The sequence below is a fragment of the Janthinobacterium sp. 67 genome (assembly GCF_002797895.1).
Taxonomy (GTDB): domain Bacteria; phylum Pseudomonadota; class Gammaproteobacteria; order Burkholderiales; family Burkholderiaceae_D; genus Janthinobacterium.
On sequence record NZ_PGES01000001.1, the window covers coordinates 3430919 to 3546261 of the forward strand.

Genomic DNA, 115343 nt, shown 5'->3' on the forward strand with positions numbered 1-115343 from the left:
CCAACAAGTGATGTTAGAGCGATTGCTATAGCCAGCCGTTTAAGTCGTTGACGTATCATAATCTTCAGTTGGCTACAGGAATAACAGCGTGAAAAGTTTATCATTATTGCACGTGCGAAGAGTCTAAAGCGCGCCCAAGGGAAAACCACAATAGCGCGTGTGGATTTCCCCCATCACGATCAGACCACTGCTGGCCTTCAAGGCTTGGGCGGAGCCAATTAAATCGATTCTTCCCCCCGCCTCGCCGGCGCCCTGAACCACTCCTCCGGCGGCACCACCTGCGATTCTTTCGGGTCATCGATGTAATGCGGCGAGGTAATCTGCACGTCGAATTCGTTGAAGACGTCGATGATGTTCTGGTGCAGCCGGTTCAGCACTTCGGCGCGCTGGCGCGGGACTTCGGCGCTGGCGTAGGCGACGAGGCGGTATTGCACGTAGTAATCCTGCAAGGCCAGCTGCATGACGTAGGGTTTTGGCGAGGTGGACAGCTCCGGCGTGCGCGAGGCGGCCAGTTCCAGCATGGCGTGCACTTGCCGCCACGGCGTGGCGTAGCCGATGGTGACGGTGGAGTCGAGCACGAAGCCGCCGCCGGGCTGGGCGCGCGAATAGTTCTTTGTCGTTTGCGACATCACCCACGCGTTCGGCAAGGCGACCTCTTCACCCAGCCCCGTGCGCAGCCGCGTTTCGAACATGCCCACGTCGACCACGGTGCCCTCGCTGTCGCCCACGCGCACATATTCACCCTTGCGCAGAGCGCGCGTGTACATCAGGATCAGGCCGCTGGCGCCCTGGCCCACGATGCTCGACGCGCCGATCGACACCATCAGGCCCACCAGCACGGACAGGCCCTGGAAGGCGGCCGTGTGCGAGCCGGGCAGATACGGATACGCCATGGCCAGCGCGAACAGCCAGATCACCACGCTGGTGATGCGGCGCGTGGGCAGGGCCGTGTCCTTGTCCAGCCAGCCGATCTGCAATTCGCCGCTTTCCACGCGCTTGAACAGCGAGGCGGCCGTGGCGGCGATCAGGCGCGCGATGGCGAAGATCACGCACACCAGCACCAGCCCCGGCAAGGCGCCGATGATGGCGTGGAAGACGTCGGCCGCCACGTCGAACAGGTAGCCGCTCAGGCTTTCGCCCCAGGAGCGCGTGTACGGCAAGCGGCCCAGCACGAAGGCGGCCCACAGATAGGTGGCCATCAGGCGCAAGCCCCACAGCACGGCGCTCAGCAGCTGGTAGGCGAAGGCGATGTAGTGCTCGGCGTCGAGCACGCGCACGTTTTTCAGGCGCACGTCGCGCAGGCGCGAGGCCAGCAAGATGCCGCTGCGGCGCTTGGCCCAGCGGTAAAAGCGCGTCAGGCCCATCCATACCAGCCAGAACACGAGCGTGGCGACCGCGCACACGGCGGCGGCGATGGCCAGGTAGCGCCAGCTGCTTTGCTCACGATAGTCAAGGACGGCTTTGCGCAATTCCTCTGCCGCCGTTTTCGCCACGCTTTCCGTCGTGTCGCCGGCCAGCAGGTTGACGTCGCCAGGCACGACGACGAACAGCTGCACGCCATCGAGCAGCACTTGCGTGCCTTCGGAAATCGTGCGCGTGCTCGCCAGCAAGGGACCGTTTTTCGCCAGCACGCTTTCCAGGCGGCGCTGCGCCCCGATGGCCCGCTCGTCCGGCGGATAGCCGGCCAGCGCGGCGCGGAAGACGAATACCTTGCGGTTGGCGAACATCAGCGGCGCCGTCCTGGCCGCCGCAAGCTGCGACGGCGCCACGACGGCCCCGGCCTCCGCAACGAGCGCGGGCACGCCATCGTCCGCATGGGCTGCGGGCAGCAGAAAAATGGTCAACAGGCACAACAGGCGGAGCAACGCGGACATGGCAGAAATGAAAGAGTGACAAGAAGCACCCATCATGCCATGTAATCCTGGAAACTCAAGGATCACACGTACTGCTCAGCTCGCATCGTGGAAAATGATGCCCAGGGTATGGCGCACACCCGAGCGCAGGCGCGACACGCCGTGGCGCATGTTCACGCGGTAGCTGCCGCGCGTGCCATTCACGGGACGCAGCGCGACGGGAAAAAGGACGGCGTCGCCCTGCGCCAGCGGCACCACTTCGGCGCGCGACTGCATGCGCGGGCGTTGCTCCATCAGCACGAACTCGCCGCCCGTGAAATCATCTTGCGGGCGCGACAGCAGCACGGCCAGTTGCAGCGGAAACACGTGCTCGCCATACAGGTCCTGGTGCAGGCAGTTGTAATCGCCCTCGCGGTAGCGCAGCAGCAGGGGCGTGGGCCGGATTTGCCCGGCCGCATGGCAGCGCGCGAGGAAATCGGCGTGGCTGGACGGAAAGCGCGTCTCGATGCCCATGGCGGCGTGCCAGCGGTTGGCGATGGCCGCCAAGGGCGAATACAAGCCCGCGCGCAAGGCGGCCACCACGTCCGGCAGCGGATGCGCCCAATATTGGTACTCGCCCTGTCCGAAGCCGTGGCGCTGCATCACCACACGGCTGCGAAAGCGCGACGCATCGTCGTACTGGGCCGCCAGCGCCGCGCACTGCGCGGGATTGAGCAAGCCCGGCACGACGGCGCAGCCATGTGCATTCAGCTCATCCTCGATGCGCTGCCAATCGAGCGCCATCATCGCTCACCCTCGCGTTCCAGCAGCGCCTGCTTGCGCTCCACGCCCCAGCGGTAACCGGACAAGGCGCCATCGTTGCGCACCACCCGATGGCAGGGAATGGCGACGGCCAGCGCATTGGCGGCGCAGGCACCGGCCACGGCGCGCGCGCCTTGCGGGGCACCGATGCGGCGGGCCAGCTCGGCATAGCTGACCGTGCTGCCGGCGGGAATCTCGCGCAAGGCTTGCCACACGCGCTGCTGGAACACGGTGCCGCGCACGTCGAGCGGCAAGTCCAGGCCGATAGCTGGCGCCTCGACCAGGCCGACGACTTGCGCCACCGTCCGCTCGTAGTCAGGCTCGGCGCCACGCAGCTCGGCTTGCGGAAAGCGGTCCTGCAAGTCGCGCAGCAGCACTTCCGGATCGTCGTCGATGAGAATGGCGCAGATGCCCTTGTCCGTGCTGGCCACGAGGATGGCGCCCAGCGAACAGGCACCGATGGCGAAGCGGATCACGGCGCCGCTGCCGCCGGCGCGAAACGCGCCCGGCGTCATGCCCAGCAAGCCCGGCGTGGCCGCGTACAGGCGGCCGCTGGAATTGAAGCCGGCCGCATATAACGTTTCCGTGACGTTCGCTTCGCCCTGCAAGCCGGCTTTGAGGCGCTCGCCGCGCCGCGCCGCCGCGTACGCTTTGGGCGTGATGCCCGTGTGCGCCTTGAAGACGCGGTGGAAGTGAAAGCGGCTCATGCCGGCCGCCTGTGCCAGGCTGTCCAGGTCGGGCAGCTCGTCGCTGGCGTCGATCAGCCGGCAAATGTCGGCCACGATGGCCGCCTGGCGCTGGGCCAGCGGCGGCAGGTTCGGCTTGCAGCGCAAACAGGGGCGAAAGCCGGCCGCCTCCGCCTGCTCGCACGTAGCGTGGAAAGCGACGTTGCGGCGCAAGGCGGGACGCGCGGCGCAGGAAGGCCGGCAATACACGCCCGTCGTGCGCACCGAATAATAAAAGACGCCGTCGGCATCGGGCGCGCGCCGCTGCAGGGCATCCCAGCGTTCATCGTCAGTCAGGTAAGCGTGTTCCATGGCGAACTCCGTACAAATCAATAACAAGTCACCAGCATAGCCAGCAGCGGCGCACGCCACACTCCGGCGCTTGCTTTTGAATTCAAAAAAGCCTGGCGGCAGGCATCGTGCTCGGTGCTAAAATCGGCCATCGCGCCTCCACCCGGCGGCGCGCCCTGCCCGCGCCTCGGAGAAACCGCATTGGACGATCACAATACACAAGAAAATACGCCCATTTTCCAGCGCATCAAGGATTTTCTGCTGGCCGGCATCGCCGCCGGACGCTGGAAGGAAGGCGACGTGATTCCATCCGAGCAAGCACTGGTAAAACAATTCGGCGTCTCGCGCATGACGGTCAACCGCGCCGTGCGCGAACTGACGAGCGAACAGGTGCTGACCCGGCGCCAGGGTTCCGGCACCTATGTGGCGCAGCAAAAATACCAGGCAACCTTGTTGGAAATCAAGAGTATCGCCGATGAAGTGCGGGCGCGCGGCCATATCCACCGCAGCAGCTTGCAATTGCTGGAACGCACCAAGGCGTCCGACTTGCTGGCCAAGCAATTCGGCCTGCCGCCCGAGCACCCGCTGTTCCATTCGCTGATCGTGCATTTTGAAAACGGCGTGCCGATCCAGGTGGAAGACCGCTGGGTCAATCCCGAGTGCGCGCCCGACTACATGACGCAGGATTTTTCCAGCATCACGCCGAACGAATACCTGATGGCCGCCGCGCCCCTGCAAGGCGCCACCTACAGCATCGAGGCGCTGTCGGCGCCGCGCGACATCGCCGAAATGCTGGCCATCGACACCAAACAGGCGTGCCTGGTGCTGCGCCGCCAGACGCGCTCGGGCGGCAAGATCGCCTCGATCGCCACCATGTGGCACCCCGGACACCGCTATCAGTTCGCAGGAAGTTTTACTTGAGGTCAGACATCGCGATTCGTTAGCACGATTTCGCGCCGACTTTCTCTCGGATTCTCACCAAATCGCGAAAAAAACAGCCATTCCGGGGCAAAAAAAATCCCGTTTTGGCCGTTTCTGAACTTAACCACTGCGAGCAAATATTCGATGCTATAGTTGCCGCCAGAAAGCGCCGCAGGCGTTTATTTGAGCGCGCATCATGCCCTGTCAGCCCGGTTCCATCATGCCCCAGAAAGGGATGCATTTGTCGTATTGCAGCCACGCGAGTTTCAGCGCACCACGCCGAAGGCGCCCTGCGCTGCACCGGCTCGCTCGTACGATGCTGGCGGCAGGCGTGGCGCTCTCGCTGCCGGTGCAGGCGGCGGCACAGGGCATGGCGCCAACAGTGCTGTGGCCGTACGCTGCCGCCAGCGCCACCGCCCTGGCGGGACTGGCTTGCTGGCAAGCCTGGCGGCTGCGGCAACGGTTGCGCCGCCTGCTACTGCCCGCGCACGCCCTGGCCGAACAGGATGCGGGGCAAGCCTTGCGCGGCGCCTCGCTGGCTGGCTGGACCTGGCGGCGCCAAACCGGCCGGCTGCAGTTCGCCCCGCAGTACCAGGACGTGCTGGGCGACAAGAGCGCCAAACTCGACCATGCGCTGGACGACTGGCTGGCCGAAGTGCACCGCGACGACCGGACACGCCTGAGCCAGGCATTTCGCCAGCATCTGGATGGCCAGGCACCCGGCACCTTCAATTGCGAATTCCGTTTGCGCCACAGCGACGGCCACTGGCGCTGGCTGCTGGCGCGCGGCGCCGTGCTGACGCGCGCCTCGGATGGCGCCGCCACGCAGGCCAGCGGCATCATCTGCGATATCAGCGAGCGCAAGCAGGACGAGCAATCGCGCATGCGCTCGATGCTGGAAGCGGCGCCCGAAGCCATGCTGGTGGCCGACGTCGAGGGCAAGGTGCATTACGCCAACCAGATCGGCGCGCGCTGCTTCGGCTATCCGCTGGCCGAATTGACGGGCATGTCGCTGGAACAATTGGTGCCGGAAAGCACGGCCAGTCATTCCGTGGGCGATCCGCAAGCGCGGCACAGCCTGCCGGGCCGGGTGATGATGGCGCGCCGCCGCGACGGCACGCATTTCCCTGCCAAGGTCAGCCTGTCGCCGCTGCGCATGGCGGGCCAGGTGTTTTCCATCGTCTCGCTGCGCGACATGACGCAGCGGCAACGCGCCGAGGAAGCGCTGCACGCCAGCTCCGAACGCTACCGCCTGATCGTGCAGACGGCCGCCGAAGGCATCTGGATGACGGATGCGGACGGCAAGACCACCTTCGTCAACCCGAAGATGGCGCACATGCTGGGCTACACGGTGCAGGAAATGCTGGGCCGTCCCCTGCTCGACTTCATGGACCGCGACAGCCAGCTGCTGATGCAGCGCCGCCTGGCCAGCCACGGCAGCTTGGCCAGCCAGCCGGACCAGGTCGATTTCCGCTTCTTCCGCAAGGATCAGTCCAGCCTGTGGGGCTTGCTGTCGAGCACCAGCATCCAGTCGGACAACGGCGAGCCGGGCGGCACGCTGGCGATGATCACCGACATCACGGAACGGCGCCAGGCGTCGATCGCCCTGTCGAACTCGAGCCAGCGCATGGCGTCCGTCTTCGGCGCCGTGACGAATGGCCTGGTGGTGCAGGACAGCCACGGCCACATCCTGGAAAGCAACGCCGCCGCCGAGCGCATGCTGGCGGCCAGCCCGGCCGGCAACAGCCTGTGGCAGGCCATCCACGAGGACGGCACCGCCTTCGACCAGCGCAGCCATCCCGTGCACATCACCCTGTCGACGGGAGAAGCCATGCGCGACGTGCTGATGGGCGTGCAGCAGCCCGACGGCAGCCTGTCGTGGCTGTCCGTAAATACCGAGGCCATCCGCGATGAATACGGCAAGGTGGGCATGGTGGTGGCCAGCCTGACGGACATCACGTATCACAAGCGCAGCGAAAGCGCCTTGCGCGAACTCAATGAACATCTGGAAGAGCGCGTGGCGCAGCGCACGGAGCAGCTCGACCAGGCCAAGCAGGTGGCCGAGGAAGCGAGCCTGGCGAAGGGACAATTCCTGGCCAACATGAGCCATGAAATCCGCACGCCGATGAATGGCGTGATCGGCATGGCCTACCTGGCCCTCAAGACGGATCTGGAACCGCGCCAGCGCGATTACCTGGAAAAAATCCGCTTTGCCGGCGAACACTTGCTGGGCATCATCGACGATATTCTCGACATTTCGAAAATCGAGGCGGGCAAGCTGGAAATCGAGCGCGTCAACTTCAGCTTCGACCACGTCGTGCAAACCCTGATGACGGTGGTGGCGCCGCGCGCCGCCGGCAAGAACCTGGAATTGCTGTTTGAAATCGACCCGCAATTGCCGGCCGTGCTCGTGGGCGACCCGTTGCGCCTGGGGCAAGTGCTGATCAACTACGCCAATAACGCCATCAAGTTCAGCGAACAGGGCAGCATTACCGTGAAAGTGCGCAAGGTGGTGGCGGACGCGAAGCACTGCCTGGTGCGCTTTGAAGTGTGCGACCACGGCATCGGCCTGTCGCAGGATGAAATGAGCAAACTGTTCCAGTCCTTCCAGCAGGCCGACACGTCCACCACGCGCGAATACGGCGGCACGGGCCTGGGCCTGGCCATCTGCAAGCAGCTGGCGCAGCTGATGGGCGGCGACGTGGGCGTCGACAGCCGTCCCGGCGCCGGCAGCACCTTCTGGTTCACGGCCAACCTGGGCATTTCCGACCAGGCGGCGCCCGCCATGCTCGACAGCATGGTGCAGACGGCGGCCGCCATGCGCGCCAGCGCCGACGCGGCCCTCGTGATGCGCACGCTCAAGCATGCGCGCATCCTGCTGGTGGAAGACAATACCTTCAACCAGCAAGTGGCGCTGGAATTGCTGGAAGAAGCGGGCGCCTCCGTCTGCCTGGCCAACAATGGCGAGGAAGCGCTCGACCTGCTGCGCCAGACCCAGTTCGACTGCGTGCTGATGGACGTGCAGATGCCGCTGATGGATGGCTTGCAGGCGACGCGCCACATCCGCGCCGACCCGCAGCTGGCGCATCTGCGCGTGCTGGCCATGACGGCCACGGCCACCAGCGAAGACCGCGTGCGCTGCCTGGACGCGGGCATGGACGATTTCATTTCCAAGCCCATCCAGCCGGCCATGATGTACCAGACCATCGCCAGCTGGCTGCCGGCGCGCGAGACGCCACCGCCACCGGCGCGCAGCCGTGCCGCCCCAGCCTTCAAGACCACCCTGGCGGGCGACCCGCAAGTGATCGACCTGTCCATCCTGGCCAAGTTGCTGGGCTACAACCCGGAAAAGGTGCGCAAGTTCGCCTTCAAGTTCCTGCAGACGACGCAGGATGGCTTCGGCGACATCGATGCGGCCCTGGCGCGCGGCGACGTGCACCAGGTGCGCGAACTGGGGCACCGCATCAAGTCGTCGGCGCGCACCGTGGGCGCCCTGGGGCTGGCCGACCTATGCCACAACCTGGAGACCCTGGCGCCGGGCGAACCGGCCGACGAGGCGGAGCGGGCGCGGCACATCGTGGCGCGCCTGTGGCCCCTGCTGGAACAGATTACCGAACAAATCATGAATAACACCAGCTTTGCCAATGACGATTAGCTACCGCCAAATCACGTTACGGCAAGGTATCGGCATCGACAGCGATGCATATCAACAGGAAGACAGGACGATGAATACTGCATCAAACCAAACAAGCCAGGAACACAATGAAGCAGGCCTGGCGCCGTTGCGCGTGCTGCTGCTGGACGACGACGTTTTCATGCTCGACGTGCTCAGCGACATGCTCGAGCAAATGGGCCCGTTCGACATCCGCTGCGAGTCGCACAGCGAACAGGCGCTGGCTACCCTGAAGCAGCACCAGCCCGACCTGCTGATCTGCGACCTGTCGATGCCCGACATCGACGGCATCGAATTCTTGCGCATGGCGGCTGAAAACGGCTTCCGTGGCGGCGTGGTCCTGCTGTCGGGCCTGCATTCGGCCGTGCGCCTGGCGGCCGAGCGCCTGGCCATGGCCAATGGCCTGCATATATTGGGCACCTTCCGCAAGCCGATGGAAAGCGCGGAATTGCAGCTGATGGTGAACTTGCAGTTGCAGCACACGGCGCGTCTGGCCGGCACGCAAGCCTGATCTCAGGGCCAGGCGGAGGGGCGGGCACGGCGCTGCAAGCGAGCAGGCATGCGGCTTTGCCGCCCTGCCGGCAGCTGCGTCGACGATATGCCTCAAGTTTTTCTGCAATAATCGCCACGCTTTGAAAAAATGGGTTATTATTTCAGCCATCCCCGCCTGCATACCTCTGGTCGCACCTTCCAAGAACATTGAATTCGTGCCCATTGTCCCCATCTTCTCATTGCATTCCAGGAAGCATGGATGGCGAACCAGCGTATGGTTAATTCCAGGCATTATTGATCCCACCCTCATTTGAGGAAAATATGAGCGAAAATATCAAACACATTAGCGATGCATCTTTTGAAGCAGACGTCCTGAAATCCGAGTTGCCAGTACTGGTCGACTTCTGGGCGGAATGGTGCGGTCCCTGCAAGGCCATCGCCCCGATCCTGGAAGAAGTGGCCAAGGAATACGCCGGCCGCATCCAGATCGCCAAGATGGACGTGGACGCGAACCAGGCAGTGCCTGCCAAGTTCGGCATCCGCGGCATCCCGACCCTGATCCTGTTCAAGGATGGTGTTGCAGCTGCTCAAAAAGTAGGCGCCATGGCCAAGGGCCAGTTGACCGCTTTCGTCGACAGCAACATTTAATGTATGATGGGCAGCGCTGCGCCCGCAGCGCCGCCTGACTGAACGACCGGGAAGCGGCTATGCCCTCATTCGTGCACAGCCTTCCCCAATAATTAATCAACGCCACGCAGTCCCCTCCCCTACCTTTACATCCCGTCTCGGGACACTCAACACATATGCATTTATCCGAACTAAAGGCCCTACACGTATCCGCCCTGCTTGAGATGGCGATCGGTCTTGACATTGACAACGCGGCCCGCTTGCGCAAACAGGAGCTGATGTTCGCTATCCTGAAGAAACGCGCCAAGTCCGGCGAACAGATTTTTGGCGATGGCGCCCTGGAAGTGCTGCCTGACGGCTTCGGCTTCCTGCGCTCGCCCGACGCCAGCTACATGGCGTCCACCGACGACATTTACATCTCCCCTTCGCAAATCCGCCGCTTCAATCTGCACACCGGCGATTCGATCGAAGGCGAGGTACGGACCCCGAAAGATGGCGAACGCTATTTCGCTCTGGTCAAAGTCGACAAGGTCAACGGCGAATCGCCGGAAGCCTCGAAGCACCGCATCCTGTTTGAAAACCTGACGCCGCTGCATCCGAACGAGCCGCTGCGCCTGGAACGTGAAATGAATGGCCAGGAAAACATCACCGGCCGCATCATCGACCTGATCGCCCCGATCGGCAAAGGCCAGCGCGGCTTGCTGGTGGCGTCGCCGAAATCCGGTAAATCCGTGATCCTGCAGCACATCGCGCATGCGATCACGGCAAATCACCCGGACATCACGCTGATCGTGCTGCTGATCGACGAACGTCCGGAAGAAGTGACCGAAATGCAACGCTCGGTGCGCGGCGAAGTCGTCGCCTCGACCTTCGACGAGCCGGCCACGCGCCACGTGCAAGTGGCCGAGATGGTGCTGGAAAAAGCCAAGCGCCTGGTCGAAATGAAAAAAGACGTGGTCATCCTGCTCGACTCGATCACCCGTCTGGCGCGCGCCTACAACACCGTCATCCCTGCCTCGGGCAAGGTACTGACCGGCGGTGTCGACGCGAACGCGCTGCAACGTCCAAAACGCTTCTTCGGCGCCGCGCGCAATATCGAAGAAGGCGGCTCGCTGACCATCATCGCCACGGCGCTGATCGAAACGGGTTCGCGCATGGATGACGTGATCTTTGAAGAATTCAAGGGTACGGGCAACATGGAAGTGCATCTGGAACGCCGCCTGGCCGAAAAACGCGTCTACCCGGCCATCAACCTGAACAAATCGGGTACCCGCCGCGAAGAACTGCTGATCAAGCCGAACGAGCTGCAAAAAATCTGGATCCTGCGCAAGTTGCTGTACTCGATGGACGAGATCGAGGCGATGGAGTTCATTCTCGACAAGATGAAAGCGACGAAAAACAACGCCGAATTCTTCGACATGATGCGCCGGGGGGGATAAACCTACTGCGCGGCCACATTTGCGATCTCCGTTGCTCACCGTACTTTTGTACGGTTGCGCTACTCGATCGCAACTGCGGCCTGCTCGCTACGGTTTCTCCCTCCCCGGTGGCAACATGCTGCCACCAAAGACGTAGGTCGGATTAGGTGGGGCCGCCGAGGCCCGCAGGGCCGTAATCCGACAACATTGTTGGCGAAGGCGGTGATGTTGTCGGATTACGCGCTTGCGCGCCAATCCGACCTACGTTGCACCACGCCGACCACACGCGATCATGCAAAGCCGCCTTCGGGCGGCTTTTTTATTGCCGCCGGCCCGAAAGCGCTATATAATCTGCGGTTGCATTATTTTAACCCTGGCAAGTGATCGGCAATCGGGTCAAGAAGCAAGACGACCGACGAAGTGCTGTTTGGCTACCAAACTAGAGAGAAGACCATGAAAGTCGATACCCATCCAGAATACCGCGAAGTTGTTTTCCACGATCTGTCGTGCGATTTCAAATTCGTTACCCGCTCGACCATCCAAACCCGCGAAAAAATCACCCACGACGGTAAAGAATACCCACTGGTGAAGATCGAGGTTTCGGCTGAATCGCACCCATTCTTCACGGGCAAGCACAAAATCGTCGATACCGCTGGTCGCGTCGAGAAGTTCCGTCAGAAGTTCGGTTCGGTTGGTTCGAAAACCGCAGTCGCAGCAGGCTAATTTTTGCCGCTTTGCGGCAAAAAGGGCAGCTTCGGCTACCAGAGAAAAAGGCAGCCGCGGCTGCCTTTTTTGTCTTTGGCCGCTTTACTTTATACTCGCGCATACCCGACGCCATTCGTCGCGTCTTGCCACTATTCTGATACAACTATCGATGAAGCCAGTCCGCCTTCCCGCCGCTGCCACACTCGCGCTGCCACGATGGGCCTTGTTTGCGCTCGGCCTGCTGTACATCCTGCCTGGCCTGATCGGCCGCGAACCGTGGAAGAACGATGACGCCGCCAGTTTCGGCATCATGTGGACCATGGCGCATGGCGGCCTGAACGACTGGCTGTGGCCCAACGTGGCCGGCCTGTCGCTGCCCGATGAAGGGCCGCTGGCCTTCTGGCTGGGCGCCATCTTCATCAAGCTGTTCGGCTGGATCGACGGCGACGTCTTCGGCGCGCGCATGTCGACCATCGGCATCTTCGTCGTCAGCACCCTGTCCGTCTGGTACACCGCCTTCAACCTGGGCCGTCGCAACGACGCCCAGCCGCTGCGCCTGGCCTTCGGCGGCCAGCCAGAGCCGGACGACTTCGGCCGCACCCTGGCCGATGCCGCCGTGCTCATCTACCTGGGCTGCCTGGGCCTGCTGCAGCACAGCCACGACATCACGGCCGAAGCGCTGTACGTGTCCCTGATGGCCTATCTGCTGTACCGCGCCGTGCGCTACGTGGAAGGCCCATCCGTGCGCAATGCGGCCCTGCTGGGCCTGGCACTGGGCGGCCTGACCCTCGCGCGCGGCTGGATCACGCCGGCGGCGCTGAGCATCGCCCTGCTGCTGTGCACCGTCTTCCTGCGCCTGCCGCTGCTGCGCAGCGTGCGCCACCTGGCGCTGGCCATCATGATCGGCGCCGCGCTGACCCTCGTCTGGCTGCTGCCGGGCGAATGGCTGCGTCCGTACGGCCACTCGCCGCTGCAAGCGTGGATGGAGTGGAATTGCCGCCAGTTCAGCGCGCCGAGCCTGAAAAGCCTCCAGTATTTCTTGCGTGTCGGCATCTGGTTCTTCTGGCCCGCCTGGCCGTTCGCCGCCTGGGCCGTGTACGCCTGGCGCCGCCAGCACCACGTGCTGCACATCGTCGTGCCGCTGACCTTTGTCGCCATGCTGGCCATCCTGGGCCTGTGCCATCCCGATCCCGACCCGAGCCAGCTGCTGCCGCTGCTGCCGCCGCTGGCCGTGATGGCCGCGTTCGGCCTGCTGACCATGAAACGGGGCGCCATCAACGCCATCGACTGGTTCTCCGTGATGGTGCTGACCATCTGCGCCCTCGCGCTGTGGCTGTTCTGGTTCGCCATCCTGACGGGCTGGCCGCCGAAACTGTCGCACAATGCCCTGAAACTGATGCCCGGCTTCAAGCCCGAACTGGACTTGCTGGCCTTCTTCGTCGCCGCCTGCGCCAGCGCGGGCTGGGTGGCGCTGGTGCACTGGCGCATCTCGCGCCAGCCGGCCGTGCTGTGGCGCGCCGTGGTGCTGTCGTCCGGCGGCCTGATCCTGATCTGGGTGCTGATCATGACCTTGTTCCTGCCGCCGCTGAACTACAGCAAGAGCTACGCCAGCGTGGCGCACCAGATTTCCGTCCACCTGCCGCCGGGCAGCAAATGCATCAACAGCAACGTCGGCCCCGCCCAGCGCGCCTCGTTCGCCTACTTCGGCCACCTGCCGTTTGCCAGCGTGGGCCAGCAGCAATGCGATGTGTTCTTGTTGCAAGACAGCATCAAGGTTCCCGACAACAAGGAAAAGCTGCCCGAGCATCACGGCGCGGACTGGATCAAGCTGTGGGAAGGGCGCCGCCCCACGGACGACGTGGAACGTTTCCGCCTGTACCAGCGCGTCAGGTAAGCAGCAAAAAACCGGGGCTAGCCCCGGTTTTTTCATGTCCGGCGGACAATTACCGGCCACAGGAAAAGTGTTGCCTTAAAATATAGTTAATTACCTAAATTGAACTAACATTGTTTTTTATATTATAATAGCGGACTGCGCGATGGCGGTGTCTTGCTTTCCCGCCCTATTCGTCCCCCAATTCACTATGAGATTGTCCATGAAATTATTTGCTACCCGCACCTTGCCGCTCATCAGCGCCGCCCTGTTCGCTTTCTCCTTCAGCGCGTCGGCCCAGGCCACCGTGGTTGACCTCGGCGTCGCCAATGGCTACTCGGCCTTTATCTTCGGCAACATCGGCAGCAGCGGCGCCAGCGGCTTTACCAGCGTCGGCGGCAGCATTGCCGCTGGCGGCAATATCTACCTGGACAACTACAATGTCGGCACGAATAAAAAGCCAGGCAGCGCCGTCAATTCGGTGGTTGCTGGCGGCAACCTGAACACGGGCTGGGGCACGCTCAGCGGTTCGGCCGTGTACGGCGTCAGCAACCCCAACGCCACCCTGACGGCACCACAGTGGTTCCCAACGAACAACATCAGCAAAGGCAACGCGTCCACCCTGGACTTCGCGGGCGCCAAGCAGCAATTGACGACCCTGTCGGGCGACGTGGCCAAGCTGCAATCGAACGGTACCGTGATCTCGCAGTACGGCAACATGACCCTGGTGGGCAACGTCAACGCCGACGTGAATATTTTCAACATCGATGCGTCGAACCTGCATAACCTGACCCTGGACCTGTCCTCGCTGAAAAGCACGGCCAGCATCATCATCAACGGCACGGCGACCAACATCACCATGAGCGGCGGCTTCGACAATTTCGCCAGCTTCGCCAACCGTACGCTGTTCAACTTCGCCAACGCCACCACCACCAACCTGCAAAACGTCGGCATCAACGGCAGCATCCTGGCACCGAACAGCGCATTCTCGGGTTCGGGCGACATGAACGGCACCCTGATCGCCAATTCCGTCAGCTCGGTCAATTATGGCCACGTCGCGATGAACGGCTCCGGCTTCAACACGGTCAACGTATCGGCCGTTCCTGAGCCAGGCACCTACGCCATGCTGCTGGCCGGCCTGGGCTTGCTGGCGTTCATGCGCCGCCGCACGCCAGCGCGCGCACCGCAAGCCGCGATGGCCTGAGCTTTACGCTGAACCAATGCAAAACACCGGGCCGCGCGAGCGTCCCGGTGTTTTTTTATGTGCCCGCAAAAAACTTATTCCGTGCTCAGCCCCAGATCCGTCGCCACCTGCTTGCGCAATACATATTTCTGGATCTTGCCCGTCACCGTCATGGGGAATTCCTCGACGAAGCGCACGTAGCGGGGAATCTTGTAATAGGCGATCTGCCCATCGCAAAAGGCGCGGATGTCCTCGCTGGTGGCCTGCGTACCGGGACGCAAGATGATGCAGGCACACAGTTCTTCGCCATACTTGGCATCCGGCACGCCCACGCATTGCACGTCGAGCACGCTCGGGTGGCGATACAGGAATTCCTCGACTTCGCGCGGGTAGATGTTTTCACCGCCGCGTATCACCATATCCTTCGAACGGCCGACGATGCTGCAAAAGCCGTTGTCATCGATCACGGCCAGGTCGCCCGTGTGCATCCAGCGCGCCGCGTCGATGGCCTCACTGGTTTTTTCAGGGTCGCCCCAGTAGCCCTGCATCACGGAATAGCCGCGCGTGAGCAATTCGCCCTTCTCGCCGCGCGGCACGATGCGCCCTTCCGCATCGATGATTTTCACTTCCAGGTGCGGGTGGACCCGGCCGATGGACGACACGCGCATTTCTCGCGGGTCGTCGATCGACGTCTGGAAGCTGACGGGCGACGTTTCCGTCATGCCATACGCAATCGTGATCTCGGCCATGTGCATCAGCTCGATGACCCGCGTCATGACTTCCATCGGGCAGGGCGAGCCGGCCATGATGCCGGTGCGCAAGTTGGATAAGTCGTATTGCTTGAAGTCGGGATGGTCGAGGATGGCGATGAACATCGTCGGCACGCCGTGCAAGCCCGTGCAGCGCTCGGCCTGCACGGTTTCCAGCACGGCTTTCGGATCGAAGCCTTCGCCGGGAAACACCATGGCCGCGCCATGCGTGACGCAGGCCAGGTTGCCCAGCACCATGCCGAAACAGTGGTACAGGGGCACGGGTATGCACAGGCGGTCCCGTTCGGTGAGGCGCATGGCTACACCAATGAAAAAGCCGTTGTTGAGGATATTATGATGCGTCAAGGTGGCGCCTTTCGGCGCGCCTGTGGTGCCGGACGTGAACTGAATGTTGACGGCGTCGTCAAACTGCAAGCCAGCGCTCACTTCCTCCAGGTGCGCCAGGTCGGCATCCGTGATGCCGTCCATCAGGGCGTCGAAGTTGTGCATGCCCGGCGTGGCGGCCGCGCCCAGGCGGATGACGTGGCGCAATTGCGGCAGGCGCGGCGACTGCAGGGCGCCGGCGCGCGCACGGGCGATTTCCGGCACCACGTCCTGCACGATGGCCAGGTAATCGCTGGACTTGAAGCTGGGCGACAGGATCAGCGCGCTGCACTGCACCTTGTCGAGCACGTATTCGAGTTCCGAGCGGCGGTAGGCGGGGTTGATGTTGACCATGATCAAGCCGGCTTTCGCCGTGGCAAACTGCGTGAGCACCCATTCGGCGCAGTTCTGCGACCAGATGCCGACCCGGTCGCCCGGCTGCAAGCCCAGTTTCAGCAGGCCGGCGGCCAGGCGGTGCACGCGCTGCTGGAATTCAAGGTACGTCCAGCGCACGTTCTGGTGCGCCACGATCAGGGCGTCGTGCTGGCCGTAGCGGGCGGCGATGCCGTCCAGGTAGGCGCCTATCGTTTCGCCGATCAACGGCGTCTCGTGGGCGCCGTGTACATAACTGATTGCTTGCATGCTGTCTCCGGTGTGGGTGGCGCGGCGCGCTCTTGTTATCGTCTTCGATGCAGAAAATTATAGCCGCAACCGCCCCCGCCCTGCGTCAGCTTGCTGTAATGTGCAGGCCAGCACATCCGACACTCACGGCATCATGACAGGCAACACCCAGCACACGCCCGAACAGGGCTTCATCCTGACCCGCCACTGGCGCGACACGAGCGCCGGCACGGAAGTCGATTTTTGGCTGGCAACGGATGCCGGGCCCCGCCACGTGCGCCTGCCCGTGCAGACGGCCGTCGCCTTTATTCCCATGGAGCAGCAAGAACAGGCACAACAGCTGCTGCGCGGCGAACGCCATGCGGAACTGCGGCCCCTGTCGCTGTGCGATTTCCACCACCGCCCCGTGCTGGGCCTGTACTGCAAGCAATACCGGCATTTGCTGAAGCTGGAAAAGCAGCTGCGCGCGCACGGCGTCGACGTGTACGAAGCCGACATCCGCCCGCCCGAGCGCTACCTGATGGAGCGCTTCATCACGGCGCCGGTCACGTTCAGCGGAGAAACGGAAGTGCAGCTGAAACCTGCGCCCGGCTACCGCCCGACATTAAAACTGGCGTCGCTCGATATCGAGACGACGGCCCATGGCGAGCTGTATTCGCTGGCCCTGGAAGGCTGCGGCCAGCGCCAGGTCTACATGCTGGGGCCGGCAAACGGCGGCGATGACGCCTTGGACTTCGACCTCGAATACTGCGACAGCCGCGCACAGATCCTCGAGCGCCTGAACACGTGGATGGAGCGCCACGACCCGGACGCCATCATCGGCTGGAACCTGGTGCAGTTCGACTTGCGCGTGCTGCGCCAGCACGCCGAGCGCTACCAGGTACCGTTGAAACTGGGACGGGGCGGCACCGTCATGGAATGGCGCGAACACGGCGGCAAGCAGGAGCACTATTTTGCGGCCGCGGCGGGCCGGCTGATCATCGACGGCATCGAAGCCTTGAAGTCGGCGACGTGGAATTTTTCCTCGTTCAGCCTGGAAAACGTGGCGCAGACGCTCTTGGGCGAAGGCAAGTCCATCGACAATCCCTACCAGCGCATGGCCGAGATCGACCGGCGTTTCCGCGAAGACAAACCGGCATTGGCCCGCTATAACCTCAAGGATTGCGAACTGGTCACGCGCATCTTCGCCAAGACCGAGCTGCTGACCTTCTTGCTGGAACGGGCCAGCGTGACGGGGCTGGCGGCCGACCGCAGCGGCGGCTCCGTGGCCGCCTTCGAGCACCTGTACTTGCCGCTGATGCACCGGCAGGGTTACGTGGCGCCCAACCTGGGCGATGTCTCCGGCGAAAACAGCCCGGGCGGCTTCGTCATGGATTCGCAGTCGGGCCTGTACGATTCCGTGCTCGTGCTCGACTATAAAAGCCTGTATCCGTCCATCATCCGCACCTTCCTCATCGACCCCGTGGGCCTGGTGGTGGGGACGAGCGGCGACGAAGCCGATACCGTTCCCGGCTACCGGGGTGCGCAGTTTTCAAGGGTGAAACACTGCCTGCCGGCCATCGTGAAGCAGGTGTGGCAAGGGCGCGAGACGGCCAAGCGCGAACGCAATGCGCCGCTGTCGCAAGCGTTAAAGATCATCATGAACGCGTTTTATGGCGTGCTGGGCTCGAGCGGCTGCCGCTTTTTCGATCCGCGCCTGGCCTCGTCAATCACCTTGCGGGGACACGACATCATGCACCGCACGCGCGAGCTGATCACCGAGCAAGGGTATCAGGTGATCTACGGCGACACGGATTCCACCTTCGTGTGGCTGAAAACGGCGCATACGGACGAAGCGGCGGGCAAGATCGGCCGCGCCCTGGTGGCGCATGTGAATGCGTGGTGGGACGCCCACTTGCGCGAGGAATTTGGCCTCGAGAATGCGCTGGAGCTGGAATTCGAGACGCATTACCGGCGTTTCCTGATGCCCACCATCCGCGGCTCGGAAGAAGGCAGCAAGAAGCGCTACGCGGGCCTCGTGGGCAAGCCGGACGGCAGCGAGGACATGGTCTACAAGGGCCTGGAAACCGTGCGCAGCGACTGGACGCCGCTGGCGCAGCAATTCCAGCAGGATTTGTACCGGCGCATCTTCCAGCGCGCCGCCTACCAGGATTATGTGCGCGACTACGTGGCGCGCACCGTGCGCGGCGAATTCGATGCCTTGCTGGTCTACCGCAAGCGATTGCGTCGCCCGCTCGACGACTACCAGCGCAACGTGCCGCCCCACGTGCGCGCGGCGCGCACGGCCGACGCCTACAACCAGTCGCAGGGCCGGCCGCTGCAATACCAGAACGGCGGCTGGATCAGCTATGTCATCACGGTGGCGGGACCGGAACCGCTGGAAACGCAGCGCTCGCCCATCGACTACCACCACTACCTGACGCGCCAGCTGCAACCGGTGGCCGACGCCATCCTGCCCTTCCTCGGCGACGATTTTTCGCGCCTCGTGTCGGGCCAGCAGGATTTGTTTTAGATCAATTCTGCTTACCTGTGAGGCCAAGCTGAGGTAATATCGGCGCCTGCCGGGCCAGTCCGCGGGCGCTGTGCGCCGTGGCAGCGTAAAATACGCCATGGCGAAAGAATAAGAACTGCATGCAGAAGAAGATGCCATTCCAGACGAGAATCGTTCGCAACAGGATTTTCCTCGCTGAAATGGCGCATAATTTACAACTATGTTGAACCAGCGGGCAGTCGCATCAGCCATCTGCCCTGCTAATTTTAGAATGAATTGACACCATGACCGAGATCACGTCCTTAAGAGACATCCCGCAAAAAAATATCTTCCGCAAGGGCGACACCTTTGTGCTGTTCGGCGAGCTGTTCGGCCGCGGCTATGTAAATGGCTTGCTGGACGAAGCGCGCAAGGCGGGCATGAATATCGTCGGCATGACGGTGGGCCGCCGCGATGAAAACATGGCGCTGCGCCCGCTGAACGCGGAAGAGCTGGCCGAAGCGGAAGCCAACCTGGGCGGACGCATCATCAACGTGCCGCTGATGGCAGGTTTCGACCTCGACGCGCCAGCCGGCGAACCGACGCCGACGGCCCTGCTGGCCGACATGACCCTGAAAAGCTGGCAGGAAGACAAACTGGACTGGGCGCAGATCGAACGCTGCCGCGAAGCCGGCGTCGCCCGCTTCAGCGCTTCCGTGGCGAAAGCCATGGCAGAGCTGGACAGCCTGATTCCTGACGGCAGCAACGTGTATTTCGCCCACACCATGGCGGGCGGCATTCCAAAGGTCAAAGTGTTCCTGGCGATCGCCAACCGTATCTACAAAGGCCGCGGCGAGCGCTTCATGTCTTCGCGCGCCCTGCTCGACAGCGACCTGGGCAAACTGATCCTGATGAACTTCGACGAAGTCACGGCCAATACCCTGCAGCACCTGATCGACGGCAGCGCCGCCATCCGCGCCCGCATCGAGCAAACGGGCGGCCAGGTGCGCTACAGCGCCTACGGCTACCATGGCACCGAGATCCTGATCGACGGCAAGTACCAGTGGCAAACCTATAGCAACTACACCCAGGGCCTGGCCAAGATGCGCCTGGAAAACGTGGCCAAGGCCGCGTGGGACAAGGGCATCAAGGCCACCGTCTTCAATTGCCCGGAAATCCGCACGAACTCGTCCGACATTTTCGTCGGCGTGGAACTGTCGCTGTTCCCCCTGCTCGACGCGCTGAAAAAAGAAGGCGGCGGCGCCTGGGCCGAAGAGCAGTGGAAAATCTGCCAGGGCTTGCTGGAAGACGGCGTCTCGCTGCAAGACTTGCTCGACCGTATCGCCGCCTACAACGGCGACGCGACCAGCGTGCAGTTCCGCAACTTCGCCGCCTGGCCGATGGACAACACGCCGGAACTGGCCGACGTCATGATCGGCACGTCGGACGACATCACCAAGCTGCACAAGGACCGCAAGGAACTGATCACCGACCACCTGAGCTCGCTGGTTCTGGAAGGCACGGGTCCGCTGATGTTCCACACCATGTCGGAACCGCCGGCACCGGTCGTCTGGCTCAACCACGACATCATCGCGCGTCAGCTGAACTCGGTTCACAACTGAGCTTGATGTAGCAGCACAGCACCGACGGCCCGGCTCATCCCCGGGCCGTCGGCGTTTTCGGGGCGGCGTCAGGCGCGCACGATGGACACGCCGCCATCGGCCAGCAGCGCCGTGCCGGTGGTGAAGCTCGATGCATCGGACGCCAGGTACAGCGCCGAATGGGCGATCTCGTCCGGCGTGGCCAGGCGTTTCAATGCGTGTAGTCCAGCCACGAAGGCCAGCGCCTCGGGCGTATTGGCAACCTGCCGCCCCAACGGTGTATCGGTACCGCCTGGCAACAAGGCATTCACGCGGATGCCCGCCGCGCCATACTCGGCCGCCAGGGCCTTCGTCAAGCCGATCACGCCGGCCTTGCTGGCCGCATACGCCGCCATGCCGGGCATGCCCAAGGTATGGCCGACAAACGTGGACGTAAAAATCAGCGAGCCGCCGCCACGCGCCGCCATGGCAGGCAGCTGATATTTTGCCGCCAGGAAGGCGCTGGTGAGGTTGGTATCGACCGTCGCCCGCCAGTCTTCCAGGGCAACTTCCTGCGTGGGCCCCATGGGCCCCAGGGTGCCCGCATTATTAAAAGCGATATCGAGGCCGCCAAAGCGTTGCAGCGCCAGCGCCACGGCCCCTTGCGCGCACGCCGCGTCGCCCACATCGCCCACGCAAGCCACGGCTTGCGCGCCGCCGTCCGCCAGCTGCGCCACCAGCGCATCGAGTTCCTGCTGCCGCCGCGCCACCAGTACCAGCCGCGCGCCATGGCGGGCAAACAGCCGCGCTGCCGCATGACCGATGCCCGAGCTGGCGCCCGTGATGATGGCGACCTTGTTTTCCAGTTGCTTCATGGGATATCCCTCCAGGTAGTGAAGGGACACGATAGGACGGCTGGCCAGGCGCGGCACTCCGCTTCTTGCGCTGGAATCGGCGCATTCACAGATTCTCAATGCTAGTGCCAGCACGCGCCAAGCATAAAACTTGCCAGATTGTGACAAATCAGTGATAATGCGTCTCGCGTTGCCGGGATGGCGGAATAGGTAGACGCACGGGACTCAAAATCCCGCGCTGGAAACAGCGTGCCGGTTCGATTCCGGCTCCCGGCACCACAGAACACATCAAGGAAGTACCGATCAAGCCATTAAATCCAATGCAATCAAGGATTTAGTGGCTTTTTTCTTGCGCGTTCGTTCCGCACACCAGCGACTATTCCCGATTAGACCATTCCCGATATACACAGCGGCTCATTGCGCACAAATGACGCAATGATTAGGCCTATCGGGGTCTTGCTGCGGCACCGCCGGATATCGGCCGGTTCCGCTTTGCCATTACGGCAAGGTCATCTCCAGACCGAGCATCCTGACAGCGATGAAGGTGACGATCCCCAGGCCCAGGAGCAATAGTACAAACATTGCGGCCGCCTTGCCGCCCGCGCGCAGCACCGCGCGATTCTGCTTCGCCTTGTCCTTGTCCTTCTTCCCTTGATCGTAATGCCACTTGATGGCGAAGAACATGCCGATGCCCAGCACGAGACCTTTGAACGTAATGAAGACTATAGGGGTCCAATCCATCATTTTGAGTATTTCCTGGCTATTACTTGACACTATCTATCGTGAGGATCACTACCTCAAAACGCTGCTTCGGCAGCGACATTTTTTGTTCAAACCATCCCCACGCATGCTGTTTGAGTCTTTCATTATAGCTATGCCATCACCACGGCGTCGGGCGCAATGATGTGCCACATCCAGAGGAGGGAGGAAAGAACGTCATCGACTGCCATGCAAGGATGGTATTGCTGCAGCTTCTGATGCATACTACCAAAAAACAATTTCCATACATTGGGACAAAATGTCCCAGTTAAAAACCATGCAAGATGAACATTTAGCCATCTGGCTGCCCCGATTGGGCGCGAACAAAGGGCCACGTTTTTTGCAGATTGCCGATGCCTTGCAGGCGGCGGTGGCGGACGGATCGTTGAGGCCGGGCGACCGCCTGCCGCCGCAGCGCCAGTTGGCGGCACAGCTGGACGTCGACCTGACGACGGTCACGCGCGGATACGACGAAGCCAGGCGCCGCAACTTGCTGGAGGGCCGCGGCGCACGCGGCACGTATGTCGCGGCGCCGAAAGTCGAATTGAACGCCATCCTCGACCTCTCCATGAATACCCCGCCGCCGCCCGATGGCGTGGACTTCGACGACATGCTGAAACAAGGTTTGTCTCAAGTATTGATGCGGGCAGATAATGAATTGCTGATGACTTACCACCTGGGCGGGGGGAGCGATTCCGACCGCAAGGCTGGCGCCGCCTGGCTGGCGCCGATGTTCGGGCACCTGGATGCTGGGCAAGTCGTTGTCTGTCCGGGGGCGCAAGCGGCGATCGCCGCATTGATCCTCGCGCTGACGGAGCCTGGCGACGTGATCCTGACGGAGCCTGCGAGTTATCCCGGCTTGCGCGCCGCGGCGACCCAGTTCGGCCGGCACATCATTGCCGTGCCAGCGGACAAGCACGGGATGCTGCCCGAGATGCTCGAGCAAGCGTGCCGCCAGCACAAACCCGGGCTGGTCTACCTCAATCCGACGTTACAGAATCCGACCGCCGTCACCATGCCGGAACGCCGGCGCAAGGAGCTCGCCAGCATCGCGCAGCGCTGCAATGTACGCATCGTCGAGGACGATCCCTACTGGCTACTTGCCGACGCCCCGCCGCCGCCTGTTGCCACGTTTGCCCCGGAACACGTGGTCTACATCTCAACCCTGTCGAAATGCCTGACGCCCGGCTTGCGTGTCGCCTTCGTGCTGATACGCGACCCCGTTGAGCGCGAACGGTTCCTCGTCGCGCTCAGAGCCTTTGCGCTGATGGTCGCGCCTCTGACGGCCGCGCTGGCCACCCAGTGGATACTCGACGGTTCGGCGCACACATTGATGGAAGGCGTACGCAAGGAGGCGCGACTGCGCCACCGGATGGCGCGCGACATCCTGGCGGGGCGCTACAGCGGCTCTGGTGACGGCTTGCACGTGTGGCTCGAGTTGCCGGCGTATTGGAACTCTTCGCAGCTTGCGCGCGCGGCCGACATGGAAGGCATCGCGGTCACGCCGGCGGAGGCATTCGCAACGGGCAGCGTCGCCGTGAATGCCATCCGGATCTCATTGGGCAGCATCAAGGACCGTGGACGTCTGCAGGCGGGTCTTCAACGGCTGTCTCACCTGCTGGCGCGGCGGCCCGAGTCGTTCAGCGCCGTGGTGGTTTGACCGGTCAGCGCTCTTCGCGATAATAATCGCAGCCCTCGAACGTGGTGCGCAGCGCCTGCTGCAGCTGGGCGTAGCGCTCGGGCGACAGGTTGAAACGCACGTCGATCTGGCCGTCGTCATCCATCTGCATGGCCGCCTCGGCATCCATCTGCACGGACAGGCGGTTCGGATGCAGGATCACGGCGTGCATATGGCCATACCAGGAAAATTCCTGGCCGCCGTATTCGATGTAGGGCTCGTCCATGCCCAGCGCCACGTCCTGCTCGTCGTACTCGTCGGCGCGCTGCAGCATCAGGTAGACGGGCTCGCCTTTGCCGGCGGGCGCGGCCAGGGTGGTGATCAGGGCGTCGTCTTCATCGATGACGGACAACTCGGTGGCGGTAAATCCTGCGGACATGGCGTGCTTTCAACAAATCAATGGATGACGCCACCATAGCGCAAAAGCGCTCGGGACAACATAGCGCGCGGCGAATAAAGCGTGCCGCCTATAATGGCCATTCCATCCATATTGCACAGGAGACCGTCTTGACCGCAGCATCGCCCTACACCATCCGCCTGGCCATTCCCGCCATCGCCACCTATCAGCACCTGCGCGTGGCCGCCGGCATGAGCGCGAAAAGCACGGTGGCGGCAGCCAAAGGCTTGCCGAACTCGCTGTTTGCCGTGCAAATCCTGCATGGCGACGAGGTGGTGGGCATGGGCCGCATCATCGGCGATGGCGGCTGCTTTTATCAGGTCACCGATATCGCCGTGCTGCCGGCCCACCAGGGCAAGGGCCTGGGCAAGCGCATCCTGGGCGAGATCATGCAATTCATCGAAACACAGGTGCCGCAAAGCGCATACGTCAGCCTGATCGCCGACGGCCAGGCGCAAGACTTGTACGCACAATTCGGTTTCAAGCACACGGCGCCCGCCTCCGTCGGCATGGCGCTCAAGCGCTAGTGCCGGCCTGGCTGGTTTGCAGCATGGCGCTGGCGCTGCTGTTGAGCGCTGCCGCCTGGGGCGCCGAACGCGCGCTGCAGCGGCGCGGCCATGCGCGCAACCGCACGCGCTGGCTGTGGCTGGCGGCCATCGCCGCGTCCGTCATCGCGCCCCTGGCATGGCTGCCCGGCGTGCTGGCGGCCATGCCGGCGGAACAGGCGCAGCTGAAACTGGGCTGGTTCATGTTATCGAGCGGCATGCTGTTGTTATTGCTGCTGCGCAGCGTCTGGCTGCTGTCGCACCAGCGCCGCTGGCAAAAAGCCTCCCTGCTGGGTGCGCCCGTTTTCCTCAGCGGCGGCATCGGTCCCTGCGTGGCGGGCCTGCTGCGGCCCCGCATCGTGATGCCCGTCTGGCTTTCACTGATTCCACCCCGGCAGCAGGCGCTGCTGCTGGCGCACGCACAATGCCGGCTGGCCGCGCGCGACCCGCTGCTGCTGGCCGTGGCGTACGCATTGATTATTCTCATGCCGTGGAACCTGCCCCTGTGGTGGCAGCTGCACCGGCTGCGCTTTGCCATCGAGGTCGATTGCGATGCGCGCATGCTGGCGCGCGGCCACGCGCAGCGCGACTACGCCTTCGTGCTGCGCCGCCACGGCCAGTATTATTCGGGCTTGACGGGCGCCTCGCCCATCGTGCTGAGCGACCCGCTGGCGCTGCGGCGCCGGCGGCGGATCATGGCCAGATTTACCCGGGAGCAGGCGGCGAACTTGCTATAGTAGCGGCAACGCCGCGCGGCGCGCCCGCAATCCCGGCTTCCCCTTCGAAATCAGAGAGATACCATGCTTTACCTGCTTGCCATCGTGATCGTCATCGCCCTGCTGTACTACGTCTTCAGCGGCCGCACGCCCGTCAAACCGCTGCACAAGCCGCTCGTCTCCGTGCGCCAGTACGTGCCGGCGATTCCTGCCGGCGCACCCGCGCACCACTGGAGCGATGAAGGGCGCTTTGCGTCGGAAGTGGAAAACGAAGCGATGTACCAGAGCGCCATCGCCAAGCTGGCCGGCGAGCACGGTCCCGGCAATGCGGAAGAGAAATGCCTGGCCCTGCTCGTCTGCGACGACGCCAATCCGTTCCAGGACAAGGCCATCGCCGTCTTCATCGATGGCCTGCTGGTCGGCTACCTGTCGCACAACGACGCGCTGCGCCTGCGCCGCAACCTGGGCCGCATGGATCTGGTGGGCCAGCTGACCTCGTGCGACGCCGTCATCCGCGGCGGCGGACTGTGGAATGGCAAGCGCCTGTCGTATGCCGTATGGCTCGATCTGCAGCCCTACAATTAAGTTACCGGCGGATGCACTTTTCAAAAAAACCACACAATTCCTAACTGCAACTTCTCCCCTGGAATCGCTGTTCCCATGGGAGAGGCAAGACGCGCGCGGCGTGTTAGCGCCCGCCTTGCCGCATGCACGACAGGGAAAATAATTACAATTAAGATATTTGTTTCCTGAAATCTGGTAAGGTAATTCGCATCGATCACCCGCAGTGGCGGCAGGCGCCCATGCCAGCGCCAACGCGTCACCTGTTTGCCTACGATGATACCTGCCAGCGTCCAGCAGCTGTTTCACCTTCCCGCCGATCCGGCCCAGCTGCATCACGGCCAGCATGCGCCGGGCCTGGTGCTGCTGTCGCTCGTGATCGCCATTTTCACATCGTGGATGGCTTTCCAGATGACGGCCTACAGCCGCGCGCAGGCGAGCATCAGCCGCCGCTTGCACTTGCTGTGCCTGCTGGCCGGCAGCCTGGCATTGGGCTGCGGCGTGTGGGCCATGCATTTCATCGGCATGCTGGCCTTCGAGCTGTGCACCAGCGTCGATTACGCCCCGGGCCTGACCTTGCTCTCCATCGTGCCCAGCGTGGCGGCCTCGTTCGTGGCCCTGGCCACCATCAGCCGGCGCGCCGTCACGGCGCCGCTGCTGCTGCGCAGCGGCCTGCTGGTGGGCCTGGGCATCGGCGCCATGCATTACACGGGCATGCAGGCCATGCGCATGGGCCTGTCGCTGCGCTACGATCCGCTGCTGTTCGCGCTGTCGCTCGTCGTTGCCGTGGCGCTCGCCACCCTGGCCCTGTGGATACGTTTCGGCTTGCGCGGCTGGAGCAGCCGCGTGCCCTCGTCGCAGCGCACGCTGATCAGCGCCTGCGTCATGGGATGCGCAATTACCGGGATGCATTACATGGGCATGCAGGCGGCGCGCTTCGTGGGGACGATTCCCCCAGGCAATGATGCCGATGCCAACCGGCCCATGCTGGTGATCAGCGTGACCCTGCTGACCATCGCCCTGACGATCCTGGTGGCCTCGGCCGTGGGCACCCTGCGCTACCGCGAACTGTTCCGCCACCTGAATCAAAGCGAACACTGGACCCGTTCGCTGCTGACGAGCACGGTCGACGGCGTCATCACGATCGACCGGCAAGGCGGCATCGTCGACTTCAACGGCGCCGCCGAGCGCATCCTGGGCTGGCGAGCGGCGGAAATTGTCGGCCGCCATGTTAGCGTGCTGGTCAGCGACGTGCGCCAGTCGGAACAGCGCGGCCTGCTGCACTACCTGCGCACGGGCGAGGCTGGCGCTTTCCAGTCCAGCGAGGAAATCGTCTACCTGCGCAAGGATGGCGCACCGGTCGCCGTGCAGCGTTCGATGGCCAGCGCGCGCCTGGCCGACCAGGATTTGTATGTGCTGTTCATTACGGACATCAGCGAACGGCGCGCCATGCTGGCCGCCCTGCGCGAAAGCGAGCAGCAGTTGCGCTCGCTGATCGGCAATATCCCCGGCATCGCCTTTCGCTGCACCACGGCGGAAAACCAGCCCATGCTGTTCATCAGCGATGGCGTGGAAGCCGTCACCGGCTATCCTGCCGCCGACTTTCTCGGCGCCGCACCGCGCCGCAGCATCACGGGCCTGATCGCCAGCGAAGAGCGCGCCTACGTCGTCGATGTCTTCAACCGCAGCGTGGCCAGCGGCGAGCCCTACCTGCTGGAATACCGGCTGCTGCATGCCGACGGCACGGCACGCTGGCTGTGGGAGCGGGGCACCGTCGTGCACGATGCGGCAGGCGCCGTGCGCTGGGTCGACGGCGTCATCCTCGACATCAGCGAACGGCGGCAAATGGAGGAAGACTTGCGCATGGCCAAGGAAAAAGCGGAGCTGGCGGCCGCCACGCGGGCCAGCTTTGTCGCCAACATGAGCCATGAAATCCGCACGCCGATGAATTCCATCCTCGGTTTTACCGATGTGCTGCTCGACTCGCCGCTGGCGCCGGAGCAGCGGCGCCACCTCAATACCGTGCGCCAGTCCGGCCGCTCGCTGTTGCGCCTGCTCAACGAAGTGCTCGATACGGCCAAGCTGGACAAGGGCGCCGTGGCGCTGGAAATGCGCGACTACAGCCTGCTGGCGCTGGTCGACGAACTGGCGTCCACGTATGGCATCCATGCACGCAACAAGGGTTTGCGCATGGAGGTGCAGTACGATCCGCAACTGCCGGCCGTGCTGCATGGCGACGAATTGCGCATGCGGCAAGTGCTGGGCAACCTGCTCGACAACGCCATCAAGTTTACGCCCAGCGGCGGCGTCAGCCTGACGGCGCGCCTCGACGATGGCCAGCTGCACCTGCTGGTGCGGGACAGCGGCATCGGCATCCCTGCGGAGCGGCGCGACGCCATTTTCGATCCCTTCGTGCAAGCGGACGCTTCGACCACGCGGCGCTTTGGCGGCACGGGCCTGGGCACCACCATCAGCAGGCAGCTGGTGACCCTGATGCAGGGGCGCATCTGGGCCGACGCCGGCGTGCCGCACGGCAGCGTGTTCCACGTCATGCTGCCCTTGTTGCCGGCACGCCAGGCGGCGCTGCCTGCCAGCGAACGCCGCAGCGTGCGCCTGCCGCCCCTGCGCGTGCTGGCCGCCGACGACGTGCCGCAAAACCTGGAACTGCTGAGCCTTCTGCTGGGCAAGCGCGGCCACACGGTGGTCACGGCCGGCGACGGTGCGCAAGCCTTGCAGCTGGCGCAGCAGGACGACTTCGACATTCTGCTGGTGGACTTGCAAATGCCGCGCATGGATGGCCTGGCCGCCACGCAAGCCATCCGTGCCGCCGCCCTGCGCGATGGCCGCCCGCGCGTGCCCGTGATCGCCATGACGGCCAGCGTGCTCGACGCGCACCGCAAGGCGGCGCGGGCGGCCGGCATGGACGGTTTCGCCACCAAGCCCGTCGAATGGCAGGCGCTGTCGCAGGAAATCGCCCGCGTACTGGGCCTGGCGGCGGAGCCGGCCGATAACAGCCGCGCACCCGCTGGAGGAAGAGTGCTGCACCATGCGGGCGCCCTGCAGCGCTGGGCCGGCAACGACAGCGCCTACCGCACGGCGCTGGACCGTTTCGCACGCGAGCATCCCCGCCTGCCGCCTGCCCTGCAAGCCGCCATCGCGGCGCGCGACCACGAGACGCTCTTGTCGCAGAGTCACCGGCTGCGCGGCCTGGCGGCGAACCTCGGCCTGGAACAGCTGGCCGCCAGCCTGGCAACCCTGGAACAAGCGTGCGCCAGCCCCGGCCCCGCCACGGCACAGCAGCTCGACGCAACGCTGGGCACGCTGCTGACACAATGGCCGGCGGCCCTGGCAGCCATCGCCCGGCTGGCGCCGCCGGCATTGCCGGCGGCAACGGAGAATGCCATCGACGCGCCCGCCGCCCGGCAAGCGGCCAGTACCCTGCTGCACGCCTTGCGGCGCGGCGAACTCGATGACGCGGCGCAAGCACAGTTGCAGCAGGCCATGGGGGCGCAAGCGGATGCGCTGGCGCCGCTGCTACACGCCATCGACGACTTTGATTTCCCCCTGGCACAGTCGCTACTGGACGGCTTGCTGGCCACTTTCACCCCGGAGTCCCCATGAATGCACGCGCCAGACCCGTGATTCTCGTCGTCGACGACGAATCGTCCAACTTGCAATTGCTGCGCCAGATATTGCAGAACGACTACGCGTTGCTGTTCGCCAAGGATGGCGCGCGGGCACTGGAACTGGCGCGGCAGGAACGCCCGGCCCTGATCCTGCTCGACGTGATGATGCCGGGCATGAGCGGCCACGACACCTGCCGCCAGCTGAAAGCGGCGCCGCTGACGGCCGCCATTCCCGTCATCTTCGTCACGGCCCTGAACGACATGCGCGACGAACTGAGCGGTTTTGAAGCGGGCGCCGTCGATTACATCACCAAGCCGCTCAGCCCCGCCATCGTGCGTGCCCGCGTGCGCACGCACCTGTCGCTGGTGCGCATCGACGAACTGAAGGAAACGCGGCTGCAGATCGTCCAGCGCCTGGGCCTGGCGGCCGAATACAAGGACAATGAAACGGGCTTGCACGTGATCCGCATGAGCCATTACGCGCGCCTGCTGGGCGTGGCCGCCGGCATGGACGAGGCGGCAGCGGACGACCTGCTGCACGCGGCACCCATGCACGACGTGGGCAAGATCGGCATCCCCGATCGCATCCTGCAAAAGCCGGGCAAGCTCGACGCGGACGAATGGGCCGTCATGCAGACGCACGCGCGCATCGGCGCCGATATCATCGGCGAACATGCCGCGGGCGGCATGCTGGCGCTGGCGCGCGAAATCGCCCTGTCGCACCATGAAAAATGGGATGGCAGCGGCTACCCGAACGGCTTGGCGGGCGAGGCGATCCCGCTGGCGGGACGCATTGTTGCCGTGGCCGACGTCTTCGACGCGCTGACCTCGGTGCGCCCGTACAAGCGCGCGTGGCCGGTGCCGGACGCCGTGGGCTATTTGCAAGCGCAACAAGGCAGCCACTTCGATGCGCGGCTGGTCGAGCTGTTTGTGCAGCAACTGCCCGCCATCGACGCCATCCGGCTGCGCTGGGCGGAGCAAGAGGAACACCATGCGCAAGCATGAAAAGTGAACTCCCGCCACGGCCAGCGTTGTTGCGTCACACAAGGAAGTGCCGGACAGATGGCGCCGGCGCCGATGCAGACCACTGGAAGGGCAAGGAGTTCGATGCCATTATCGCCGGCAGGCAGTGAAGCATTTTGATGCACATCAAACAGAGCGGCATTTCCGGAAAATGCGCTTGTACATGACCAGGGCCTGTGATTTTTTGACCCACATCAACCGGTGCTGATGGCGCACAGAGGTCAAGCGCGCCATGTCTATTTGTTAAATAGCTATAATTGCCTTATTACTTACTTTAAGGCAATGTACATGAAGGAACAACTGGTCAATTGGGGCAGCGCCCTGGCGCCGTTCGGCAGCGACCTGCTGTGGACAGTCCTGCCGTGGATGCTGCTGTATGGCGTGATCGGCTTTGTGCTGGCGCTCGGCATCTGCTACCAGCTGGCCAGAAAATGCCTGCTGGTGCGCCGTCCGCCCGCCTGGCATCTGGCCGCCAAGCTCAGCTATGTGTTGATCCTGGTCGTGCTGCCGCTGCTCGGTGGCGGGTTTGGCGCCGTGCACAGCGTGCACCGCGTCGTCAACCAGGCCCTTGAGCGCGACTTGCAGCCGGTGGTCGAAGCGCAGATGCCGGCGCTGCGCGTCTACCTGGAACAGCAGGTCAAGCTGATCGCCCCGGGCCAGGCTATCAGCATGCGCAGCCTGATCGAGCCCTTCGTGCAAGACATGTATTACCGGCCCACGTCAGGCAGTTACTGGGAACGCAGCAAGGCGCGCTGGATCAATGAATTCATCCTGCGCCGCGGCAGCGTGTTGCTGACGCAGGTGCTGCAGGAACAGCTGATCGCCAGGGCAAGTGTGCTGGGCGAAGCGCTCAAGGGCGCCGGCTTCCGTGGCCAGGCGACGGGCGAACTGGCCAGCCTGGGCACCGACCTGGCCGTGCGCCTGACCACCGATGTGGCGCGCCAGGCCGACTTCAGCAAACTCGACAAATCAGTGCCGATGATTTTCATCGACGCCATCAAACGCCAGGCCGGCGCGTATTTCAGTTCGCTCAAGATCACGCTGGGCCTGTTCGCGCTGGTGGCGCTGCTGCTCGTGTGGGGCGAGATCATGCTGTACCGCCACTCTTACCTGCGCCGCCGTCCGGCCGCCACGGCCCTGCCCGTGCCACCCATGTAAAAAAGCCGCCCCTCCTTGCGGACGGGGCGGCTTTTCATGCGCAGCTAAGGCTTAGACTTTACGCTGAGCCACTGCGTCCACGACGCACAGTGCCGTCATGTTGACGATACGGCGCACGGTGGCCGATGGCGTCAGGATGTGCACGGGCTTGGCGCAGCCGAGCAGGATCGGGCCCACGGCGATGCCGTTGCCGGCCGCCGTTTTCACCAGGTTGTAGGCGATGTTGGCCGATTCGATGTTCGGCATGACGAGCAGGTTGGCGTCGTTCTTCAATGCCGAATTGGGCATCAGTTTTTGACGCAGCTTGCTGTCGAGGGCCGTATCGCCGTGCATTTCGCCGTCGATTTCCAGGTCCGGCGCGCGTTCCTTGACGATGGCCAGGGCGGCGCGCATCTTTTGCGCCGAGGCGCTGTCGCTGGAACCGAAGTTCGAGTGCGACAGCAGGGCAGCGCGTGGCGACAAACCGAAACGGGTCATCTCTTCGGCGGCCATGATGGTGATCTCGGCCAGTTGCTCGGCGTCGGGGTTTTCATTGACGTGCGTGTCGACCATCACCAGTTGGCGCTCCGGCATGATCAGGACGTTCATGGCGGCATACACATTGCTGCCGGCGCGCTTGCCCAGCACCTGGTCGATGTATTTCAGGTGCAGCTGGGTGGTGCCGAAGGTGCCGCAGATCATGCCGTCGGCGTCGCCCTTGTGGATCATCATCGAACCGATCAGGGTGTGGCGGCGGCGCATTTCCAGCTTCGCGTATTCCTCGGTGACGCCCTTGCGGCTCGTCATCGCGTAATACGTGTTCCAGTAATCGCGATAGCGCTCGTCGAAGTCCGGGTTGATGACGTCGAAGTCGACGCCTTGCTTGAGGCGCAGGCCGAACTTCTGGATGCGCGCTTCGAGCACGGGTGGACGGCCGACCAGGATAGGACGCGCCAGTTTTTCATCGACCACCACTTGCACGGCGCGCAGCACGCGCTCTTCTTCGCCTTCGGCGTAGACGATGCGTTTGAGTTCGGCCGGCGTGGATTTGGCCATCAGGAACAGCGGCTTCATGAAGGTGCCGCTGCGGTAGACGAATTGCTGCAGGCTGTCCGCGTACGCTTGCAAGTCCTTGATCGGACGCGTGGCGACGCCGGAATCCTCGGCCGCCTTGGCCACCGCTGGCGCGATCTTGATCAGCAGACGCGGATCGAACGGCATCGGGATCAGGTATTCAGGACCGAAGGACAGGTTGCTGATGCCATACGTGGTGGCCACGATGTCGGACTGCTCGGCATGCGCCAGGTCGGCAATCGCGTGCACGACGGCGATTTCCATTTCGCGCGTGATCGTCGTCGCGCCGCAATCGAGGGCGCCGCGGAAGATGTACGGGAAGCACAGCACGTTGTTGACCTGGTTCGGATAGTCCGAACGGCCCGTGGCGATGATGGCGTCGCTGCGCACGGCCTTGACTTCTTCCGGCAGGATTTCCGGATTCGGGTTGGCCAGCGCCAGGATCAGCGGGTTCGGCGCCATCTTGCGCACCATGTCCTGCTTCAGCACGCCGCCGGCGGAGACGCCGAGGAAAATGTCGGCGTCCGGGATGATCTCGGCCAGGGTGCGCAGCGGCGTGTCTTGCGCGAAGCGTTCCTTGTCCGGGTCCATCAGTTCCGTGCGGCCCTTGTAGACGACGCCGGCCAGGTCGGTGACGTAGATGTTTTTCAGCGGGAAGCCCAGGTCGACGATCAGGTCCAGGCAGGCCAGCGCCGCGGCGCCCGCGCCCGAGACGACCAGCTTGCACTCTTCGATTTTCTTGCCGACGGCTTTCAGGCCGTTCAGGATGGCCGCGCCGACGATGATGGCGGTGCCATGCTGGTCGTCATGGAAGACGGGAATCTTCATGCGGTCGCGCAGCTGGCGCTCGATGTAGAAGCACTCTGGCGCCTTGATGTCTTCCAGGTTCACGCCGCCGAAGGTCGGTTCCAGCGAAGCGATGATGTCGACCAGTTTGTCCGGGTCCGATTCGTTGATCTCGATGTCGAAGACGTCGATGCCGGCGAACTTCTTGAACAGCACGCCCTTGCCTTCCATCACCGGCTTGGCGGCCAGCGGGCCGATATTGCCCAGTCCCAGCACGGCCGTGCCGTTGGTGATGACGGCCACCAGGTTGCCGCGCGCCGTATATTTATAGGCATTGGCCGGATCGATGACGATTTCTTCGCACGGTGCCGCCACGCCTGGCGAGTAGGCCAGTGCCAGGTCGCGCTGGTTGGTCAGTTGTTTGGTCGGCGTCACGCTGATTTTGCCGGGGCGCGGGCACTCGTGATACTCGAGTGCGGCCAAGCGCAATTGTTGACGCAATTCTTCTTTTTTATCAGATGACGAATCCATGCTGTGCTGCCTTCCTGTTTGGTCGATCGGGTGTTCCGGATTTTATCAGACCGATTCTTTCAATTAGCTAGGTATTTTCCGCTAGCCACAGTCTGATATCACGAAAACGCATAACCTAGCATTGTAAGGCCGTCCGGCGGCACAAACGTCCCCAACAGGAAAAACTATCAAATTTTAGGTTTCAATTAGTTTTTGCGATCATCGACCGGGAGCGCGCCACAGCGGCAGCGCTTTGACGGCGCGCTCGATATCGTCCATGTCGTCCTCACCCAGGGTGCTGTCGAAGGGCGCGGACAAGATGCGGCGCATCAGCGCCAGGCGCATCGTCGCTTGCTGCGCGTCGATGAAGCGGGTCGTCTCCGCGCAATACCGCGCGCGACGCTGGGCATCGGCGCCGTCATCGGCGCCGTCGGGATAATAATGGCGGCCGATGTTATTGAGCGACATTAACAAAAATTCGATCTCGCACAGGATGCGCAGCGCATCCTCGCCGGACAGCACGATGCGGCGGTTGGCGGGCAGCAGCGATGGTGGCGTGGCGATGTGGTCGGCCATGGCGGCATCTTTCTATCAGGGACAAGCCGACAGCCTACGCGATTTTTCCCGCAGGCGACGCCAGGCGCGCACCTGGCGCGAAGCGCACGGCGATCAGCAGCAGCACCACGACGCCGGCGGCCATCACCATCCACGCCTGGGCCAGGCTGGCCGAATGCTGGCGGATCAGGCCGGCAATGAACGGCATGCTGCTGGCGATGATGTAGCCGCCGCCCTGCACGAAACCGAGCAGCGCGCCGGCACCGGCCGGCTCGACCACGTGGTCCATGCTGACGATCAGCGACAGCGGGAACAGCGCGCCGATGCCGCAGCCCAGTAATATCACGGCGGGAACAGCCAGTTGCGCGGGCGCCACAATCAGACAGGCCAGGCCGCCCAGCACGGCCAGCAGGACGGCCAGCAACAGGATGCGGCGGTCGGGAAAGCGGTGGATGATGCTGGAAATCACCAGTCCCGCCAGCACTTCCACCAGGGTCAGGCTACCCAGCAGCAAGCCGCTGTCGGCCGCGCTCCAGCCCAGTTCCGTGTAAAACGGCGGCAGCCAGGCCAGCACCAGGGTGTACGCGCCCGTGCCGATGCCAAAGAACACCATCAGCAGCCAGGCGCGGCCACTGCCCACGGGCAGGGTGGCGCCCGCGCCGGTGGAGACCTCCACGCGCGAAGCCGCTGCGCGGCGCCACAGCAGCGCGGCGGCCACGGCCGGCAGCGCCCACAGGGCCAGCAGCGCCTGCCAGCCCAGCGACTGGGCCAGAGGCGAGGCCGACGCGGCGGCAATGGCCGCGCCACCCATGATGCCCGTCGTATAAAAACCCATCAGCTGGCCTGCCCGCTCGGGGAAATGGCGCTTGATGAAGGCGGGCAGCAGCGCCTGCACCAGCGCGATGCCCAGGCCGCCCAGGGCCGCCGTGGCGATCAGGCCGCCGCTGCCGTGCAGGGGCCAGCGCAGCGCGCAGGCGCAAGCGATGATGGCGATGCCCAGCGAGATGCCGCGCGCCACGCCCAGCCGTCGCTGCAGCTGCGCGCCCGCCAGCGCACACACGCCCATGGCAAACACGGGCACGGTCGTCAGCAAGCCCGCATCGGCATCGCTGATGCCCGTGCCGGCCTGTATGCTGTCGAGCAAGGGGCCGATGGCGGCCAGGATGGGCCGCAGGTTCAGGCCCAGCAAGATGATGGCGGCCACCAGCAGGGCCGAAGAAACGGAAGACGAAGGGGAAGCGGCAGGTCGGGCGGAAGGCATGGGATAGTCCTTGCCTCGCTGGGAGGCACATGGTTTAATGCGTCATCAAATATGACTCGATGAAAAGTATCTTAACATAAAGATAGAAATCTATCTTGAGGTCAAGATAAATGGATAGCCCCATGACAATTACCCCGCAAGAACACACGCGCGCGCAATTTGCCGCCGCACAATGGCAACGCGAGTTGCCGCAGATGGATACGCGCGCCATGCAGCTGGCAGGACAGCTGGGCACGGTGGCGCAGCTGATGGCGCGCGACTGGCTCAATCCGCTGTTTGCCGAACACGGCTTGCAACCGGGCGAATTCGACGTGCTGGCGACCTTGCGCCGTTCGGGCGCGCCTTACAGCCTGACGCCGACGGCCCTGTACGAAGCGGCCATGCTGTCCTCGGGCGGCATGACCAACCGCATCGACCGGCTGGAAGCGGCCGGCCTGATCGAACGCCAGAAGCACCCGACGGACCGGCGCGGCGTGCTGGTGGCCCTGACGCAAAAGGGATTGGAATTGATAGAAAAACTCGTGCTGCTGCACGTGGAGAACGAGCGCGCCATGCTGTCGGCGCTCAGCGCGGACGAGCAGCGCCAGCTCGACCAGTTGCTGGCCAAGCTGCTGCACGGCATGGCGCAGGCGAAGAAGGGCTAGGAAATCAGGCTCGCCAGCTCGCGCAGCGCCGCATTGCCGCGCCGGGCCAGCCGCTGCAGGTCGGCAGGGTCGCGGCTGTCGTAGATGGCCTGGACATGGCGCGCGCTGGCCGCGCGCAAGTCGATATCGCTGTCGCGGTCCGGAAGCTGGGCGTCGGCCACGTGTCCCTCGACCAGGGTCAGATAGTAATGACGGGGCTTGCCGCGCAAGTTGGCGGCAAACTGCAGCACCAGGCCATTGTCGAACAGCAAGGCGCCGCTGCGGCCGCCCTGTTCCAGCAGCACGCGACACGCCGGCAAGGGCCGCCGCGCCGCGCGCAGAAAGCCCGCCAGGTGCACCCGATAACCGAGTTCCAGGCCATTCGCGCCCAGCTGGCCGCGCTGCAGATACACCTTGAACGACGCCGGCACGGGCCGCCTTCCCCTGCGGAACAGGCGCGCATCTTCGTACAGGCACAGCTGGTTGCCGTCGCTGATGGCGTCGAAGCCGCGCGCCGCCAGTTCCTGCGCCTCGAAAGTGCGCAAGCCGACGGCTTGCGGGTCGCGCAGCCAGCCGTGGTCGAGCCAGGATTGCAACAGAACGTGAATATCGGGGAGGGGCATGGGAAGCTGTTCGGCAGTGGCAAAGGCGCCTATTGTATGCCAGCCTATAATAGCCAGGCCACACCCTCATTCAACGAACTGACCACGCCATGGCCCCACACGACGCGCTTTCCGAATTCGACCTGATCAAACAATATTTCGTGCGCCAGCGCCCCGGCCGCGCCACCCTGGGCATCGGCGACGATTGCGCGCTGATCACGCCCGGCGCCGGCAAGCAGATCGCCATCTCGTCGGACATGCTGGTCGAGGACCGGCATTTCTTTGCCGGCGCCGACGCCCGCATGCTCGGCCACAAAAGCCTGGCCGTGAATCTGTCCGACCTGGCCGCCATGGGCGCGTGTCCCGTGGCGTTTACCCTGGCCCTGGCGCTGCCGCAAGCGGAGCGCGCCTGGCTGGCCGGCTTTGCCGACGGCCTGTTTGCGCTGGCCGACGCGTTTAATTGCGAACTCATCGGCGGCGACACCACCAAGGGCCCTTTGAATATCTGCATCACCGTGTTCGGCGAACTGGCGCCGGGCCAGGCCCTGCGCCGCAGCGCGGCCGTGGCGGGCGACGACATCTGGGTCAGCGGCACCCTGGGCGACGCGCGCCTGGCGCTGGCCGGCTACCGCAGGGAACAGGCATTGTCGCCCGCCGACCTGGCCACGGCCGGTGCGCGCATGCACACGCCGACGCCGCGCGTGGCGCTCGGCTGCGCGCTGGCCGAAGCGGGCCTCGCGCATGCGGCCATCGACATCTCGGACGGCCTGGTGGGAGATTTGGGCCACATCTTGAAAGCGTCGCAGGTGGGCGCCACCATCGACGTCGACGCCCTGCCTGCCGGCCCCGTGCTGGCGCGGCAAAACATGCAACTGCGCCGCCGCTACACGGCCGCCGGCGGCGACGATTATGAATTGTGCTTCACGGCGCCCGCCTCCTCGCGCGACGCCATCGCCGCCCTGGCGGCCAGCTGCGGCACACCCGTCACGCGCGTGGGCGGCATCGAGGCGCAAACGGGCTTGCGGCTGGTCGATGCGGCGGGGCAGCCGCTGGATTTGCAACTCAGCTCGTTCGACCACTTCAGCGATTGAGCTAGCGCACCGCCACCCGCGCCAGCCCCGGCTGGTTCACCATCCAGTAGTGCTGAAAGGCCAGGCGAATGTTGTCGCGCAGCTGGGTGTCGTCCCACGGTTTCGTATAGAAACGGTAGATGGCGCCGCGGTTGATCGAGTCGAGCACGGCTTCCAGGCCCGTGTAGCCGGACAGGATGATGCGGATGGTTTCCGGGTACAGCTCCTTCACCTTGCTGAGGAACTCCGTGCCGCTCATGCTCGGCATGCGCTGGTCGCAGACGATCACGTGCACCCGGTGCAGGGCCAGCATTTCAAAGCCCTCGGCCGGCGTGCTGGCCGTGAGGATCTGATAGCCCTCGGGACGGAACAGGCGATGCAAGGACGACAGCACGTTGACGTCGTCGTCGACGATGAGCAGCGTCTGCGCGGGCTGCGCGGCCGGGTCGTGGCCGGGCGGCAGGCCGGCGCCGGCGACGATCATCTGCCCCAGTTCCAGCGCCGGCAAAGAACGGCTGAAATAAAAGCCCTGGATCTCGTCGCAGCGGTTGCGCCGCAGGTATTCGAGCTGCGGGCGCGATTCCACGCCCTCGGCCACGACGCTCAGTTTCAGGCTGTGCGCCATGCTGACGATGGCCAGCGCGATGGCCGCGTCGTTCGGGTTGCTGGTGATGTTGCGCACGAAGGCGATGTCGATTTTCAGCTTGTCGATGGGGAAGCGCTGCAGATACGCGAGACTGGAATAACCGGTGCCGAAATCGTCGATCGCCACCTTCACGCCGATTTTCTTCAATTTGCCCAGCACGACGATGGTGCGCTCGGCGTTCGACATCAGCGCCGTTTCCGTCAGTTCCAGTTCCAGCAGTTCCGGCGCCACGTTGTACTGCGCCAGCGCGCGCGTCACTTCGCTTTCCAGGTCGCCTTCGGCAAACTGGCGGCTCGACACGTTCACGGCCACGTGCACGGGTCCCACCTCGCTGTCGCGCCACTCGGCGATCTGGCGGCAGGCGGCCTGGATCACCCAGGCGCCCACGCGCACGATCAGGCCCGTGTCTTCCAGCACGGGCACGAATTCGGCCGGCGCCACCAGGCCGTAGCCGGGACGGCGCCAGCGCAGCAGCGCCTCGACGCCGCTGATGCGGCCCGTGCGCAAATCCACCTTCGGCTGGTAGTACAGGATGAACTGATCGTGTTCGAGCGCATGGCGCAGCGCCAGTTCCAGGTCCAGGCGCGCCAGCACCTGCACGTTCATGCCGGCCGTGAAAAAGCGGTAGCCGTCGCGGCCCGCCTGCTTGGCGCCGCCCATGGCCGTATTGGCGTATTTGATCAGGGTTTCCGGGTCGGTGGCGTCGTCCGGATACATGGCGATGCCGATGCTGGCCGTCAGGGTGGCCGCGTGGCCGCGCAAGTCGAATGGCGCGCGCAGGGCTTCGCGCACCTGGTTGGCCACGGCCACGGCTTCCTGCTGGTTGCGGCTCATGGTCAATATGAGCGCGAATTCGTCGTTGCCCAATCGACCCACCGTGTCGCGCAGGCGCACGCATTCGACCAGGCGGTTGCTGAACTGGCGCAGCAATTCGTCGCCCAGCGCCGCGCCCAAGGTGTCGTTGATGCTTTTGAAACGGTCGAGCGCGATGAACAGCACCACGATGCGCCAGCTTTTTTCCTGCGCCAGTTCCACGGCCTGGGCCAGGGTCTGGTAGAACAGGCTGCGGTTCGGCAATCCCGTCAAGCCATCGTAATGGGCCAGGTGCTTGAGGCGCTCCTGCGCCTGGCGCCGCTCGCTGATGTCGCGCGCCACGGCGATCAGCAGCAGGCCGCCCGCGCCAGGGGTGCCAGAATAGCCGCCCGTCACGGGCGCTTGCGCATACCAGTGCCAGCCCAGTTCCACGGGGATCAGGCTCAGGTCGCGCCGCACCAGTTCGCATTCCGTCACTTCCGTGGCCAGATGGGCCGGGCCGCCCGGCAGCGCGGCCAGCGGCGGAGCCGGCGGCGATGGCAGCAAGGTGCCCGGCGCCAGCGCCAGCAATTCGTTGCGCGCATAGCCGAGCAGGCGGCAAGCGCCGTCGTTGACGTCGACCAGGGTCATGCCCAGCACGTCGACGAGGAAAATGGCGTCCGTGGTGGCGTCCATGGCGCCGCGAAAGCGCTGCAGTTCGGCCGTGCGCTGGCCCACCGTGCGTTCGAGCAGGGTGTTGTAGTGGCGCGCGGCGCGGTGCAGCAGCCGCACTTCGAGCATGTTGCGGATGCGCGTGAGCACTTCGAGCGCGTCGAAGGGCTTGCTGATGAAATCGCGCGCGCCCGCTTCCAGCGCCGCCAGCTTGGCGTCCGGATCGGCGGCGATCACCAGCACGGGCAGGTAGCCTTCCAGTTCCAGCGGACGCAAGGCATCCATCACCTCGTAGCCGCTCATGCCCGGCATCACCAGGTCGAGGATGATCAGGTCGAACTGGTGGTGCTGGTGCAGGCCGGCCACGGCGCGCGCGTCGAGGGTGCTGGTGCAGGCCGTGTAGCCGCCGCTGTGCAGCAAATGCTCGAGCAGGCGCAGATTGACTTCCTGGTCGTCGACGATGAGGATTTTCGCCGCGTAGATATCGGCCTGGCTGATCATGGCGCGCCCGTTCCCTTCTGCCGGCGCTGCTGCGCCACATAGGCCAGGGTGCTGTTGATCGCCTCGGTAAATTCATCGAGGTTGATCGGCTTGGTCAGGTAGCGGTAAAAGCCCAGCGCCAGGCTGCGCTCGACGTCGCCCGGCATGGCGTTGGCCGTCAGGGCGATGACGGGAATGTGCGCCGTGCGGGGATCGGCGCGCAGCAGTTTCAGCGCGTCCGTGCCATTCACGTTCGGCAGGTTGATGTCCATCAGGATCAGCTGCGGCAGGTGCGCGCGCGCCATTTCCACGCCCAGGCGGCCATCGGTGGCCGTCAGCAGCTGCAATTGCGGGCAGTAGCGCACGATTTCCTCGACCAGGGTCAGGTTGGCGGGATTGTCTTCCACGTACAGCAAGGTCACGGGCGCGCTGTGCTCGAGCAGCGCGCCGGCCAGGTCCGGCCGCGGCAAGGCCAGCGTGTCGGGCGCGGGCAAGGCGTCGACCACGCGCAGCTCGATCCAGAAGGTGCTGCCCTCGCCGGGCGCGCTGGTCACGCCGATGCTGCCATCCATCAGCTCGACCAGGCGCTTGGTGACCACCAGGCCGATGCCGCTGCCCTCTTCCGTGCCGCCTTCCTGCCCCAGCCGGTTGAAAGGCTGGAACAGCAGCGCCACCTGTTCGCCATCGAGGCCGATGCCCGTGTCGCGCACGCTGATGCGCACCCGGCCGCCGGCCTGCGGCGCGCAATCGATGGCCACCTGACCGTGCTCGCGGTTGTACTTGAGCGCATTCGACAGCAGGTTCAACAGGATTTGCTTGAGGCGCGTGCGGTCGGCCAGCACGTTCAGCGGGCAGGCGTCGGGGAAGGTCATGCCGATGCCGCGCTGGCTGGCCAGCGGCGCGATCATGTCACGGCATTCCTGCAAGATGGCGTCCAGGCCCACCGGTTCGAGCGACAGGCTGACCGTGCCCGATTCCACCTTGGCCAGGTCGAGGATTTCGTTGATCAGTGTCAGCAGGTGCCGCCCCGATTTCAGGATATGGCCGGCGAACTCCTTCTTTTGCTCCAGGGTCGACGGCAGGCGGTCGGAACTGAGGATTTGCGCAAAGCCCAGGATGGCGTTGAGCGGCGTGCGCAATTCATGGCTCATCGACGACAAAAAGGCCGACTTGGCGTAGTTGGCGCTGCGCGCCTCTTCCATCGCCATGGCCAGTTCGCCATTCGTCATTTCCAGCTGCATCGTGCGTTCGTGCACGCGCACTTCCAGCTCCTGGTTCAGGCGCATGACTTCCTGCTGCGCCTCGGTGCGCTGCTCGCCTTCGCGCGCCAGCTCGCCGTTCGAGCGCTCCAGTGCCTGCGTGCGCAGCTCGATCTCGGCCAGCATCTTGTTGAAGGAATCGACCAGCTGCGCCACTTCGTCGACGCTGAGCTTGCGCGCGCGGCGCGAATAGTCGCCCGTCTCGATCACTTCGCGCGCCACGTCGGCGATATCGAGGATGGGCTGGGTGATCACGTAATCGAGGCGGCGCAGCAGCAGCAAGGCCACCAGCAGCGCCAGCACCGTCACGCCCAGCGCGATGGCCAGGTAATCGGCCGTGCGGCCGGCCAGCTCGTAGTCGGCACGCAGATACACGGTGCCCAGCAATTCGCCATTGTCGACGATGGGCTTGAACAATTCGACGGATTTGCCGGCGATGCTGACGCCTTCCTTGCCCACTTTCGCCGGCAGCTCGCCCACCTGCTCGTTCGCGCGGTAGCTGGCAAACAGGCTGCCGTCGGCCTTGTACAGGGCGCCGGCCGTCACGCGCGGGCGGATGCGCATCAGGTTGAGGTTTTCCAGCGCCAGGCGCTCGTCGTCGAAGGCCAGCGCAGCCGAACTCATGTGCCCCAGCAGCTCGGCCTGGGTACTGATGTCGGCCACCAGGTTGCGGTGGTAGGCGCGCAAGTCGTAGACGACGATGGTGCCCAGCGAAATGACGAGGGCCACCAGGGTGGTCAGCAAGACCACCGACATCAGCTTGTGGCGGATGGAACGCAGTCTGATCATCTAGGCGCCCCCCGTCTGCACGCGGTAGGCGGCCAGCAGCATGCGCGCGCTGATGCGGATATGCGCCTGCGCCACGGGTTTCAGGGCCACGTCGAAACGCACCTTGTCGTCGGCCATCACAAAGTTGATCATGCTGCCCATCGCGTAGACCTCATCCGAATCGGACACCGTCAGCAACGCCAGGCCACGGCTGGCGGCCAGCATCTCCTGCAGCGCCGTTTTCTCCAGCGCACCCAGGTACAGCACGTGCAGCCCGGCCAGCGCTTCGCCGCGGCGCACTTTTTTCACCTGCACGGCGCGGCCGTTGACGCTATGCCCGGCCACGCTCTGTTCGAGCTGCTCGGCCAGCGCATCGGCGCCCGCCACGCCGATCACCAGCGGTGCATCGGGCCGGGCAAAGCTGCCGTCGGGCCACTCGACATAGCCGGCAAACTTGTACAGATACGCGGCCTTGACCTGGCGTTCCAGTTCCCCCGGCACCTGCGCCAGCGTATCGGCGCACAGCACGCCCAGGAGCAGCAATAGCCAGCCCCAGCGCAGGGAGCGGCCGGCGCCGCGCACGGGGCGGCGCAAGGGGCCAGGATGATGCCACCAGGTCCAGTTCAGAATTGCCATGACAACCGAGTAAAGATAATGCATACGAAGGCGCGGCACCATGCCGCTTGCCTGTTCGGGCGATGCGTACCAGGATGGCGCAGCGGCAGCCCGCCTGCCGGCCTCGAGTGGTAACAAATGCATAAAAGAGTGTACGCATTTTCGCTGGTACCGGGGAAAGTTTCTTTTACCGTGGCCCATGCTACAGTCTTGCCACCATTTTCACCGCATGCAGGAGTCATCATGAGCAAGGAACTCGTCCCCCTCTCCACCGCCCTCGGCCAGGCCTTGCAGTCGAAGGGCCTGCTGCTGGCCACGGCCGAATCGTGCACGGGCGGCGGCGTGGCGCAGGCCGTCACCGATATCCCGGGCTCGAGCGCCTGGTTCGAGCGGGGCTTCGTCACGTATTCCAACGGGGCCAAGAGCGGCATGCTGGGCGTGCCTGCCGAACTGATCGCCGCACACGGCGCCGTCAGCGAGGAAGTGGCCGCCGCCATGGCGCAAGGCACCCTGGCCCACAGCGAAGCCCAGGTGGCCGTCTCGACCACAGGCATCGCCGGTCCCACGGGCGGCGTGCCGGGCAAGCCCGTCGGCACCGTCTGCTTCGGCTGGGCCATGGACGGGCACGTGCAGACGCAGCGGCTGGTATTCGCCGGCGACCGCCAGGCCGTGCGCGAGCAGGCCGTGGCGCATGCGCTGCGCGAACTGCTGCGCTTTATCCAGTAGCGTCGGCGATGCAGGCGCGGTCGCGGCCCGCCTGCTTGGCCGCGTACAGGGCGCTGTCGGCGCGCATCAGCAATTCGTGGCGGCCGGCGCCGTGGCGCGGATATTCGGCGATGCCGGCCGAAAAGGTGCAGCCCGTCAAGCTGTGCGGCGCCTGCTGGATCAGCAGCTGGCGGTAGCGCGCGGCGATGTCGTCGATCTTGTGCGCGGCGATGAGGCTGTCGGCTTCGCGCAATAGCAGGCAGAATTCCTCGCCGCCATAGCGGCACACCATGTCGCTGCCGCGCAGCTGGCCTTCCACCAGGCGCGCGAACTGGATCAGCACTTCGTCGCCAAAGTTGTGTCCGTAGGTGTCGTTGACGCGCTTGAAAAAATCCAGGTCGATGATGGCGATGGCCACGGGCGCATCCGCGTCGGCTTCGTGCAGGATGGCGTTGAGGCAGGATTCAAAATGGCGGCGGTTGTACAGGCCCGTCAGGTGGTCGCGCATGGCCTGTTCCTTCAGGCTGTCCTGCAGGGAATTGACGTGCAGGATCTGGTGCGCCAGTTCGCGGTTCAGGTGCTCGAGCTTGGCGTTTTCCGTCTCGCGCGCGGCCTGCAGTTCCAGCGCCTTGTCGCGCTCGGCCTTCAGGCTGTGCATTTCCTTTTCCAGGTTGCGCATCAGGCTGCGCGACGCGCGCGCCGACTTGCTGCTGGCCTCGTAGGCGGCCTGGTATTGCTGCAGGAAACCATATGCGGCCTGCCATTCGCCCAGTTGGGCGTTGATGTCGGCCAGTCCCCGCAGGATCTGCTGCTGGTGAAACGGATTGCGCGTCCAGCTCAGCAGGCTGTGCGCCTGCGTCAGGGACGCCAGCGCCTGCGCCGTCTGGCCCGCGTGCAGGTCGAGCTTGCCGCGCACCAGCCACGCATGCATCTGCTCTTCCAGGTCCTGGCCCCGGCGCGCGTACTCCTCGGCCCGCAACAGCAATTGCAGGGCGCTGTCGGGCTGGCGCAGCAGGATGGCCGCGTGGGCGGCAATGCAGAACAGAAAAGCGCGCACGGCCAGGTCTTCTTCCGGCCACTCGTAAAACGGTTCGACCAGCGCCAGCGCCTCGGCCGGCTTGCCCGTAGCCAATAAACACATGGCCAGGTTGGCCGAGACGATGGTTTGCTGGTATTTGAGCTTTTGCGTGCCGATGATCTCGAGCGCTTCGACCAGCAAGGGAATGGCGTCTTCATCGTTGCCCAGGTCGTGCTGCGACGACGCCAGGTTCGACAGGCTGTTGACCCGGTGCGCGGGGCTGCCGAAACGTTCGGCGATGTCGAGCGCCAGCAGGAAATTGCGCGGGCCGTCCTGCGTATCGCCACGGTTCAGGGCATCGACGCCCAGGCGCGCGTACAGCATGAACTTGTGCAGCGAATCGGGTATCTGCGCGGCCTGGCTGCGCGCCTGCAGAAAATGCTCCTCGGCATCGGCAAAGTCGCCGCGCCGGCTCGCATACGCGCCCTGCAGGGCGGCCACTTCCATGCCCCCCTCCAGGTCGCCGCTGTGCCGGAAATACGCGCCCAGGCGCTCGCACGACGGTTCGGCCTCGCCCGCGTAATACGCGAGCCAGCAATGATTGAGTTCCGCATACGCGCCGCCGCGCGCATACTGTTGCCGTTGCGCCGCCGCCAGCGCCATCTGCGCCAGCCGGCGCGCCTGGCGGCGGTTGCCGACCAGGCAAGACAGGGCTTGCTGATTCAGACGGTCAATGTCGGCTTTATCGAGACTGGAGATCGGCACTGCGTCCTCGTTCACACTCTGGGGTGGATTTTTCACACAAAACTTGCTCTGTATCAATGGTATCCTGATTAACATCATAACCAGATTCGCTGTTCCGCATGGCATATTTGCAAAGGATTGTGGTAAAAATGCCAGTCGCCGCTGTCACGGATCTTTGATTGTCACTGACGCAACAACTTGGAGTAGTCGCAATGCAAAACACGGTACATTTCATCCTGCAGGGCAAGGGCGGCATCGGCAAGACCCTCGTCTCTACCCTGCTGGCCCAGTGGATAGGCGGCAAGGACGACACGCCTTTGCGCTGCTATGACACCGACCAGGAAAACGCGACTTTTTCGCGCTACAAGGCGATGCAGGTCAAGCACGTGCCCGTGATGACGGATGCGCGCAACATCGACCCGAAACGCTTCGACGCGCTGATGATCGACATCCTTGAAACGGACGGCAACTGCGTGATCGACAATGGCGCCAACACGTTTTCGCCGCTGATGGGCTATCTGCTGGAAAACGACTGTTTTTCGCTGCTGGAAGAATCGGGCCGCAAGGTGTACATCCACACCATCGTCGGCGGCGGCGACACCCTGCACGACACGGCCACGGGCTTTGTCGCGACGGCCCAATCGACGAAGGTGCCGCTGGTGCTGTGGCAAAACGAACACTTCGGCCTGCTGCAATCGGCGTCCGGCAAGCAATTCGTCGAATCGCAGTCGTACAGCGACAACCGCGCGCGCGTCAAGGGCAGCATCACCCTGAGCCAGCGCAATCCCGACACCTTTGGCGCGGACGTCAAGAAAATGAACACGGCGCGCCTGACGATGCAGGAAGTGCTGCAGAACGACAAGTTCAACATCATGGAAAAGCAGCGCATCAAGGTCGTCTACCGCGACATCTTCGAACAGCTCGACAAGGTGCAGTGGTAGATGGACCGGCACAAACTGCGCAGCCACGTGTTCGACAAGACGGGCATCAAGGTCGACGTCGATGACCCCATATTCGCGCTCGTGGCGCTGAACGAAGCCGTGCTGGCGGAAACCGTCGAGCGCCAGCTGGCCCTGCTCGACGCCGCCACGCAGGCGCTGGCGGCGCAGGCGCGCGCGACGGGCGGCTTGCCGGCCATGTCCCAGCCGGTGCAGGAAACGCCCGGGCGCGCCCCGGTCTTTACGCCGCGCGAATGGCGCTTGCTGGGCGCGGCGGCCATCGTCTCCGTCGCCTGCGCGCTGTTGGTGCTCGGTGGCGCGGCCCTGCTGTATAAACTGTAGCACCGACCGTAGTAAGGACCGTAGCACCAGCGCGCTGCGCCAGCCACGAGCGAGCCGTAGCGTCTTCTCCACCCATCCCTGGAAGCATGCATGAAACCGATCAAACTGCTGGCCCTCCCCGCCTTGTTGCTGTCGCTGTACGGCGCCCCGCTCACCCTCGCCCATGCCGCCGATGCGGCCGCGACTGCCCCCATGGGTGCGACGTCCGTGCCGAATATCGCCTACGAAAAATACACCTTGCCGAACGGCCTCGACGTGATTCTCGTGGAAGACCATAAATTGCCCGTCACGGCCGTCAATATCTGGTACCACGTGGGTCCCGCGAATGAAGCGCCGGGCCTGACGGGCTTTGCGCATCTGTTCGAGCACATGATGTTTGCCGCCACCAAGCACGTGCCGCGCGGCATGGCCGACCAGTTGCTCGAAGGCGCGGGCGCCACCGATTCGAACGGCAGCACGGATTTCGACCGCACCAATTATTTCGACACGGTGCCGTCGAACCAGCTGGAACTGGCGCTGTGGACGCATTCCGACCGCATGGGCTATCTGCTGGACGTACTCGACCAGACGGCGCTGACGAACCAGCAGGACGTGGTGCGCAACGAGCGCCGCCAGAGCGTGGAAAATGCGCCGTACGGCATCGTGCAGGAAGCGCTGTACCACCAGCTGTTTCCCAAGACCCACCCGTATTACGCCAGCGTCATCGGTTCGCACGCGGACATCCAGAACGCGAAACTGGCCGACATCAAGGAATTCTTCAGCAAATACTATGGCCCCAACAACGCCAGCCTCGTGATCGCGGGCGACATCGACAAGGCGAAGACCAAGGAACTGGTCAACAAATACTTCGGCAGCTTCAAGAGCGGCCCGGCCGTGCCGAAACCCGATGTCGTGACGCCGCCCATCATGCAGGAGCGCCGCATCGTGGTGCAGGACCGGGTGGAATTGCCGCGCGTCTTCATGGCCTGGCTGACGCCGTCCGCCTACACAAAAGATGACGCGGAACTGTCGATGGCCGCGCACATCCTGGCCGGCGGCAAGTCCAGCCGTTTGTATAAATCGCTCGTGTACGACAAGCAGATCGCCCAGGACGTGGGCGCCAGCCAGGGCTCGAACGCCCTCACGTCGATTTTCACCATCGACGCGACGGCGCGCCCGGGCCGCAAGCCCGAGGAAATCGAGCAAGCCTTGCAGGCGGAGCTGGAGCAATTGCGCGCCCAGGGCCCGACCGAGAAGGAACTGGAACGGGCGCGCAACAGCATCGAGACGAGCATGCTGAGCCAGGTGGAAAAAATGGGCGGCCACGGCGTGGCCAACTTGCTCAACGAATACAACCAGTACGTGGGCGACCCCGGCTACCTGGCCAAGGATATCGCGCGCTACCGCCAGGTGACGGCGGCCGGCGTGCAGCGCGCCGTCGACCAGTACCTGAAAAACCAGTCGCGCGTGGTCGTCTACGGCGTGCCCGGCACGCCGGACTTGGGCGCGGAAGTGCCGACGCCGGCGCCGGGCAAGGTCAAGCCTGCGCCAGGCACGGCCATCAATGCGGACGAGCCATGGCGCAATACCGTGCCGAAGGCCGGTCCCGCGCCGAAGATTGTTTTACCGCAAGGAAAATCGTTCACCCTGGCGAACGGCCTGACCGTGATCCACCACTACAACGGGGCCGTGCCGCTCGTGTCCAGCCAGCTGGTCATCAAGAGCGGCTCGGGCGCCAATCCGCTGGCGCAGCCGGGCTTGTCGAGCTTTACGGCGCAATTGCTGCAGGAAGGCACGGCCACGCGCAGCGCGCCGCAAATCGCCGACGACGTGGCGCAGCTGGGCGCCCTGCTCAATACCGGTTCCGGCGTGGACGCGTCGTTCGCCCAGCTGACGTCGCTCAAAGCCACGTTCCCGCAAGCGCTCGACGTGCTGGCCGACGTGGTGCTGCACCCGCAATTTCCCCAGGAAGAAGTCGAGCGCCAGCGCGCCAGCCGCATCGGCGAACTGGCGCAGCAGCGCGAAAACGCGGGCGCCGTGGCGGCCAGAGTGGAGGCGGCGGCCCTGTACGGCCCGCAGCATCCGTATGGCTATATCCAGCTGGGCACGGAAGCGGCGCTGAAAGCGGCCAGCCGCGCCGACCTGCAAGGTTTCTGGCAGCAGCATTACCTGCCCAACAATGCGGCGCTGATCGTCTCGGGCGATATCGGCGAAGCGGAATTGAAGGCGCTGGCCGAAGCCAAGTTCGGCAGCTGGAAGGCAGGCACGGTGGCGCCGTCCGTGGCCGCCGCACCGCAGACGACGAAGGCGAAACTGATTTTGGTCGACAAGCCGGGCGCGCCGCAAACGGCCTTGCGCCTGTCGACCATCGCCGTGCCGCGCGCCACGCCCGATTACGCGCCGCTGCAAGTGATGAACGCGGCGCTGGGCGGTTTGTTTACCAGCCGCCTGAACACCAACTTGCGCGAAGAAAAGGGCTACACGTATGGCGTGCGCTCGCAATTCCAGTACCGCAAGCAGCCTGGACCGTTCTCGATTGCCGCCAGCGTGCGCACCGATGTGACGGGCCCGGCCGTGTCGGAAACCGTCAGGGAAATCCGCGCCATGATCGCCAAACCCTTGAGCAACAAGGAATTGGCGAATGCGCGCAACTCGCAAGTGCTGTCCTTGCCGGGCCAGTTCGAGACGAATGCCAGCGTCAGCGCCAGCATGGCCAACACGTACATCTACGGCCTGGGCCTCGACTACTACACGACCTTGCCGCAGCGCTTTGCCAGCGTGACGGACAAGCAGGTACAGCAGGTGGCGAAGAAATACCTGCAGCCGGAAAAGCTGATCGTCATCGGCGTGGGCGACAAGGCGAAGATCGCGCCGCAACTGTCGAAACTGAAGCTGGCGCCCGTGGAAGTGCGCGATGCCGAAGGCAACGTGAAGTGATCAGGATTAGCGGCGCTTGAACAGCGCCGCTTTATCGACCAGCGCCGCGATCGCCACGCCCGCCGTGTAGGCGATCAGGTCGACCCAGCCGAAGGCGGAGCCCAGCACCAGGTGTCCCAGCGGATGGGCGCGCAACGCGACGATCCACGGCGCCTGGTATAGCTGGCCAAATTCCACGGCAAAGCAGATCAGCAGGGACCACGAGGCCAGCTGCCACGTGCGCATGCGCGTGGCGATGGCGCCCAGCGCAAAGACGATCATCATGGCCCACAGGGCGTCGCCCGGATACTTGCCGAGCGCGGCGGGGACGAATTGGGGAAAGGCGCGCGAGGCCAGGCCCAGCGCGATGACAGCCACGGTTGCGCCCACCTGCGGCAGGCGGCGGCGTTCAGGTTTTACCAGGAACATATTTCCATTCAAAGGCACAATACGGGCCGAACCATTGCGGCCCGTCCGATATTGTACTGCGCGGCCGTGCCTGCCTGCAGCCTATCGCATTAGCCAAGGTCGACGTGCTGCGCCAGGAAATCGAGAAAGACGCGCACGCGCAGCGGCACATGCCCGCCTTGCCCCACGAACACGGCATGCACTTCCTCGCTGTCGCCGGGATTGCACTCTTCCAGCACGGCCTGCAAACGGCCGGCCGCGATATCGGCGCGCACCTGGAAGGCGGCCAGGCGCGCCAGTCCCAGTCCCGCCAGCGCCAGCTGCCGCAAGGCTTCGCCATCGCTGGCCTGTGCATTGCCCGTGACGGGCACGACGACGTCGCCCTCGGGCAGGCGCAGCGGCCAGCCCGAGCGGGCGCGCGCATAATTGGCGTCGAGCAGATTGTGCGACGCCAGCTCGGCAGGCGTCAACGGCGTGCCGCGCCGGGCCAGGTAGCCTGGCGCCGCCACGATGGCCATGCGCGTCTGGCCCAGCTTGCGCGCCAGCAGGCTGGAACTTTTCAATGGCCCCGCCCGCACGGCCACGTCCGTGCGCTGCTCGAGGATATCGACGACTTCATCCGTGAGGACGATGTCGAGCGTCACCTCGGGATAGCGCTCGAGAAACAACGGCGCCAGCGGCAACAAGAAATGCTGGCCGAACGGCACGTTCGCATTGACTCGTATTTTGCCGCGCGGCACATCCTGCACGCCGGCGCAGCGCTCGGCCTCGTCCAGCGCCGCCAGCACCTGCTGCCCCCGTTCGTACAGGCCGCAACCTTCGGCCGTCAGTTGCAGCTGGCGTGTGGAGCGGTTCAGCAGGCGCGCGCCCAGGCGCTCTTCCAGCCGCGAGACGAGCTTGCTGACGGCCGACGGCGTCATGCCGCAAGCGCGCGCGGCGGCGGAAAAGCCGCCGAGCTCGACGACGCGCACGAACACTTCCAGCTCGCCGGAACGGTTCACTTCCAGTCTGGCCATTGTGAATTCAACTCATAAATGTTCTTCGATGAGATAGTCTAGTACATAAATGGCTTTGCTTTCATCATGCGCACATTCCCCTTGATGAAGCGAGCCGCCATGCAACGACTGTCCCTCCTCCCCGCCATCCTGCTGAGCCTGGCGCTGAGCATTCCCGCCGCCCATGCGGCCGATCCCGCACCCACCTGGCTGGCCAGCTGGACGGCCAGCCCGCAGGCCGTGTGGAGCCGCGATTTCCTGTTCCCCAGCAATGTGCCCGCCGTGCTGCAGGGGCACACCGTGCGCCAGGTGGCGCGCATCAGCGTGGGCGGCCCGCGCGTGCGCATCGTGCTGTCGAATGCGTATGGCAAGGTACCGCTGCGCATCGGCGCGGCCACCGTGGCCCTGGCCGCTTCCGCTTCCGCCATCGAAGCGGGCAGCCTGCGCACGCTGACGTTTTCCGGCCAGCCGGCGGCCAGCGTGGCGCCGGGCGCGCCGCTCGTCAGCGACCCCGTCGACCTGTCCGTGCCGGACCTGGCCCGCCTGACGGTGAGCATCCACCTGCCGCAAGCCAGTCCCGTCTCCACGTTTCACTGGGATGGGCGCGAGACGGCGTGGATCGCCCCGCAGGACCAGACGCGGGCCGCGCGCATCGATGACGCGCCCGGCGTGCAGACCACGACGGCGCGCGTCTTGCTCAGTGCGATTCAGGTGGAGGCGGCGCCGGGGGCGCAGGGAGCGCAAACTGTGGCCATCCTCGGCGATTCGATTAGCGATGGCGCCACCGCCAGCCTGGGGATGGATGCGCGCTGGCCCGATTTCCTGGCCCGGCGTTTGGCGCCGCACGGCGTGGCCGTGATCAATGCGGGCATTTCCGGTGCGCGGTTGTTGTCCGACGGCATGGGAGACAATGCCCTGGCCCGTTTCGAGCGCGACGTGCTGGCGCAACCCGGCGTGCGCACGGTGATCGTCCTGTTGGGAATCAATGACATCAGCTGGCCCGGCACGGCGTTTGCGCCACGGTCAAAACGGCCGACGTTGGAGGAGTTAACAAACGGCTACGCCCAGCTGATCGCCCAGGCGCACAGCCGCGGCGTGCGCGTGATCGCGGCCACCTTGATGCCGTTCGCAGGCGCCCTGCCCGGCACGCCCTTGAGCAACTATTATCAGCCGGAAAAAGATGCGCTGCGCCAGCAATTGAATGCGTGGATACGCGCCAGCGGCAGCTTTGATGCGGTACTCGACTTCGACGCGTTGGCGCGCGACCCTGCGCACCCGCTGCGCCTGCTGCCCGCCTACGACTCGGGCGACCACCTGCACCCGGGCGACGCAGGCAACCGGGCGCTGGCGGAAGGGACAGACCTGTCCCTACTGTTTACAAATCAGTCGCCCAGGCCCGCGTACAAAGCGGTACTCAGGTAGCGCTCGCCGAACGACGGAATGATGGTGACGATGGTCTTGCCCGCGTTTTCCGGACGGCGCGCCACTTGCAGGGCGGCCCACAGGGCGGCACCCGACGAGATGCCGACCAACAAGCCTTCGTCGCTGGCGGCCAGGCGCGCCGTGGCGAAGGCGTCGTCGTTCTTGACGCAAATGATTTCGTCATAGATGGCCGTATTCAAGATCTGCGGCACGAAACCGGCGCCGATGCCCTGGATCGGGTGCGGCCCCTTGGTGCCCTTCGACAGCATCGGCGACGCTTCCGGTTCCACGGCAATCACTTGCAGGCCGGGCTTGCGCTCCTTCAGCACTTCGCCGATGCCGGTGATCGTGCCGCCCGTGCCTACGCCGGCGATGACGATATCGACTTGGCCGTCCGTGTCGCGCCAGATTTCCTCGGCCGTCGTGGCGCGGTGGATGGCGGGATTGGCGGGGTTATTGAATTGCTGCAGCATCAGGTAGCGCGGGTCGGCCGCCACCAGTTCCTCGGCCTTGCGGATGGCGCCCAGCATGCCTTCGCTGCCCGGCGTGAGCACCAGCTCGGCGCCATAGGCGCGCAGCAGGATGCGCCGCTCGCGGCTCATGGTGTCGGGCATGACGAGGGTGCAGCGGTAGCCGCGCGCGGCGCACACCATGGCCAGCGCGATGCCCGTGTTGCCGCTCGTCGGTTCGACGATGACGGTATCGGGATGGATCTTGCCTGCGGCTTCGGCGGCGACGATCATGGCCAGGCCGATGCGGTCCTTGACGCTGTGCGCGGGATTGTAGAATTCGAGTTTGGCCAGGATGGTGGCCACACTGCCGGCAGCGATGCGGTTGATGCGCACCAGAGGGGTGTTGCCGATCAGTTCGGTGACGTCGTTGGCGATGTTCATGGGTGTGGTCTCCACAGCAATTACAGAAGAACCCAGTCTACCGCGTTTCAGCGCGCAAATGGCGGCGGCGCGGGCATGCGCCGCCGCCAAACTGAACAATTACTTCACGTCCAGCAATTCCACGTCGAAGATCAGTGCCGAGTTCGGCGGAATGTCGCCATTGCCGGCGCCGCGCGGACCGTAGGCCAGTTCGCCTGGAATGATCAGGGTGCGCTTGCCGCCCACCTTCATGCCGGCCACGCCCTGGTCCCAGCCCTTGATGACCATGCCCTTGCCGAGCGGGAAGTCGAACGGGCCACGGCCCACGGAGCTGTCGAACTTCTTGCCGCGCGAATCTTTCGCCAGCGGACGGTACAGCCAGCCCGTGTAATGCACGGTGACGTTGCTGCCGACGGACGCTTCCTTGCCCGTGCCGACCTTGTTGTCGATCAGGATCAATTTATCGGCGACAGGGCCGGGACTCAGCGAGACGGCCGAGGCGGGAACAGGCGCTGGCGCCTGTGCCTGCGCCAGCGATGCGGCGACGGAGCAGATCAGGGCAAACAAAACGGAGCTACGCGTCATGATGTATTCTTTCAGTGAGTTTCGGTGAGATCCCTGCACCTAACATGGCAGGGAACGCCAATGATAGCAAACCGCCGCAACGATAGGAAAAATTTGTCGCACGATACACACTGCCCCCGCCTGTTTTACGCGCTGTGGCCCGACGCGGCCACGCGCGCGGCCCTGGCCGCCTGGCAGGCGCGCTTGCCAGGCAAACCCGTGCGCGCGGACAAGCTGCACCTGACCCTGGCCTTCCTGGGCCAGCGCCCGGCCAGCGATCTGCCGGCCCTGCTCGACATTCTGGCGCACTTGCCGGCGCGCGCCATGCCCTTGCTGTTCGATCACGCCAGCCACTTTACAAAGCTGGCGCTGGCCTGGGCCGCCCTGGCGCAGCCTTCGCCCGCCCTGCTGGACTTGCGCGCGGCCTGCATGCAGCGCCTGGCGGAACAGGGGCTGGCGCCCCGCTTCGAACACGACCGCTTTACGCCACACGTGACCCTGGCGCGCCAGGCGCCGCCGCCGGCCATCGATGACTTCGCGCCCATCGCCTGGCTGGCCGACGAGCTGGTGCTGGTGGAATCGCTCAAGAGCAGCGGCGACTACCGCATCCTGGCCAGCAGGAAGCTGATTCATGCAGCGTAACTTGGACGACTGATCTAGGCGGCATCCGGCAAGGCGGCCAATTTGTCTTGGCGCAAGCTTTTCAGCGCGTGGGCGGCCGCCACCATGCCGAAGCTGGCCGTCACCACCACGCTGGAACCGAAGCCGGCACAGTTCAGGCCCGTCACGCCGGCGGGCGCGCCGCCATCGATGGCGCACGCTTCCGCGCTCTCGGGCGTGCTCAACGGTTCCATGGAAAACACGGCGTCGACATTGAATTTGTTTTTCACGCCACGGGGGAAACCATATTCCGTGCGCAACAGTTTTCGCACGCGCTTGAGCAACGGTTCCTGTTCCGTTTTCGACAGGTCGCGCACGGCGATCAGGGTCGGGTCCGTCTGCCCGCCCGCGCTGCCGATGGTCAGCATGGGCAGATTGCGTGCGCGGCAATACGCGATCACGGCCGCTTTCGCCTTGGCATTGTCGATCGCGTCGACCAGATAGTCGAAATCGCGCCCGCCCAACAACTGCTCGAGGTTATCGGGGCTAATAAAATCCTCGATCTGCGTGACCTGGCAAAACGGGTTGATCAGTTCGATGCGTTCGGCCAGGGCCGTGATCTTGGCCTTGCCGATGGTGTCGCTCATGGCCTGGATCTGGCGGTTGATGTTCGATTCGGCAACATTGTCGAGGTCGATCAGGGTCAGGCGGCCGATGGCGCTACGCGCAAGCGCTTCGACGATCCAGGAACCGACGCCGCCCACGCCGATCACACACACGTGGGCGGCACGGAAGCGTTCCAGTGCCGGCGTGCCATACAAGCGGGCAATGCCGCCGAAACGCCGCTCAAAATCGATCTCGGTCAAGTCCATGGAAATTAGTTCATTGGTGGAGGTATGCATGGCGCCATTTTAACGGACACTGCGCTGGCAGATATTCTAAAATAGCCGAATTGACACAGCGACAAGCAGCGTTTGTCGCCGCGCCCCCACACCGCCCACCACGAGAACTCGCCATGACCTCTCCCCTGTTCGACTCCGTTCCCGGCTTTGACCAGCCCATCGCCGTGCTCAAGCATTGTCACGACAAGATCCGCAAGCAGTTGACGACCCTGCAAAACCTGCTGGCGCACCTGGCGCAGCACGGCAACACGGCGGATGCGCAGCAGGCGGCCAAGGCGGTGTTGCAATATTTCAATAAAGCCGCCCATCTGCACCATGACGATGAGGAACAGGACTTGATGCCCATGCTGCAAGCGACGGCCACGGGCGACGATGCCGCCCTGCTGGCGACCCTGGTGCCGGAAATCCTGGCCGACCACCAGCGCATGGACCAGGCCTGGCTGACCCTGCGCCCGGAACTGGACGCCATCGCGGCCGGCACGGCTGTCCAATTGTCCGCCCATGGCGTGCGCGATTACGTGGCCGCCTACCAGGCCCACATGAGCAAGGAAGAGGGCCAGCTGGCGCCCATGGCCAAGCGCCTGTTCAGCGCGCAGCAGATGGAGCAGCTGGGCACGGCCATGCAGCGCCGCCGTGGCATCGCGCCGGAGGCTCCCGAAGTGCCGGACGCGGCCGCCGCGCTGGCCGCCATGCGCACCGATTACGTGCAATCGAGCCTGAGCGAGACGGACGTGCTGGCCGATCCCATCGCCCAGTTCCAGAAATGGTTTGCCGAGGCCGTCAAGGCGCAGGTGATGGAGCCGAACGCCATGAGCCTGGCGACCGTCAGTCCCGACGGCAAGCCCAGCTCGCGCATCGTGCTGATCAAGCAATTCGACGAACGGGGCTTTACCTGGTACACGAATTACCACAGCGACAAGGGCCAGCAGCTCGAGCACAACCCGCATGCGGCCCTGCTGTTCTTCTGGGGCGAACTGGAGCGGCAAGTGCGCATCGAAGGCACGGTGGTGAAAACCACGGCCGCCGAGAGCGATGAGTATTTCAATGTGCGCCCCGTGCAAAGCCGCTTGTCGGCGATTGCTTCGCAGCAAAGCGCGCCCATTGCCGACCGTGCCGCGCTGGAAAGCAATTACGCGGCCGTGGCCGCCGCCATCGGCGATGCCCCGCCGCCGCGCCCTGCCCACTGGGGCGGCTACCGCTTGCAGCCGGAACGCATCGAATTCTGGCAGGGGCGCCGTTCGCGCTTCCACGACCGCATCGTCTTTACGCGCGGTGCTGACGGGCAATGGAGCATGCAGCGCTTGCAACCGTAAGCAGCATAGACAAGGCGGCGCAAAGCAAGCTGGTCAATATAGGTGTAGGCTATGAAGGTAGAAGTTACTAAATAACATTGTTTCTCAATTTGCGGCCCCGGTGGGGCCGCTTCATTGGAGGCCATTTTGTTTGTACAAAACCAACTCAAGTCCTGGATCGCCAGCATCCGCAGCAAGACCGCCTTGCCGCTCCGCATAGAATTATGGAACGGCCAGCATGTCGACCTGTCCAGCGAAACGCCGAGAGTCACCATCCGCCTGCCCACCGTCGCCTCGGCCCGCTATTTGCTGAACCCGTCGCTGGCCAACCTGGGCTCGGCCTATGTGGAAGGCAATATCGAAGTCAAGGGCACGGCCCAGGACATGATAGCCATCTGCAATGCCCTGGCGCGCAATACCTTGAAGCCGGAAGGCAAGCTGGCCCGCATCGTGCGCAGCTTTACACACGACAAGAGCAAGGATGCCGAAGCCATCCGCTACCATTACGACGTGTCGAACGCGTTCTATGAACAGTTTCTCGACCCCGCCCTCGTGTATTCCTGCGCCTATTTCGAACAGGGCGATGAGACCCTGGCGCAGGCACAGGTCAAGAAGATCGACCATATCCTGAAGAAAATCCAGTTGCAGCCGGGCCAGACCCTGCTCGACATCGGCTGCGGCTGGGGCGCGCTCGTCATGCGTGCCGCCCAGCAATATGGCGCCCGCTGCGTGGGCGTGACCCTGTCGGAAAACCAGTACGCGCTGGCGCGCGAGCGCGTGGCGGCGGCCGGCCTGGCGCACCTGATCGACATCCGCCTGCAAGACTACCGCGACGTCACGGGCCAGTTCGACCGCATCACCAGCGTGGGCATGTTCGAGCACGTGGGCCTGAAACACTTGCCCGAGTACTTTTCCATCATCAACAAGCTACTGGCGCCGGACGGCATGGCGATGAACCACGGCATCACCTCGACCGATCCTGACAATGGCGAAACGCCGTATGGCGGCGGCGAATTCATCGAAAAATATGTGTTTCCGCACGGCGAACTGGCGCACATCGGCAACGTACTCAAAACCATGCAGCAGGGGGGGCTGGAAGTGCTGGACGTGGAAAACCTGCGGCGCCACTATGCGCGCACCTGCGCCCTGTGGACGGAAAATTTCGAAGCCCATGCCGAGCAGATCCGTCCGCTGGCGGGCGAACGGCGCTTCCGCATCTGGCACGTCTACCTGGCCGGCTGCGCCTATGCTTTCGAGCAAGATTTGATCAGCCTGTACCAGATCGTCTGCGTGAAGGCGGGCCGGCGTTCTTCCTCCCTGCCCTGGTCGCGCAACTACATGTATGCGCAGGATGCGAGGCCGGCGCCCGTGCTGGCAAGCTGACGGGTGCGCGGGGCGCTACTTCAGGCGCTCCGCATACATGGCGCGGAATTTTTCCACCTTGGGAGCGACGACCAGGGCGCAATAGCCCTGCAAGGGATGCTCTTCGACATAATGCTGGTGATACTCCTCAGCCGGATAAAAGCTTGATGCCGGCGCCAGCTGCGTGACGATGGGCGCATCCCACACGCCGGCCATCTCGGCGAGCACCTTGCGCGCCACCTTTTCCTGCTCGGCCGACTGGTAATGGATGACGGAACGAAATTGCGTGCCGACATCGTTGCCCTGCCGGTTCACGGTGGTCGGGTCATGCAGGGTAAAGAAGATTTCCAGCAAATCGTGGTAAGGGATGATGGCCGGATCGAATTCCAGGCGCACCACTTCCGCATGGCCCGTCTCGCCCGTGCACACCTGTTCATACGTGGGGTCGGGCACGCCGCCGCCCGTGTAGCCGGACTCGACGCGCGTGACGCCGCGCACTTCCCCGTACACGGCGGCCAGGCACCAGAAACAGCCACCGCCCAGTACAGCCACTTCCGTCTGTTGATGCATGATGTCCTCCCGCAACGCCACTGCGGCGTGTCAATTACCACTGTAGCGCAAAGCGCCATCGCCTGCAGTGCCGCTTGAAACGGCGCGTGCTGCACCGCACATAAGGGGCGTGCCGGCCACGATTGCGCTGGCGCGGCCGATTTTTGGCATAATGTCAGCAAATAGACAGGTCACCCATGAACACACGCTCTCCCCGCGCGCCAGCGCAAGAATTCGATACGGCACATTTCCGTCAGGCATTGTCGCAGTTTGCCACCGGCGTGACGGTCATTACGACGCGCCTGGCCGACGGCAGTTTCCGCGGCTTGACGGCCAGTTCCTTCAATTCCGTCTCGCTGTCGCCGCCGCTGGTGCTGTGGAGCCTCGGTTCCGTGGCGAACAGCATGCCCATCTTCAGCGGCAACTCGCACTACGTCATCAATGTGCTGGGCGCCGAGCAGGCGGAACTGGCGACGCGCTTTTCACGCCGCACGCCGAATCCTTTCGATGACGTCGAATACGAACTGTCGCGCACGGGCCAGCCCATCCTGAAAGGCGCGTCAGCCTGGTTCGAATGCCACAACCGCAGCCGCTATCCTGAAGGCGACCACGTCATTTTCGTGGGCGAAGTGGAACAATGCGCGTTTGCCGCGCAGCCGCCCTTGATCTTCCACAATGGGAAGTTCAATACGCCGCCAGCCTGAGCGGGACAAAAAAAAATCCGCCGAGGCGGATTTTTTGTTTTACAGGGTAAAGTTATACCCGATGCTGACACTCACGGCGAGCGGATCGAGCTTGATGTCCTGCGTCTGCCCCGTCGAGAATTTCGCCTTGGTTTTCAGGAAGGTCTTGACCACGGCCACGTCGGCAAACCAGCGCTGATTGAAGGCCACGGAGCTGCCGAGCACCAGGCTGCCCGCCAGCTTGTTGTCCAGGCGGTAGGTGACGGGCGATCCACCCGGATCCAGCAAGGCCGTCATCTGGCCCGAACCTTTTTCCTTCTGGAAGTAGGCATACGTCAGGCCCGCACCCACGTAAGGGCGGATCATTGCATTGGGCTGGAAGAAACGGTACTGGATGAAGGCCGTCGGCGGCAAGACTTCCGCCGTGCCCAGCTTGCCCGTGCCCTTGATGGCACCATCGCCGACCAGGTCATGCTTGTATGGCACGCCCAGGATCATTTCAGCGGAAATATTATCCGTGATCATGTAGGCAAAGCTCAGGATGGGCTTGGTATCGGCCTTGACGTCGGCCTTCGTGCCCGGCAGTGCCGGCGCGGAAATGTCGCCACTGTCCACATGCGGCGTGATCTTGTTGACGCCAGCCTTGACCATCCACGTGCCTGCGCTTTGCGCCGAAGCGCCCGTCGCCACGGCCATCGCGGCGGCGGCGGCCAGCACGCGTACAGCGGTATTCAAACGATTTTTCATCTTGTCTCCTGATCATTATGTGCGGATAGCCGGGCTATCCGGTCTTGTCGCTGCCAGCGCCGGCCACGCCCCGGGGACGCGGCCGGCGCGGCCATCCCTTACAGCCAGCCCCGCACGACCATGTCCTTGGCCACGTAACGGGCCAGCAACAGGTTGTTGAACGGCGTAGGGTGCACATCGTCGGCATACGAATAGTGGCTGACGTCGCCCGCCTTCAGGTTCGCGCCATTGCAGACCAGCGAGCTGCCCAGGAAGTTCTTCGCTGGCGTCAAGTCGCACGCCGTCTCGCTGACGTTGGTCAAGCCATACGGGCCAGGGTTGGTGCCCTGGTCATGGCTGACGGCAAAGACGTCGACCAGCAAGACTTTGGCATTGCCGCTCAGGCCGCCGCTCAGTTCGCCATTGAAGGCACTGACCATGGCATTGATGAGCGCCTTGGTATTGGCATCCTTGCTCAGGCCCGATGGCGTACCGGCCACGTCAGGCAGATTGTTGACGATGACATAGTTGGCGCCCTTGGCGATGATCTGGTCCTTGACCAGCGCCACCAGTTCCTTGCCTGCCTGTCCCATGGCGGCAACCAGTGTCGGTCCCTGGGCCGCAGCGTAATCGGCGCCGGCCTTGGCGCCGGCAGCGTTACCGGTCACCGTCGCATCGGCTTGCGCCTTGGCGACCAGCGGGCCGTACACGGCAGACGAGCCAACAGCGGTATTGCCTGCAATAACAGCAGCCTGCACGGCGGCACCGACGATGGTCGCCGATGTGGCGCCAGGGGCGGCGCTGGCGGCTTTGACGGCGGCGCCGATGGAGGCCGCTGCCGTGGTCGGATTGGGGGCGCCGGCGGCCAGGGCCAGAGTCAGGTTGGTGGCGAAAGCCTGGGCGCCTGCGGCCGCGCCTGCAGCCTGGCCTGCAGCGGTCGCGCCTGCCTGCAATGCGCCCAGCTGGAACAGTACGTCATTACCGCCGGCCATCACGAAAACGGCTTCCGTGCCGCTGAACTTGCCGCCGGAAACGGCCAGGTGGTTCGCAATCTGCGTCACCACGGGCACGGTCAGGGCGCCCAGCTGGCTGCCGGTCAACTTGTTGTTCGGACCGACGGGGTTGGTGACGCGCGAGCCGCCCATGGCGTAGCCAAAGCAGCCGGCGTGCTTGACGCGGGGAGCTTGCAGGGTCGGTATGCTGCCTTCCAGGCCCGTTTCGGCGGCGCATGGCGCCGGCAAGCCGAATTGCGCAGCCAGGTGCTCGGTCCAGTTCTTGCCCGTCAGTTCAGGATTGATCTTGGTATTGTCGCCATTGATGGTGAATTTGCCGCCACCGCTCGCCGCCACGCCGGCGACCGCATACGAACCGACATCGGACAGGCTGTCGCCGAACGACACCTGCGCCGTGTATTTGACTTTCAAGGCTTGATCACCGCCACTGGCGCCGCCGCAACCTGCCAGGACAGCCGCAGCCAGCACGGCCAGCGCGAATTTTGTTTGATGCATTTTGTCTCCTCGGTCTTTTTTCTGGTTTCTAAACGAACGGGCGTGCTATTCGCTACCCAACTAATATGCCATCGTTCCTCGGGCTTGTATAGAAAATATGTTTTAAAAATCAACGAAATAACAACATCGCCAGCGCCCTGTCACGAGCGGCCGATCTGCTGAATTATGGAGGATTTACTATGTTTCGTGGCAAGCATTGCTATTGCGCTGCATCAATAAAAAGCCCCTTGCGGGGCTTTTTTCAGACGGACAGGAATTGCTGCAAGATACCACTTGAGCCGAACGCGGCACGCCGCAAACGGTCGTTGACGCCCAGCCATTCGGGGCCGGTGGGCGGGGCTTCGACGAGGATCAGCTCGGCGCCGACCTGGTCCATCGTGCGCAGCGAGGCATACAGCGCATGCGCGTAGTTTTCCGGATTGGCGGCCAGGCGTACGCTGGCGCTGGCAGGCGGCAGATCCGAGTAATGGATCAGGGCCACGCGGCGCCCGTCGTTGAGCAGACGGTTCAAGGTGGCGCTCACGTCATCGCTGTGCTGCATCGCAACAGGCGTATGTGGCGCGTAATGCGATTCCAGGGTACCCGAGGCGCGCGGCGCGGCCGCGTCGGCAACAGCCGGTGCGCGGCCGATGACGGCGGCGATCTGCGCGCTGCTGATATGGCCGGGACGCAAGAGCACGGGACCGTGCGTGGCCAGGCGCGACAGGTCGACGATGGTCGACTCGATGCCGACGTCGCTCTGTCCGCCATCGAGCACCAGACCCAGCAGGCCGCTGTCGAGTTCGGCTGCGAATTCATCGCGCACGTGCTGCGCCGTGGTGGGGCTGACGTTGCCGAATTTGTTTGCCGACGGTGCCGCCAGGCCGCCCTTGCCGCCCTTGAACGTGCGTAGCAATTCGATAGCCACCGGGTGCGACGGGCAGCGCAAGCCCACCGTATCCTGGCCGCCGGACACGGCGTCGGGGATATGCGCGGCGCGCCTGACGATCAGGGTCAGCGGACCGGGCCAGAAGGCGGCCACCAGTTGTTCGGCCTCGACAGGAATATCGTCGGACCAGTGCGCCAGGTCGGCGCCGGGCGCCACGTGCACGATCACCGGGTGGTCCGAGGGACGGCCCTTGGCTTCATAGATGCGCGCCACGGCGGCCGGGTTTTCCGCGTCGGCGCCCAGGCCATACACGGTTTCCGTCGGGAAAGCGACGAGACCGCCCGCTTCCAGCACGGCGGCGGCCGCCGCCAGATCGTGTGCGGGTACGCTCACGGCGCGATTCCCAGGATCAGGCAAGCGTCGCGCAAGCGCTGCTGCGCTTCCGGCAAGGTCGCGGCGATGAAAGTCAGGTGGCCCATCTTGCGGCCACGGCGCGGATCGTCCTTGCCATACAGGTGCAGACAGGCGCCCGGCAGCGCCAGCACCTGGTCCCACGCCGGTTCAGTGACCACATCGCTGTCGCCGGCAAACCAGGCGTCGCCGAGGATGTTGAGCATCACGGCCGGCGAATGCTGGCGCACGTCGCCCAGCGGCAAGCGCGCCATGGCCCGTACCTGCTGCGCGAACTGGCTGGTGACGCAGGCATCCATCGTGTAGTGGCCGCTGTTGTGCGGGCGCGGCGCCATTTCATTGACTACCAGGCTGCCATCTTCCAGCACGAAAAATTCGATGCACAGCACGCCGACATAGCCGAGTTCGGCGACCATCGCTTGCGCCGCCCGCTGCGCCCTGGCGGCGCAATCGTCGGACACGTTCGGGCCCGGCACGGTGGTAGTAAACAGGACGCCGTCGCGGTGCACGTTTTCGGCGATCGGATAGACGACCGATTCGCCATCCACGCCGCGCGCCGTCAGCATCGACACTTCATACGCCAGCGGCAACATTTTTTCCAGCAGACAAGTTACTTCGCCCATTTCCGCAAACGCGGCGCGCACCTCGTCGCGCGTACGCACGCGGAACTGGCCCTTGCCGTCATAGCCCATGCGCACGGTTTTCAAGATACCCGGCAGCAAGTCGTCGGCTATGGCGTCGATGTCAAGCTGCGTGGCGATCACCATGTGCGGCGCCGGCAGCACGCCGGACTTGGCCGCACAGTCGACAAAGAAACGCTTTTCCGCGATGCGGTCCTGCGCCACCGATACGCCATGGGCGTTCGGCGCCACGAACACGCGCTCGGCCAGGCGCGACAGACTGTCGGCCGGCACATTCTCGAATTCCGTGGTGACGGCCAGGCATTGCGCAGCCAGGGCGTCGAGACCGGCTGCATCGCTGTAGCCGGCATTGACGAGGCGCTGCGCCACCTGCCCCGCAGGGCAGGCGTCGGACGGTTCCAGTACGGCTACTTGGTAACCCATGCTCTGGGCCGCCTGGGCAAACATGCGGCCGAGCTGGCCGCCGCCCATCACGCCCAGCCACGCCGGTGGATGGGCGGCGGGCAGCAATGGGGAAGTCGATTTACTATTCATTATTTTTCAAACACATTATTCAGGCAAGACCATGGCCTTGGCGGCGGCCGTTTGCGTGGCGCGGAACGCTTCCAGGCGCTCGGCCAGGGCGTCGTCGTTGGCGGCCAGCATCGCCACCGCTGTCAGCGCCGCATTCGCCGCGCCCGCTTCGCCGATGGCGAAGGTGGCCACCGGCACGCCCTTGGGCATTTGCAGGATGGACAGCATGGAATCTTCGCCGCGCAAGTATTTCGACGGCACGGGCACGCCCAGCACGGGCACGATGGTCATCGCCGCCACCATGCCAGGCAGGTGGGCCGCGCCGCCGGCGCCGGCGATGATGGCGCGCAAGCCGCGCGCGCGCGCGCTTTTCGCGTACGCATACATCTCGTCGGGCATGCGGTGCGCGGAGATGACTTGCGCTTCGTACGGCACGCCAAACTGTTTCAGCATGGCGACCGCGTTCTGCATCACGTCCCAGTCCGAGGACGACCCCATGATGACGCCGACCAGCGGCTTGTTTTGCTCACTCATCTCAGGCCTTCAGCTTCTCGCCCGTCAGGCGTTCGATGGCTTCGAAATACTTGGCCTGGGTTTTTTCGATGACGTCGGCCGGCAGCGCAGGCGCTGGCGCGGTCTTGCCCCAAGTTAAGGTTTCCAGGTAGTCGCGCACGAACTGCTTGTCGAACGACGGTGGCGAAATGCCAGGCTGATAGGAATCGGCGGGCCAGAAGCGCGACGAGTCGGCCGTCAGCACTTCATCCATCAAATGCATGACGCCATTGTCGTCCAGGCCGAATTCAAACTTGGTGTCGGCGATGATGATGCCGCGCGTGGCCGCGTATTCGGCGGCCGTCTTGTAGAGTTGAATGGCGACGTCGCGCATCTTGGCGGCCAGGTCGGCGCCGATGCGCTCTTCCATTTCAGCAAAGCTGATGTTTTCGTCATGCTCGCCCAGCTCGGCCTTGGCCGCCGGCGTGAAGATCGGTTCCTGCAGTTTTTCCGCCTGTTGCAGGCCGGCTGGCAACGCGATGCCGCAGATGCTGCCCGTGTCCTGGTAATCTTTCCAGCCCGAACCGATGATGTAGCCGCGCACGACCGCCTCGACCATGATCGGTTTCAAGCGCTTGGCCACGACGGCGCGGCCCTTGACTTGTTCCACTTCCTCGGGCGCCACCACGGATTCCGGCGCCACGCCGGTCAGGTGGTTCGGCACGATATGGCCCAGTTTCTCGAACCAGAAATCGCTCATCTGGTTGAGAACCTTGCCCTTGCCGGGGATAGGCTCGTTCATGACGACATCGAAGGCCGACAGGCGGTCCGTGGTGACGATCAGGATCTTGTCGTCGCCAACGGCGTAATTGTCGCGGACCTTGCCGTGGCCCAGCAATGGCAGGGAGTGGATGGAAGTCTGATAGAGGCTGTTCATAGCGGGGGAATAGTTGGATGAAACGAAACCGGCAGGCAGGGGGTGCCCGCCGGTCGAGAAAATCGGGCACAAGGATACGCTGTCTGCGGATGCCTGCTGCCCGTTCCAGACAGAATTTTACTTCACAATCTGCGCCAGCTCGCCGGCCTTGTAACGCTCGGCCATTTTTTCCAGTGGCATGGCCTTGATTTTCGACGCCTGGCCTTCGCAGCCGAATGCCTGCATGCGGGCGCGCACGATTTGCTCTGCAGCAAGACGGGCTGGCTTCAGGTAGTCGCGCGGGTCGAATTTCGACGGGTTTTCAAACAGGTATTTGCGGATCGCGGCCGTCATCGCCAAACGGATGTCGGTATCGATGTTGATCTTGCGCACGCCGTGACGGATGCCTTCCTGGATTTCCTCGACTGGCACGCCGTAGGTTTCCTTCATGTCGCCGCCGAATTCGCGGATGATGGCCAGCAATTCCTGCGGCACCGACGAGGAACCGTGCATCACCAGGTGGGTGTTCGGGATGCGCGCGTGGATTTCCTTGATGCGGTCGATGGCCAGGATGTCGCCCGTTGGCTTGCGCGTGAACTTGTAGGCGCCGTGCGAGGTGCCGATGGCGATCGCCAGCGCGTCGCACTGGGTGCGCTGCACGAAGTCGGCCGCTTGCGCCACGTCCGTCAGCAGTTGTTCGCGCGTCATGGTGCCGTCGGCGCCGTGGCCGTCTTCCTTGTCGCCCTTCATGGTTTCCAGCGAACCGAGCACGCCCAGTTCCGCTTCCACCGTCACGCCGATGGCGTGCGAGAATTTCACCACTTCACGCGACACTTCCACGTTGTATTCGTAGGAGGCAACCGACTTGCCGTCCGCTTCCAGCGAACCGTCCATCATCACGGAAGTAAAACCCGAGCGGATGGCGGCCATGCAGACGGCCGGCGACTGGCCGTGATCCTGGTGCATGACGACAGGGATGTGCGGATACGCTTCGACGGCGGCGTCGATCAGGTGGCGCAGGAACGCTTCACCGGCGTACTTGCGCGCGCCAGCGGACGCTTGCATGATCACCGGGCTGTTGAGCGCATCGGCGGCGGCCATGATGGCTTGCACTTGCTCCAGGTTGTTGACGTTGAAAGCAGGAATGCCATAACCGTTTTCGGCGGCATGGTCCAGCAGTTGACGCATGGATACGAGAGACATGGTAATACTCCAGATAACAATAGAAACCGTTGCGGCGCTTCGCGGTCAATGACCGCGGCGGCGCCTGAATTCTTGGGTCTTATTCAAATTCACCCACTGTCACAATCTTCAGTGCATTCGTGCCGCCCACCTGGCCCATCGGCTCACCCCAGGTGACGACGATCATGTCGCCCTTGCGGACGATGCCCTGCGCCACCAGCAGCTCTTCCGCCTGCTTCAGCACTTGCGCGCTGGGGGCGTTCTGCATCAGATGATACGCCCGAACATTGCGGTACAGCGCCGCTTTGCGCAAAGTCGTCACGCTGGGCGTGAGCGCGTAGATCGGCGTGTCGATACTGTGGCGGCTCATCCACAAGGCGGTGGAACCGGATTCCGTCAGCGCCACGATGGCTTTCACGCGCAAATGATGCGCCGTGAACAGGGCGCCATACGCGATCGACTGGTCGATGCGGGTAAACGTGACGTTGAGGAAGTCGGCGTCGAGCTTGTTGTATTCGGACTGTTCCGCTTCCACGCAGATGGCGGCCATCATTTCCACCGTCTCGATAGGGTACTTGCCCGAGGCCGTTTCGGCCGACGTCATGACGGCGTCGGTGCCGTCGAGCACGGCGTTCGCCACGTCCGACACTTCCGCGCGGGTCGGCACGGCGTTGACGATCATCGATTCCATCATCTGCGTGGCAGTAATGGCTAATTTGTTCGACGCGCGCGCCATCTTGATCATGCGCTTCTGCAAGGCCGGCACGGCCGCGTTACCCACTTCCACGGCCAGGTCGCCACGCGCCACCATGATGCCGTCGGACGCGTCGAGGATTTCCTGCAGGGCAGGAATGGCTTCCGCGCGCTCGATCTTGGCGATCATCATCGGCTTGTGGTGGTAGGGTTCGCCCGCGATATTGGCCAGCTGGCGCGCCATTTCCATGTCGGTCGCGCATTTCGGGAAGGAAATGGCCAGATAGTCGGCCTGGAAACTCATGGCCGTCTTGATGTCTTCCATATCCTTGGCCGTCAGCGCGGGCGCGGACAGGCCGCCACCCTGGCGGTTGATGCCCTTGTTGTTCGACAACTCGCCGCCGATCTTGACGGTCGTGTGGATTTCGCTGCCGTGGATACGCTCGACGATCAGCACGATCAGGCCGTCGTTCAGCAGCAAGACGTCGCCCTTGTGCAAGTCGCGCGGCAAGGCCTTGTAGTCGAGGCCGACACGCTCCTGGTTGCCCAGTTCGCCGTTTTCGCCCCACTTGGCGTCGAGGATGAAGCGCTCGCCTGCTTCGAGCTGGATGCGCGTGTTTTCAAACTTGCCGACGCGAATCTTCGGCCCTTGCATGTCGGCCATGATGGCCACTTCGCGGCCGCACTCGGCCGCCGCCAGGCGCACCAGTGCCGCGCGGTCGATATGGTCTTGCGCCTTGCCGTGGGAAAAATTCAAGCGCACCACGTCGACGCCCGCACGTATCATTTTGACCAGGATATCGAAGTCAGTGGAAGCGGGGCCGATTGTTGCTACGATTTTTGTACCGCGTGGCATAGGAGTCCTTGTGCGCGAGCGAAGGTGAGCAAGACCTGGCGGCTGTGCCGCCCGGCAAGGTAAAAGCGCAGCGGTCAGGCTGCGCTTGGTACTGAACTGCTAACGGCAGCGCCTCAAGCGGCGCGTTGCATCAGAATCTCTACTGCGGGCAAGGTCTTGCCTTCCAGGAACTCCAGGAAAGCGCCGCCACCGGTCGAGATATAGCTGATTTTATCGGTAATGTCGTATTTGGCAATCGCCGCCAGGGTGTCGCCACCGCCAGCGATCGAGAATGCTTTCGAGTCGGCGATGGCCAGGGCCAGGGTCTTGGTGCCGTTGCCGAACTGGTCGAACTCGAACACGCCGACCGGACCGTTCCACACGATGGTGCCGGCGGCGGCGATCTGCTGCGCCAGCAGGGCCGCCGTTTTCGGGCCGATATCGAGGATCATGTCGTCGTCCGCCACGTCGGCCACGTCCTTGACGGTGGCGGCTGCCGTTGGCGAAAACTCCTTGGCGCACACGACGTCGACGGGAATCGGCACTTGCGCGCCGCGCTTGGCCATGATGTCGATGATGGCCTTGGCTTCATCGACCAGTTCCGCTTCCACCAGCGACTTGCCGACGTTCAAGCCGACGGCCTTCATGAAGGTATTGGCGATGCCGCCGCCGACGATCAGGTTGTCCACCTTGTCGGACAGGGCTTTCAAGATGGTCAGCTTGCTCGACACTTTCGAGCCGGCAACGATAGCCAGCAAGGGACGGGCGGGCGCGTGCAGCGCTTTGCCCAGCGCATCGAGTTCGGCGGCCAGCAGCGGGCCGGCGCAGGCGACGGGCGCGAACTTGGCGATGCCGTGCGTGGACGCTTCGGCGCGGTGGGCCGTGCCGAACGCGTCATTGACGTAGATATCGCACAGCTTGGCCATTTTTTGCGCCAGCTCATCGCTGTTTTTCTTTTCGCCCTTGTTCACGCGCACGTTTTCCAGCAAGACCACCTGGCCGGCGGCCAGGTTTTCCAGGCCGGCGCCGTCGACCCAATTTTGTTTCAATGCAACTTCTTGGCCCAGCAGCTCGGACAAACGTGCCGCCACGGGCGCCAGGCTGTCGGCCGGCTTGAACTCGCCTTCCGTCGGACGGCCCAGGTGCGACGTCACCATGACGGCGGCGCCAGCGTCGAGGGCGGCGCGGATGGCCGGCACCGAAGCGCGGATGCGCGTATCTTCGGTGATCTTGCCACTGTCATCTTGCGGGACGTTCAGGTCGGCGCGGATAAACACGCGCTTGCCTTGCAGTGCATTTTGGGCGATCAAATCTTGCAGACGGATGAAGTTGAGAACAGCTGACATGGCGATCCAGATGACGAGTGGAAGGAAGTGCGCTATTTTACCGCAATGACCAGACCAAATCGCCGATTTGTCCTGCTTTACTGAAAAACATGCAACAGTCGCAAGCCCGTGAAAACCAGCATGCCGAAGACGATGGTTTGCAGCATATTGCGGCGGATCACGAAAAAGAGCGTGGCGGCAATCCCCGACAAGAGTTTCAAATTCGATAATTCAAAGTGCACTTGCTGCCCATCCATCAGCAGGTCGGGCGCGATGATGGCCGCCAGCGCGCAGGCTGGCGCATAGCGCAGCATCTCGCCCACGCGGCGCGGGATCGTGATGTGATGGCCGATCAGCCAGAAGGTGCTGCGCGTGGCGGCCGTTGCCACCACCAGCACGGCGATGGCGATCCACACGTCGGCCCGGCCCAAGTCGATGCCGTCAAACATGGCGTTTTGTCCATTTTTCTGTCAATTCTTCCACGGCCATGGCGCTGACCATGCCCACCACGACGGCTACCAGCAAGCCCAGCTTGTACGGCAGGCCGAAGGCCAGCACGGCCACCGCGCCCGCCACCAGCACGCCGCACAGGGCGGCGCGACTGAGGATCAGCGGCACCGTCACGCACAGGATCGCCAGGGTGCCGGCAAAGCCCAGCCCCCATTCGGCCGGCACGACGGCGCCCAGCACGATGCCGATGAAGGAACCGGTTTGCCAGGCCAGCCAGTTGGGATAGATCAAGCCTTTCAGGAAAGGCAGCTTGGCCGGGTCCGGCGTTTCATGGGGGTAGCGCTGCAGGAACAGGCCCACCGTGATGTCGCCGGCCACATAGCCGAGCGCAAAGCGCTGGCGCCACGGCAGATGGGCAAAATGGGGAGCCAGCAGCACGGAAAAGATGACAAACCGCAAATTGACGACGAGGGCCGTGGCAAAGATCACCCACACGGGCGCCTGCGCGGCCAGCAGGGGCAAGGACGCGAGCTGGGCCGAGCCGGCAAAGACAAACAGGGTCATGGCGCCCGCCTGCGCCACCGTCAATCCGCTTTTCACCATGGCCACGCCCACCACCATGCCCCAGGCGGCAATGCCCAGCAAGGTGGGCGCGCCCAGGTTCAGGCCGGCGCGCCAGGCATCTTTCAGCAGGGCGTCGTCCTTGGCGGCCGGGACGGCGTTCACGCGGCGCTCCGGCGGAGAGAGTGTGGTAACTGCACAACAATGGTGCGCGGAGAAAAGCTCCGCAACGGTGATACCGGCAAGGCAAATCCAGTCAGGGTGGCGCTACGGCTGCCATATTGTCGCGAAAAACCGCGCCGCAGCCGAAGATGATCGAGCCGCCATTTTAGCCATGATTTTTGCTGTCTGCCTGAATCCGTTAAAATCGTGCTTTTGGCAGCAGCCGCCTTCCTTCCATACAGCCTCACGGAGCATGACAAGATGACAAAAACCACCCAGCCAGCGGTCGAACTCGACAGTAAAGACTTGCCAGCCCACTGCCCTAACCCGGCCATGCCGCTGTGGTCGTCGCATCCGCGCGTGTTCCTGGAATTTAACAAGGACGGCGTCGCCAAGTGCCCGTACTGCGGCACGGCCTACACGCTGAAGGAAGGCGCCAGCGCCGGCCATCATTAAACTGCCCAGCGGCGCGCCCCCAGCGCGCCGTTTTTATTTGCATCAAAATATACCGATCAGCCCGGAGCCGTCATGAAACGTCTGAAAGAACTCAATGGCAGCGCCGCCGAAGTCGAAGCGGCGTTCTACGATGCCTTGCACCGCGCCGACCTCGAAGCGCTGATGGCGCTGTGGGCCGACGATGAAGAGATCGTCTGCATCCACCCGGGCGGCGCGCGCCTGATCGGCCACGCCGCCATCCGCGCCTCGTGGGAAACCATCCTGGCCGCCGGCGGCCTGCACATCGTGCCGGCGCAGCTGCATGAAACGCACAATCTGATGAGTTCGGTGCACACGGTGATCGAAGGCGTGACCCAGGAAGAAGGCGGCCCGGCGCACCTGCTGGCAACGAATGTGTACGTAAAAACACCGCGCGGCTGGCGCATCGTGCTGCACCACGCCTCCGTCGCCCCCGGCGGCGCGCCGTCCGACGCCGCGGGGACGCAAATCCTGCACTGATGGCCTTGTCTCTTTCCTACACCGCCCCGCTGTGGCTGCCTGGCGGCCACGCGCAGACGATTTATCCCGCCGTGTGCCTCGCCAAGCCGGCCGTGGCCTTCCGACGCGAACGCTGGCAAGCGCCCGATGGCGATTTCATCGACGTCGACCTGGTCGACGGCCAGCCGGGCCAGCCCTTCGTCGTCCTGTTCCACGGCCTGGAAGGCTCGTCGAACAGCCATTACGCGCGCTCCCTGATGGCCGAGGTGGCCGCGCGCGGCTGGTCGGGCGCCGTGCCGCATTTTCGCGGCTGCTCGGGCGAAGCGAACCTGGCGCCCCGCTTTTACCATTCGGGCGATGCGCAGGAAGTGGACTGGATCGTGCAGCGCCTGCGCCCGCGCGCCACCGGAAAATTGTACGCGGCCGGCGTCTCGCTGGGCGGCAACGCCCTGCTGTGCTGGCTGGGCCAGTCGCAGCACCAGGCCGATTTCATCGATGCGGCAGCGGCCGTGTCCGCCCCGCTGGACCTGGCGCAGGGAGGCAAGGCCCTGTCTTCGGGCGCCAACCGGCTCTACACGCGCATGTTCCTGAACACCTTGAAACCGAAATGCCTGGCCAAGCTGGAACAGTTTCCCGGCCTGTTTGCGCGCGACGCCATGCTGGCCGCGCGCGATTTGCACGCCTTCGACAACGTCGTCACGGCGCCCCTGCACGGCTACCGCGACGCCGACGATTACTGGCACCGCGCCAGCGCCAAGCACGTCTTGCATGACATCACCGTGCCGACCCTGGTATTGAATGCGCAAAACGATCCTTTCCTGCCCGGGCGCTTCCTGCCGCGCAGCGCCGCGCCGAACGTCGCGCTCGAGTATCCGCGCCACGGCGGCCACGTCGGCTTTGCGGCCGGCAAGCTGCCGGGAAGCACACGCTGGCTGCCGCAACGGCTGCTCTCCTTTTTTGAAAACGGCAACATGGCGCCGTCCGCACCGCAAAGCTGGCACGCTGGCGGTGCACGCACTCACACGGAAAACGCTACACATGGATGAACTCGTCAAACAGGCCCTGGCCAAATGGCCGAACGTGCCCCACTGCTACGGCTGGCTGGGCCTGGACGCGCGCGGCCACTGGCGCATGCGCGACCAGCAGGCGCAACAGCAACAACTGCCCGGCGACAAGATCGTCCATGCGGCCCTGTTGAATTTCATCAACCGCAATTACGCCCAGGACGAACGCGGCTGCTGGTTTTTCCAGAACGGCCCGCAGCGCGTGTATGTGAATCTGGAAGCGACGCCGTATATCGCCCGCAGCGATCCGCAGCACGGTTTTGTCTTGCAGACGGGTGCGCCGCTGGAACAGATCGAGCAAGTGTATTGGTGCGACGACGGCATGCTGATCTTGCGCCATGGCGATATCGTGGCGCAGGTCGACGACCGCGACATTTCGCAAGTGTTGGACGCGCTGTATTTCGATGGACAGCTGGCCAGCGACGACGACTTGCTGACCTGGCTGCAAGAACGCCGGGGCACGCTGACCCTATTGCATGACGGCAAGGAGATCGCCGTCCAGCCGCTGCGCTACGATGACGTGCCGCAAACCTTCGGCTTCCAGCCGGTGCCGCAAGCCGATACGGACTAGCCCTTCTGGTCCTTGATCTGCTCGCGGCGCTTTTCCTGCAGCTCGCGCTCGCGCGCGTCGATCACGGCCTGGTCATAAAAGGTCGCGTCCGTCGATTTGCGGGCGATCGTCAGCTGGTCCAGCGCAGCCATGGTGGCGCCCTGCAGCACGTAGGATTCGGCCAGCGCCATGTGCTGCAAGGTCATCTTGCCCTGGTCCGCATAGGCTTTTGCCAGTAAATCGTAGAGTTCCGGCTCTTCCTTGTAGAGCTGCACCTGGTCACGCAAATACAAGGTCGATTGCTCCAGCTTGCCGGCCGCCATCAGCGCTTCCGCATACTGGTGGGCAATGCCGCGCGAGAGGGGAAACTGCTGGCGCGCAGCATCGGCCGCCTTCAGGGCTTGCTGCGCCACTTCCTTCTTTTGTGCCGGCATCAACAGCACTTCCAGTTCCATCGCCGCCAGCAGGGAATTGGGCGCCTGCGTGCCGCCCGAGGTAAACACGTTCGGTCCGGCCGGCTGGTGCAGGGCCGCATTGGCCGCATCGAGTTCCTTTTGCGCCTCCGCCGGCTTGCCCTGCTTGACGGCGACAAAGGACAAGCCGTAATGGGCGGCCGTCACCTGAAAGCGGCTTTGCTGTTCCAGCTGCGTCTTGAAAACAGCCTTGGCATTCAGCAGGCCTTGCACGCTTTCATCCTGCAGCACGCGGGCGCGGGCGCGGGCCAGGTGGAAACTCAGGCTGTCCGCACGCTGCTTGTAAGGCTGCTCGCGGATGCGCGCCTGGATGTCGGCGATACGTTCCGTCGTCAGCGGATGGGTCTGCAGATAGGCGGGCATCAGGTCGCTGTACGAGCGGCTGGCCGCCTGCATGCGCCCGAAGAAGGCCACCATGCCGGTGGTGTCGAAACCGGCCTCGCCCATGATCTGGAAACCGATGCGGTCCGCCTCGCGTTCCGCGTCGCGGCCGAAATTGAGCTGGCGCTGGATGGCCAGGCCCTGGCCGGCCGCAAACACGCCCATGGCCACGTCACCGCCCGCGCGCGAAGCGAGTGCCGCCAGCAGCATGGCCGCCAGCGGCATCAGGGCATCCTGGCGCTGCTGGCCCAGCATGCGCGCGATATGGCGCTGCGCCACGTGGCCGATCTCGTGCGACAGCACGGACGCCAGTTCCGCCTCCGTTTGCGCCGCCAGCACGAGGGCCGAGTGCACGCCGATGAAGCCGCCCGGCAAGGCAAACGCGTTCAACTGGGGATCGCGCACGGCAAAGAAGAAATAGTCGTAATTCGTTTCGCCGCGCACGCTGGGCCGCGCCGCCACGAGGGCGTTGCCGAAGGTGTTCAGGTACTCGAGCAGGGGCGCGTCATCGAGGTAATCGCGGTCGCCGCGCAGGCCCCGCATGATTTCCTCGCCGATCTTGCGCTCCATCGCCGGCGACAGGTCTTCGCGCGACGTATCGCCCAGGTTCGGCAGGTTCGGCGCGGGCGGCACGGGCAGTTGCGTCCAGCTGCCGGCCGGCTTGGCCGGCGCACTGGCAGCCGGCGCCGCTGGCGCGGACGTATAGGTTTGCGCCAGCGCAGACGGCGCTGCGACGCAGAAGGCGGCCAGCACCGACGCGCGCCGGGAGCCGCGCAGCCATGCCGCAGCGGCGTTTGCAAGTATGGTCGGAAGGGGAGTTTTTGAATTCACGGGTGCTATCATACCTTGTTAGCGGCACCCATTCCCACGCGTGCCGCGCCCCACTCCTCACCTATTTTTGACGCCATGACAACAGCAGACAAGCAAGCCCCCGCCGGAGAACTGACCCATTTCGACGCCACGGGCCAGGCCCATATGGTCGACGTGGGCAGCAAGGAAGACACGCGCCGCAGCGCCGTGGCGGCCGGCACCATCCGCATGCAGCCGGCCACCCTGGCCCTGATCATTTCCGGCAATGCAAAAAAAGGCGACGTGCTGGGCATCGCCCGCATCGCCGCCATCATGGGCGCCAAGCGCACCAGCGACCTGATTCCCCTGTGCCACCCGCTGGCCCTCACGCGCGTCACCGTCGACTTTGAAGTGGACGAAGCGGCCAACAGCGTGCACTGCCGCGCCCAGGTCGACACGACGGGCAAGACGGGCGTCGAAATGGAAGCGCTGACGTCCGTGCAAATCGGCTTGTTGACGATCTACGACATGTGCAAGGCCGTCGACCGCGGCATGGTGATGACGAATGTGCGCGTGCTGGAAAAGCATGGCGGCAAGTCGGGCGACTGGCACGCCGAGGTGTAACTATGCTGCCTGGCGCGCAAGATGAATCTGGGCGCGGCGCAAATCGCGCAGCAGCCACACGGCACTGGCCAGGCACAGCGCGATGATGGCCACGGACAGGGGCAGGTGGAATTGTTCCAGCCCTGCCAGTGCAAAGCCGGCGTGGATCAGGAAGGTGCCCACGCCCAGCGCGGCGCAGACACCCGCATACAGGGTCGCCTGCGGGGTTGCCAGCAATACGTGCCGGTAGCCAACCAGCACCAGGGCAATGGCCGCCAGGTTAAACACGAGAAAACCCTGCACGCCGCCCGGCAAATGAAACATTTCCCATTCTTTCCAGTAGGCAGCGTCGATTTGATGCAGGATGAGGAACAACATGGTCCAGAAGTAGCTGCGCGGCATAAGATTCACATTCGTCAATGTTGATCCCATTGTAAAGCCCACACCGCGCACCTGCATGTGCCCATGGCATTTTTCTATGCAAAAATGAATTTCATTGATATAAATGCTTTTTCATCAAGAAATCATGCATACTGCGAATCGACCATATCCAGATGAGCATCGCATGACAAGCAACAAGCCCGCCGCCGAAACCAAGCTCCAGGACTTCGAGTTCGAGGCCATGAATCTGCAGGTGGGCGGACGCATCCAGTTCATCACGCACCGCACCATCAAACCCATCCAGCATTTCTCGACCGTGATCGGCTATGTGAAAGACGAGTACCTGATCGTCAAGATTCCCATGGAAAACGGCGCGTCCGTCGTCCTCAACGAGGGCGACAAGCTGACCATCCGCGTGTTTTCCGGTGTCACCGTCTGTTCGTTTTCCTGCAGCGTGCTGCGCATCTTCGGCCGCCCGCTCAATTATGTGCACCTGAGCTTTCCCGACACCATCCAGGGCACCAGCCTGCGCACGGCCATGCGCGTGAAAGTGGAGATTCCAGCGCAGCTGAGCTACCGCGACGTGCCGGCCGTGCCCGTGTTCATCGTCAACCTCAGCGTCTCGGGCGCGCTGATCGAGGCGCCCAGCATGCTCACGCCCGACGACGAAGGCGTGGCGCTCAGCTTTACCTTGCTGGTGCAACCGAACAAGCATCAGATGCGCGTCAACACGCGCGCCCGCATCCAGAACGTCAGCGTGGGCAAGCCGTCCAATGGCCATGCGGCCGGGGTGGCCGAAATCTATACGTATGGCGTGCAATTCATCGACCTGGAACCGACCCACTACACCTTGCTGCAAAACCTCACGTATGAAGCGCTGATCGCGGACCGCCAAAAAATCGTCTGATGCCGGCGCGGCTGGCGCCGCTCACTGCGTCGCCACCACCTTGGGAATATTCGTGCGGGTAATGGCCTCCTTGGCCGCCGCATTCGTCACGCTGGTGCTGTTGAACCAGCTCAGGCTGCTGCTGCCGAGCTGCAACTCCATGTTCACCGTCTGGCCGCCCATGCCGCTGCCCAGGTCGCCCGCCAGGGTCAGCTCGATATTGCCCTTGTCGACCTTGGCGCCGGCCACTTCGCGCGTCGGACTGAACACGGGAATGGCGCTGGGCACGGCCTCGGTGGGGGTGCTGCAGGCAGCCGCCAGGCCGCCGTTTTCCTGCACGCACAGGGCCACGGCCGTTTTCAGCGGCGCGGCCGCCGCCAGCACGTTGCTTACCTTGGCCCGCATCGTATAGTCGCCGTACTGGGGAATGGCCACGGCCGCCAGGATGCTGGCGATGGCCACCACGATCATCAGTTCTATCAGGGTAAATCCGCTTTGCGCGCGCATCGTATCCTCCCATGGTGCATTGCTCACGCAGTTCACGGTGCAAGCGCCATGCCAGCGGCGCGCCCGGGCAGCGGCGGTGGCAGTGGAAAGAAAAGCGACACTTTTTGGCAGTTTCGGACCAGGCTTGTCGGCCCAGGCCGGGAATCTGCCTGTCTTGCGGGCAAAAAAAAAGGAGCCGAAGCTCCTTTTTTGTACTGCGGTGACCAGGCTGAAATTACAGCATGGCTTTCAGCAGACGCGCCATTTCCGACGGGTTTTTGGTCACGGTGATGCCGCAAGCTTCCATGATTTCCAGCTTGGCTTGTGCCGTATCGGCACCGCCCGAGATCAGCGCGCCGGCGTGGCCCATGCGCTTGCCTGGAGGAGCGGTCACGCCAGCGATGAAGCCGACGACCGGTTTTTTCATGTTGTCCTTGATCCAATAAGCCGCGTTGGCTTCGTCCGGACCGCCGATTTCGCCGATCATGATGACCGCGTCGGTATCTGGATCGTCATTGAACATCTTCATGATGTCGATGTGCTTCAGACCGTTGATCGGGTCGCCGCCGATGCCGACTGCCGACGATTGGCCCAGGCCCAGCGCGGTCAATTGACCCACTGCTTCATAGGTCAGGGTGCCGGAACGGGACACGACGCCGATACGGCCCTTCTTGTGGATGTGACCTGGCATGATGCCGATCTTGATTTCGTCTGGCGTGATCAGGCCTGGGCAGTTAGGGCCCAGCAGCAAGGTTTTGCTGTTGGCTTTGGCCATGCGGTCTTTCAGGGCCATCATGTCGCGGACAGGAATGCCTTCGGTGATGCAAATGGCCAGATCCATTTCAGCTTCGACAGCTTCCCAGATCGCCGCTGCCGCGCCTGCTGGCGGTACGTAGATGACGGAAACGTTGGCGCCGGTTTCTTTTTTCGCTTCGGTCACGTTAGCGAAAATAGGAATGCCTTCGAAATCTTCGCCGGCTTTCTTCGGGTTCACGCCTGCCACGAAGGCAGCTTTGCCGTTCGCGTAGTCGCGGCAACCGCGGGTGTGGAACTGGCCGGTCTTGCCGGTGATCCCTTGGGTAACGACTTTGGTATCTTTATTGATCAGAATGGACATGTTGATTCCTTAATTAAGCTTGACCGGCAGCAGCGGCAACGACGCTCTTGGCTGCATCTTCCATGGTGTCGGCTGCGATGATAGGCAGACCGGAATCGGCCAGCATCTTCTTGCCCAGGTCTTCGTTGGTGCCCTTCATGCGCACGACCAGCGGTACGTTCAGCGAGACGGCTTTCACTGCGGCGATGACGCCTTCAGCGATCACGTCGCAACGCATGATGCCGCCGAAAATGTTCACCAGGATGGCTTTCAGGCCTGGGTTTTTCAGCATGATCTTGAACGCTTCGGTGACTTTTTCCGCCGTGGCGCCGCCGCCGACGTCCAGGAAGTTGGCCGGCTCGCCGCCGAACAGCTTGATGGTGTCCATGGTGGCCATGGCCAGGCCGGCGCCGTTCACCAGGCAACCGATGTTGCCGTCGAGCGAGATGTAGGCCAGGTCGAATTTCGACGCTTCGATTTCAGCTGGATCTTCTTCGTCCAGATCGCGCAGGGCGACGATTTCCGGGTGACGGAACAGGGCGTTCGGGTCAAAGTTGAACTTGGCGTCCAGGGCGATGACTTTGCCGCTGCCGGTAACGATCAGCGGGTTGATCTCGGCCAGCGAGCAATCGGTTTCCCAGTACGCTTTGTACAGGCCTTGCAGGTTGGCGCGGGCGTCGGCGATCGAACCGGCAGGCACGCCGATCTTGGCGGCGATGTCGTCTGCCTGGGCATCGGTCAGGCCCGTGCCTGGATCGATGGTGACGTGGTGGATCTTCTCAGGGTGGCTCTCGGCCACTTCTTCGATGTCCATGCCGCCTTCGGACGATGCCATCAGGACGATTTTCTGGGTAACGCGGTCGGTGACCAGCGAAACGTACAGTTCTTGCTTGATGTCGGCGCCTTCTTCCACCAGCAGGCGGTTGACTTTCTGGCCTTCGGCGCTGGTCTGATGCGTGATCAGCTGCATGCCCATGATCTGGTCAGCGTATTCCTTGACCTGTTCCATCGATTTTGCCACTTTCACGCCGCCGCCCTTGCCGCGGCCACCTGCGTGGATCTGCGCCTTGACGACCCATACCGGGCCGCCCAGGGTTTCCGCAGCCTTGACGGCTTCTTCGACGGACATGCACGGAATACCGCGTGGTACCGTCACTCCGTGCTGCCGGAGGATTTCTTTGGCTTGATACTCATGGATTTTCATGCTGGCTTCCCTTCTGATACTGATTTGTAAAAATACGGTTAGTGGTGCAAAAAAAACAGGAAAAACAGCGCCGGGGTCACGCTTTGGCTACCCAGCGCGGGTAATACTGTGCAACCGCCCCGCCATCCGTGCGCAGGGCGTGGCATTTGTCGAGTTGAAACGGCTTTTCATGCGGCAAATCAGCATTCTCACCGTCGCGGGTCGACCAGACATCGCCGGCAAATGCCTGAACCGTCGCAGTCGGCAAGACTTGCGCCAGTTCCGTCAAATGGGTACAGCCGGCGATTCCCGCCAGGCGCTGTTTCAAGTCGCGGCGGAAATTCTTCAATAAATTCAGACCGATCAGCGTCCGATAAGCGGGGCCGATGGTATCGCAAAAACCGGGATAGGGCACGGCATCGGAGGCAGCTTCGGCCTCGACAATGGTCAGTTCGCGATCGACGGTAATGCGTAAGTGGAGGTCATGCAGAGGGGCGCCGGCGGGACGGGGGCCGGAGGCCAGGGTCGCGTCATAGCTTTTGATGTCGGTGATATGGGCGTCAATATCCCACAGGCCGTCGTCGCGCACATACGCTTGGACGTCGATAACGCGGGAGTGCCGTAGGGCGCGCCGGGATACGGGAGTTGACAGGGGCATAAGACCGATGCCGCTTGCGCGGCCATAATTAGTAAGCAGCCATGTGCCTAAAGCACTCTGTTCGCAGCTTCTACGAACAGCAACCGCACCTGCGGCGCCGCAAAAACCCTAAAAGTGTAGCACACAGGGCGCTAGTTGCGTCGCAACATAATTTTTTATTGGTCTTGCCGCCCGCCGCAAATCATTAACAGAAATTGCAAAGTGAATGACTACCATTCAGAATTCAAATAACTGATGTCGGGCATGCAAGCGCCGGCAGCCTGGCCGGCGCCACGCTTCAGTCGGCCACCCCCAGTGCACGCAAAACGGGCAAGGTGCGCGCGGAAAAATACTGTGCGTGCGCCAGCAGTTCGGCCAGGTTTTCCTCTTCCGTCAACAAAGGCTGCCCATCCTTCGTCAGCAATTGCTCCAGGCGCAGCAGCACCGGCCACGTCGCATGCACACACTCTTGCGGCGTTGAGCAACCTTGCTGTTTTGCCCACAGGAACAGTTGTTGTAAATGCGATACAACCACGCCACCGCCCGTCAGGGGGCTGGCAAGGACGTGCAAATCGGTTCTTGCCAGTGCTTGCTCCAGCAAGTGCGCATTCAGGCGCGCCGTTTGCGGCCGCGCCACGGCGACATCGGCCTCGTCCTGGACGGCAAGCACGCTGCCTTTGCTGACCAGCACCAGCATGACCTGCAGCAGGGCGGCCAGGCTCGCTTCAGTGCCAGCCATTTGCTGCTCCAGTTCGCCTATCGTGTACACGCGATGGTCGGCCATGGCGTCAAGCACGGGCGCATACACGCGCTCGTCCATATCGGCGTCGCCCAGTACGCCATGCACGCTCAACACCACTTCGTCGCGGGGCACGGCCAGCATCACGCGCACGGCCCGCAAGGCACTGGCCTGGGCCAACGGCGTCAGCCTGCGCGCGCCCTTGACCCAGTAATCCTTGCGGAACTGTTCGTTGACAAGGAAGGCGCGCGTCGTCTCGCGGAAGATGGGATCGGGTATCTCGGCCAGGAATTGCTGGTGCTCGGTCGTCAGGTTCAGCATGTCGACCAGAGCCGTATAGTTGGCGGACGCGGCGAACTCGAGCTTGGCCTCGCCCAGCATGGCAGCGACGCTGGAAAAAGCCATGGGCTGCCAGTCGGCATTGAAATACTCATGGGCAAGATAATGTCCATCCATCGCCTTGAGCTTGTCGAAGCGGTCCGCCAGCTGCGGGTTGGCGTCCAGATAGCGCGGTTGCACGGCGATCATCCGCTCGACGAAATCGATGGCGCCGTCGACTCTGGCCAGCACGCCCTGGCCCGGGGCGCTCATGACGCGGCTATGTTCGGCCAGCAAGTCGCGCATCGGCATCATTGCGGCCCAGCCTGGCTGCGTGTTGTAGCTGATGAAGGCGACACCGCCGACTTTCAGCTTGCGCCGCAGGAAGTCGACGATCAGCGCGCGATTTTCCGCCGAAACCCAGCTCCAGATTCCGTGCAGGCAGATGAAGTCGAAATCGGGCAAGTCGTCGCGGCGGCAAAACTGCGCGAACGATTCGTCCGTAAATTGCGCGCCGGCGCCGGCCGCGCTGGCCAGCTCCTGCGCAAAGGCGGCCTGGGACGGATTGAAATCATTGCCATGCCAGCGCGTGGCGGACGCCGCCGCATGGATGTTGGCGCTGACGCCCTGACCAAAGCCCAGTTCGCAAGCCGTGCCGCTGGCCGGCAAGGCCAGGCCGGCGGCCAGCAGGGGCAGCCGCAGGCGCAGAGGATTCAATTCTTCGTAGTAGCCATAGGTATAGGCAATTTCGGCCATATAGCCGGCATTCCAGTTGCTCATCTCGATCCTGTCACGGTCAGGGGCTGTGCGCATCGCACAGCGTTCGAGCGCCAGCATACCCGATCGCGCGGCGTCGCCATACGGGAAACAGACGGCGTTTGAAAGCGCAGTTCGTGGCGGCACGGCGGGAGCGGCCGGCGCACCCTGGCCGGCCTTATTCCTCGTCGGGCTCCAGCCCCTTCAAGGCCACCTGTACGGCGCGCTGGGAAAAGCCGCGCTGCATCAGGAAGCGCATCTGCTTGCTGCGCTGCTCGGCGTCCTGCGCCACTTGCCCGAACTTGCGGCGCCATACTTCGCAGGCGCGCGCAACTTCGCCTTCGGCCAGGCCCGCCTTGAGTTCCTGCAGCGCTTCGCCGCCGATGCCATGGCTTTGCAATTCGGCCATGATGCGGCTGTTGCCGAAGCGGGCCGAGCGGCGGTGGATCAGCGACTCGGAAAAGCGCTCCTGCGACAGCCAATTGGCTTGCTCCAGGCTGTCGAGCAAGGCTTCCACGTCATCGCCCTCTTGCGCATGCCGCTGCAGCTTGCGCCGCAATTCCATGCGGCTGTGTTCACGCATCGACAAAAAGCGTAGCGCCCTGCCCTTCAGGCTTAGTTGTACTGCGGCCATACACCCACCTTGTCTTTCATTCCACGATCACGTCACCCAAACACAATCGCCGCCCGGCGCAACAGCGCGGGACGGCGATCATGGTCCTACCTTGCGGCAAGCCATGCGTAGGTCGGATTAGGCCCCTTGGGCCGTAATCCGACAACATTGTTGACGTCTGTGGCGTTGTCGGATTACGTGCGGCTTTGCCGCGCTAATCCGACCTACTCTGGCTTGGCTTCCGCAGCCTTGGCAGCCTTGTCGGCGGCTTTATCGGCTTTTTCCGGCTTTTCAGCAGCCAGCGGCGGCAGTTCGCGCACGCCCAGCGAAGCGCGGACCTTGTTTTCGATTTCGCGGGCCAGCGCCGGACGCTCTTGCAGGAAGGCGCGGGCGTTGTCCTTGCCCTGGCCGATGCGTTCGCCGTTGTAGCTGTACCACGAGCCGGATTTTTCCACGATCTTGGCATCCGAGCCCAGGTCCAGGATTTCGCCTTCGCGCGAAGTGCCTGCGCCGTACAGGATGTCGAAGTGCGCTTCCTTGAACGGTGGCGCGATCTTGTTCTTGACGACCTTGACCTTGGTTTCGTTGCCGATTACTTCATCGCCGGACTTGATCGAGCCGGTGCGGCGGATATCGAGGCGCACGGAGGCGTAGAATTTCAGCGCATTGCCGCCCGTGGTCGTTTCCGGGCTGCCGAACATCACGCCGATCTTCATGCGGATCTGGTTGATGAAGATGACCAGGGTATTGGTGCGGTTGATGGAACCGGTCAGCTTGCGCAGGGCTTGCGACATCAGACGTGCTTGCAGGCCTGGCAGGGAGTCGCCCATGTCGCCTTCGATCTCGGCGCGTGGCGTCAGTGCGGCCACGGAGTCGATGACGACGAGGTCGACGCTGCCCGAACGCACGAGGGCGTCGCAGATTTCCAGCGCCTGCTCGCCCGTGTCCGGTTGCGAGATCAGCAATTCATGCAGGTTCACGCCCAGCTTTTGCGCGTAACCGACGTCGAGTGCATGCTCGGCATCGATAAAGGCGCACGTGCCGCCCAGTTTTTGCATTTCGGCGATGGTTTGCAGGGTCAAGGTGGTTTTACCCGACGATTCCGGACCGTAGATTTCCACCACGCGGCCGCGCGGCAAGCCGCCCACGCCCAGCGCGATATCGAGGCCGAGCGAACCGGTCGACACGACTTGCACTTCTTCGATCGGTGCGCTGGCATCCATGCGCATGACCGAACCTTTGCCAAACTGCTTCTCGATCTGCGCCAGTGCGGCGGCGAGCGCCTTGGCTTTTTCCGATGCGGGTACTACAGCTTTTTTATCGTCCATATGTTCTTTCAGCCGTTCTACAGTTGCGGATTCACGTGACGCATCTACGTGAACCGTGCAGCCTGCGATAGCGCCAGTGGGTTAAATTCTTTACACAGACAGTACTGTATAAAAAAACAGTGATCAATGCAAGCGGAACGTGGATTTGTTTTGAAACAGATCAATACAACCGCGGATTTTCATAAAAATTCGCCACCTTGCGGAAAATGAAACACAATACAAGCTTCTACCGCCGCAAGCATAGGAAGTGCACCATGCGTATTTTACTTGCCGAAGATGACAGCGTGCTGGCCGATGGCCTGACCCGCTCGCTGCGCCAGTCCGGTTATGCGATCGACTACGTCAAGACGGGCCAGGAGGCCGATACGGCCCTGTCCACCCAGGAATTCGACTTGCTGATCCTCGACCTGGGCCTGCCGAAAATGTCCGGACTGGAAGTGCTGCGCCGCCTGCGCGCGCGCGCCTCGCTGCTGCCCGTGCTGATCCTGACGGCCGCCGATTCCATCGAACAACGCGTCAATGGCCTCGACCTCGGTGCCGATGATTATATGGCCAAGCCGTTCGCCTTGTCGGAACTGGAGGCAAGAGTGCGCGCCCTGACGCGCCGCGGCGCCGGCGGCGGCGCCACCATCATCAAGCACGGCCCTCTCAGCTACGACCAGGTAGGGCGCAGCGCCTACATCAACGACCAGATGCTCGACCTGTCGGCGCGCGAATTGGGCTTGCTGGAAATCTTGCTGGGCCGCACCGGCCGCCTCGTGTCGAAAGAGCAGCTGGTTGACCACCTGTGCGAATGGGGCGAGGAAGTGTCGAACAACGCCATCGAAGTATATGTGCACCGCCTGCGCAAGAAGATCGAGGTGGGCGGCGTGCGCATCGCCACCGTGCGCGGCCTCGGCTATTGCCTGGAAAAATACTCGGAAGCGGCGCGCCTGAACGCCGAAGCGGGCGAGTCGGCAAGCCCGGCCAGCGGACCTGCCAGCAAGTGAAGGCGCGCGAGGCGCCAGCGGACGAGCCGGACGACGACGACTGGTTCGAGCCGCCCACCACGGAGCAGGACGACACCATCGAGCATTCGCTGTTCGGCGAAATCCTCGACTGGATGCTGGCGCCCCTGCTGCTGCTGTGGCCGATGAGCATCGCCATCACCTATCTGGTGGCCAAGGGCATCGCCAATCAGCCGTTCGACCATGCGCTGGAAGACAGCGTGACGGTGCTCACGCAGCAGGTCAAGCAGGCGGACGGCGCCATGCTGCGCCGCGCGCCCGACAAGAACGAAAAGGGCAGCAATAATAACGGACGCGACTTGCTGCGCGGCGACGATGTCGACACCCTGTATTACCTGGTGGTGGGCCCGCGCGGCGAATACCTGGCCGGCGACCGCGATTTGCCGCCGCCGCAAGACCCCGACAAATACCGCAGCGGCATGGTGCTGTTTCGCAACGACACCATCCACGGCACGCCCGTGCGCGTGGCGTTCAGCTATCTCGACATTCCTTCCGGCAACGACGATGAGCAAAGCCGCGCGCTGGTGCAAGTGGCGGAAACCCTGGAAAAGCGCGCCCAGCTGGCCAATGAAATCATCAAGGGCGTGATTTTGCCGCAGTTCATCATCCTGCCCGTGATCCTGGCCCTCGTCTGGTTTGCCCTGGCGCGCGGCCTGTCGCCGCTGGCGCAATTGCAGGAACGCATACGCGCGCGGCCGCCCGACGATCTATCTCCCATCGAATCGGGCCAGGTACCCGAGGAAATCACGCCGCTGGTCGGTTCGCTCAACGAGATGCTCTCGCGGCTGTCGCTGTCGATCGACATGCAGAAACGCTTCATCGCCGATGCCGCGCACCAGATGAAAACGCCGCTGGCCGGCATGCGCATGCAATCGGAACTGGCCCTGCGCCAGACCGACCACGACGAGATCCACCGCTCGCTGCTGCAACTGGCGAAAAGTTCGGAAGCGGCCACGCGCCTGGTCAACCAGTTGCTGGCCCTGGCGCGCGCGGAAAACCAGCCGCAGGCGGGCACGGCGTTCGAGCCGATCGAGCTGAGCGAACTGGCGCGCGGCGTGGTGCAGGACTGGGTGCAAGCCTCGTTTGCCCAGCATATCGACCTGGGCTTCGAACAGCCCGCGTATTCGATCATGATTTCCGGCAATGCCATGATGCTGCGCGAGCTGCTGAGCAACCTGATCGACAATGCCCTGCGCTACACGCCGACGGGCGGCAGCGTCACGGTGCGCGTGCGCAGCACCCTGGAACTGGCCATCCTGGAGGTGGAAGATACGGGCCCAGGCATCGCGCCGGCCGAGCGGGCCCACGTGTTCGAGCGCTTTTACCGCATTCTTGGCAGCAATGTGGACGGCAGCGGCCTGGGCCTGGCCATCGTGCGCGAGATTGCCCAGCAGCACGGCGCGGAAGTCGATATTTTCAACAATCCGCGCGCGCAGTCGCCGAAACTGCCGGGCACCCTGCTGCGCCTGAGCATCGCCCTGCTGTTGCCGGAGGCGCCAGAAGAGGATGACATCACGTATGGATAAGCCGAGCCCACCCGTTTCTCCGCCGCGGCCATCGCACGCGCCCAGCCCCGAGCTGCAGGCGCGCCGCGATATCCACTGGCGCAAGACGCGGCGCCTGACGGCCATCCTGTTGCTGGTCTGGCTGCTGACGGGCTTCCTGACCGTGTTCTATGCGCGCGAGCTGCTGCACCTGAACCTGTTCGGCTGGCCCCTGCCCTTCTATATGGCGGCCCAGGGCGCCTCGCTCGTGTACCTGGCCATCATCGCCTTCTATGCCTGGCGCATGCGGCGCCTGGACCGCGACTTCCATGCCGAGGAGCGAGCATGAGCGGCCAGCGCAGCTTCTTTGCCCGGCTGAGCCGCTACTACCTGCTGTTTACGGCCGGTTTCGCCGCCTTCCTGCTGGCCTTGTCCGTGCTGGAACAGGAAGGCATGCCGCGCGCGTGGATAGGCTATCTGTTCATGCTCGTCACCATCACCCTGTACGCCACCATCGGCGTCATCAGCCGCACCTCGAACGTCACCGAATACTATGTGGCGGGGCGCCGGGTGCCGGCCATGTTCAACGGCATGGCCACGGCCGCCGACTGGATCTCGGCCGCCAGCTTCATCAGCCTGGCCGGCGGCTTGTACCTGAACGGCTTCGACGGCCTGGCCTTCATCATGGGCTGGACGGGCGGCTATTGCCTGGTGGCGCTATTGATCGCGCCCTACCTGCGCAAGTTCAGCCAATACACGATTCCCGATTTCCTCGCCGCCCGCTACGGCAGCGGCACCGACAAGCGGGGCGCCAGCGTGCGCGTGGTGGCCGTGGCCGCCACCATCATCGTGTCGTTTACCTATGTGGTGGCGCAGATCTACGCCGTCGGCCTGATCGCCTCGCGCTTCACGGGCGTGGATTTTTCCGTCGGCATCTTCCTGGGCCTGGCCAGCATTCTCGTGTGCTCCTTTCTGGGCGGCATGCGCGCCATCACGTGGACGCAGGTGGCCCAATACATCATCATCCTCGTCGCCTTTCTGATTCCCGCCATGTGGCTGTCGGTCAAGCATGCGGACAATCCCGTGCCACAGATCGCCTATGGCAAGGTGCTGACGCAGCTGAGCGCGCGCGAACACGTGCTGGAAACGGACCCGAAAGAAAACGAAGTGCGCGCCATCTTCCGCCAGCGCGCGCAAAGCTACCAGGCGCGCATCGATGGCTTGCCCGCTTCCTGGGAGCAAGGCCACCTGGCGGCCCAGCGCCAGCTCGACAGTTTGCGCCAGCGCAATGCCTCGCTGTTCGACATCCGCAACGCAGAGCGCTACCTGATCGCCTATCCGAAGAGTCCGGACGAGGCACGCGTGCTGTGGCAGGCGGCGCAGGCGCAGAACCAGAAACGCGCCGAGCCCATCATTCCGCACGCGCAGCCGTTTCCCGCCGCCGACCGCGAGCAGTCCGACATCAAGCGCAACAATTTCCTGGCCCTCGTATTCTGCATGATGCTGGGCACGGCCGCCCTGCCGCACATCCTCATGCGATCGTACACCACGCCTTCCGTGCACGACACGCGCGTGTCCGTGTTCTGGACCCTGTTCTTCATCCTGTTGATCTATCTCACGATTCCCGCGCTGGCCGTGCTGGTCAAGTACGATATCTACTCGGCGCTCGTGGGCACGCAATATGCGAACCTGCCCACGTGGGTGTCGTACTGGGCCAATGTGGACAAGCTCAGTCCGCTGATCAGCATCGTCGACGTCAACCGCGACGGCATCGTGCAACTGGCGGAAATTTCCATCGACGCCGACGTGCTGGTGCTGGCCACGCCCGAGATCGCCGGCCTGCCCTACGTGATTTCCGGCCTGGTGGCGGCCGGCGGCCTGGCCGCCGCCCTGTCGACGGCCGATGGCTTGCTGCTGGCCATCTCGAACGCCCTGTCGCATGACATCTATTACAAGGTGGTCGACCCCAGCGCTTCGACGCAAAAGCGCGTGACGATTTCAAAATTGCTGCTGCTGGCCGTGGCCTTCATCGCCGCCTATGCGGCCTCGCAAAAGCCGGCCGACATTTTGTCGCTGGTGGGCGTGGCCTTTTCCCTGGCCGCCTCGACCCTGTTCCCGCCGCTGGTGCTGGGCGTCTTCTGGCAACGCGCCAATTACCAAGGCGCGCTGGCCGGCATGCTGACGGGCTTTGGCGTATGCCTGTACTACATGCTGCACACGAGCACCATGCTGGGCGGCAATGCCAGCGGTCAATGGTTCCACATCGCGCCCATTTCCGCCGGCATCTTCGGCGTGCCGGCCGGCCTGGCCACCGCCGTGCTGGTCAGCTGGCTGACGCCGGCGCCGGGACGCCGCAGCACGGGGCTGGTCGAGCATATCCGGGCGCCGGAATAAAAGCGCAGCGAGGACTGGCTGAGATAGAACACATAGCGGAAAAGACAGCGTCCCGGCAAAAAAGGAGTAGGCTGGAGGGCCGTTCCATTTACGAGGAAATCCCATGCCGTCTGGAAAAATTCTTGTTGCCCAGGGAGGCGGTCCGACCGCCGTCATCAATCAGTCGCTGGTAGGCGTGGTGCTCGAATCGCGGCGCTTCCAGCACGTCACGCGCGTGTATGGCGCGCTGCACGGCGTGCGCGGCATCGTCAATGAAGAATTCGTCGATCTGACGCAGGAAACCAGCCATAACCTGGAACTGGTGGCCGCCACGCCGTCCTCTGCCCTCGGCTCCACGCGCGACAAGCCCGACATCGCCTACTGCCAGCAAATCTTCGAAGTGCTGCGCGCGCACGAGATCGAACATTTCTTTTATATCGGCGGCAACGACTCGTCCGACACGGTGCGCATCGTCAGCGAGGAAGCGCACAAGGCCGGCTATCCGCTGCGCTGCATCCACATCCCGAAAACCATCGACAACGACCTGGTCGGCAGCGACCACACGCCGGGCTTTCCCTCGGCCGCGCGTTTCGTCGCGCAAGCGTTCGCCGGCGCCAACCTCGACAACGCGGCCTTGCCCGGCGTGTACGTGGGCGTCGTGATGGGTCGTCACGCGGGCTTCTTGACGGCCGCCTCGGCGCTGGGCAAGAAGTTCCCCGACGATGGCCCGCACCTGATCTACCTGCCCGAGCGCGTCTTCGTGCTGGAACAGTTTCTTGCCGACGTGAAGACAACGTATGAAAAATATGGCCGCTGCGTGATCGCCGTCTCGGAAGGCATCCACGACGCCTCGGGCGAGCCGATCGCCAGCCTGCTGGCGAAAGAAGTCGAACGCGATGCGCATGGCAATGTGCAATTGTCGGGCACGGGCGCGCTGGCCGACCTGCTGTGCGACGAAATCAAGGCCAAGCTCGGCATCAAGCGTGTGCGCGGCGATACCTTCGGCTATCTGCAGCGCTCCTTCATCGGCTGCGTTTCCGACGTCGACCAGCGCGAAGCCCGCGAGGTGGGCGAAAAGGCCGTGCAGTTCGCCATGTGGGGCGACCGCGACGGCTCAGTCGCCATCAAGCGCACGGGCTTTTATTCCGTCGATTACGAACTGCTGCCATTGACGGAAGTGGCGGGCAAGACGCGCACCATGGAAGACGAGTTCATCAGCGCCAGCGGCACGGACGTCACCGATGCGTTCAGGCTGTATCTGCGACCGCTGCTGGGCTCGGGCATGCCCGATGCCTTCCGCCTGCGCGCCGCGAAAGTGGCGAAGGTCCTGAAACCCTAGCTGGACTCCGCCAGCAACAGCGGCCGCAGCTTGACGGCCGCCTCCTTGAGCTGGGGCACGTGCTGCATCAGCTGCTCCACGGATTTGCGCGCCACGGGCGCGTGGCAGGCGACGGCCGCCACGATGCGCCCGTCGGCCGCGCAGATGGGCACGGCCACGGCCACCATGCCGTGCACGAATTCCTCGTCATCGATGCCGATGCCCAGGCGGGCGATGCGCACGATTTCGCGCTCGAGCAATGCCGGGTCCGTGATGCTTTTCGGCGTGCGCGCTTCCAGCCCCAGCATGGCCAGCAATTCGCGCCGCTCAAGCAAACTCATGTGCGCCAAAAACAGCTTGCCGCTGGCCGTGCAATGCATGGGCGCGCGGCTGCCCAGCACCAAATGCAGACGTAGCGCTTCCTGCGTTTCCACCCTGTCCACGTAGACGATGGCATTACCTTCGGGAATGGCCAGATTGCACGTCTCGCCCGTGACGGCCACCAGGCTGCCCAGGATGCTGCGGCTCACGCGGATCAGGGCATTGTTGCGCAAGGTCGCCAGCGCCAGGTTGGTCGAGGCGGCACCGGGCACATAGCCGCGTCCCACGGGTGTGCGCAGCACATAGCCGTGCTGCTCCAGGGTATCGAGCAAACGCATCATGCTGGCCTTGGGCACCTGCATGCGCGCGGCCAGCTGCGACAGGGTCAGGGGCTGGCTGGCGCTGGCCAGATGCTCGATCAGCCTCAGCACGCGCAATCCCCGCGCCTCGTCGCCATGGCTGGCCGTTGTGCCGGTCTCCACTTGACCACCTTCTTCGGCCTCGCCCGGCCGTTTTTGAAACGCATCATGCATGTTCTGTTTCACCTCTCGCGTATGCGGCTGTTTCCGCTTGTCCCGGTGCTGCACGTCTTTTATAAATGGAACCAGACGTTCCAAAAATAATCAATAAAGACCAGTGTATCGCAAAAACCGCCCGCCGAGGCGGCGCGATACCGCTACGCAGGAGACAAGCAATGTTGCAAACACACTACGATTACATCGTTGTCGGCGCCGGTTCCGCCGGCTGCGTGCTGGCCAACCGCCTGTCGCACGACAGCCGCAACCAGGTACTGCTGCTGGAAGCGGGCGGCAAGGACAACAATCCCTGGATACACGTGCCGGTCGGCTATTTCAAGACCATGCACGACCCCAAGCTGGACTGGTGCTACCGCACGGAAGCGGACGCCGGCATCGCCGGGCGCCAGTTGCAATGGCCACGCGGCAAGGTGCTGGGCGGCTCCAGCTCGCTCAACGGCTTGCTGTACGTGCGGGGCCAGAAGGAAGATTACGACCGCTGGGCCGAACTGGGCAATGCCGGCTGGAGCTATGCCGAAGTGCTGCCCTACTTTAAAAAGTCGGAAGACCAGGAACGGGGCGCCAGCGATTACCATGGCGTGGGCGGTCCGTTAAAGGTGTCGGACCTGCGGCTGCGCCGTCCCATCGCCGAACACTTTATTGCCGGCGCCACGGAAAGCGGCATCCCCTTCAATGCCGATTACAACGGCGCCACGCAGGAAGGCGTGGGCTACTTCCAGCAGACGGCCAGCAAAGGCCTGCGCTGGAGCACGGCAAAAGCCTTCCTGCGGCCGGCCCGCAAGCGCGTCAACCTGCGCGTGGAAGTGCGCGCGCAAATCACGCGCGTGCTGTTCGAGGGCAAGCGCGCCGTCGGCATCGAGTATCGGCAGGATGGCCAGCTGCGCCAGGCGCGCGCCAGCGGCGAAGTGATTTTATGCGCGGGCGCCATCGGCTCGCCGCAAATCCTGCAATGCTCGGGCGTGGGACCACGCGCCCTGCTCGAGGAAGTGGGCGTGCCGCTGGTGCACGATCTGCCCGGCGTGGGACAGAATTTGCAAGACCATCTGCAAATCCGCCTCGTCTTCAAGACGCGGCTGAAAACCCTGAACGATGAAGTCAACAGCCTGTGGGGCAAGCTGTGGGTAGGCATGCAATATGTGTTTTCCCGCTCGGGACCGTTGACCCTGGCGGCCAGCCAGGTGACGGTGTTTACGAAGTCGTCGCCCGACGTGGAGCGGCCCGACATCCAGTTCCACATGCAGCCGCTGAGCGCCGACAAGCCGGGCGAAGGCGCGCATCCGTTTTCCGCCTTCACCTCGTCCGTATGCCAGCTGCGCCCGCACAGCCGCGGCCACGTGTCGATCAAGTCCGCCGATCCGTTTGCGTATCCGGGCATCTACCCGAACTACCTGTCCGACCCGCGCGACCAGCAAACGGCGATCGCGGCCCTGCGCGTGGCCCGAAAAATCGCCGCCGCCCCGTCGCTGGCGCCGCACATCATTGCCGAGTTCGTGCCCGGCCCGCAGTTCCAGAGCGATGAGGAACTGCTGGACGCGGCGCGGCGCTTCAGCCAGTCGATCTATCACCCGAGCGGTACCTGCAAGATGGGCCACGACGCCATGGCCGTCGTCGACGAGCGCCTGCGCGTGCACGGCATGCGGAACCTGCGCGTGGTCGATGCGTCGATCATGCCGGAAATCGTCTCGGGCAATACGAACGCGCCCACCATCATGATCGCCGAAAAAGCGGCCGACATGATCCTGGCGGACGCCGTGCGCCTGCCCAAGGCTGCCTAGTCAGCTCCCCATTCCACCTCACCCAGGAGGATGCCAGCGGCGGGCGGACGGCCCCGCCTTCAATGACTCGGCGACAAGCCAAGCATCAAAAAAACACATAATCGATATCGATTGGAGACTAGATATTATGGATAACAATCCGAACCATCCGAAAAAGGCCAAAGAGCTACGGAAAGTCGTGATGGCCAGCGTGATCGGCGCCACCATCGAGTGGTACGACTTCTTTTTATACGGCGTCGTGGCCGGCATCGTGTTCAGCAAGCTGTATTTCCCGGGCGGCGATCCGCTCGTCTCGACCATGCTCGCTTACGGCACCTTCGCCGTGGGCTTTCTGTCGCGCCCCATCGGCGGCGTGATCTTCGGCCACTTCGGCGACAAGATCGGCCGCAAGAGCATGCTGGTGATGACCCTGATGATCATGGGGATCTCCACCTTCCTGATCGGCGTGCTGCCCACCTACGACCACATCGGTTACTGGGCCCCGGGCTTGCTGCTGTTCCTGCGCGTGCTGCAGGGTATCGGCCTCGGTGGCGAATGGGGCGGCGCCGTGCTGATGGCGTATGAATATGCGCCCCCGAAAGAGCGCGGCTTCTACGCCAGCCTGCCGCAGATCGGCCTGGCCATCGGCTTGTGCCTCGCTTCGGGCGTGGTGGCGATCCTGTCGTACACCTTGACGGATACTCAATTCCTGTCCTGGGGCTGGCGCGTCGCCTTCATCCTGTCGGCCGCCCTCGTCTTCATCGGCATGTGGATACGGTTGAACGTGATGGAAACGCCCGAGTTCCAGGCCGTCAAGGAGAAGAACGCGGAGACGCAGATCCCTTTCTTCGACCTGCTGAAACGCTATCCGGGCAACGTCTTGAAGGGCATGGGCGCGCGCTATATCGACGGCGTGTTCTTCAATATCTTCGGCGTGTTTTCCATCACCTATCTGACCAACACCATCAAGATCGACCGCACGGAAGCGCTGATGGGCGTGATGGCGTCGGCCGTCGTGATGTGCTTCTGCATCCCGTTCTTCGGCCGCCTGTCGGACCGCATCGGCCGTACCAAAGTGTTTTTCTGGGGCTCGCTGATCACGGGCGTGTCGTCGATTCCCGCCTTCTGGATCATGCTTAACCACGCCGACAATCCCTTGCTGCTGTGGTGTTCCGTGATCATCCCGCTGGGCGTGCTGTATTCGGCCGTGTACGGCCCGGAAGCGGCCCTGTTCTGCGACCTGTTCGACGCCAAGGTGCGCTACACGGGCATCTCCTTCGTGTACCAGTTCTCCGGCATCTTCGCCAGCGGCCTGACTCCCATCATCGCCACCTACCTGCTGAAAACGGGCAATGGCGAGCCGTGGCACATCGTCGGCTACATCCTGTTCGCCTCCCTCGTCTCGGCCGTCAGCGTGGCCATGATCGGAAAAGGCGGCTCGCAGCCGGATGGGCGCATGAAGACGGCGCACGCAAGGTAAGATATCCGGACGTAAAAAAGGCAGGCCTCTCGCGAGCGCCTGCCTTTTCCATTCAAGCTACAGCTTAGATGACGATCGTCTGGTGCTCGTCGCCGTTACGCGCGCGGATCGTGCCGATGCGCGACACGGTTTCGCCGGCCGCTTGCAGCTGGGCGATGGCGGCGTCGGCGTTCTCTTGCGAGACGATGACGGTCATGCCGATGCCGCAGTTGAAGACGCGGTGCATTTCGGCGTCAGCCACGCCGCCGTGCTGTTGCAGCCACGTGAACAGCGGTGGCATGGTCCATGCCTTCGAATCCAGTTCGGCCACCAGGCCAGGCTGCAGCACGCGCGGGATGTTTTCCACCAGGCCGCCACCGGTGATGTGCACCATGCCCTTGACTTCCATGGCATCCATCAGCGCCAGCAGCGGCTTGACGTAGATGCGCGTCGGCTGCATCAGCACGTCGGCCAGCTTGCGGCCGTGGAAGTCGCCTTCCAGGTCAGGTTTCGCCACTTCGATGATCTTGCGCACCAGCGAGTAACCGTTCGAGTGCACGCCCGACGAGGCCAGGCCCAGCACCACGTCGCCCGGAGCGATCTTGGTGCCGTCGATGATTTTCGATTTTTCCACGGCGCCGACGGCAAAACCTGCCAGGTCGTATTCGCCGGCCGGGTACATGCTCGGCATTTCCGCCGTTTCGCCGCCGATCAGCGCGCAACCGGCTTGTTCGCAACCCTGGGCGATGCCCTTGATGACGTCGGTGGCAATGGCCACGTCCAGCTTGCCGCAAGCGAAGTAGTCGAGGAAGAACAGCGGCTCGGCGCCTTGCACGAGGATGTCGTTGACGCTCATGGCGACCAGGTCGATGCCGACCGTGTCATGGCGGTTCAGTTCGAATGCCAGGCGCAATTTCGTGCCCACGCCGTCGGTGCCCGAGACCAGCACCGGTTCCTTGTACTTCTTGCTGATTTCAAACATGGCGCCAAAACCGCCCAGGCCGCCCATCACGCCTTCGCGCAGGGTGCGCTTGGCAAACGGCTTGATTGCTTCGACTAAAGCGTCGCCTGCGTCGATATCGACGCCAGCGTCACGGTAGGAAAGGGAAACATTAGAAGTCTGGTTCATGGTGTGGTGGCAGCGGAGGCGGTAAAATAGAAGGCGGATACCCGCCGGCACGCGCGCGCAAGCATGTTTTTCAACATCGTGCGGCAGGGCGCCAGCGGGTGAATTCGGTCGATCAAGACGCTATTTTATCAAACTGCCCCGCTATTTCGTAATTAACTGCCTTTTTTTAACGCAACAGCACAAACTACATGCCATTCGCCATCACCGCCGAACAGAAGCAAACAGCATTTTGGATCGCGGTCTGGCTGGCATTTTTGCTGCTGCTCGTCAGCCTGGGCCCCATCCTGACGCCCTTCCTGGCCGCCGCCATCCTCGCCTACGTGCTCAATCCCGGCGTGGACCGCTTGCAGCGCCTCCATTACAAGCGCTTTTACGTGCCCCGTCCGCTGGCCGTGCTCGTCGTCGTAGTGTTGTTTTTCCTCGCCATTACGGCACTGGTGCTGATCGTCGTGCCCGTATTGCAAAAGGAAATCCCGCTCCTACAGGCGCAAATCCCGCAATTTCTCAGCAAGGCGAACGAGTTCCTCGCGCCGAAACTGCGCGACCTGGGCATCCGCGTGCGCCTGGACGGCACGGGCATCAAGCGCATGCTGAGCCAGCAGATGGCCACCAGCGGCGATGAAATCTGGAGCACGGTACTGGCCTCAGCCCGCATCGGCGGCACGGCCGTGCTGGGCTGGCTGGCCACCGTCGTGCTGATTCCCGTCGTGCTGTTCTATCTGTTGCTGGACTGGCATCCGATGCTGGCGCGCATCGCCGGCGCCGTGCCGCGCCGCTGGGTCGGCCGCACGGTGGGCATGGCGCAGGAAGTCGACACCCTGCTGGCGCAATACCTGCGCGGCCAGTTGCTCGTCATGCTGGTGCTGGCCACGTATTACTCGGTGGCGCTGGCCATTGCCGGTTTTGAAGTGGCATTGCCTGTGGGCATCATCACGGGCTTGCTGGTGTTCATCCCCTATCTGGGCTTCGGCCTGGGCCTGATGCTGGCGCTGATCGCCGCCCTGCTGCAGTTTGCCGACTGGAGCGGGCTCATCGCCGTAGCCGTCATCTATGGCTGCGGCCAGGTCATCGAAGGCTTTTTCCTCACGCCGCGCCTGGTGGGCGAGCGCATAGGCCTGAACCCGCTGGCCGTGATCTTTGCCTTATTGGCTTTCGGACAATTGTTCGGTTTCGTCGGCGTTTTGCTTGCTTTACCCGCTTCTGCCGTGCTGATGGTCGCTTTTAAGCATCTAAGACGCCACTACCTCTCCAGCAGCTTCTATAATACCTAGTAAAAGCGGATATCATATCAACCTAGCAATACCACGATGCACATGCAGTAATGAAAAACAGGACAAGGCGTACGCCATGAAACAACTGGTGCTCGATTTAGGCACAGACCAGGCGCACAGCCTCGATACCTTCGAGGTGGGACAGAATGCCGAAGTGGCGCAGCTGATGCGCCAGTTCGCCGCGCGCACGTCGCGCGAACATTTTGCCTACCTGTGGGGCGAACTGGCCGCCGGCAAGAGCCACCTGCTCAAGGCCCTGGCCAGCACCGAGCGCGCGCGCTACATTTCGCCCTTCTCGATCGAGTCCGAATTCGTGTATTCGCCTGACGTCGACCTGTACCTGCTCGACGACTGCGAAAAGCTGTCGCCGCTGGCGCAGATCGACGCCTTTGCCCTGTTCAATGAAATCCGCGCCAACAAGGCGTTCATGGTGTGCAGCGGCGCCGTGCCGCCCGCCGTGCTGCCCGTGCGCGAAGACTTGCGTACGCGCATGGGCTGGGGCTTGATCTACCAGATCCACGGCTTGACCGACGAAGAAAAAATCGCCGCCCTGACCCAGGCGGCCACCACCCGCGGCTTGACCTTGTCGCCCGGCGTGTTACCCTATCTGCTGTCCCATTTCCGGCGCGACATGCGTTCGCTGTCGACGATGCTGGACTCTCTCGACCTCTACTCCCTTGAAACCCAACGCCCGATCACCTTGCCATTGTTGCGCGAGTTGCTGCAGGCGGAAGCGAAAGAATGATGAATCTGGCCCTGTTTGACCTCGACCACACCCTGCTGCCCATCGACTCGGATCACGAGTGGGGCGAATTCCTGGTACGCATCGGTGCCGTGGACGCCGCCGAATTCACCCGCCGCAACGACGAATTTTTCGCGCAATACCAGGCCGGCACGCTCGACCCGGTGGAATACCTGGAATTTTCGCTGGGCACCCTGGCGCAATTCCCGCGCGAGCGCCTGGAAGCCCTGCACCGGCAATTCATGGCCGAAGTGGTCTTGCCGGTCATCCGTCCGGAAGTCGTGGCGCTGATCAAGCAGCACCAGGACGCGGGCGACCTGCTGGCCATCGTCACGGCCACCAACCATTTCATCACCAAACCCATCGCCGACGCGCTGGGCGTCGAGCACCTGCTGGCCGCCATGCCCGAATATGACGATGCAGGCAACGTCACGGGCAAGCTGGTGGGCACGCCGACCCTGGGCGCGGGCAAGCTGACCCACACCCACGCCTGGCTGGAAAAGATGGGCAAGGAACTGGGGCAGTTCGAGCGCAGCTATTTTTACAGCGATTCGCACAACGACATTCCCCTGCTGTCGGTCGTGACCCACCCGGTCGCGACCAACCCCAACACCGCTTTGAGCGCACACGCATCCCTCCACGGCTGGCCATCACTTCACTTATTCAATGATTAAAAAATTCATCCGCAAGATCCTCGGCGTTAAAAAAGAGGCAGCGCGCGACACCACGGCACCCATCGTGCTCGGTCCTGCGCAACACGGAATCGACCCGAAACTGGTGTCGTCGAATGCCATCCGCGTCACCAGCAGCCTGCAGGAAGCGGGCTTCGAGGCCTTTGTCGTCGGCGGCGCCGTGCGCGACCTGCTGCTGGGCGTGAAACCGAAAGACTTCGACATCGCCACCAACGCCACGCCGGAACAGGTCAAGCGTTTGTTCCGCCGCGCCTTCATCATCGGCAAGCGTTTCCAGATCGTCCACGTGATGTTCGGCCAGGATTTGCTGGAAGTGACGACCTTCCGCGGCGCCGGCGCCGACTCCGCGCCCAAGGATGAACATGGCCGCGTCCTGCGCGACAACACCTTCGGCTTGCAGCACGAAGACGCGCTGCGCCGCGACTTCACCATCAACGCCATGTATTACAACCCGGCCACGCAGGAAGTGCTCGATTACCACGGCGGCGTGGAAGACATCCGCGCCAAGACCCTGCGCATGATCGGCAAGCCGGAAGAGCGCTACCGCGAAGACCCCGTGCGCATGCTGCGCGTCGTGCGCTTCGCCGCCAAGCTGAAATTCACCATCGAGCCGCACACGGCCGCGCCGATTCCCGTCATGGCGCCGCTGATCAACAACGTGCCCGCGCCGCGCGTGTTCGACGAAATGCTCAAACTCCTGATGAGCGGCCATGCGCTGGCCTGCCTGCAGCAGCTGCGCAAGGAAGGCTTGCATCATGGCCTGCTGCCGCTGCTCGACGTGGTGCTGGAGCAGCCGCTGGGCGCCAAATTCGTCACCCTGGCGCTGGACGCGACCGACCAGCGCATCGCCGCCGGCAAGACCGTCTCGCCGGGCTTTTTGTTTGCCTCGCTGCTGTGGCACCAGGTGCTGGAAAAATGGACGGCCTACCGTGCCGCGGGCGAATCGACGATTCCCGCGCTGCACCTGGCGGCCGACGACGTGCTCGATTCGCAAACGGAAAAACTGGCCTTGCAGCGCAAGATCGGTTCCGACATGCGCGACATCTGGTCGATGCAGCCGCGCTTCGAGCGCCGGGTCGGCAAGGCGCCGTACAAACTGCTCGAGCACCTGCGCTTCCGCGCCGGCTACGACTTCCTGCTGCTGCGCTGCGCCTCGGGCGAGATCGACATGGACATCGGCGAATGGTGGACGGCCTTCTATGAAGGCGACGAGGAAACGCGCGAAGCGCTGCTCGTCAGCGCCAATGCCGCGCCGGGCGCCGTCAAGAAGAAGCGCCCGCCGCGCCGCAGCACGCGCAGCAAGACCGGCACGGGCGGCGGCTCGACCACCGGCAGCACCAGCGGCGAGTGAACGTAGTCATGCAGCCGGTTACCGCCTACATCGGCATCGGGGCGAACCTGGGCGACGCGCGCGCGAATGTGCACGATGCGATCGCGCGCCTGGCGCGCCTGCCCGGCGCCAGCTTGCTCGATGCCTCGGCCAGCTACCGCACGGCGCCCATCGACTCGAGCGGTGACGACTACATCAACGCCGTGGCGCGCATCAGCACTACCCTGCCGGCAGAGGAACTGCTGCTGGCCCTGCACGCCATCGAGGCGGCGCACGGACGCGAGCGGCCCTACCGCAACGCCCCGCGCACCCTGGACCTGGACTTGCTGCTGTACGGCGACGAGCAGATCGCCAGCGCCACCCTGACGGTGCCCCATCCACGCCTCACCGAGCGCGCCTTCGTGCTGGTGCCGCTCTTGGCCCTGGCGCCCGCCATTTCCGTGCCCGGACTCGGGCCGGCGCAGGACTACCTGGCCAACGTGGCCGGCCAGGCCATCAGCCAACTCTGAGCCACCGCCCCAGACATACACTACAATGCCGTCCCTGCAGCACGCCGCATAAAGTACTACACTAGCGGCGTCGCAATCGCATCACCCCCTTTCACTCTAGAGAATACCTATGTCCGCTTATTTGCAAGGAACAGATCTGGCCGCAAAAGACAAGGCCGCCACACCGGCGCCGGCGCCAGCCAAACCTGTCGCCAACAAGGCCGTGACCATCCACACTCTGGCCACGCTGCGCGCCGCCGGCGAAAAGATCACCATGCTGACCTGCTATGACGCCAGCTTCGCGTCGCTGATGGACCGCTGCGGCGTGGAAATCCTGCTGATCGGCGATTCGCTCGGCATGGTTTGCAACGGCCTCAACTCTACCCTGCCCGTCACCGTGGCCGAACTGGCCTACCACACGGCGTCCGTCGCGCGCGGCAGCAAGTCGGCCATGATCATGGCCGACTTGCCATTCGGCGCGTACGGCACGCCCGAGACGGCGTACGCCAACGCCGTCATCCTGATGCAGGCTGGCGCGCACATGGTCAAGATCGAAGGCGGCGCCTGGCTGGCCGAAACGGTCCGTTTCCTCACCGAGCGCGGCATCCCCATCTGCGCCCACATCGGCCTGACGCCGCAATCCGTGCACCAGCTGGGCGGCTATAAAGTGCAAGGCAAGAGCACGGAAAGCGCGGCGGAACTGAAGAACGACGCGCTGGTGCTGCAAAACGCGGGCGCCGCCATCGTGCTGATGGAAGCGATGCCGTCGCAGCTGGGCAAGGAAGTGACGGACATGCTGACGATACCGACGATCGGCATCGGCGCAGGTCCCGACTGCTCGGGCCAGGTCCTCGTCATGCACGACATGCTGGGCGTCTTCCCAGGCCGCAAGGCGCGCTTCGTGCGCAACTTCATGGAAGGCGCCGCCAGCATCGACGACGCCGTCACCGGCTATGTGAAAGCCGTCAAGGATGGCAGCTTCCCGGCGCTGGAACACTGCTTCTGATCCAAGTAACCCCATAAATTATTGTGATTTCTGACTTCCATAACCGGCACTCTGCGGCGTTGCCCACCGCTCGCAGTGCTCGCACTGCGTCGCGGCGGACGCCTTGCATAGCATCCGGCTATGTTCGTCATAATTTCACAATAATTTCCTGAGGATTACTTAGCCTATTGAGGCGATATCGCCCCGGTACTTGCCGGGGCGATTTTTTTTTCTCGCAGCGTTTCTGTCCGTACAAACGCCACCTCCAGTCCAAAGAACTGTCCGATGCGATTCAGCGTCTGGATGGTCGGATTACCCTTGCCGCTCTCGATTTCCTTGATGACCTTTGTGCTCACGCCCCGGTGCGTCGCAAACTCTGCCTGCGTCATGCGCGAGATGGCGCGCATTTCCTTGACGGCGTGCTGTAGCGTGATGGCGCCTGCTTCAATGGCTTCGTAAAGCACCGCCCTGCGCTGCCGCAACTCCTCCTTGTCAACGGTCTTTTTCGTACGCGCCATGTCAGTGCTCTCCCAATGCCTTGAGCTGTGCGAGCTGCCCGGCGATATGTGGCCGAAGGAAAGCAATGATGTCATCATCCACGCCTGCCTCCTGCATATGCTGTTCCAGCGCAGCCAGTTGCTGGGCAAATCCGTATAGCGCGAGGCGAACCTGCTGGCGTTCGACGTCCGGCATGCCGATCGTAGCCAGTATCGTCGTCCAGTCATGCAACTCGTTTTTGGTATCCGGGTGATACCAGCGCGCCGCGCGTGGTATGCCGTCCGGGTCCAGGTACATCGGCGCAAAATCGAACAGCGGCGTGAGGCGCACCTCGGCACCCACTTGCTGTACCGCCGTATTACGTGCGTGATTATCGGTATTGCGCATGGCCAGGTTCAAGATATCGCGTTTGAGAAATTCAATGGTTTCCGCAGTCTTGTCGCTGACGACGGCGCGCAGCGCCTGCAATAATACAAACTGGCTGGGCGTGGCTTCAAAGCCAACGATACCTGCCAGCGAAGCGGCGCTTTCCTGATGCAGTCGCAGCACTTTTCCATCGCGGATGCGGCGGTCAAAACGGGGAATGAACAAGGTATCGTCCTGGTAGCGCAGTTGGCCTTCGGTGCGCAAGCCCACCGCGCGCGCAACAGTCATGTATGCGGCTTCATTTCTCAATACCTTGGCGTCGCTGGCGGTCTTTCCGCGCGGACGCTTGACGATGAAATGTGCAGCCGCGTTCTGGTCCGCCAGAGCGCCATCGGCATGCCAGAGACCAGCATGGTCGGTGGTCAGCAGATATTTCGGTGCCGCTCCTTGTACCCCCAGACTACCAGCGGCCAACATGCTATGCATCAGCATGCGCTCATTGAAGGCATCGCCGCGACCTATAATCTCGTCCAGTGAAAAGCCGGTCTGCGGCTTGCCCTTGTCGTGGCGATTCATATGGTGTGCGTAGTACTGCACGGCCTCGGCGATGCGCACGCGCCCGACTGGATTGAATGCACCGGCACACGCCAGCGGAAAATCGGCAGCCGGACCATCGGCCAGTTGAAGCTGCCCAAGCAGATATGTCCGGCCGCTTCCCTGGGGAATCAGGTCAAAGATAAAAGCTGGCCATTGCGCCAGCTTCTGCATTTCTGCCGTGACGGGGAACCGCAGCGAGACAGGTCCACTCTCAAGCTTGAAGAAGGCATAATCGAGGTCATACTCGAACAGGGTACCGGTGCGTGGATTGCCGCCTGCAGGATCAAGCAAAGTCAGCGATGCGCAATCGTGCCACGCATCATCATGAAAAATTTGAAAATGGCAGTGCATGACGGCTCCAATTGGATCTTATAGTAGCTAATTGTGTTCAGTTTATCCTTAAATTAGCACTTATACGATCCAAATTTTTAAAAAATACATCGCCATGAAAACTTTAATGGATCCTAAAAGAACTATTTTAAGTCATTAACATCATAAATTAGTCCCTTTAAGTGCCATTTTTAAAATTATCCTACCTGTATCCACGTCGTCTTCAGCTCCGTGTATTTATCCAGCGCGTGCAGCGACTTGTCACGCCCGTTGCCCGACTGTTTGTAGCCGCCGAACGGCACGGTGATGTCGTCGCCGTCGTACTGGTTGACGTGCACGGTGCCCGCACGCAGGGCGCGCGCCGTCTGGATGGCCTTGGTGATGTCGGACGTCCACACGGCCGCCTGCAAGCCATACGGCGTGGCGTTGGCCTGTTTGATGGCTTCGGCGATATCCGTAAAGCCCAGCACGGAAAGGACAGGGCCGAAGATTTCTTCGCGCGCGATCGTCATGCCCGCATCCACGCCGAAGATGGTCGGCTGCACGTAGTAGCCGCCCGTCTCCGCGCGCACGGCCTCGCCGCCGCCCAGCAGCTGCGCACCCTCCTGCTTGCCGGACGCGATGTAGCCCATCACGGTCTTCATCTGCGTGGCGTCGACGATGGCCCCCATGACGGTGGCTTCGTCGAGCGGGTCGCCGGGCTGGAAGCGGGGCAGCATGGCCTGCGCCTTGGCGATAAATTCCTCCCTGATCGATTCTTCCACGAACAGGCGCGAGGGCGCGTTGCAGCTTTCGCCCTGATTGAAGAAGATGGAACCGACGGCGGCCGCCACGGCCTTGTCCAGGTCAGGGCAATCGGCGCACACGATGTTGGCGGACTTGCCGCCGAGTTCCGTCCACGCCCGTTTCAAATTCGACTGGCCCGCCATCTGCACGATCAACTTGCCCGTGCGCGTGGAACCCGTAAAACCGATGCAATCGACGTCCATGTGCAGCGCCAGCGCGGCGCCCGCCTCGTTGCCGTAGCCGGGCAGCACGTTGAAGACGCCTGGCGGCACGCCCGCCTGCAGCGCGATGTCGGCCAGGCGCAGCGCCGTCAGCGGCGACTTTTCGGACGGTTTCAATATCACGCTGTTGCCGGCCGCGAGGGCGGGCGCGATTTTCCAGGCCGCCATGATCATCGGGTAATTCCACGGCACGATGGCGGCGACGACGCCCACCGGTTCGCGCGTGATCAGGGCCAGGCTGTTGGCGGGAGTCGGGGCGATTTCATCGTAGACCTTGTCGATCGCCTCGCCATACCAGCGCAGGCAATTGGCCGTGGCGCCCACGTCCACGCTCTGGCTGTATTTGATCGGCTTGCCCATGTCCAGGGTTTCCAGCAGGGCCAGTTCAGGACCGTTCTGCTGCACCAGGTCGGCGAACTTGATCAGGATGCGCTTGCGCTGCGCCGGCGATTTTCCCGCCCAGCGGCGGTCGTCGAAGGCGGCGCGGGCGGCTTGCACGGCAAGGTCTACGTCCGCGCCATCGCAGCGGGCCACCTGCCCCAGCAAGCGCCCGTCGATGGGCGACAGATTGTCGAAAGTCTGGCCGGATGTGGCCCAGGCACGCTCGCCGTTGATGAAGGCGCGTCCGTCGATCGTGAGCGCTGCGGCCCGTGCATGCCAGCTGGTGTTTTCCGTCATGGTCGTCTCCTGCAAGGTGAAAACGCCAGCTTACTCCTAAGTAGGGCGTAATAAATTATTGTTATTTCTGACTTCCATACCCGGCGCTCTGCAAGGTGGCCGACGAGGCTTGCCCGCTGCTAGCAGTGCTCGCACTGCGTCGCAGCGGGCGCCTTGCAGAGCATCCGGTTCTGTTCGTCATAACTTCACAATAATTTCCCATGATCTACTTAGTCCCCCAAATACGCCGCGGACAGTTGCTTGCGGCGCCTGCGGTCGGCGCGCGCCAGCATCACGGCGTACGCGATCACGGCAAGCGTCACGACGAGGATGGTCAGCGCGGCGATGGCGTTCACGCGCGGGTCGAGCCCCAGGCGCGCGCGCGAGAAGATCACCAGCGGCATCGTCGTCGAGCCGGGGCCGGACAGGAAAGCGGACAGCACCACGTCGTCAAGTGACAGGGTAAACGTCAGCAGCCAGGCCGAGGCCAGGGCTTGCGTGATGTTCGGCAGAGTCACGAGGAAGAACACCTGGTGCGCGCGGCAGCCCAGGTCCATGGCCGCTTCGGCCAGGGACTTGCTCATCTCCTGCAGGCGCGATTGCACCACCACGGCCGCATACGCCATGCCCAGCAAGGTGTGGCCGAGCCAGATGGTCAGCACGCCCCGCTCGGGAAAACCGAAGACCTTTTGCATGGACACGAGCATCAGCAGCAGGGACAGGCCGATGATCACTTCCGGCATCACCAAGGGCGCGCTGACCATGGCGGAAAACACGGTGCGGCCACGGAAGCGCTGGTAGCTGGTCAAGGCAAAGGCGGCAAAGGTGCCGAGGATGACGGAGGACGTGGCCGACATGAAGGCGATCTTCAGGGACAAGCCGAAGCCCGAGATGATTTCCGCATCGCTCATCAACTCGCTGTACCAGCGCAGCGAAAAACCAGTCCACACCATGTCCTGGCGCGAGCTGTTGAACGAAAAGACGATCAGCACGATGATGGGCAGGTAGAGGAACAGGTAGCCGAGCGAGAGCCAGCCGCGGCCGAACCAGCGCTGGAAGAAGTTACGTCCGTTCATGTGCGCTCCTCCGCGTCCTGGTCCGTCTTGTATTTGTTAAAAATCGCCATCGGCACGAGAATCAGCAGGATGACCAGCACCGTCACCGACGACGCCATGGCCCAGTCGTTGTTCGTGAAGTATTCGTCCCACAGCACGCGGCCTATCATCAGGGTTTCCGGGCCGCCCAGCAGCTCGGGGATCACGTATTCGCCCACGGATGGAATGAACACCAGCATGGCGCCGGCGATGATGCCCGACTTCGACAGGGGCACGGTGATGCGCCAGAACGCCTGCAAGGGCGTGGCGCCCAGATCGGCCGCCGCTTCCAGGTAGCGCATGTCCATTTTCACGAGGTTTGCATACAGGGGCAAAATCATGAAGGGCATGTAGGCGTACACCATGCCGACCACCAGCGAAAACGAGGTGTTCATCATGTGCAGCGGTTCGCTCACGACGCCCAGCGCGATCAGCAGGTCGTTGAGCAGGCCGTGGTTGGCCAGGATGCCCTTCCACGCATACACGCGCAGCAGGAACGAGGTCCAGAACGGCAGCATCACCAGCATCATCAGCACGGGGCGGATCGATGGCTTGGCGCGCGCCATGAAGTAGGCGAACGGGTAGCCGATGAAGAGGCAAATGGCCGTGGTAATGGCCGCATACTTGATGGAACTGAGGTAGGTGAGCAGATACAGTTCATCGGCGGCGATGAACAGGTAGTTGGCGATTTTCACCTTCAGCACGACGATGCCGTCGACGTACGACAGCAAGCCGCCGAACGGACTGCCCGCCGTATCCATGTCGGACAGGCTGATGCGCAGCACGATCAGGAAGGGCACCAAAAAGGCGGCCGTCAGGAACAGCGACGGCACGGCGATGACGGCATTGCGGCCAGTGAGCCAGCGCAGGGTGACGAGCTTGCGCAGCGATTGCAGGAGGGACGTCATGATGGCCTCAGCTGGTCAGCACGACGATGTCGGCGCCATCCCACCACACCCACACGCGCTGTTCGCGCTCGAGGCGCGCGGCGTCGTGGCGGGCCGCGTTGGTGCGCGACACTTTCACCACCGTGCCGCTGTCGAGGCGCACGTGGTAGCTGGTTTCATTGCCAAAATACGCCATCGCGACGATCACGCCCTGGGCGCAGTTGTAGCCGTGTTCGGCCGGCGACGCCCGTTCTTCCAAGGCGGGTGGCGCGACCTGGATGCCGATCTTTTCGGGGCGCACGGCCACCGAGACATCCATGCCCAGGTTGCCCGTGATGCCGTGCGAAACATAGTGCTCGCCATCGGGCGTGGCGATGACCACGTGATCGGGTTCATCCTGTGTGATGCTGCCGTCGAACAGGTTGACGCTGCCGATGAAGTCGGCGACGAAGCGGCAGTTCGGCGTTTCATAGATTTCACCGGGTGCGCCCACCTGCAGGATGCGCCCTTCGCTCATGACGGCGATGCGCGTGGCCATGCTCATGGCCTCGTCCTGGTCGTGCGTGACCATCACGCAGGTGACGCCCACCTGCTCGATGATGTTGACCAGCTCCATCTGCGTGCGCTCGCGCAGTTTTTTATCGAGCGCACCCAGCGGCTCGTCGAGCAGCAGCAACTGCGGCCGCTTGGCCAGGCTGCGCGCCAGCGCCACGCGCTGCTGCTGCCCGCCCGACAGCTGGTGCGGCTTGCGCTTCGCGTATTGGCCCAGCTGCACCAGCGCCAGCATTTGCTCGACGCGCGCCGCCACTTCCGCTTTCGGCAGACCGTCGCGGCGCAGGCCGAAAGCGATGTTGTCCCACACGGACAAATGGGGAAACAGCGCGTAGGACTGGAACATCATGTTGATGGGGCGCTGGTGCGGCGGCACATCGACGATGCTGCTGCCCGCCAGGGCGATGCGCCCCGACGTCGGCGTCTCGAAGCCGGCCAGCATGCGCAGCAGGGTCGACTTGCCGCAACCTGAACTGCCCAGCAAGGCGAAAATCTCGCCCTTGTTGATCGTCACGGAAATATCATTGACGGCGCGCACGCCATCGAATTCCTTGACCAGTTGATCAATCAGCAAGAAAGGCGCTGGGGCGTCGCTGGCCGACGCGGCTGGTGTTGCTATCGTCATGTGGGTGCTTTGGGTAAGAGGGTGTCAAATGAAAAACTGGCCGCTACAAAGAGCGGCCAGGATGGAAGTTTAGCGGAACTGCCGCTTATCGGGTCTAAAAATTGTACAGATGTCGATAAAAACCCAACAGCAGAGACTGGGGTCGTACCCTCAGGGTACGACCCCGGCCCTTGCGTTTGGGTTCGACGATAGCTACACCCAGCCCTTCGCTTTCACATCCGCATACGTCTTGTCCAGGCACAGCCGTATCAAGCCCACCATTTCATCGATCTGCGCGCGCGTCATGACCAGCGGCGGGGCGACGATCATGCGCTCGCCCACGGCGCGCATGATGACGCCGTTGTCGAACATGTGGCCGCGGCAGATCATGCCCACGCCCTGGCCCTCGTCGAACAGCTCGTTCTCGTGCACGGTGGCGCCCTTCCTGCGCACCAGATTCAGGCCAGCGACCAGGCCGCAGCTGTCCGCATAGCCGACCAGCGGGTGTTCGCCCAGGCTGGCGAAACACTGCTGCAGGTAAGGCCCCGTATCCTCGGCCACCTTGGCCACCAGCCGCTCTTCCTCGATGATGCGGATGTTTTCCAGCGCCGCCGCGCAGGCGACGGGGTGGCCCGAATACGTGAAGCCGTGCGTGAATTCGCCGCCCTGCTCGATCAGCACCTTGGCGACGCGGTCGCCCACCAGCACGCCGCCCAGCGGCACATAGCCCGAGGTGACGCCCTTGGCAAACGTGATCAGGTCGGGCTTGATGCCGAACAGTTCGGAGCCGAACCAGCGGCCAAGGCGGCCGAAGCCGCAGATGACTTCATCGGCGATCAGCAAGATGCCGTACTTGTCGCAGATGCGCTGGATTTCGGGCCAGTACGTCGATGGCGGGATGATGACGCCGCCCGCGCCCTGCACCGGCTCGCCGATGAAGGCGGCCACCTTGTCGGCGCCGATTTCCAGGATTTTGTCTTCCAGCCAGCCGGCCGCCTTCAGGCCGAAGGCTTCCGGCGTCAAGCCGTGGCCCGACTCCAGGTAATTGGGCTGGCCGATGTGCGCAATGCCCGGTATCGGCATGCCGCCCTGCGCATGCATGCCATCCATGCCGCCCAGGGACGCTCCCGCCACCGTGCTGCCGTGATAGGCGTTGTGGCGGCTGATGATGGTGTGGCGTTCCTTGTAGCCGAGGATGTCCCAGTAGCGGCGCACCATGCGCAGATTCGTGTCGTTGCCTTCGGAGCCGGAACTGGTGAAGAACACATGCTGGAACTGCGGCGGAGATATCTGCGCCAGCTTGGCGGCCAGCTGCGCGGCCGGCACGTTCGTCGTGCCAAAGAAGCTGTTATAGAACGGCAGCGTCTCCATCTGTTTGTAGACAGCTTGCGAGATCGACGTGCGACCATAGCCCACGTTCACGCACCACAGACCCGACATGCCATCGACAATCTTCTTGCCCTGGCTATCCCACAGGTAGACGCCGTCGCCGCGCACCATCACCCTGGCGCCCTTGCTTGCCAGGTCCTGGAAATCGGTGAATGGATGCAGGTAGTGGGCCGCGTCCATCTGCTGGATGGCGGCCGTGTCGTACACCTGCGGCGCCGCGTTTTTCTGCGCCACGGAGGCAACCAGGGCGGCGCTTGGCGCCAGCGGATTATTGGATGTGCTCATTGAGATCCTTTCTTAAACGTGGAGCAGAAGATGTTCGCGCTCCCACGGGCTGATGACGGTCATGAACTCCTGGTGCTCGAGGTCCTTGATGGCCGCATACACGTCGATGAAGCGCTCGCCCAGCACCGTGCGCAGCTTGTCTTCCGCGCGCAGCAGTTGCAGAGCCTCGGGCAAGCCTTGCGGCAATTCGAACTTCATGTCGTAGGCGCTGCCCACCATCATCGGCGTCGCTTCCAGCTGCTCCGTCATGCCCAGGTAGCCGCAGGCCAAAGTGACGGCCAGGGCCAGGTAGGGATTCGCATCGGCGCCGATGATGCGGTTTTCCACGCGGCGGTCCTGCACGCCCGATTCGGGCACGCGGAAGCCCACCGTGCGGTTGTCCAGGCCCCACTGGATGTTGATCGGCGCGGCCGTGTGGCGCACGATGCGGCGGTAGGAATTCACATAGGGCGCGACGATAGCCATGGCCGACGGCATGTAGCGCTGCAAGCCCGCGATGTAATGCTTGAAAATGGGCGCGGCCGAGCCGTCCTCATTGCTGAAGATATTCAGGCCCGTCTTCGCGTCGACGACGCTCTGATGCACGTGCATGGCGGACCCCGGCTCGCCCGCCATGGGCTTGGCCATGAAGGTGGCATACATATCGTGTTTCAGGGCCGCTTCGCGCAGGGTGCGCTTGAAGAAGAAGACCTTGTCTGCCAGGCCCAGAGGATCGCCGTGCAGGAAGTTGATTTCCATCTGCCCCGCGCCGATTTCGTGGATCAGGGTGTCGACGTCAAGGTTCATCAGTTCGCAGTAATCGTAGATATCCTCGAACAGGGGATCGAACTCGTTGACGGCATCGATGCTGTACACCTGGCGGCTCGTCTCGGCCCGGCCGCTGCGCCCGATGGGCGGTTTCAATGGCAAGTCCGGGTCCGTGTTTTTCGCCGTCAGGTAGAACTCCAGCTCGGGCGCCACGACAGGTTTCCAGCCCTTGTCCGCATACAGTTTCAGCACGCGCCGCAGCACGGAGCGCGGAGCGAAATCGACCAGCGCGCCGTCGGAAAAATAGCAGTCGTGGATGACTTGCGCGGTGGGGTCCGTGGCCCATGGCACCATGGTGATGGTGGTGGGATCGGCCTTCAGAATCATGTCGCGGTCGGTGCTGGAAATGGCGCGGTCATAGCCGCCGTCGTCGACCGGGTAATTGCCCGTCACCGTCATGCCCAGTACCGCTTCCGGGATGCGCATGCCGCGCTCCTGGGTAAATTTCCCGCGCGGCAGGATCTTCCCGCGCGCCACGCCCGTCAAGTCGGGGACCAGGCATTCGATTTCCGTGACGCGCTTTTCATTGAGCCACAAATCCATGTCCGTATAAGTGAAATTTTCGCGTATTGCCATGTTTCCCTCTCGCTGGTCTTGATCAAACGCCGCGTGCTACTCGTGCGGCGTGCCTGTCATCCTTTTTTCATCCTTGTCATTCTTTATTTCTGTGCTGCTGTTCCCGGTAATCGCGGCATGCCTGGCCGAAGGCGCCAAACAGGCGCATGGACTGCGGGTTGTCTTCCACCTGCCACTCCGGGTGCCATTGCACGGCCAGGGTAAAGCCGGCGGCGCTGGCCACCCTATATGCTTCCACCAGGCCGTCGTCGGCCAGCGCTTCCACCAGCAAGCCATCGGCCAGCCTGGCGACGCCCTGGCCATGCAGGGAATTGACCATCATTTCGCTCTCGCCGCCCAGCAACCGTGACAGCAAGCCGTCGGGCATCAGCTTGATGCGGTGCGCAGGCCCGTATTGGCGCTCCAAAGGATCGAGCACGTTCTCGCGGTGGTCCTGCATGCCCGGAACCGCATGCACGGCCTGGTGCAGACTGCCGCCCAGGGCCACGTTGACTTCCTGGAAGCCGCGGCAAATGGCGAGCAAGGGCAGCTGGCGCGCCAGCGCGGCGCGGATCAGGGGCAAGGTAGTGGCGTCGCGCGCGGGGTCTTGCGGCAGGTCGGGATGAAGGATGGCTTCGCCATACAGGCGGGCGTCGACGTTCGAGGCGGAACCGGTCAGCATGACGCCGTCGGCGACGTGCAACGCCGCTTCCAGGTCCGCGCCCGCGCCCAGGGCGGGCAGCAGCAGCGGCATGCAGCCGGCGCCGTGCAGCACGGCATGCAGGTATTTGTCCTGCGCCATGTGCCAGGCGTGGCTGCCAAGCTGGCGCTGGCAGGCGGGAACGAGAACGATGGGACGGCGCATGGAGCTACCTCGCTGACGTGACGATCCAATGACAGCGCCATGACAGCGCTGCCGCTCGCTTCACTGTACAGCAGAGCCGCGGGCAGCGGCCACACCGATGGGCATGGCCAGCGATGGCACACATCGCCTACACTACGGCTTTGCAATATTGCACTTAGTAAAATCATCATATGCCCGTCCGGCGCCAAACGCCAGCGCCGCCGGCAAAGTTGACCACTTTCCCATGCCTCCACACCGTATTCCAGCCTTCCCGAACATCTTTTCCACCCCGAGAGGGCGGCCATGAAGACCATGCCATGGCGCGACTTCTTCGCCCTCGTCGTCAGCATCGGCGTGGTGGGCCTGGGCCTGGGCGCCACCATGCCGCTCACCGCCCTGACCCTGCACCAGCGCGGTGTCGGCACGGACATCATCGGCATGATCACGGCCGTCAGCGCCCTCGGCATCCTGGCCGCCTCGCCATTCGTCTCGGGCTGGGTGGGACGTTTCGGCGCGCGCGCCACCATGCTGGGCGCCGTGTGGGTGGCCTCGCTGGCGACGATCGCCATGCAGTGTACCGACCACCTGCTGGCATGGAGCGTGCTGCGCTTCCTGTTCGGCGGCGCCATGGGCGTGCTGTTTACCATCGGCGAAGCGTGGGTGAACCGGCTGGCGCCCGACAATTCCCGGGGGCGCGTGGTGGCCATGTACACCACCAGCTTTACCTTTTTCCAGCTGATCGGCCCCGCCCTCGTGGCGCTGTTCAACGACAAGATCAGCTGGAGTTTCGCCGCCTGCGGCCTGCTGTTCTTGCTGGCCGTGCCGGGATTGATGCTGATCTCGAACAGCGGCCCGGAAAGGGAGCCGGAAGAACACGGCGTGAAATGGACCCTGATCCTGCCGCGCATGCCGATGATCGTGCTGGGCGCCGCCTTCTTCGCCCTGTTCGATACGCTGGCATTGAGCTTGCTGCCGCTGTACGCGATGGAACACGGCATCGGCACGGACCTGGCGCTGCTGTCGGCCACCGTGGTGCTGGTGGGCGACACGGGCCTGCAATTCGCGCTGGGCTGGATGGCCGACCGCTACGGCCGCGCCAAAGTCCACGCGGGCTGCGGCGTGGCCGTCTGCCTGCTGCTGCCGCTGCTGCCGTTTGCCGTCGGCACGCCATGGCTGTGGTGGACCTTGCTGCTGTTGCTGGGCGCGGCGGCGGGCGGCATCTACATGCTGGCGCTGGTGGCCTGCGGCGAACGGTTTACGGGCCTGTCGCTGACCAGCGCCAGCGCCATCGTCAACGCCACCTGGGGCGTGACCAGCGGCGGCGGCCCCCTGCTGACGGGGGTCCTGATGCAATCGGTGGGCGTGAACGCCCTGCCGGCCGTGATGTGGGTGTGCGCCGCCATTTTCGTCGGCAGCGCCGTGTGGGAACGCAGGAAGGGAATCGTGTAGCCCAGCAGATCGAGCCTTCAATTCCGGGGTCAGACCCGCCGGGTCTGACCCCAGCTCTTTGCCTGCGGGTTAAGGCAGCGCATCAACTCGCTATTGCTTCTGCTTTTCCAGCCGCTGCCGCAGTTCCTCGGCCACCGGATAGTCGGGATAGGCCTGCCTGAACGCCGTCCACTCCTCGTGCGCCAAGGTGCCCTCGCCCGCCTTGAGCAGGGCGTCGATCTTCACCAGCCACACGCCAGCGTCGAGTTTTGCGGGCGGCGGTAGCGGCGCGGAGCGGGCCGCGACCGGGACGGGCGCCTGGCGCTGCATACTGGACTCGGCCTGCATGGCCGCTTGCTGCTCCATCGCCTGGCTCATCGCCGTGGCAGGCGCCGGTGGGGGCGGCGGTGCTGGCGGCGCCGGTGGCGCCACTGCTATCGTCTGCGGCGCGGGAAACGAGGCTGGCGCCGGCGGCGCTGGCTTGGCTGCCATTTTGGCCATGGCGCGCGGCGCTGGCGCAGCCGACGGCGGTGGCGCAGGCGCAGCGGCCGTTGCGGCAACAGGTGCGGTGGCAGGCGCGGACATCACCTCCTGCGTGACCGGCTCCCCCACCACGGGAAATTGCGCCGGCTTCGAACCGAACCAGTCCACGCCAATCAGATTCACCGTCAGCAGCACGGCCGCGGCCAGTCCCAGCGGAACGCGCCAGCGCTGCAGGTAGTCCGGCGATTTCTTGGCCGGCAAGGTACGCAGCGCGCCATCGGCGCTATCGTTCGCGGCTACCGGTTTTTGCAAGGCTTTTTCCGCATCCGCCAGAATGGCCGCATCGAGGGCGCTGGAAGGCGCGGGCTGCGGCAGGCTGGCCAGCAGCGCGTTCAATTCCTCGTCATTCGGTTCGTGGTTATCTTGATCGTGCGTATTCATGCCTGTCCTCCCGCGCTAGCGGCGCTGTCCAAGCCCGCGCGCAATTTCTGCATGGCGTAGCGCAGCCGGCTCTTGACGGTTTCCGCTTCCGCCCCCGTCACCACGGCGATCTCGAGGATGCTCATGCCGCTGAACTGCTGCAGCACCAGCGCTTCCTTCTGCTCCACCGGCAGCGCGGCGATGGCCGCATGCAGCAGCGCGTGCTGCTGTTTCTGCTCCAGCGACTGCGGCGGCGATGCGCCCTCGTCCGCCAGTTCGCCCGCGTCATCGTGTTCCTGTCCTTCCCGCTGGCGCAGCAGGTCGATCAGGCGGTTGCGCGCGATCTGGTACAGATAGGTGCGGAATGCCGCTTGCGGCTGATAGCCGGCACGCGCCGCGTGCAGGCTGGCCCACGCATCCTGCACGATCTCGTCCACCCACGCGCGGCGCGGCGAACGCCAGGCCACGAAGCGGTACAGGCCCTGGCTATGGCGCCGGTACAGTTCACGAAACGACGGCAGGTCGCCGGCGCTGTAGCGCAGCATCAGGTCTTCATCCGTCGCGGTAATGAGGGTGTCGGGCATGCGGAGCAGTGTAGCCGAACTGCGCGGCAGCGGCAATTTCACTGCGCCATCAACGTGCAGTGGGCGCATAGCTGATGCGGCGTACTTCGCGGATCTGTCCATCCCTGAGCGCCCCTTCCACCAGTTCGTAGCCGAGCAGGGCGAAGACCCGGCCCTGCAGGAACAGGGGCCGCGCATTGCCATACCAGTCCACGCAGGACGCGCGGCAGCCGTCATCCGGCGCCTGGCCCGGCCGCGCGGCCAGCGCCCCCAGTTCCGTCAATGTCAAACCGCTGTTGCGCAGGTACAGGACGGAGGCGGATGACTTGTTAAGGCCACGCCGCTCGTCCGCGCCCAGGATGGGCAAGCCGATCATGCCCTCGCTGGCCGCTTGCGGCTTGTAGAAAAAGCCGTGGCTGCGCGACTCGCCCTGCGCCGCGTCGGCGCGGATGTAGCGCGTGGCGATCGCCGCCTGCGTCCCCAGGCCGATGGTGCTGAAGTGCAGATCCCTGCCCTGCGCGCCGATCACCACGGCGTCATTGCCCAGCGCCTCGATGCGCTCCACGCCATGCGGCAGGGACAAGGCTTGCACGCTGCCCGCATCGGCCCAGCGCACGGCGTACAGGGGCTGGCGCGGCCAGGCCTGGTCCGCCTTGCGGCGTCCGGCATTGCCCGGATTGCCGTACAACAGATAGGACCCCACGTAGCGGTTCTGCAAGCCGTAGCCGCCGCCGCCGGGCAGCGCCTTGTAGCTGCTGGCGGGCGCGCTGTCGCGGCCATCGGAAAACGAGGCCAATGGCACGCGCAGCAAGGCCATGTCGCCGCGCCCCCGCGCGCCATCCCACATGGCGTCGCCCTGGCCTTCGGCGCGCAGCAGCACGTTCAGGTGGCCATCGCTGCTTTCCAGGAACGAGAACTGGTCGACG

103 protein-coding genes and 1 tRNA gene (1 of these 104 cut by a window edge) are annotated in these 115343 nt (G+C 63.6%); 49 read left to right on the top strand and 55 right to left on the bottom strand.

The annotated features are described in order from the left end of the window. Positions 1–218: 218 nt before the first annotated feature. From CLU90_RS15395 to ada, 3 genes are all read right to left on the bottom strand, one after another. On the bottom strand, positions 219–1874 hold the full coding sequence (locus tag CLU90_RS15395; protein WP_100428327.1) for a mechanosensitive ion channel family protein: 1656 nt from the start codon (positions 1872–1874) through the stop codon (positions 219–221). A 75-nt stretch (positions 1875–1949) separates the two neighbouring features. Further along, entirely contained in the window at positions 1950–2639 is a 690-nt protein-coding gene (locus CLU90_RS15400) for a 2OG-Fe(II) oxygenase (protein ID WP_100428328.1), read from the bottom strand. Next, on the bottom strand, positions 2636–3691 hold the full coding sequence (gene ada, locus CLU90_RS15405) for a bifunctional DNA-binding transcriptional regulator/O6-methylguanine-DNA methyltransferase Ada (protein ID WP_092711733.1): 1056 nt from the start codon (positions 3689–3691) through the stop codon (positions 2636–2638). Before ada ends, CLU90_RS15400 begins: the two co-directional genes overlap by 4 nt. Before the next feature lie 180 nt (positions 3692–3871). Between ada and hutC the strand changes: the two genes are divergently transcribed. The 8 genes from hutC to CLU90_RS15445 all read left to right on the top strand — a co-directional run bounded on the left by hutC (position 3872) and on the right by CLU90_RS15445 (position 14580). Further along, positions 3872–4591: a histidine utilization repressor gene (hutC, locus tag CLU90_RS15410; RefSeq protein ID WP_046684347.1), complete on the top strand. Its 720-nt coding sequence runs from the start codon at positions 3872–3874 to the stop codon at positions 4589–4591. A gap of 331 nt (positions 4592–4922) precedes the next feature. Further along, a complete protein-coding gene (locus tag CLU90_RS15415) occupies positions 4923–8246 on the top strand; it encodes a PAS domain S-box protein (RefSeq protein WP_100429473.1) in 3324 nt (1107 codons plus the stop codon). A gap of 70 nt (positions 8247–8316) precedes the next feature. Then, entirely contained in the window at positions 8317–8775 is a 459-nt protein-coding gene (locus CLU90_RS15420) for a response regulator (RefSeq protein WP_100429474.1), read from the top strand. 302 nt (positions 8776–9077) lie between these two features. Next, positions 9078–9404, top strand: a complete 327-nt coding sequence (gene trxA, locus CLU90_RS15425; protein WP_034780502.1) for a thioredoxin TrxA — start codon at positions 9078–9080, stop codon at positions 9402–9404. 155 nt (positions 9405–9559) lie between these two features. Further along, positions 9560–10822 carry a transcription termination factor Rho gene (gene rho / locus CLU90_RS15430; RefSeq protein ID WP_010401543.1) on the top strand — a complete coding sequence of 421 codons (1263 nt, stop codon included), beginning with the start codon at positions 9560–9562 and terminating at the stop codon, positions 10820–10822. Positions 10823–11254: 432 nt separating this feature from the next. Then, positions 11255–11524 carry a type B 50S ribosomal protein L31 gene (locus tag CLU90_RS15435; RefSeq protein ID WP_034746247.1) on the top strand — a complete coding sequence of 90 codons (270 nt, stop codon included), beginning with the start codon at positions 11255–11257 and terminating at the stop codon, positions 11522–11524. Positions 11525–11675: 151 nt separating this feature from the next. Further along, a complete protein-coding gene (locus tag CLU90_RS15440; RefSeq protein WP_092711737.1) occupies positions 11676–13400 on the top strand; it encodes an ArnT family glycosyltransferase in 1725 nt (574 codons plus the stop codon). Between the two features lie 199 nt (positions 13401–13599). After that, positions 13600–14580, top strand: a complete 981-nt coding sequence (locus tag CLU90_RS15445; protein WP_092711739.1) for a choice-of-anchor A family protein — start codon at positions 13600–13602, stop codon at positions 14578–14580. A 74-nt stretch (positions 14581–14654) separates the two neighbouring features. Here the strand turns inward: CLU90_RS15445 and CLU90_RS15450 are convergent, their stop codons facing one another. Further along, a complete protein-coding gene (locus CLU90_RS15450; RefSeq protein ID WP_100428329.1) occupies positions 14655–16334 on the bottom strand; it encodes an AMP-binding protein in 1680 nt (559 codons plus the stop codon). A 133-nt stretch (positions 16335–16467) separates the two neighbouring features. Here CLU90_RS15450 and CLU90_RS15455 point away from each other — a divergent pair, with 133 nt between their 5' ends. Beyond that, on the top strand, positions 16468–18825 hold the full coding sequence (locus CLU90_RS15455; RefSeq protein WP_092711743.1) for a DNA polymerase II: 2358 nt from the start codon (positions 16468–16470) through the stop codon (positions 18823–18825). A 263-nt stretch (positions 18826–19088) separates the two neighbouring features. Then, positions 19089–20405, top strand: coding sequence for an enoyl ACP reductase FabMG family protein (locus CLU90_RS15460; protein ID WP_092711745.1), 1317 nt, complete (start codon positions 19089–19091; stop codon positions 20403–20405). Positions 20406–20473: 68 nt separating this feature from the next. Here the strand turns inward: CLU90_RS15460 and CLU90_RS15465 are convergent, their stop codons facing one another. Further along, the gene (locus tag CLU90_RS15465; protein WP_092711747.1) at positions 20474–21238 is read right to left on the bottom strand and encodes an SDR family oxidoreductase; all 765 of its coding nucleotides are present in this window, start codon (positions 21236–21238) and stop codon (positions 20474–20476) included. Between the two features lie 171 nt (positions 21239–21409). Between CLU90_RS15465 and CLU90_RS15470 the strand changes: the two genes are divergently transcribed. Beyond that, a tRNA-Leu gene (locus CLU90_RS15470) sits at positions 21410–21496 on the top strand. Between the two features lie 219 nt (positions 21497–21715). Here the strand turns inward: CLU90_RS15470 and CLU90_RS15475 are convergent. Continuing rightward, positions 21716–21961 carry a hypothetical protein gene (locus tag CLU90_RS15475; protein ID WP_092711749.1) on the bottom strand — a complete coding sequence of 82 codons (246 nt, stop codon included), beginning with the start codon at positions 21959–21961 and terminating at the stop codon, positions 21716–21718. A gap of 274 nt (positions 21962–22235) precedes the next feature. Here CLU90_RS15475 and CLU90_RS15480 point away from each other — a divergent pair, with 274 nt between their 5' ends. After that, on the top strand, positions 22236–23636 hold the full coding sequence (locus CLU90_RS15480; RefSeq protein WP_232731215.1) for an aminotransferase-like domain-containing protein: 1401 nt from the start codon (positions 22236–22238) through the stop codon (positions 23634–23636). Positions 23637–23640: 4 nt separating this feature from the next. Here CLU90_RS15480 and CLU90_RS15485 read toward each other — a convergent pair whose 3' ends face one another. After that, positions 23641–24033: an Imm10 family immunity protein gene (locus CLU90_RS15485; RefSeq protein WP_100428331.1), complete on the bottom strand. Its 393-nt coding sequence runs from the start codon at positions 24031–24033 to the stop codon at positions 23641–23643. A 128-nt stretch (positions 24034–24161) separates the two neighbouring features. On the opposite strand from CLU90_RS15485, the gene CLU90_RS15490 reads away from it, so the two are divergent. The 6 genes from CLU90_RS15490 to CLU90_RS15515 all read left to right on the top strand — a co-directional run bounded on the left by CLU90_RS15490 (position 24162) and on the right by CLU90_RS15515 (position 31680). Next, positions 24162–24578 carry a GNAT family N-acetyltransferase gene (locus tag CLU90_RS15490; RefSeq protein WP_232731216.1) on the top strand — a complete coding sequence of 139 codons (417 nt, stop codon included), beginning with the start codon at positions 24162–24164 and terminating at the stop codon, positions 24576–24578. Positions 24579–24601: 23 nt separating this feature from the next. Next, on the top strand, positions 24602–25333 hold the full coding sequence (locus CLU90_RS15495; protein WP_157808832.1) for a M56 family metallopeptidase: 732 nt from the start codon (positions 24602–24604) through the stop codon (positions 25331–25333). A gap of 63 nt (positions 25334–25396) precedes the next feature. Then, on the top strand, positions 25397–25897 hold the full coding sequence (locus CLU90_RS15500; protein WP_035822417.1) for a hypothetical protein: 501 nt from the start codon (positions 25397–25399) through the stop codon (positions 25895–25897). Positions 25898–26149: 252 nt separating this feature from the next. After that, positions 26150–29494 (top strand): MHYT domain-containing protein, encoded by a 3345-nt coding sequence (locus CLU90_RS15505; RefSeq protein WP_100428334.1) that lies wholly within the window; start codon positions 26150–26152, stop codon positions 29492–29494. Next, positions 29491–30504, top strand: coding sequence for a response regulator (locus CLU90_RS15510; RefSeq protein ID WP_100428335.1), 1014 nt, complete (start codon positions 29491–29493; stop codon positions 30502–30504). The genes CLU90_RS15505 and CLU90_RS15510 overlap by 4 nt, the downstream gene beginning before the upstream one ends. Positions 30505–30810: 306 nt before the next feature. Continuing rightward, a complete protein-coding gene (locus tag CLU90_RS15515) occupies positions 30811–31680 on the top strand; it encodes a hypothetical protein (RefSeq protein WP_100428336.1) in 870 nt (289 codons plus the stop codon). 51 nt (positions 31681–31731) lie between these two features. Here CLU90_RS15515 and CLU90_RS15520 read toward each other — a convergent pair whose 3' ends face one another. The 3 genes from CLU90_RS15520 to CLU90_RS15530 all read right to left on the bottom strand — a co-directional run bounded on the left by CLU90_RS15520 (position 31732) and on the right by CLU90_RS15530 (position 35845). Further along, complete coding sequence (locus CLU90_RS15520; RefSeq protein ID WP_092711765.1) at positions 31732–34050, bottom strand: NADP-dependent malic enzyme; 2319 nt, start codon at positions 34048–34050, stop codon at positions 31732–31734. Between the two features lie 198 nt (positions 34051–34248). Continuing rightward, a complete protein-coding gene (locus tag CLU90_RS15525) occupies positions 34249–34605 on the bottom strand; it encodes a hypothetical protein (protein WP_198511221.1) in 357 nt (118 codons plus the stop codon). A 34-nt stretch (positions 34606–34639) separates the two neighbouring features. Continuing rightward, positions 34640–35845 carry an MFS transporter gene (locus CLU90_RS15530; RefSeq protein WP_100428337.1) on the bottom strand — a complete coding sequence of 402 codons (1206 nt, stop codon included), beginning with the start codon at positions 35843–35845 and terminating at the stop codon, positions 34640–34642. 122 nt (positions 35846–35967) lie between these two features. On the opposite strand from CLU90_RS15530, the gene CLU90_RS15535 reads away from it, so the two are divergent. Then, positions 35968–36489 (top strand): MarR family winged helix-turn-helix transcriptional regulator, encoded by a 522-nt coding sequence (locus CLU90_RS15535; protein ID WP_092711769.1) that lies wholly within the window; start codon positions 35968–35970, stop codon positions 36487–36489. Here the strand turns inward: CLU90_RS15535 and CLU90_RS15540 are convergent. Then, the gene (locus CLU90_RS15540; protein ID WP_139178206.1) at positions 36486–37091 is read right to left on the bottom strand and encodes a hypothetical protein; all 606 of its coding nucleotides are present in this window, start codon (positions 37089–37091) and stop codon (positions 36486–36488) included. The two genes, CLU90_RS15535 and CLU90_RS15540, sit on opposite strands and share 4 nt — an antisense overlap. An 89-nt stretch (positions 37092–37180) precedes the next feature. Here CLU90_RS15540 and thiL point away from each other — a divergent pair, with 89 nt between their 5' ends. After that, positions 37181–38161 carry a thiamine-phosphate kinase gene (gene thiL / locus CLU90_RS15545; RefSeq protein WP_100428338.1) on the top strand — a complete coding sequence of 327 codons (981 nt, stop codon included), beginning with the start codon at positions 37181–37183 and terminating at the stop codon, positions 38159–38161. Between the two features lies 1 nt (position 38162). On the opposite strand, the gene CLU90_RS15550 is transcribed toward thiL, so the two are convergent. From CLU90_RS15550 to CLU90_RS15560, 3 genes are read right to left on the bottom strand one after another with little or no spacing between them, the layout of a single operon-like run. Next, complete coding sequence (locus CLU90_RS15550) at positions 38163–40751, bottom strand: EAL domain-containing protein (RefSeq protein ID WP_100428339.1); 2589 nt, start codon at positions 40749–40751, stop codon at positions 38163–38165. Next, positions 40748–42778, bottom strand: coding sequence for an ATP-binding protein (locus CLU90_RS15555; RefSeq protein ID WP_092711777.1), 2031 nt, complete (start codon positions 42776–42778; stop codon positions 40748–40750). The genes CLU90_RS15550 and CLU90_RS15555 overlap by 4 nt, the downstream gene beginning before the upstream one ends. Then, positions 42779–43393 (bottom strand): YfiR family protein, encoded by a 615-nt coding sequence (locus CLU90_RS15560; protein WP_157808833.1) that lies wholly within the window; start codon positions 43391–43393, stop codon positions 42779–42781. Between the two features lie 222 nt (positions 43394–43615). On the opposite strand from CLU90_RS15560, the gene CLU90_RS15565 reads away from it, so the two are divergent. Further along, the gene (locus CLU90_RS15565) at positions 43616–44098 is read left to right on the top strand and encodes a CinA family protein (protein ID WP_100428340.1); all 483 of its coding nucleotides are present in this window, start codon (positions 43616–43618) and stop codon (positions 44096–44098) included. On the opposite strand, the gene CLU90_RS15570 is transcribed toward CLU90_RS15565, so the two are convergent. After that, positions 44088–45860 (bottom strand): GGDEF domain-containing protein, encoded by a 1773-nt coding sequence (locus CLU90_RS15570; protein WP_232731217.1) that lies wholly within the window; start codon positions 45858–45860, stop codon positions 44088–44090. The genes CLU90_RS15565 and CLU90_RS15570 overlap by 11 nt on opposite strands. A gap of 191 nt (positions 45861–46051) precedes the next feature. Between CLU90_RS15570 and CLU90_RS15575 the strand changes: the two genes are divergently transcribed. The 3 genes from CLU90_RS15575 (at position 46052) to CLU90_RS15585 (ending at position 50035) form a co-directional block, all read left to right on the top strand. Beyond that, entirely contained in the window at positions 46052–46780 is a 729-nt protein-coding gene (locus CLU90_RS15575; protein WP_100428341.1) for a hypothetical protein, read from the top strand. Continuing rightward, a complete protein-coding gene (locus CLU90_RS15580) occupies positions 46781–47119 on the top strand; it encodes a hypothetical protein (protein WP_100428342.1) in 339 nt (112 codons plus the stop codon). A 90-nt stretch (positions 47120–47209) separates the two neighbouring features. Next, positions 47210–50035, top strand: coding sequence for a M16 family metallopeptidase (locus CLU90_RS15585; protein WP_100428343.1), 2826 nt, complete (start codon positions 47210–47212; stop codon positions 50033–50035). A gap of 6 nt (positions 50036–50041) precedes the next feature. Here CLU90_RS15585 and CLU90_RS15590 read toward each other — a convergent pair whose 3' ends face one another. Next, positions 50042–50443 (bottom strand): ribosomal maturation YjgA family protein, encoded by a 402-nt coding sequence (locus CLU90_RS15590; protein ID WP_100428344.1) that lies wholly within the window; start codon positions 50441–50443, stop codon positions 50042–50044. 89 nt (positions 50444–50532) lie between these two features. Next, positions 50533–51438 carry a LysR family transcriptional regulator gene (locus CLU90_RS15595; protein WP_092711791.1) on the bottom strand — a complete coding sequence of 302 codons (906 nt, stop codon included), beginning with the start codon at positions 51436–51438 and terminating at the stop codon, positions 50533–50535. A gap of 99 nt (positions 51439–51537) precedes the next feature. Here CLU90_RS15595 and CLU90_RS15600 point away from each other — a divergent pair, with 99 nt between their 5' ends. Further along, on the top strand, positions 51538–52839 hold the full coding sequence (locus CLU90_RS15600) for an SGNH/GDSL hydrolase family protein (protein ID WP_232731218.1): 1302 nt from the start codon (positions 51538–51540) through the stop codon (positions 52837–52839). On the opposite strand, the gene cysK is transcribed toward CLU90_RS15600, so the two are convergent. Beyond that, complete coding sequence (cysK, locus tag CLU90_RS15605) at positions 52800–53732, bottom strand: cysteine synthase A (protein WP_100428345.1); 933 nt, start codon at positions 53730–53732, stop codon at positions 52800–52802. The genes CLU90_RS15600 and cysK overlap by 40 nt on opposite strands. A gap of 99 nt (positions 53733–53831) precedes the next feature. After that, on the bottom strand, positions 53832–54296 hold the full coding sequence (locus CLU90_RS15610; RefSeq protein WP_034746152.1) for an FKBP-type peptidyl-prolyl cis-trans isomerase: 465 nt from the start codon (positions 54294–54296) through the stop codon (positions 53832–53834). A 93-nt stretch (positions 54297–54389) separates the two neighbouring features. On the opposite strand from CLU90_RS15610, the gene thpR reads away from it, so the two are divergent. Further along, positions 54390–54917: an RNA 2',3'-cyclic phosphodiesterase gene (gene thpR, locus CLU90_RS15615; RefSeq protein ID WP_157808834.1), complete on the top strand. Its 528-nt coding sequence runs from the start codon at positions 54390–54392 to the stop codon at positions 54915–54917. A gap of 14 nt (positions 54918–54931) precedes the next feature. Here thpR and CLU90_RS15620 read toward each other — a convergent pair whose 3' ends face one another. Then, positions 54932–55777, bottom strand: coding sequence for a tRNA threonylcarbamoyladenosine dehydratase (locus CLU90_RS15620; RefSeq protein WP_232731219.1), 846 nt, complete (start codon positions 55775–55777; stop codon positions 54932–54934). A gap of 113 nt (positions 55778–55890) precedes the next feature. On the opposite strand from CLU90_RS15620, the gene pdxH reads away from it, so the two are divergent. Then, positions 55891–57090: a pyridoxamine 5'-phosphate oxidase gene (gene pdxH, locus CLU90_RS15625; protein WP_092711799.1), complete on the top strand. Its 1200-nt coding sequence runs from the start codon at positions 55891–55893 to the stop codon at positions 57088–57090. Between the two features lie 126 nt (positions 57091–57216). Beyond that, positions 57217–58452 carry an SAM-dependent methyltransferase gene (locus CLU90_RS15630; RefSeq protein ID WP_092711801.1) on the top strand — a complete coding sequence of 412 codons (1236 nt, stop codon included), beginning with the start codon at positions 57217–57219 and terminating at the stop codon, positions 58450–58452. 15 nt (positions 58453–58467) lie between these two features. Here CLU90_RS15630 and msrA read toward each other — a convergent pair whose 3' ends face one another. Continuing rightward, positions 58468–59001, bottom strand: a complete 534-nt coding sequence (gene msrA, locus CLU90_RS15635; protein WP_100428348.1) for a peptide-methionine (S)-S-oxide reductase MsrA — start codon at positions 58999–59001, stop codon at positions 58468–58470. A 176-nt stretch (positions 59002–59177) separates the two neighbouring features. On the opposite strand from msrA, the gene CLU90_RS15640 reads away from it, so the two are divergent. Beyond that, positions 59178–59684, top strand: a complete 507-nt coding sequence (locus CLU90_RS15640; protein ID WP_034746143.1) for a flavin reductase family protein — start codon at positions 59178–59180, stop codon at positions 59682–59684. A gap of 39 nt (positions 59685–59723) precedes the next feature. Here the strand turns inward: CLU90_RS15640 and CLU90_RS15645 are convergent, their stop codons facing one another. The 11 genes from CLU90_RS15645 to CLU90_RS15695 all read right to left on the bottom strand — a co-directional run bounded on the left by CLU90_RS15645 (position 59724) and on the right by CLU90_RS15695 (position 70949). Further along, positions 59724–60410, bottom strand: coding sequence for an OmpW/AlkL family protein (locus CLU90_RS15645; RefSeq protein WP_198511223.1), 687 nt, complete (start codon positions 60408–60410; stop codon positions 59724–59726). Positions 60411–60508: 98 nt separating this feature from the next. Then, positions 60509–61897 carry an SGNH/GDSL hydrolase family protein gene (locus CLU90_RS15650; protein WP_092711805.1) on the bottom strand — a complete coding sequence of 463 codons (1389 nt, stop codon included), beginning with the start codon at positions 61895–61897 and terminating at the stop codon, positions 60509–60511. 241 nt (positions 61898–62138) lie between these two features. Next, the gene (locus CLU90_RS15655) at positions 62139–63158 is read right to left on the bottom strand and encodes an L-threonylcarbamoyladenylate synthase (protein ID WP_092711807.1); all 1020 of its coding nucleotides are present in this window, start codon (positions 63156–63158) and stop codon (positions 62139–62141) included. After that, entirely contained in the window at positions 63155–64351 is a 1197-nt protein-coding gene (locus CLU90_RS15660) for a 5-(carboxyamino)imidazole ribonucleotide synthase (protein ID WP_100428349.1), read from the bottom strand. Before CLU90_RS15660 ends, CLU90_RS15655 begins: the two co-directional genes overlap by 4 nt. Positions 64352–64366: 15 nt before the next feature. Beyond that, a complete protein-coding gene (purE, locus tag CLU90_RS15665) occupies positions 64367–64864 on the bottom strand; it encodes a 5-(carboxyamino)imidazole ribonucleotide mutase (RefSeq protein WP_092711811.1) in 498 nt (165 codons plus the stop codon). A gap of 1 nt (position 64865) precedes the next feature. Continuing rightward, entirely contained in the window at positions 64866–65759 is an 894-nt protein-coding gene (locus CLU90_RS15670; protein WP_100428350.1) for a phosphoribosylaminoimidazolesuccinocarboxamide synthase, read from the bottom strand. A gap of 117 nt (positions 65760–65876) precedes the next feature. Continuing rightward, the gene (gene fba / locus CLU90_RS15675; RefSeq protein ID WP_092711814.1) at positions 65877–66941 is read right to left on the bottom strand and encodes a class II fructose-bisphosphate aldolase; all 1065 of its coding nucleotides are present in this window, start codon (positions 66939–66941) and stop codon (positions 65877–65879) included. 79 nt (positions 66942–67020) lie between these two features. Next, a complete protein-coding gene (pyk, locus tag CLU90_RS15680) occupies positions 67021–68469 on the bottom strand; it encodes a pyruvate kinase (RefSeq protein ID WP_034780607.1) in 1449 nt (482 codons plus the stop codon). Between the two features lie 113 nt (positions 68470–68582). After that, on the bottom strand, positions 68583–69794 hold the full coding sequence (locus tag CLU90_RS15685; protein WP_092711817.1) for a phosphoglycerate kinase: 1212 nt from the start codon (positions 69792–69794) through the stop codon (positions 68583–68585). 77 nt (positions 69795–69871) lie between these two features. Further along, positions 69872–70222: an AzlD domain-containing protein gene (locus CLU90_RS15690; protein WP_092711819.1), complete on the bottom strand. Its 351-nt coding sequence runs from the start codon at positions 70220–70222 to the stop codon at positions 69872–69874. Continuing rightward, positions 70215–70949 (bottom strand): AzlC family ABC transporter permease, encoded by a 735-nt coding sequence (locus CLU90_RS15695; protein WP_100428351.1) that lies wholly within the window; start codon positions 70947–70949, stop codon positions 70215–70217. The genes CLU90_RS15690 and CLU90_RS15695 overlap by 8 nt, the downstream gene beginning before the upstream one ends. A 258-nt stretch (positions 70950–71207) precedes the next feature. Here CLU90_RS15695 and CLU90_RS15700 point away from each other — a divergent pair, with 258 nt between their 5' ends. From CLU90_RS15700 to CLU90_RS15715, 4 genes are all read left to right on the top strand, one after another. Further along, positions 71208–71402 carry a zinc-finger domain-containing protein gene (locus CLU90_RS15700; protein ID WP_034746106.1) on the top strand — a complete coding sequence of 65 codons (195 nt, stop codon included), beginning with the start codon at positions 71208–71210 and terminating at the stop codon, positions 71400–71402. 72 nt (positions 71403–71474) lie between these two features. Continuing rightward, complete coding sequence (locus CLU90_RS15705) at positions 71475–71900, top strand: YybH family protein (RefSeq protein WP_092711823.1); 426 nt, start codon at positions 71475–71477, stop codon at positions 71898–71900. Then, entirely contained in the window at positions 71900–72925 is a 1026-nt protein-coding gene (locus tag CLU90_RS15710; RefSeq protein ID WP_092711825.1) for a YheT family hydrolase, read from the top strand. The genes CLU90_RS15705 and CLU90_RS15710 overlap by 1 nt, the downstream gene beginning before the upstream one ends. Next, entirely contained in the window at positions 72918–73514 is a 597-nt protein-coding gene (locus tag CLU90_RS15715) for a DUF2946 family protein (protein ID WP_092711827.1), read from the top strand. The genes CLU90_RS15710 and CLU90_RS15715 overlap by 8 nt, the downstream gene beginning before the upstream one ends. On the opposite strand, the gene CLU90_RS15720 is transcribed toward CLU90_RS15715, so the two are convergent. After that, positions 73511–75100: a beta-barrel assembly-enhancing protease gene (locus tag CLU90_RS15720; protein ID WP_100428352.1), complete on the bottom strand. Its 1590-nt coding sequence runs from the start codon at positions 75098–75100 to the stop codon at positions 73511–73513. The genes CLU90_RS15715 and CLU90_RS15720 overlap by 4 nt on opposite strands. Before the next feature lie 153 nt (positions 75101–75253). Between CLU90_RS15720 and moaC the strand changes: the two genes are divergently transcribed. Further along, the gene (gene moaC / locus CLU90_RS15725; RefSeq protein WP_034746095.1) at positions 75254–75760 is read left to right on the top strand and encodes a cyclic pyranopterin monophosphate synthase MoaC; all 507 of its coding nucleotides are present in this window, start codon (positions 75254–75256) and stop codon (positions 75758–75760) included. Here moaC and CLU90_RS15730 read toward each other — a convergent pair whose 3' ends face one another. Beyond that, a complete protein-coding gene (locus tag CLU90_RS15730; RefSeq protein WP_100428353.1) occupies positions 75761–76141 on the bottom strand; it encodes a DUF6713 family protein in 381 nt (126 codons plus the stop codon). 163 nt (positions 76142–76304) lie between these two features. Here CLU90_RS15730 and CLU90_RS15735 point away from each other — a divergent pair, with 163 nt between their 5' ends. Continuing rightward, positions 76305–77027 carry a flagellar brake protein gene (locus tag CLU90_RS15735; protein WP_100428354.1) on the top strand — a complete coding sequence of 241 codons (723 nt, stop codon included), beginning with the start codon at positions 76305–76307 and terminating at the stop codon, positions 77025–77027. 21 nt (positions 77028–77048) lie between these two features. Here the strand turns inward: CLU90_RS15735 and CLU90_RS15740 are convergent, their stop codons facing one another. The 7 genes from CLU90_RS15740 to recA form a co-directional block, all read right to left on the bottom strand. After that, positions 77049–77513, bottom strand: a complete 465-nt coding sequence (locus tag CLU90_RS15740) for a pilin (RefSeq protein WP_100428355.1) — start codon at positions 77511–77513, stop codon at positions 77049–77051. A gap of 214 nt (positions 77514–77727) precedes the next feature. Further along, entirely contained in the window at positions 77728–78609 is an 882-nt protein-coding gene (gene sucD / locus CLU90_RS15745) for a succinate--CoA ligase subunit alpha (RefSeq protein WP_034746085.1), read from the bottom strand. A gap of 13 nt (positions 78610–78622) precedes the next feature. Then, positions 78623–79792: an ADP-forming succinate--CoA ligase subunit beta gene (gene sucC, locus CLU90_RS15750; protein ID WP_092711837.1), complete on the bottom strand. Its 1170-nt coding sequence runs from the start codon at positions 79790–79792 to the stop codon at positions 78623–78625. 76 nt (positions 79793–79868) lie between these two features. Then, a complete protein-coding gene (locus tag CLU90_RS15755) occupies positions 79869–80429 on the bottom strand; it encodes a DUF2889 domain-containing protein (protein WP_100428356.1) in 561 nt (186 codons plus the stop codon). 277 nt (positions 80430–80706) lie between these two features. Then, complete coding sequence (locus CLU90_RS15760) at positions 80707–82245, bottom strand: class I SAM-dependent methyltransferase (protein ID WP_100428357.1); 1539 nt, start codon at positions 82243–82245, stop codon at positions 80707–80709. 154 nt (positions 82246–82399) lie between these two features. After that, positions 82400–82855, bottom strand: coding sequence for a recombination regulator RecX (gene recX, locus CLU90_RS15765; RefSeq protein ID WP_100428358.1), 456 nt, complete (start codon positions 82853–82855; stop codon positions 82400–82402). A 203-nt stretch (positions 82856–83058) separates the two neighbouring features. Continuing rightward, positions 83059–84162: a recombinase RecA gene (gene recA, locus CLU90_RS15770; protein WP_034746069.1), complete on the bottom strand. Its 1104-nt coding sequence runs from the start codon at positions 84160–84162 to the stop codon at positions 83059–83061. A 254-nt stretch (positions 84163–84416) separates the two neighbouring features. Between recA and CLU90_RS15775 the strand changes: the two genes are divergently transcribed. From CLU90_RS15775 to CLU90_RS15795, 5 genes are all read left to right on the top strand, one after another. Further along, positions 84417–85151 carry a response regulator gene (locus CLU90_RS15775; RefSeq protein WP_034746066.1) on the top strand — a complete coding sequence of 245 codons (735 nt, stop codon included), beginning with the start codon at positions 84417–84419 and terminating at the stop codon, positions 85149–85151. Beyond that, positions 85148–86695, top strand: a complete 1548-nt coding sequence (locus tag CLU90_RS15780; RefSeq protein ID WP_232731220.1) for a sensor histidine kinase — start codon at positions 85148–85150, stop codon at positions 86693–86695. Before CLU90_RS15775 ends, CLU90_RS15780 begins: the two co-directional genes overlap by 4 nt. After that, the gene (locus tag CLU90_RS15785; RefSeq protein WP_092711845.1) at positions 86688–87002 is read left to right on the top strand and encodes a DUF4212 domain-containing protein; all 315 of its coding nucleotides are present in this window, start codon (positions 86688–86690) and stop codon (positions 87000–87002) included. Before CLU90_RS15780 ends, CLU90_RS15785 begins: the two co-directional genes overlap by 8 nt. Beyond that, entirely contained in the window at positions 86999–89047 is a 2049-nt protein-coding gene (locus CLU90_RS15790; RefSeq protein WP_100428359.1) for a sodium:solute symporter family protein, read from the top strand. The genes CLU90_RS15785 and CLU90_RS15790 overlap by 4 nt, the downstream gene beginning before the upstream one ends. Positions 89048–89150: 103 nt before the next feature. Next, positions 89151–90365 (top strand): 6-phosphofructokinase, encoded by a 1215-nt coding sequence (locus CLU90_RS15795; RefSeq protein WP_100428360.1) that lies wholly within the window; start codon positions 89151–89153, stop codon positions 90363–90365. On the opposite strand, the gene CLU90_RS15800 is transcribed toward CLU90_RS15795, so the two are convergent. Further along, a complete protein-coding gene (locus CLU90_RS15800) occupies positions 90362–91147 on the bottom strand; it encodes an IclR family transcriptional regulator (protein ID WP_232731221.1) in 786 nt (261 codons plus the stop codon). The genes CLU90_RS15795 and CLU90_RS15800 overlap by 4 nt on opposite strands. 212 nt (positions 91148–91359) lie before the next feature. Between CLU90_RS15800 and CLU90_RS15805 the strand changes: the two genes are divergently transcribed. Together CLU90_RS15805 and CLU90_RS15810 are read left to right on the top strand one after the other, a co-directional pair. Beyond that, on the top strand, positions 91360–92976 hold the full coding sequence (locus CLU90_RS15805; RefSeq protein WP_100428362.1) for a GMC family oxidoreductase: 1617 nt from the start codon (positions 91360–91362) through the stop codon (positions 92974–92976). Between the two features lie 127 nt (positions 92977–93103). Next, positions 93104–94435: an MFS transporter gene (locus CLU90_RS15810; RefSeq protein ID WP_092711854.1), complete on the top strand. Its 1332-nt coding sequence runs from the start codon at positions 93104–93106 to the stop codon at positions 94433–94435. Between the two features lie 64 nt (positions 94436–94499). On the opposite strand, the gene purM is transcribed toward CLU90_RS15810, so the two are convergent. Beyond that, positions 94500–95543: a phosphoribosylformylglycinamidine cyclo-ligase gene (gene purM, locus CLU90_RS15815; protein ID WP_034746051.1), complete on the bottom strand. Its 1044-nt coding sequence runs from the start codon at positions 95541–95543 to the stop codon at positions 94500–94502. Between the two features lie 188 nt (positions 95544–95731). Between purM and CLU90_RS15820 the strand changes: the two genes are divergently transcribed. The 6 genes from CLU90_RS15820 to panB all read left to right on the top strand — a co-directional run bounded on the left by CLU90_RS15820 (position 95732) and on the right by panB (position 101072). Next, entirely contained in the window at positions 95732–96814 is a 1083-nt protein-coding gene (locus tag CLU90_RS15820; protein ID WP_092711856.1) for an AI-2E family transporter, read from the top strand. A gap of 76 nt (positions 96815–96890) precedes the next feature. Continuing rightward, the gene (gene hda, locus CLU90_RS15825; protein ID WP_046684405.1) at positions 96891–97559 is read left to right on the top strand and encodes a DnaA regulatory inactivator Hda; all 669 of its coding nucleotides are present in this window, start codon (positions 96891–96893) and stop codon (positions 97557–97559) included. Continuing rightward, a complete protein-coding gene (locus CLU90_RS15830; RefSeq protein WP_092712228.1) occupies positions 97559–98230 on the top strand; it encodes an HAD family hydrolase in 672 nt (223 codons plus the stop codon). The genes hda and CLU90_RS15830 overlap by 1 nt, the downstream gene beginning before the upstream one ends. Then, positions 98223–99599: a polynucleotide adenylyltransferase PcnB gene (pcnB, locus tag CLU90_RS15835; protein WP_058048420.1), complete on the top strand. Its 1377-nt coding sequence runs from the start codon at positions 98223–98225 to the stop codon at positions 99597–99599. The genes CLU90_RS15830 and pcnB overlap by 8 nt, the downstream gene beginning before the upstream one ends. 8 nt (positions 99600–99607) lie before the next feature. Then, positions 99608–100087: a 2-amino-4-hydroxy-6-hydroxymethyldihydropteridine diphosphokinase gene (gene folK / locus CLU90_RS15840; RefSeq protein ID WP_092711858.1), complete on the top strand. Its 480-nt coding sequence runs from the start codon at positions 99608–99610 to the stop codon at positions 100085–100087. Between the two features lie 109 nt (positions 100088–100196). After that, on the top strand, positions 100197–101072 hold the full coding sequence (gene panB / locus CLU90_RS15845; protein ID WP_175539241.1) for a 3-methyl-2-oxobutanoate hydroxymethyltransferase: 876 nt from the start codon (positions 100197–100199) through the stop codon (positions 101070–101072). Between the two features lie 164 nt (positions 101073–101236). On the opposite strand, the gene CLU90_RS15850 is transcribed toward panB, so the two are convergent. The 9 genes from CLU90_RS15850 to CLU90_RS15890 all read right to left on the bottom strand — a co-directional run bounded on the left by CLU90_RS15850 (position 101237) and on the right by CLU90_RS15890 (position 111544). Next, positions 101237–101569: a helix-turn-helix transcriptional regulator gene (locus tag CLU90_RS15850; RefSeq protein WP_070301047.1), complete on the bottom strand. Its 333-nt coding sequence runs from the start codon at positions 101567–101569 to the stop codon at positions 101237–101239. A gap of 1 nt (position 101570) precedes the next feature. Beyond that, positions 101571–102863: a type II toxin-antitoxin system HipA family toxin gene (locus tag CLU90_RS15855; protein ID WP_232731222.1), complete on the bottom strand. Its 1293-nt coding sequence runs from the start codon at positions 102861–102863 to the stop codon at positions 101571–101573. Between the two features lie 176 nt (positions 102864–103039). Beyond that, complete coding sequence (locus tag CLU90_RS15860; protein ID WP_100428363.1) at positions 103040–104527, bottom strand: aldehyde dehydrogenase; 1488 nt, start codon at positions 104525–104527, stop codon at positions 103040–103042. 209 nt (positions 104528–104736) lie between these two features. Further along, positions 104737–105582, bottom strand: coding sequence for an ABC transporter permease (locus CLU90_RS15865; protein ID WP_092711864.1), 846 nt, complete (start codon positions 105580–105582; stop codon positions 104737–104739). Continuing rightward, complete coding sequence (locus CLU90_RS15870; RefSeq protein ID WP_100428364.1) at positions 105579–106508, bottom strand: ABC transporter permease subunit; 930 nt, start codon at positions 106506–106508, stop codon at positions 105579–105581. Before CLU90_RS15870 ends, CLU90_RS15865 begins: the two co-directional genes overlap by 4 nt. Before the next feature lie 7 nt (positions 106509–106515). Further along, the gene (locus CLU90_RS15875; protein ID WP_100428365.1) at positions 106516–107664 is read right to left on the bottom strand and encodes an ABC transporter ATP-binding protein; all 1149 of its coding nucleotides are present in this window, start codon (positions 107662–107664) and stop codon (positions 106516–106518) included. Positions 107665–107856: 192 nt separating this feature from the next. Beyond that, positions 107857–109317, bottom strand: coding sequence for an aspartate aminotransferase family protein (locus tag CLU90_RS15880; protein WP_100428366.1), 1461 nt, complete (start codon positions 109315–109317; stop codon positions 107857–107859). A gap of 12 nt (positions 109318–109329) precedes the next feature. Further along, positions 109330–110700, bottom strand: a complete 1371-nt coding sequence (locus CLU90_RS15885) for a glutamine synthetase family protein (protein WP_099376355.1) — start codon at positions 110698–110700, stop codon at positions 109330–109332. A 76-nt stretch (positions 110701–110776) separates the two neighbouring features. Beyond that, entirely contained in the window at positions 110777–111544 is a 768-nt protein-coding gene (locus CLU90_RS15890; RefSeq protein WP_100428367.1) for a gamma-glutamyl-gamma-aminobutyrate hydrolase family protein, read from the bottom strand. Positions 111545–111826: 282 nt separating this feature from the next. Here CLU90_RS15890 and CLU90_RS15895 point away from each other — a divergent pair, with 282 nt between their 5' ends. Then, positions 111827–112972 carry an MFS transporter gene (locus CLU90_RS15895; protein WP_092711876.1) on the top strand — a complete coding sequence of 382 codons (1146 nt, stop codon included), beginning with the start codon at positions 111827–111829 and terminating at the stop codon, positions 112970–112972. A gap of 90 nt (positions 112973–113062) precedes the next feature. On the opposite strand, the gene CLU90_RS29340 is transcribed toward CLU90_RS15895, so the two are convergent. The 3 genes in view from CLU90_RS29340 to CLU90_RS15915 are tightly spaced (at most 49 nt apart) and all read right to left on the bottom strand, a layout consistent with a single transcriptional unit that may run on beyond the window. After that, the gene (locus CLU90_RS29340; RefSeq protein WP_139178208.1) at positions 113063–113875 is read right to left on the bottom strand and encodes a hypothetical protein; all 813 of its coding nucleotides are present in this window, start codon (positions 113873–113875) and stop codon (positions 113063–113065) included. Next, positions 113872–114438, bottom strand: coding sequence for a sigma-70 family RNA polymerase sigma factor (locus CLU90_RS15910; RefSeq protein WP_232731223.1), 567 nt, complete (start codon positions 114436–114438; stop codon positions 113872–113874). Before CLU90_RS15910 ends, CLU90_RS29340 begins: the two co-directional genes overlap by 4 nt. A 49-nt stretch (positions 114439–114487) precedes the next feature. After that, positions 114488–115343, bottom strand: partial view of a beta-propeller domain-containing protein gene (locus CLU90_RS15915; protein WP_092711882.1) — the end only. Its footprint extends 1043 nt past the window's final position; the window shows 856 of its 1899 coding nt (coding positions 1044–1899); its start codon lies beyond the right edge, outside the window; it ends in the stop codon at positions 114488–114490.

Bases quoted from the DNA above. Each gene is read 5' to 3' on its own strand.
- CLU90_RS15395 (WP_100428327.1), bottom strand. From the start codon at position 1,874: ATGTCCGCGTTGCTCCGCCTGTTGTGCCTGTTGACCATTTTTCTGCTG.
- CLU90_RS15400 (WP_100428328.1), bottom strand. From the start codon at position 2,639: ATGATGGCGCTCGATTGGCAGCGCATCGAGGATGAGCTGAATGCACAT.
- ada (WP_092711733.1), bottom strand. From the start codon at position 3,691: ATGGAACACGCTTACCTGACTGACGATGAACGCTGGGATGCCCTGCAG.
- CLU90_RS15420 (WP_100429474.1), top strand. From the start codon at position 8,317: ATGAATACTGCATCAAACCAAACAAGCCAGGAACACAATGAAGCAGGC.
- trxA (WP_034780502.1), top strand. From the start codon at position 9,078: ATGAGCGAAAATATCAAACACATTAGCGATGCATCTTTTGAAGCAGAC.
- rho (WP_010401543.1), top strand. From the start codon at position 9,560: ATGCATTTATCCGAACTAAAGGCCCTACACGTATCCGCCCTGCTTGAG.
- CLU90_RS15435 (WP_034746247.1), top strand. From the start codon at position 11,255: ATGAAAGTCGATACCCATCCAGAATACCGCGAAGTTGTTTTCCACGAT.
- CLU90_RS15440 (WP_092711737.1), top strand. From the start codon at position 11,676: ATGAAGCCAGTCCGCCTTCCCGCCGCTGCCACACTCGCGCTGCCACGA.
- CLU90_RS15445 (WP_092711739.1), top strand. From the start codon at position 13,600: ATGAAATTATTTGCTACCCGCACCTTGCCGCTCATCAGCGCCGCCCTG.
- CLU90_RS15450 (WP_100428329.1), bottom strand. From the start codon at position 16,334: ATGCAAGCAATCAGTTATGTACACGGCGCCCACGAGACGCCGTTGATC.
- CLU90_RS15455 (WP_092711743.1), top strand. From the start codon at position 16,468: ATGACAGGCAACACCCAGCACACGCCCGAACAGGGCTTCATCCTGACC.
- CLU90_RS15460 (WP_092711745.1), top strand. From the start codon at position 19,089: ATGACCGAGATCACGTCCTTAAGAGACATCCCGCAAAAAAATATCTTC.
- CLU90_RS15465 (WP_092711747.1), bottom strand. From the start codon at position 21,238: ATGAAGCAACTGGAAAACAAGGTCGCCATCATCACGGGCGCCAGCTCG.
- CLU90_RS15475 (WP_092711749.1), bottom strand. From the start codon at position 21,961: ATGATGGATTGGACCCCTATAGTCTTCATTACGTTCAAAGGTCTCGTG.
- CLU90_RS15480 (WP_232731215.1), top strand. From the start codon at position 22,236: ATGTCCCAGTTAAAAACCATGCAAGATGAACATTTAGCCATCTGGCTG.
- CLU90_RS15485 (WP_100428331.1), bottom strand. From the start codon at position 24,033: ATGTCCGCAGGATTTACCGCCACCGAGTTGTCCGTCATCGATGAAGAC.
- CLU90_RS15495 (WP_157808832.1), top strand. From the start codon at position 24,602: ATGGCGCTGGCGCTGCTGTTGAGCGCTGCCGCCTGGGGCGCCGAACGC.
- CLU90_RS15500 (WP_035822417.1), top strand. From the start codon at position 25,397: ATGCTTTACCTGCTTGCCATCGTGATCGTCATCGCCCTGCTGTACTAC.
- CLU90_RS15505 (WP_100428334.1), top strand. From the start codon at position 26,150: ATGATACCTGCCAGCGTCCAGCAGCTGTTTCACCTTCCCGCCGATCCG.
- CLU90_RS15510 (WP_100428335.1), top strand. From the start codon at position 29,491: ATGAATGCACGCGCCAGACCCGTGATTCTCGTCGTCGACGACGAATCG.
- CLU90_RS15515 (WP_100428336.1), top strand. From the start codon at position 30,811: ATGAAGGAACAACTGGTCAATTGGGGCAGCGCCCTGGCGCCGTTCGGC.
- CLU90_RS15520 (WP_092711765.1), bottom strand. From the start codon at position 34,050: ATGGATTCGTCATCTGATAAAAAAGAAGAATTGCGTCAACAATTGCGC.
- CLU90_RS15525 (WP_198511221.1), bottom strand. From the start codon at position 34,605: ATGGCCGACCACATCGCCACGCCACCATCGCTGCTGCCCGCCAACCGC.
- CLU90_RS15530 (WP_100428337.1), bottom strand. From the start codon at position 35,845: ATGCCTTCCGCCCGACCTGCCGCTTCCCCTTCGTCTTCCGTTTCTTCG.
- CLU90_RS15535 (WP_092711769.1), top strand. From the start codon at position 35,968: ATGACAATTACCCCGCAAGAACACACGCGCGCGCAATTTGCCGCCGCA.
- CLU90_RS15540 (WP_139178206.1), bottom strand. From the start codon at position 37,091: ATGCCCCTCCCCGATATTCACGTTCTGTTGCAATCCTGGCTCGACCAC.
- thiL (WP_100428338.1), top strand. From the start codon at position 37,181: ATGGCCCCACACGACGCGCTTTCCGAATTCGACCTGATCAAACAATAT.
- CLU90_RS15550 (WP_100428339.1), bottom strand. From the start codon at position 40,751: ATGATCAGCCAGGCCGATATCTACGCGGCGAAAATCCTCATCGTCGAC.
- CLU90_RS15555 (WP_092711777.1), bottom strand. From the start codon at position 42,778: ATGATCAGACTGCGTTCCATCCGCCACAAGCTGATGTCGGTGGTCTTG.
- CLU90_RS15560 (WP_157808833.1), bottom strand. From the start codon at position 43,393: ATGGCAATTCTGAACTGGACCTGGTGGCATCATCCTGGCCCCTTGCGC.
- CLU90_RS15565 (WP_100428340.1), top strand. From the start codon at position 43,616: ATGAGCAAGGAACTCGTCCCCCTCTCCACCGCCCTCGGCCAGGCCTTG.
- CLU90_RS15575 (WP_100428341.1), top strand. From the start codon at position 46,052: ATGCAAAACACGGTACATTTCATCCTGCAGGGCAAGGGCGGCATCGGC.
- CLU90_RS15580 (WP_100428342.1), top strand. From the start codon at position 46,781: ATGGACCGGCACAAACTGCGCAGCCACGTGTTCGACAAGACGGGCATC.
- CLU90_RS15585 (WP_100428343.1), top strand. From the start codon at position 47,210: ATGAAACCGATCAAACTGCTGGCCCTCCCCGCCTTGTTGCTGTCGCTG.
- CLU90_RS15590 (WP_100428344.1), bottom strand. From the start codon at position 50,443: ATGTTCCTGGTAAAACCTGAACGCCGCCGCCTGCCGCAGGTGGGCGCA.
- CLU90_RS15595 (WP_092711791.1), bottom strand. From the start codon at position 51,438: ATGGCCAGACTGGAAGTGAACCGTTCCGGCGAGCTGGAAGTGTTCGTG.
- CLU90_RS15600 (WP_232731218.1), top strand. From the start codon at position 51,538: ATGCAACGACTGTCCCTCCTCCCCGCCATCCTGCTGAGCCTGGCGCTG.
- cysK (WP_100428345.1), bottom strand. From the start codon at position 53,732: ATGAACATCGCCAACGACGTCACCGAACTGATCGGCAACACCCCTCTG.
- CLU90_RS15610 (WP_034746152.1), bottom strand. From the start codon at position 54,296: ATGACGCGTAGCTCCGTTTTGTTTGCCCTGATCTGCTCCGTCGCCGCA.
- CLU90_RS15620 (WP_232731219.1), bottom strand. From the start codon at position 55,777: ATGCATACCTCCACCAATGAACTAATTTCCATGGACTTGACCGAGATC.
- pdxH (WP_092711799.1), top strand. From the start codon at position 55,891: ATGACCTCTCCCCTGTTCGACTCCGTTCCCGGCTTTGACCAGCCCATC.
- msrA (WP_100428348.1), bottom strand. From the start codon at position 59,001: ATGCATCAACAGACGGAAGTGGCTGTACTGGGCGGTGGCTGTTTCTGG.
- CLU90_RS15640 (WP_034746143.1), top strand. From the start codon at position 59,178: ATGAACACACGCTCTCCCCGCGCGCCAGCGCAAGAATTCGATACGGCA.
- CLU90_RS15645 (WP_198511223.1), bottom strand. From the start codon at position 60,410: ATGAAAAATCGTTTGAATACCGCTGTACGCGTGCTGGCCGCCGCCGCC.
- CLU90_RS15650 (WP_092711805.1), bottom strand. From the start codon at position 61,897: ATGCATCAAACAAAATTCGCGCTGGCCGTGCTGGCTGCGGCTGTCCTG.
- CLU90_RS15660 (WP_100428349.1), bottom strand. From the start codon at position 64,351: ATGAATAGTAAATCGACTTCCCCATTGCTGCCCGCCGCCCATCCACCG.
- purE (WP_092711811.1), bottom strand. From the start codon at position 64,864: ATGAGTGAGCAAAACAAGCCGCTGGTCGGCGTCATCATGGGGTCGTCC.
- CLU90_RS15670 (WP_100428350.1), bottom strand. From the start codon at position 65,759: ATGAACAGCCTCTATCAGACTTCCATCCACTCCCTGCCATTGCTGGGC.
- fba (WP_092711814.1), bottom strand. From the start codon at position 66,941: ATGTCTCTCGTATCCATGCGTCAACTGCTGGACCATGCCGCCGAAAAC.
- pyk (WP_034780607.1), bottom strand. From the start codon at position 68,469: ATGCCACGCGGTACAAAAATCGTAGCAACAATCGGCCCCGCTTCCACT.
- CLU90_RS15685 (WP_092711817.1), bottom strand. From the start codon at position 69,794: ATGTCAGCTGTTCTCAACTTCATCCGTCTGCAAGATTTGATCGCCCAA.
- CLU90_RS15690 (WP_092711819.1), bottom strand. From the start codon at position 70,222: ATGTTTGACGGCATCGACTTGGGCCGGGCCGACGTGTGGATCGCCATC.
- CLU90_RS15700 (WP_034746106.1), top strand. From the start codon at position 71,208: ATGACAAAAACCACCCAGCCAGCGGTCGAACTCGACAGTAAAGACTTG.
- CLU90_RS15705 (WP_092711823.1), top strand. From the start codon at position 71,475: ATGAAACGTCTGAAAGAACTCAATGGCAGCGCCGCCGAAGTCGAAGCG.
- CLU90_RS15710 (WP_092711825.1), top strand. From the start codon at position 71,900: ATGGCCTTGTCTCTTTCCTACACCGCCCCGCTGTGGCTGCCTGGCGGC.
- CLU90_RS15715 (WP_092711827.1), top strand. From the start codon at position 72,918: ATGGATGAACTCGTCAAACAGGCCCTGGCCAAATGGCCGAACGTGCCC.
- moaC (WP_034746095.1), top strand. From the start codon at position 75,254: ATGACAACAGCAGACAAGCAAGCCCCCGCCGGAGAACTGACCCATTTC.
- CLU90_RS15730 (WP_100428353.1), bottom strand. From the start codon at position 76,141: ATGCCGCGCAGCTACTTCTGGACCATGTTGTTCCTCATCCTGCATCAA.
- CLU90_RS15735 (WP_100428354.1), top strand. From the start codon at position 76,305: ATGACAAGCAACAAGCCCGCCGCCGAAACCAAGCTCCAGGACTTCGAG.
- CLU90_RS15740 (WP_100428355.1), bottom strand. From the start codon at position 77,513: ATGCGCGCGCAAAGCGGATTTACCCTGATAGAACTGATGATCGTGGTG.
- sucD (WP_034746085.1), bottom strand. From the start codon at position 78,609: ATGTCCATTCTGATCAATAAAGATACCAAAGTCGTTACCCAAGGGATC.
- sucC (WP_092711837.1), bottom strand. From the start codon at position 79,792: ATGAAAATCCATGAGTATCAAGCCAAAGAAATCCTCCGGCAGCACGGA.
- CLU90_RS15755 (WP_100428356.1), bottom strand. From the start codon at position 80,429: ATGCCCCTGTCAACTCCCGTATCCCGGCGCGCCCTACGGCACTCCCGC.
- CLU90_RS15760 (WP_100428357.1), bottom strand. From the start codon at position 82,245: ATGAGCAACTGGAATGCCGGCTATATGGCCGAAATTGCCTATACCTAT.
- recX (WP_100428358.1), bottom strand. From the start codon at position 82,855: ATGGCCGCAGTACAACTAAGCCTGAAGGGCAGGGCGCTACGCTTTTTG.
- recA (WP_034746069.1), bottom strand. From the start codon at position 84,162: ATGGACGATAAAAAAGCTGTAGTACCCGCATCGGAAAAAGCCAAGGCG.
- CLU90_RS15775 (WP_034746066.1), top strand. From the start codon at position 84,417: ATGCGTATTTTACTTGCCGAAGATGACAGCGTGCTGGCCGATGGCCTG.
- CLU90_RS15785 (WP_092711845.1), top strand. From the start codon at position 86,688: ATGGATAAGCCGAGCCCACCCGTTTCTCCGCCGCGGCCATCGCACGCG.
- CLU90_RS15790 (WP_100428359.1), top strand. From the start codon at position 86,999: ATGAGCGGCCAGCGCAGCTTCTTTGCCCGGCTGAGCCGCTACTACCTG.
- CLU90_RS15795 (WP_100428360.1), top strand. From the start codon at position 89,151: ATGCCGTCTGGAAAAATTCTTGTTGCCCAGGGAGGCGGTCCGACCGCC.
- CLU90_RS15805 (WP_100428362.1), top strand. From the start codon at position 91,360: ATGTTGCAAACACACTACGATTACATCGTTGTCGGCGCCGGTTCCGCC.
- CLU90_RS15810 (WP_092711854.1), top strand. From the start codon at position 93,104: ATGGATAACAATCCGAACCATCCGAAAAAGGCCAAAGAGCTACGGAAA.
- purM (WP_034746051.1), bottom strand. From the start codon at position 95,543: ATGAACCAGACTTCTAATGTTTCCCTTTCCTACCGTGACGCTGGCGTC.
- CLU90_RS15820 (WP_092711856.1), top strand. From the start codon at position 95,732: ATGCCATTCGCCATCACCGCCGAACAGAAGCAAACAGCATTTTGGATC.
- hda (WP_046684405.1), top strand. From the start codon at position 96,891: ATGAAACAACTGGTGCTCGATTTAGGCACAGACCAGGCGCACAGCCTC.
- CLU90_RS15830 (WP_092712228.1), top strand. From the start codon at position 97,559: ATGAATCTGGCCCTGTTTGACCTCGACCACACCCTGCTGCCCATCGAC.
- pcnB (WP_058048420.1), top strand. From the start codon at position 98,223: ATGATTAAAAAATTCATCCGCAAGATCCTCGGCGTTAAAAAAGAGGCA.
- folK (WP_092711858.1), top strand. From the start codon at position 99,608: ATGCAGCCGGTTACCGCCTACATCGGCATCGGGGCGAACCTGGGCGAC.
- panB (WP_175539241.1), top strand. From the start codon at position 100,197: ATGTCCGCTTATTTGCAAGGAACAGATCTGGCCGCAAAAGACAAGGCC.
- CLU90_RS15850 (WP_070301047.1), bottom strand. From the start codon at position 101,569: ATGGCGCGTACGAAAAAGACCGTTGACAAGGAGGAGTTGCGGCAGCGC.
- CLU90_RS15855 (WP_232731222.1), bottom strand. From the start codon at position 102,863: ATGCACTGCCATTTTCAAATTTTTCATGATGATGCGTGGCACGATTGC.
- CLU90_RS15860 (WP_100428363.1), bottom strand. From the start codon at position 104,527: ATGACGGAAAACACCAGCTGGCATGCACGGGCCGCAGCGCTCACGATC.
- CLU90_RS15865 (WP_092711864.1), bottom strand. From the start codon at position 105,582: ATGAACGGACGTAACTTCTTCCAGCGCTGGTTCGGCCGCGGCTGGCTC.
- CLU90_RS15870 (WP_100428364.1), bottom strand. From the start codon at position 106,508: ATGACGTCCCTCCTGCAATCGCTGCGCAAGCTCGTCACCCTGCGCTGG.
- CLU90_RS15875 (WP_100428365.1), bottom strand. From the start codon at position 107,664: ATGACGATAGCAACACCAGCCGCGTCGGCCAGCGACGCCCCAGCGCCT.
- CLU90_RS15880 (WP_100428366.1), bottom strand. From the start codon at position 109,317: ATGAGCACATCCAATAATCCGCTGGCGCCAAGCGCCGCCCTGGTTGCC.
- CLU90_RS15885 (WP_099376355.1), bottom strand. From the start codon at position 110,700: ATGGCAATACGCGAAAATTTCACTTATACGGACATGGATTTGTGGCTC.
- CLU90_RS15890 (WP_100428367.1), bottom strand. From the start codon at position 111,544: ATGCGCCGTCCCATCGTTCTCGTTCCCGCCTGCCAGCGCCAGCTTGGC.
- CLU90_RS15895 (WP_092711876.1), top strand. From the start codon at position 111,827: ATGAAGACCATGCCATGGCGCGACTTCTTCGCCCTCGTCGTCAGCATC.
- CLU90_RS29340 (WP_139178208.1), bottom strand. From the start codon at position 113,875: ATGAATACGCACGATCAAGATAACCACGAACCGAATGACGAGGAATTG.
- CLU90_RS15910 (WP_232731223.1), bottom strand. From the start codon at position 114,438: ATGCCCGACACCCTCATTACCGCGACGGATGAAGACCTGATGCTGCGC.